109 protein-coding genes (1 of these 109 only partly in view) are annotated in these 111,531 nt (G+C 68.9%); 54 read left to right on the forward strand and 55 right to left on the reverse strand.

All coding sequences use genetic code 11. The features are described from left to right. Positions 1–137: 137 nt before the first annotated feature. The 5 genes from folP to glmM all read right to left on the reverse strand — a co-directional run bounded on the left by folP (position 138) and on the right by glmM (position 5,386). Positions 138–1,220, reverse strand: coding sequence for a dihydropteroate synthase (gene folP / locus ACK4K7_RS07710; RefSeq protein WP_431864920.1), 1,083 nt, complete (start codon positions 1,218–1,220; stop codon positions 138–140). A gap of 15 nt (positions 1,221–1,235) precedes the next feature. Then, the gene (locus ACK4K7_RS07715) at positions 1,236–2,366 is read right to left on the reverse strand and encodes a site-specific DNA-methyltransferase (RefSeq protein ID WP_431864922.1); all 1,131 of its coding nucleotides are present in this window, start codon (positions 2,364–2,366) and stop codon (positions 1,236–1,238) included. A gap of 184 nt (positions 2,367–2,550) precedes the next feature. Then, complete coding sequence (locus ACK4K7_RS07720) at positions 2,551–3,156, reverse strand: ribonuclease HII (RefSeq protein ID WP_431864924.1); 606 nt, start codon at positions 3,154–3,156, stop codon at positions 2,551–2,553. 78 nt (positions 3,157–3,234) lie between these two features. Then, on the reverse strand, positions 3,235–4,050 hold the full coding sequence (gene thiD / locus ACK4K7_RS07725) for a bifunctional hydroxymethylpyrimidine kinase/phosphomethylpyrimidine kinase (protein ID WP_431864926.1): 816 nt from the start codon (positions 4,048–4,050) through the stop codon (positions 3,235–3,237). 1 nt (position 4,051) lies between these two features. Then, entirely contained in the window at positions 4,052–5,386 is a 1,335-nt protein-coding gene (gene glmM, locus ACK4K7_RS07730; protein WP_431864927.1) for a phosphoglucosamine mutase, read from the reverse strand. Between the two features lie 92 nt (positions 5,387–5,478). Between glmM and ACK4K7_RS07735 the strand changes: the two genes are divergently transcribed. Further along, entirely contained in the window at positions 5,479–6,876 is a 1,398-nt protein-coding gene (locus ACK4K7_RS07735) for an alanine/glycine:cation symporter family protein (RefSeq protein ID WP_431865214.1), read from the forward strand. Positions 6,877–7,077: 201 nt separating this feature from the next. Here ACK4K7_RS07735 and ACK4K7_RS07740 read toward each other — a convergent pair whose 3' ends face one another. Genes ACK4K7_RS07740 through ACK4K7_RS07780 form a run of 9 tightly spaced genes read right to left on the reverse strand, consistent with a single transcriptional unit; the run spans position 7,078 to position 16,676 of the window. Continuing rightward, positions 7,078–8,112, reverse strand: a complete 1,035-nt coding sequence (locus tag ACK4K7_RS07740; protein WP_431864928.1) for an ABC transporter ATP-binding protein — start codon at positions 8,110–8,112, stop codon at positions 7,078–7,080. Positions 8,113–8,122: 10 nt separating this feature from the next. After that, the gene (locus ACK4K7_RS07745; protein WP_431864930.1) at positions 8,123–9,736 is read right to left on the reverse strand and encodes an ABC transporter permease; all 1,614 of its coding nucleotides are present in this window, start codon (positions 9,734–9,736) and stop codon (positions 8,123–8,125) included. After that, complete coding sequence (locus ACK4K7_RS07750; RefSeq protein ID WP_431864932.1) at positions 9,727–10,797, reverse strand: extracellular solute-binding protein; 1,071 nt, start codon at positions 10,795–10,797, stop codon at positions 9,727–9,729. The genes ACK4K7_RS07745 and ACK4K7_RS07750 overlap by 10 nt, the downstream gene beginning before the upstream one ends. Positions 10,798–10,856: 59 nt before the next feature. Continuing rightward, a complete protein-coding gene (gene gatB / locus ACK4K7_RS07755; RefSeq protein ID WP_431864934.1) occupies positions 10,857–12,332 on the reverse strand; it encodes an Asp-tRNA(Asn)/Glu-tRNA(Gln) amidotransferase subunit GatB in 1,476 nt (491 codons plus the stop codon). Next, a complete protein-coding gene (locus ACK4K7_RS07760) occupies positions 12,325–12,732 on the reverse strand; it encodes a type II toxin-antitoxin system VapC family toxin (protein ID WP_431864936.1) in 408 nt (135 codons plus the stop codon). The genes gatB and ACK4K7_RS07760 overlap by 8 nt, the downstream gene beginning before the upstream one ends. Continuing rightward, a complete protein-coding gene (locus ACK4K7_RS07765; RefSeq protein WP_431864938.1) occupies positions 12,729–13,016 on the reverse strand; it encodes an AbrB/MazE/SpoVT family DNA-binding domain-containing protein in 288 nt (95 codons plus the stop codon). Before ACK4K7_RS07765 ends, ACK4K7_RS07760 begins: the two co-directional genes overlap by 4 nt. A gap of 31 nt (positions 13,017–13,047) precedes the next feature. Next, entirely contained in the window at positions 13,048–14,529 is a 1,482-nt protein-coding gene (gene gatA, locus ACK4K7_RS07770) for an Asp-tRNA(Asn)/Glu-tRNA(Gln) amidotransferase subunit GatA (RefSeq protein ID WP_431865215.1), read from the reverse strand. Positions 14,530–14,543: 14 nt separating this feature from the next. Then, complete coding sequence (gene gatC, locus ACK4K7_RS07775; RefSeq protein ID WP_431864940.1) at positions 14,544–14,831, reverse strand: Asp-tRNA(Asn)/Glu-tRNA(Gln) amidotransferase subunit GatC; 288 nt, start codon at positions 14,829–14,831, stop codon at positions 14,544–14,546. Positions 14,832–14,876: 45 nt separating this feature from the next. Then, positions 14,877–16,676, reverse strand: a complete 1,800-nt coding sequence (locus tag ACK4K7_RS07780) for a DUF4153 domain-containing protein (RefSeq protein ID WP_431864941.1) — start codon at positions 16,674–16,676, stop codon at positions 14,877–14,879. A 129-nt stretch (positions 16,677–16,805) separates the two neighbouring features. Between ACK4K7_RS07780 and ACK4K7_RS07785 the strand changes: the two genes are divergently transcribed. The 4 genes from ACK4K7_RS07785 (at position 16,806) to ACK4K7_RS07800 (ending at position 21,365) form a co-directional block, all read left to right on the forward strand. Next, positions 16,806–17,915 (forward strand): DUF3089 domain-containing protein, encoded by a 1,110-nt coding sequence (locus ACK4K7_RS07785; RefSeq protein ID WP_431865217.1) that lies wholly within the window; start codon positions 16,806–16,808, stop codon positions 17,913–17,915. Positions 17,916–17,968: 53 nt separating this feature from the next. After that, positions 17,969–18,388, forward strand: coding sequence for a Holliday junction resolvase RuvX (gene ruvX / locus ACK4K7_RS07790; protein WP_431865219.1), 420 nt, complete (start codon positions 17,969–17,971; stop codon positions 18,386–18,388). A 52-nt stretch (positions 18,389–18,440) separates the two neighbouring features. After that, positions 18,441–20,366: an alpha/beta fold hydrolase gene (locus ACK4K7_RS07795; RefSeq protein ID WP_431864942.1), complete on the forward strand. Its 1,926-nt coding sequence runs from the start codon at positions 18,441–18,443 to the stop codon at positions 20,364–20,366. A gap of 66 nt (positions 20,367–20,432) precedes the next feature. Next, positions 20,433–21,365, forward strand: coding sequence for an aspartate carbamoyltransferase catalytic subunit (locus ACK4K7_RS07800; RefSeq protein WP_431864944.1), 933 nt, complete (start codon positions 20,433–20,435; stop codon positions 21,363–21,365). Between the two features lie 38 nt (positions 21,366–21,403). Here the strand turns inward: ACK4K7_RS07800 and ACK4K7_RS07805 are convergent, their stop codons facing one another. Genes ACK4K7_RS07805 through ACK4K7_RS07815 form a run of 3 tightly spaced genes read right to left on the reverse strand, consistent with a single transcriptional unit; the run spans position 21,404 to position 24,107 of the window. Beyond that, positions 21,404–22,768, reverse strand: coding sequence for an SPOR domain-containing protein (locus tag ACK4K7_RS07805; protein WP_431864945.1), 1,365 nt, complete (start codon positions 22,766–22,768; stop codon positions 21,404–21,406). Further along, complete coding sequence (locus tag ACK4K7_RS07810) at positions 22,765–23,373, reverse strand: hypothetical protein (RefSeq protein WP_431864947.1); 609 nt, start codon at positions 23,371–23,373, stop codon at positions 22,765–22,767. The genes ACK4K7_RS07805 and ACK4K7_RS07810 overlap by 4 nt, the downstream gene beginning before the upstream one ends. A gap of 11 nt (positions 23,374–23,384) precedes the next feature. Beyond that, positions 23,385–24,107 carry an AAA family ATPase gene (locus ACK4K7_RS07815; protein ID WP_431864949.1) on the reverse strand — a complete coding sequence of 241 codons (723 nt, stop codon included), beginning with the start codon at positions 24,105–24,107 and terminating at the stop codon, positions 23,385–23,387. A 188-nt stretch (positions 24,108–24,295) separates the two neighbouring features. Here ACK4K7_RS07815 and ACK4K7_RS07820 point away from each other — a divergent pair, with 188 nt between their 5' ends. Both ACK4K7_RS07820 and ACK4K7_RS07825 read left to right on the forward strand, forming a co-directional pair. Then, the gene (locus tag ACK4K7_RS07820; protein WP_431864950.1) at positions 24,296–25,324 is read left to right on the forward strand and encodes an SPOR domain-containing protein; all 1,029 of its coding nucleotides are present in this window, start codon (positions 24,296–24,298) and stop codon (positions 25,322–25,324) included. 57 nt (positions 25,325–25,381) lie between these two features. After that, positions 25,382–25,699, forward strand: coding sequence for a hypothetical protein (locus tag ACK4K7_RS07825; protein WP_431864952.1), 318 nt, complete (start codon positions 25,382–25,384; stop codon positions 25,697–25,699). A 4-nt stretch (positions 25,700–25,703) separates the two neighbouring features. Here ACK4K7_RS07825 and serB read toward each other — a convergent pair whose 3' ends face one another. Next, positions 25,704–26,588 carry a phosphoserine phosphatase SerB gene (serB, locus tag ACK4K7_RS07830; RefSeq protein WP_431864953.1) on the reverse strand — a complete coding sequence of 295 codons (885 nt, stop codon included), beginning with the start codon at positions 26,586–26,588 and terminating at the stop codon, positions 25,704–25,706. Between serB and miaA the strand changes: the two genes are divergently transcribed. The 5 genes from miaA to ACK4K7_RS07855 all read left to right on the forward strand — a co-directional run bounded on the left by miaA (position 26,581) and on the right by ACK4K7_RS07855 (position 32,963). Then, on the forward strand, positions 26,581–27,510 hold the full coding sequence (gene miaA, locus ACK4K7_RS07835; RefSeq protein WP_431864954.1) for a tRNA (adenosine(37)-N6)-dimethylallyltransferase MiaA: 930 nt from the start codon (positions 26,581–26,583) through the stop codon (positions 27,508–27,510). The two genes, serB and miaA, sit on opposite strands and share 8 nt — an antisense overlap. Next, positions 27,507–28,487, forward strand: coding sequence for a ketol-acid reductoisomerase (ilvC, locus tag ACK4K7_RS07840; protein WP_431864956.1), 981 nt, complete (start codon positions 27,507–27,509; stop codon positions 28,485–28,487). The genes miaA and ilvC overlap by 4 nt, the downstream gene beginning before the upstream one ends. A 158-nt stretch (positions 28,488–28,645) precedes the next feature. After that, positions 28,646–31,705 carry a TonB-dependent receptor domain-containing protein gene (locus ACK4K7_RS07845; protein WP_431864957.1) on the forward strand — a complete coding sequence of 1,020 codons (3,060 nt, stop codon included), beginning with the start codon at positions 28,646–28,648 and terminating at the stop codon, positions 31,703–31,705. Positions 31,706–31,848: 143 nt separating this feature from the next. After that, positions 31,849–32,256, forward strand: a complete 408-nt coding sequence (locus tag ACK4K7_RS07850; protein ID WP_431864959.1) for a DUF4345 domain-containing protein — start codon at positions 31,849–31,851, stop codon at positions 32,254–32,256. Between the two features lie 44 nt (positions 32,257–32,300). Beyond that, positions 32,301–32,963 (forward strand): hypothetical protein, encoded by a 663-nt coding sequence (locus ACK4K7_RS07855; RefSeq protein WP_431864961.1) that lies wholly within the window; start codon positions 32,301–32,303, stop codon positions 32,961–32,963. 32 nt (positions 32,964–32,995) lie between these two features. Here ACK4K7_RS07855 and ACK4K7_RS07860 read toward each other — a convergent pair whose 3' ends face one another. Both ACK4K7_RS07860 and ACK4K7_RS07865 read right to left on the reverse strand, forming a co-directional pair. Beyond that, entirely contained in the window at positions 32,996–34,792 is a 1,797-nt protein-coding gene (locus tag ACK4K7_RS07860) for an acyl-CoA dehydrogenase C-terminal domain-containing protein (protein ID WP_431864963.1), read from the reverse strand. Between the two features lie 17 nt (positions 34,793–34,809). Further along, entirely contained in the window at positions 34,810–35,292 is a 483-nt protein-coding gene (locus ACK4K7_RS07865; protein ID WP_431864964.1) for a MerR family transcriptional regulator, read from the reverse strand. Between the two features lie 203 nt (positions 35,293–35,495). On the opposite strand from ACK4K7_RS07865, the gene ACK4K7_RS07870 reads away from it, so the two are divergent. Continuing rightward, positions 35,496–38,087 (forward strand): TonB-dependent receptor plug domain-containing protein, encoded by a 2,592-nt coding sequence (locus tag ACK4K7_RS07870; RefSeq protein WP_431864966.1) that lies wholly within the window; start codon positions 35,496–35,498, stop codon positions 38,085–38,087. 6 nt (positions 38,088–38,093) lie between these two features. Here the strand turns inward: ACK4K7_RS07870 and ACK4K7_RS07875 are convergent, their stop codons facing one another. Further along, positions 38,094–38,594: a hypothetical protein gene (locus tag ACK4K7_RS07875; protein ID WP_431864968.1), complete on the reverse strand. Its 501-nt coding sequence runs from the start codon at positions 38,592–38,594 to the stop codon at positions 38,094–38,096. Positions 38,595–38,754: 160 nt separating this feature from the next. Between ACK4K7_RS07875 and purF the strand changes: the two genes are divergently transcribed. Further along, entirely contained in the window at positions 38,755–40,224 is a 1,470-nt protein-coding gene (gene purF, locus ACK4K7_RS07880; RefSeq protein WP_431865220.1) for an amidophosphoribosyltransferase, read from the forward strand. After that, a complete protein-coding gene (locus tag ACK4K7_RS07885; RefSeq protein ID WP_431864970.1) occupies positions 40,224–40,931 on the forward strand; it encodes an SDR family NAD(P)-dependent oxidoreductase in 708 nt (235 codons plus the stop codon). The genes purF and ACK4K7_RS07885 overlap by 1 nt, the downstream gene beginning before the upstream one ends. 22 nt (positions 40,932–40,953) lie before the next feature. Here ACK4K7_RS07885 and ACK4K7_RS07890 read toward each other — a convergent pair whose 3' ends face one another. Together ACK4K7_RS07890 and ACK4K7_RS07895 are read right to left on the reverse strand one after the other, a co-directional pair. After that, positions 40,954–42,138: a serine hydrolase domain-containing protein gene (locus ACK4K7_RS07890; RefSeq protein WP_431864972.1), complete on the reverse strand. Its 1,185-nt coding sequence runs from the start codon at positions 42,136–42,138 to the stop codon at positions 40,954–40,956. Between the two features lie 64 nt (positions 42,139–42,202). Beyond that, positions 42,203–43,471 carry a class I SAM-dependent methyltransferase gene (locus ACK4K7_RS07895; RefSeq protein WP_431864974.1) on the reverse strand — a complete coding sequence of 423 codons (1,269 nt, stop codon included), beginning with the start codon at positions 43,469–43,471 and terminating at the stop codon, positions 42,203–42,205. 86 nt (positions 43,472–43,557) lie between these two features. Here ACK4K7_RS07895 and ACK4K7_RS07900 point away from each other — a divergent pair, with 86 nt between their 5' ends. After that, the gene (locus ACK4K7_RS07900) at positions 43,558–44,172 is read left to right on the forward strand and encodes a L,D-transpeptidase family protein (protein ID WP_431864975.1); all 615 of its coding nucleotides are present in this window, start codon (positions 43,558–43,560) and stop codon (positions 44,170–44,172) included. A 4-nt stretch (positions 44,173–44,176) separates the two neighbouring features. On the opposite strand, the gene ACK4K7_RS07905 is transcribed toward ACK4K7_RS07900, so the two are convergent. The 3 genes from ACK4K7_RS07905 to ACK4K7_RS07915 form a co-directional block, all read right to left on the reverse strand. Further along, on the reverse strand, positions 44,177–45,199 hold the full coding sequence (locus ACK4K7_RS07905) for a 2-oxoacid:ferredoxin oxidoreductase subunit beta (protein WP_431864976.1): 1,023 nt from the start codon (positions 45,197–45,199) through the stop codon (positions 44,177–44,179). 79 nt (positions 45,200–45,278) lie between these two features. Then, complete coding sequence (locus tag ACK4K7_RS07910; protein WP_431865222.1) at positions 45,279–47,159, reverse strand: 2-oxoacid:acceptor oxidoreductase subunit alpha; 1,881 nt, start codon at positions 47,157–47,159, stop codon at positions 45,279–45,281. Between the two features lie 78 nt (positions 47,160–47,237). Then, positions 47,238–48,146 (reverse strand): histone deacetylase family protein, encoded by a 909-nt coding sequence (locus ACK4K7_RS07915; protein WP_431864978.1) that lies wholly within the window; start codon positions 48,144–48,146, stop codon positions 47,238–47,240. Between the two features lie 43 nt (positions 48,147–48,189). Here ACK4K7_RS07915 and ACK4K7_RS07920 point away from each other — a divergent pair, with 43 nt between their 5' ends. Then, on the forward strand, positions 48,190–49,137 hold the full coding sequence (locus ACK4K7_RS07920; protein ID WP_431864979.1) for an alpha/beta hydrolase: 948 nt from the start codon (positions 48,190–48,192) through the stop codon (positions 49,135–49,137). A gap of 61 nt (positions 49,138–49,198) precedes the next feature. Beyond that, complete coding sequence (locus tag ACK4K7_RS07925; RefSeq protein ID WP_431865224.1) at positions 49,199–49,630, forward strand: RNA pyrophosphohydrolase; 432 nt, start codon at positions 49,199–49,201, stop codon at positions 49,628–49,630. Here ACK4K7_RS07925 and ACK4K7_RS07930 read toward each other — a convergent pair. Continuing rightward, positions 49,627–50,592, reverse strand: coding sequence for an aldo/keto reductase family protein (locus tag ACK4K7_RS07930; protein WP_431864981.1), 966 nt, complete (start codon positions 50,590–50,592; stop codon positions 49,627–49,629). The genes ACK4K7_RS07925 and ACK4K7_RS07930 overlap by 4 nt on opposite strands. 114 nt (positions 50,593–50,706) lie before the next feature. Between ACK4K7_RS07930 and ACK4K7_RS07935 the strand changes: the two genes are divergently transcribed. Continuing rightward, positions 50,707–51,675, forward strand: coding sequence for an NAD(P)H-dependent flavin oxidoreductase (locus ACK4K7_RS07935; RefSeq protein WP_431864983.1), 969 nt, complete (start codon positions 50,707–50,709; stop codon positions 51,673–51,675). Here the strand turns inward: ACK4K7_RS07935 and ACK4K7_RS07940 are convergent. The 4 genes from ACK4K7_RS07940 to ACK4K7_RS07955 form a co-directional block, all read right to left on the reverse strand. Next, complete coding sequence (locus tag ACK4K7_RS07940) at positions 51,656–52,099, reverse strand: acyl-CoA thioesterase (protein WP_431864985.1); 444 nt, start codon at positions 52,097–52,099, stop codon at positions 51,656–51,658. The two genes, ACK4K7_RS07935 and ACK4K7_RS07940, sit on opposite strands and share 20 nt — an antisense overlap. Then, the gene (locus tag ACK4K7_RS07945) at positions 52,096–53,235 is read right to left on the reverse strand and encodes an iron-containing alcohol dehydrogenase (protein ID WP_431864987.1); all 1,140 of its coding nucleotides are present in this window, start codon (positions 53,233–53,235) and stop codon (positions 52,096–52,098) included. Before ACK4K7_RS07945 ends, ACK4K7_RS07940 begins: the two co-directional genes overlap by 4 nt. A 47-nt stretch (positions 53,236–53,282) precedes the next feature. Beyond that, positions 53,283–53,741 carry a DUF1465 family protein gene (locus tag ACK4K7_RS07950; protein ID WP_431864988.1) on the reverse strand — a complete coding sequence of 153 codons (459 nt, stop codon included), beginning with the start codon at positions 53,739–53,741 and terminating at the stop codon, positions 53,283–53,285. A 72-nt stretch (positions 53,742–53,813) separates the two neighbouring features. Further along, the gene (locus ACK4K7_RS07955) at positions 53,814–54,032 is read right to left on the reverse strand and encodes a YdcH family protein (protein ID WP_431865225.1); all 219 of its coding nucleotides are present in this window, start codon (positions 54,030–54,032) and stop codon (positions 53,814–53,816) included. A gap of 153 nt (positions 54,033–54,185) precedes the next feature. On the opposite strand from ACK4K7_RS07955, the gene ACK4K7_RS07960 reads away from it, so the two are divergent. Next, positions 54,186–54,341 carry a YdcH family protein gene (locus tag ACK4K7_RS07960; protein WP_431864990.1) on the forward strand — a complete coding sequence of 52 codons (156 nt, stop codon included), beginning with the start codon at positions 54,186–54,188 and terminating at the stop codon, positions 54,339–54,341. A gap of 166 nt (positions 54,342–54,507) precedes the next feature. Here the strand turns inward: ACK4K7_RS07960 and dksA are convergent, their stop codons facing one another. The 4 genes from dksA to ACK4K7_RS07980 form a co-directional block, all read right to left on the reverse strand. Beyond that, entirely contained in the window at positions 54,508–54,969 is a 462-nt protein-coding gene (gene dksA / locus ACK4K7_RS07965; protein ID WP_431864992.1) for an RNA polymerase-binding protein DksA, read from the reverse strand. A gap of 776 nt (positions 54,970–55,745) precedes the next feature. Beyond that, positions 55,746–56,657, reverse strand: coding sequence for a hypothetical protein (locus ACK4K7_RS07970; RefSeq protein WP_431864993.1), 912 nt, complete (start codon positions 56,655–56,657; stop codon positions 55,746–55,748). Positions 56,658–56,830: 173 nt separating this feature from the next. After that, a complete protein-coding gene (locus tag ACK4K7_RS07975; RefSeq protein ID WP_431864995.1) occupies positions 56,831–57,376 on the reverse strand; it encodes a hypothetical protein in 546 nt (181 codons plus the stop codon). A gap of 28 nt (positions 57,377–57,404) precedes the next feature. Beyond that, complete coding sequence (locus ACK4K7_RS07980) at positions 57,405–57,842, reverse strand: host attachment family protein (protein WP_431864996.1); 438 nt, start codon at positions 57,840–57,842, stop codon at positions 57,405–57,407. 105 nt (positions 57,843–57,947) lie between these two features. Between ACK4K7_RS07980 and surE the strand changes: the two genes are divergently transcribed. From surE to ACK4K7_RS08010, 6 genes are read left to right on the forward strand one after another with little or no spacing between them, the layout of a single operon-like run. Next, complete coding sequence (gene surE / locus ACK4K7_RS07985; RefSeq protein WP_431864998.1) at positions 57,948–58,712, forward strand: 5'/3'-nucleotidase SurE; 765 nt, start codon at positions 57,948–57,950, stop codon at positions 58,710–58,712. After that, positions 58,712–59,782, forward strand: a complete 1,071-nt coding sequence (locus ACK4K7_RS07990) for a potassium channel family protein (protein WP_431865000.1) — start codon at positions 58,712–58,714, stop codon at positions 59,780–59,782. Before surE ends, ACK4K7_RS07990 begins: the two co-directional genes overlap by 1 nt. After that, on the forward strand, positions 59,783–60,619 hold the full coding sequence (locus ACK4K7_RS07995; protein ID WP_431865002.1) for an alpha/beta hydrolase: 837 nt from the start codon (positions 59,783–59,785) through the stop codon (positions 60,617–60,619). It begins immediately after the preceding gene. A 23-nt stretch (positions 60,620–60,642) separates the two neighbouring features. Then, the gene (locus tag ACK4K7_RS08000) at positions 60,643–61,788 is read left to right on the forward strand and encodes a dipeptidase (RefSeq protein WP_431865004.1); all 1,146 of its coding nucleotides are present in this window, start codon (positions 60,643–60,645) and stop codon (positions 61,786–61,788) included. Beyond that, on the forward strand, positions 61,785–62,663 hold the full coding sequence (locus ACK4K7_RS08005) for a bile acid:sodium symporter family protein (RefSeq protein ID WP_431865006.1): 879 nt from the start codon (positions 61,785–61,787) through the stop codon (positions 62,661–62,663). Before ACK4K7_RS08000 ends, ACK4K7_RS08005 begins: the two co-directional genes overlap by 4 nt. After that, positions 62,660–63,571 carry an ornithine cyclodeaminase family protein gene (locus ACK4K7_RS08010; protein WP_431865007.1) on the forward strand — a complete coding sequence of 304 codons (912 nt, stop codon included), beginning with the start codon at positions 62,660–62,662 and terminating at the stop codon, positions 63,569–63,571. Before ACK4K7_RS08005 ends, ACK4K7_RS08010 begins: the two co-directional genes overlap by 4 nt. Positions 63,572–63,586: 15 nt before the next feature. Here the strand turns inward: ACK4K7_RS08010 and ACK4K7_RS08015 are convergent, their stop codons facing one another. Then, positions 63,587–66,436 (reverse strand): M16 family metallopeptidase, encoded by a 2,850-nt coding sequence (locus ACK4K7_RS08015; protein WP_431865009.1) that lies wholly within the window; start codon positions 66,434–66,436, stop codon positions 63,587–63,589. 116 nt (positions 66,437–66,552) lie between these two features. Between ACK4K7_RS08015 and rimO the strand changes: the two genes are divergently transcribed. The 4 genes from rimO to ACK4K7_RS08035 all read left to right on the forward strand — a co-directional run bounded on the left by rimO (position 66,553) and on the right by ACK4K7_RS08035 (position 70,690). Then, positions 66,553–67,884, forward strand: coding sequence for a 30S ribosomal protein S12 methylthiotransferase RimO (gene rimO, locus ACK4K7_RS08020; RefSeq protein ID WP_431865011.1), 1,332 nt, complete (start codon positions 66,553–66,555; stop codon positions 67,882–67,884). A gap of 87 nt (positions 67,885–67,971) precedes the next feature. After that, positions 67,972–69,363 (forward strand): leucyl aminopeptidase family protein, encoded by a 1,392-nt coding sequence (locus ACK4K7_RS08025; protein WP_431865012.1) that lies wholly within the window; start codon positions 67,972–67,974, stop codon positions 69,361–69,363. Positions 69,364–69,498: 135 nt separating this feature from the next. Next, the gene (locus ACK4K7_RS08030) at positions 69,499–69,843 is read left to right on the forward strand and encodes a MarR family transcriptional regulator (protein ID WP_431865227.1); all 345 of its coding nucleotides are present in this window, start codon (positions 69,499–69,501) and stop codon (positions 69,841–69,843) included. Next, positions 69,755–70,690 carry an NlpC/P60 family protein gene (locus tag ACK4K7_RS08035; protein ID WP_431865014.1) on the forward strand — a complete coding sequence of 312 codons (936 nt, stop codon included), beginning with the start codon at positions 69,755–69,757 and terminating at the stop codon, positions 70,688–70,690. Before ACK4K7_RS08030 ends, ACK4K7_RS08035 begins: the two co-directional genes overlap by 89 nt. 28 nt (positions 70,691–70,718) lie before the next feature. Here ACK4K7_RS08035 and ACK4K7_RS08040 read toward each other — a convergent pair whose 3' ends face one another. Beyond that, positions 70,719–71,366 (reverse strand): Tim44/TimA family putative adaptor protein, encoded by a 648-nt coding sequence (locus tag ACK4K7_RS08040; protein WP_431865228.1) that lies wholly within the window; start codon positions 71,364–71,366, stop codon positions 70,719–70,721. A gap of 209 nt (positions 71,367–71,575) precedes the next feature. Between ACK4K7_RS08040 and secB the strand changes: the two genes are divergently transcribed. The 4 genes from secB (at position 71,576) to ACK4K7_RS08060 (ending at position 75,614) form a co-directional block, all read left to right on the forward strand. Further along, positions 71,576–72,112: a protein-export chaperone SecB gene (gene secB, locus ACK4K7_RS08045; protein ID WP_431865016.1), complete on the forward strand. Its 537-nt coding sequence runs from the start codon at positions 71,576–71,578 to the stop codon at positions 72,110–72,112. Positions 72,113–72,205: 93 nt separating this feature from the next. After that, entirely contained in the window at positions 72,206–73,774 is a 1,569-nt protein-coding gene (murJ, locus tag ACK4K7_RS08050; RefSeq protein WP_431865018.1) for a murein biosynthesis integral membrane protein MurJ, read from the forward strand. 17 nt (positions 73,775–73,791) lie between these two features. Further along, positions 73,792–74,793 carry a tryptophan--tRNA ligase gene (gene trpS, locus ACK4K7_RS08055; protein WP_431865020.1) on the forward strand — a complete coding sequence of 334 codons (1,002 nt, stop codon included), beginning with the start codon at positions 73,792–73,794 and terminating at the stop codon, positions 74,791–74,793. 146 nt (positions 74,794–74,939) lie between these two features. Continuing rightward, positions 74,940–75,614, forward strand: a complete 675-nt coding sequence (locus ACK4K7_RS08060; protein WP_431865022.1) for a DUF4136 domain-containing protein — start codon at positions 74,940–74,942, stop codon at positions 75,612–75,614. Between the two features lie 99 nt (positions 75,615–75,713). On the opposite strand, the gene ACK4K7_RS08065 is transcribed toward ACK4K7_RS08060, so the two are convergent. Next, positions 75,714–77,033 carry a YadA family autotransporter adhesin gene (locus ACK4K7_RS08065; RefSeq protein WP_431865023.1) on the reverse strand — a complete coding sequence of 440 codons (1,320 nt, stop codon included), beginning with the start codon at positions 77,031–77,033 and terminating at the stop codon, positions 75,714–75,716. A gap of 225 nt (positions 77,034–77,258) precedes the next feature. Here ACK4K7_RS08065 and ACK4K7_RS08070 point away from each other — a divergent pair, with 225 nt between their 5' ends. Further along, on the forward strand, positions 77,259–79,067 hold the full coding sequence (locus ACK4K7_RS08070; RefSeq protein WP_431865230.1) for a winged helix-turn-helix domain-containing protein: 1,809 nt from the start codon (positions 77,259–77,261) through the stop codon (positions 79,065–79,067). Positions 79,068–79,130: 63 nt separating this feature from the next. Here ACK4K7_RS08070 and dnaA read toward each other — a convergent pair whose 3' ends face one another. The 3 genes from dnaA to mutM all read right to left on the reverse strand — a co-directional run bounded on the left by dnaA (position 79,131) and on the right by mutM (position 82,135). Continuing rightward, positions 79,131–80,510, reverse strand: a complete 1,380-nt coding sequence (gene dnaA / locus ACK4K7_RS08075; RefSeq protein ID WP_431865025.1) for a chromosomal replication initiator protein DnaA — start codon at positions 80,508–80,510, stop codon at positions 79,131–79,133. A 450-nt stretch (positions 80,511–80,960) separates the two neighbouring features. Further along, positions 80,961–81,224 carry a 30S ribosomal protein S20 gene (gene rpsT / locus ACK4K7_RS08080; protein ID WP_431865027.1) on the reverse strand — a complete coding sequence of 88 codons (264 nt, stop codon included), beginning with the start codon at positions 81,222–81,224 and terminating at the stop codon, positions 80,961–80,963. Between the two features lie 98 nt (positions 81,225–81,322). Then, on the reverse strand, positions 81,323–82,135 hold the full coding sequence (gene mutM / locus ACK4K7_RS08085; RefSeq protein WP_431865029.1) for a bifunctional DNA-formamidopyrimidine glycosylase/DNA-(apurinic or apyrimidinic site) lyase: 813 nt from the start codon (positions 82,133–82,135) through the stop codon (positions 81,323–81,325). 48 nt (positions 82,136–82,183) lie between these two features. Here mutM and ACK4K7_RS08090 point away from each other — a divergent pair, with 48 nt between their 5' ends. From ACK4K7_RS08090 to ACK4K7_RS08120, 7 genes are read left to right on the forward strand one after another with little or no spacing between them, the layout of a single operon-like run. Further along, on the forward strand, positions 82,184–82,912 hold the full coding sequence (locus ACK4K7_RS08090; RefSeq protein WP_431865031.1) for a class I SAM-dependent methyltransferase: 729 nt from the start codon (positions 82,184–82,186) through the stop codon (positions 82,910–82,912). A 1-nt stretch (position 82,913) separates the two neighbouring features. Then, positions 82,914–84,446, forward strand: a complete 1,533-nt coding sequence (ubiB, locus tag ACK4K7_RS08095; RefSeq protein WP_431865033.1) for a 2-polyprenylphenol 6-hydroxylase — start codon at positions 82,914–82,916, stop codon at positions 84,444–84,446. A 4-nt stretch (positions 84,447–84,450) separates the two neighbouring features. Next, positions 84,451–84,699, forward strand: a complete 249-nt coding sequence (locus tag ACK4K7_RS08100; protein WP_431865034.1) for a nucleotidyltransferase family protein — start codon at positions 84,451–84,453, stop codon at positions 84,697–84,699. Then, the gene (gene coaBC, locus ACK4K7_RS08105; protein ID WP_431865036.1) at positions 84,696–85,892 is read left to right on the forward strand and encodes a bifunctional phosphopantothenoylcysteine decarboxylase/phosphopantothenate--cysteine ligase CoaBC; all 1,197 of its coding nucleotides are present in this window, start codon (positions 84,696–84,698) and stop codon (positions 85,890–85,892) included. The genes ACK4K7_RS08100 and coaBC overlap by 4 nt, the downstream gene beginning before the upstream one ends. Further along, positions 85,879–86,340 carry a DoxX family protein gene (locus ACK4K7_RS08110; RefSeq protein ID WP_431865038.1) on the forward strand — a complete coding sequence of 154 codons (462 nt, stop codon included), beginning with the start codon at positions 85,879–85,881 and terminating at the stop codon, positions 86,338–86,340. The genes coaBC and ACK4K7_RS08110 overlap by 14 nt, the downstream gene beginning before the upstream one ends. Further along, positions 86,309–86,746: a dUTP diphosphatase gene (gene dut / locus ACK4K7_RS08115; protein ID WP_431865040.1), complete on the forward strand. Its 438-nt coding sequence runs from the start codon at positions 86,309–86,311 to the stop codon at positions 86,744–86,746. Before ACK4K7_RS08110 ends, dut begins: the two co-directional genes overlap by 32 nt. Next, complete coding sequence (locus ACK4K7_RS08120) at positions 86,743–87,513, forward strand: HesA/MoeB/ThiF family protein (protein ID WP_431865041.1); 771 nt, start codon at positions 86,743–86,745, stop codon at positions 87,511–87,513. Before dut ends, ACK4K7_RS08120 begins: the two co-directional genes overlap by 4 nt. Here the strand turns inward: ACK4K7_RS08120 and ACK4K7_RS08125 are convergent. The 4 genes from ACK4K7_RS08125 to plsY form a co-directional block, all read right to left on the reverse strand. Beyond that, on the reverse strand, positions 87,498–88,022 hold the full coding sequence (locus tag ACK4K7_RS08125) for a hypothetical protein (RefSeq protein ID WP_431865043.1): 525 nt from the start codon (positions 88,020–88,022) through the stop codon (positions 87,498–87,500). The genes ACK4K7_RS08120 and ACK4K7_RS08125 overlap by 16 nt on opposite strands. Positions 88,023–88,103: 81 nt before the next feature. Continuing rightward, positions 88,104–90,671, reverse strand: a complete 2,568-nt coding sequence (topA, locus tag ACK4K7_RS08130; RefSeq protein ID WP_431865044.1) for a type I DNA topoisomerase — start codon at positions 90,669–90,671, stop codon at positions 88,104–88,106. 85 nt (positions 90,672–90,756) lie between these two features. Further along, positions 90,757–91,851 carry a DNA-processing protein DprA gene (gene dprA, locus ACK4K7_RS08135; protein WP_431865045.1) on the reverse strand — a complete coding sequence of 365 codons (1,095 nt, stop codon included), beginning with the start codon at positions 91,849–91,851 and terminating at the stop codon, positions 90,757–90,759. 5 nt (positions 91,852–91,856) lie between these two features. Further along, on the reverse strand, positions 91,857–92,465 hold the full coding sequence (gene plsY, locus ACK4K7_RS08140; RefSeq protein WP_431865047.1) for a glycerol-3-phosphate 1-O-acyltransferase PlsY: 609 nt from the start codon (positions 92,463–92,465) through the stop codon (positions 91,857–91,859). Between the two features lie 122 nt (positions 92,466–92,587). Here plsY and murI point away from each other — a divergent pair, with 122 nt between their 5' ends. Continuing rightward, positions 92,588–93,385: a glutamate racemase gene (gene murI, locus ACK4K7_RS08145; RefSeq protein ID WP_431865049.1), complete on the forward strand. Its 798-nt coding sequence runs from the start codon at positions 92,588–92,590 to the stop codon at positions 93,383–93,385. Between the two features lie 92 nt (positions 93,386–93,477). Then, positions 93,478–94,692, forward strand: a complete 1,215-nt coding sequence (gene hemA, locus ACK4K7_RS08150; RefSeq protein WP_431865050.1) for a 5-aminolevulinate synthase — start codon at positions 93,478–93,480, stop codon at positions 94,690–94,692. Between the two features lie 3 nt (positions 94,693–94,695). On the opposite strand, the gene ACK4K7_RS08155 is transcribed toward hemA, so the two are convergent. Next, entirely contained in the window at positions 94,696–95,271 is a 576-nt protein-coding gene (locus ACK4K7_RS08155; protein ID WP_431865052.1) for a Uma2 family endonuclease, read from the reverse strand. 32 nt (positions 95,272–95,303) lie between these two features. Further along, positions 95,304–96,149, reverse strand: coding sequence for a DUF5694 domain-containing protein (locus ACK4K7_RS08160; RefSeq protein WP_431865053.1), 846 nt, complete (start codon positions 96,147–96,149; stop codon positions 95,304–95,306). Positions 96,150–96,284: 135 nt separating this feature from the next. On the opposite strand from ACK4K7_RS08160, the gene rpiB reads away from it, so the two are divergent. From rpiB to ACK4K7_RS08180, 4 genes are all read left to right on the forward strand, one after another. Further along, entirely contained in the window at positions 96,285–96,743 is a 459-nt protein-coding gene (rpiB, locus tag ACK4K7_RS08165) for a ribose 5-phosphate isomerase B (protein WP_431865055.1), read from the forward strand. Continuing rightward, on the forward strand, positions 96,740–98,056 hold the full coding sequence (glyA, locus tag ACK4K7_RS08170) for a serine hydroxymethyltransferase (RefSeq protein WP_431865056.1): 1,317 nt from the start codon (positions 96,740–96,742) through the stop codon (positions 98,054–98,056). Before rpiB ends, glyA begins: the two co-directional genes overlap by 4 nt. Continuing rightward, positions 98,056–98,517 (forward strand): transcriptional regulator NrdR, encoded by a 462-nt coding sequence (gene nrdR / locus ACK4K7_RS08175; RefSeq protein ID WP_431865058.1) that lies wholly within the window; start codon positions 98,056–98,058, stop codon positions 98,515–98,517. The genes glyA and nrdR overlap by 1 nt, the downstream gene beginning before the upstream one ends. Positions 98,518–98,632: 115 nt before the next feature. Next, entirely contained in the window at positions 98,633–99,370 is a 738-nt protein-coding gene (locus ACK4K7_RS08180) for an RNA methyltransferase (RefSeq protein ID WP_431865060.1), read from the forward strand. A 10-nt stretch (positions 99,371–99,380) separates the two neighbouring features. On the opposite strand, the gene ACK4K7_RS08185 is transcribed toward ACK4K7_RS08180, so the two are convergent. Beyond that, positions 99,381–99,686, reverse strand: coding sequence for a chorismate mutase (locus tag ACK4K7_RS08185; protein ID WP_431865062.1), 306 nt, complete (start codon positions 99,684–99,686; stop codon positions 99,381–99,383). Between the two features lie 96 nt (positions 99,687–99,782). Between ACK4K7_RS08185 and ACK4K7_RS08190 the strand changes: the two genes are divergently transcribed. Further along, positions 99,783–100,064 (forward strand): hypothetical protein, encoded by a 282-nt coding sequence (locus ACK4K7_RS08190; RefSeq protein ID WP_431865064.1) that lies wholly within the window; start codon positions 99,783–99,785, stop codon positions 100,062–100,064. 183 nt (positions 100,065–100,247) lie between these two features. Next, positions 100,248–100,862, forward strand: coding sequence for a 30S ribosomal protein S4 (gene rpsD / locus ACK4K7_RS08195; protein ID WP_431865065.1), 615 nt, complete (start codon positions 100,248–100,250; stop codon positions 100,860–100,862). 246 nt (positions 100,863–101,108) lie between these two features. Here rpsD and ACK4K7_RS08200 read toward each other — a convergent pair whose 3' ends face one another. The 4 genes from ACK4K7_RS08200 to ACK4K7_RS08215 all read right to left on the reverse strand — a co-directional run bounded on the left by ACK4K7_RS08200 (position 101,109) and on the right by ACK4K7_RS08215 (position 105,231). Next, a complete protein-coding gene (locus ACK4K7_RS08200) occupies positions 101,109–101,657 on the reverse strand; it encodes a type 1 glutamine amidotransferase domain-containing protein (protein ID WP_431865066.1) in 549 nt (182 codons plus the stop codon). 78 nt (positions 101,658–101,735) lie between these two features. After that, a complete protein-coding gene (gene aguB / locus ACK4K7_RS08205) occupies positions 101,736–102,584 on the reverse strand; it encodes an N-carbamoylputrescine amidase (protein WP_431865068.1) in 849 nt (282 codons plus the stop codon). Continuing rightward, entirely contained in the window at positions 102,581–103,558 is a 978-nt protein-coding gene (locus ACK4K7_RS08210; protein ID WP_431865070.1) for an agmatine deiminase family protein, read from the reverse strand. The genes aguB and ACK4K7_RS08210 overlap by 4 nt, the downstream gene beginning before the upstream one ends. A 5-nt stretch (positions 103,559–103,563) precedes the next feature. Further along, positions 103,564–105,231 carry a M28 family metallopeptidase gene (locus ACK4K7_RS08215; protein ID WP_431865072.1) on the reverse strand — a complete coding sequence of 556 codons (1,668 nt, stop codon included), beginning with the start codon at positions 105,229–105,231 and terminating at the stop codon, positions 103,564–103,566. Positions 105,232–105,375: 144 nt separating this feature from the next. On the opposite strand from ACK4K7_RS08215, the gene ACK4K7_RS08220 reads away from it, so the two are divergent. Both ACK4K7_RS08220 and ACK4K7_RS08225 read left to right on the forward strand, forming a co-directional pair. After that, a complete protein-coding gene (locus tag ACK4K7_RS08220; RefSeq protein ID WP_431865073.1) occupies positions 105,376–107,412 on the forward strand; it encodes an alpha/beta hydrolase family protein in 2,037 nt (678 codons plus the stop codon). A 30-nt stretch (positions 107,413–107,442) separates the two neighbouring features. Further along, entirely contained in the window at positions 107,443–109,422 is a 1,980-nt protein-coding gene (locus ACK4K7_RS08225; RefSeq protein ID WP_431865075.1) for an alpha/beta hydrolase family protein, read from the forward strand. Here the strand turns inward: ACK4K7_RS08225 and ACK4K7_RS08230 are convergent. From ACK4K7_RS08230 to ACK4K7_RS08240, 3 genes are read right to left on the reverse strand one after another with little or no spacing between them, the layout of a single operon-like run. Continuing rightward, positions 109,419–110,072, reverse strand: a complete 654-nt coding sequence (locus ACK4K7_RS08230) for a TIGR04283 family arsenosugar biosynthesis glycosyltransferase (RefSeq protein ID WP_431865076.1) — start codon at positions 110,070–110,072, stop codon at positions 109,419–109,421. The two genes, ACK4K7_RS08225 and ACK4K7_RS08230, sit on opposite strands and share 4 nt — an antisense overlap. Before the next feature lie 44 nt (positions 110,073–110,116). Further along, complete coding sequence (locus ACK4K7_RS08235) at positions 110,117–110,344, reverse strand: hypothetical protein (RefSeq protein WP_431865077.1); 228 nt, start codon at positions 110,342–110,344, stop codon at positions 110,117–110,119. A gap of 36 nt (positions 110,345–110,380) precedes the next feature. Then, positions 110,381–110,614: a hypothetical protein gene (locus tag ACK4K7_RS08240; RefSeq protein ID WP_431865078.1), complete on the reverse strand. Its 234-nt coding sequence runs from the start codon at positions 110,612–110,614 to the stop codon at positions 110,381–110,383. A 111-nt stretch (positions 110,615–110,725) separates the two neighbouring features. Between ACK4K7_RS08240 and ACK4K7_RS08245 the strand changes: the two genes are divergently transcribed. Both ACK4K7_RS08245 and ACK4K7_RS08250 read left to right on the forward strand, forming a co-directional pair. Beyond that, positions 110,726–111,361, forward strand: a complete 636-nt coding sequence (locus ACK4K7_RS08245; protein ID WP_431865080.1) for a DUF4129 domain-containing protein — start codon at positions 110,726–110,728, stop codon at positions 111,359–111,361. Continuing rightward, a protein-coding gene (locus ACK4K7_RS08250; protein ID WP_431865081.1) for a hypothetical protein crosses the window boundary here: on the forward strand, positions 111,358–111,531 show its 5' end (the start). It continues 1,032 nt past the right edge of the window; the window shows 174 of its 1,206 coding nt (coding positions 1–174); the start codon lies at positions 111,358–111,360; its stop codon lies off the right edge, out of view. The genes ACK4K7_RS08245 and ACK4K7_RS08250 overlap by 4 nt, the downstream gene beginning before the upstream one ends.

A 111,531-nucleotide genomic window follows, 5' to 3' on the forward strand; every position in this document is an offset into this window, starting at 1 on the left:
AGAGGCGGATCCCGGGAAAATCGAAAATTCCCGAAACCTTCCAAACAGTTGCAGGCACAAGCCCCAACCGCCGGAGCCGCCATATGGGCCGGACGCACCGGCCCGTCAAGAAGGCGACGGCGGATTTCGCGGGCGCTTCAGATCGGCGGCGTCAGCGCGGCGTCGCGCAGCCCCCGCCAGATACGCAGCACCTGCACCGTTTCGGGGACGTCGTGGACGCGCAGCAGCTGCGCGCCCTGCTCGGCGCCCTTCAGCGCGAGCGCGAGCGAACCGGCGAGCCGGCGGTCGGCGGGCGCCTCGTTGGCGAGCGCGCCGATCATGCGCTTGCGGCTCGCGCCCAGCATCAGCGGGCAGCCCAGGCCGTGGAACAGGGCCAGCCCGTTCAGCAGCTGAAGATTGTGCGCCACCGTCTTGCCGAAGCCGATGCCGGGATCGACGATGATGTCGGCGCGCGCGATGCCCGCGCCTTCCGCGGCCGCGATCCGCGCCTCCAGCCAGTCATAGACGTCGAGGAGAACGGGGCCGTCGTAGCGCGGATCTTGCTGCATCGTCTCGGGCGTGCCCTGGTGGTGCATCAGCACGACGGGGCAGCCGGCGCGCGCCGCGACCGCGGCCGAACGGTCGTCCCAGCCGAGCGCCGAGACGTCGTTGACCAGCGCCGCGCCCGCGGCGAGCGCGGCCTCCATCACCGCGGCCTTGCGCGTGTCGATCGACACCGCCGCGCCGGACGCGGCGAGCCCGCGCACCACCGGCTCGACCCGCGCGATCTCGTCACCTTCCCAGACGGGCGCCGCGCCGGGCCGGGTCGATTCGCCGCCGACGTCGATCAGGGCGGCGCCGGCCGCCGCCATCGCATGGCCGGCCGCGACCGCCGCTTCGGGCCCGTCATGCGCGCCGCCGTCCGAAAAGCTGTCGGGCGTCACGTTGAGAATGCCGACAACCTGCGGCTGATCGAGCCGGACCACCCGCTCGCCGAGCCGCAGCGGCGGGCGCGGCGCGGTGAGGCGCGACCAGGCGAGGCGCGCCCCCTCCCCCAGCCGCCCGAGCGCCGCCTCGACCTCGGCCACCGGAAGAAGCTCGGCGACCCCCGGCCGGCCGCGCTCCAGCACTTCGACGGCGGCGAAGAAGCTGAGGCCCCCGGCCAGCCGCGCCACCTGCCCGTCGAGCCCGAACGGCGCGTCGACCAAGGCGGTGGGCCTGAGATAGATGCGGCCGGTCATCGCTGGCGCCCGCGCTCAGTCCGCCGCCGCGGCGAGGTAGCGCTGGCGCAGCAGGTCGAGCGGAACCAGGGCCTCGCCTTGCGCGACATGCCAGAAGGTCCAGCCGTTGCAGCTCGGCGCGCCCTGGGCGGCGGCGCCGATCTGGTGGATCGAGCCCTGCTTCTCGCCGAGCTCCACCGAGGCATCGGCCCGCACCCGGGCGGTCCAGCGGCGCTTGGCGTCGGTCAGCACCGCGCCCGGCTCGATCATTCCGGTTTCGACGAGGGCGCCGAACGGCACCTTCGGCTGGGCGCGCTTCGACCCCATCGTCTTCATCGCGCTCTCATCGAGCGGCAGCGTCGATTCGATGCGGGCGCGCGCCACCTTCACGTAGCGCGCCTCCCGCTCGATCCCGATCCAGTTGCGGCCGAGCCGCCGCGCGACCGCGCCGGTGGTGCCGGTGCCGAAGAAGGGGTCGAGCACCACGTCGCCGGGATTGGTGCAGGCGAGCAGCACCCGGTAGAGCAAGGCCTCCGGCTTTTGCGTCGGGTGCGCCTTGACGCCTTCGGTCTTCACCCGCTCTCCGCCCGAGCAGATCGGGATCACCCAGTCGGAGCGCATCTGCAGCTCGTCGTTCATCGCCTTCATGGCGCGATAGTTGAACGTGTAGCGGCTGTCCTCGCTCTTCGACGCCCAGATCAGCGTCTCGTGCGCGTTGGTGAAGCGGGTGCCGCGGAAGTTCGGCATCGGGTTCGACTTGCGCCAGACGATGTCGTTCAGGATCCAGTAGCCGGCATCCTGAAGCGCCGCGCCGACCCGGAAGATGTTGTGGTAGGAGCCGATCACCCACAAGGTGCCGTCCGGCTTCAGGATGCGCCGGGCCTCCGCCAGCCAGGCGCGGGTGAAGGCGTCGTAATCCGCGAAGGTCGCGAACTTGTCCCAATCGTCGTCGACCGCGTCGACCCGCCCGCCCTCGGGCCGGAACAGGTCGCCGCCGAGCTGCAGATTGTAGGGCGGATCGGCGAAGACCATGTCGACCGAATTGTCCGGGAGCGCGGCCATGGCGCGCACGCAATCCTGTTCGATGATGGTCCCGAGCGGCAATTCCGGCGCCGGCTTCTGCTTCACGGGCCGCCGCAACGCCCCCACACGACCCATCACGCTCATTTCGTTAGACCCCCGTTCGATGTGGGGCCATGCTGAGTCAGCCGGACTCCGCGGTCAAGATCAGCAGCTTGGCCGCCGCCGGCGGCATGGCGCCAAATGTTGCGGGAACGAAAGGAGTCCCCGCTAGATTTAGCGGCGGCCCCGCCGGCCAGGACTCAATATGAAGTGGTGTGGCGGGAAAGACTCACAGCGCCAGCATATGTTGGCGAATCGGCGCGAAGCTGCGGCGGTGCAGCGGGGTCGGACCCAGCCGATCGAGCGCGCGCTGATGCTCGGCGGTGCCGTAGCCCTTGTTCGTTTCCCAGCCATAGCCGGGGAAATTGCGCGCTTCCTCCATCATGATCCGGTCGCGCGTCACCTTGGCGACGATCGAGGCGGCGGCGATCGACCGGCTGCGCGCGTCGCCTTCCACCACGGCCCTGGAGGGATAGCGCCAGTCGGGGCAGCGGTTGCCGTCGACCAGCACCATGCCCGGCTCGACGCCTAGCGCCTCGACCGCGCGGGTCATCGCCAGCATGGTCGCCCAGAAGATGTTGAACCGGTCGATCTCCTCGACGCTGGCGATGCCGATGCCGACGCGGGCGACCTGCCGGAGCTTGCCGTAGAGCGTCTCGCGCATCTCAAGGCACAGCTTCTTCGAATCGTCGATGCCGCGCGGGCAGCGCTTGCGGTCGAGGATCACCGCGGCCGCGACGACGGGGCCGGCGAGCGGCCCCCTGCCCGCCTCGTCCACGCCGACCACAGGCATGGCGAGTTCGCGTTCGATCCTGAAACAAGGCGGCTTGGCCATGGCGAAAGCCTATCGGGGCGGCCGCCGCGCTGCCAAGCGAAAGCTGAATTCCGCGAGCGATTTGCTGTGGATAAGCCGTCAGACGCGGCGCGCCAGCTCCCAAGGGACGGTGCCGAGCACGTGGCTGAGCGGGCCATGGCCGCCGCCGAGGCCGGGCGCCCGAAGAATCGCGGCCTGCACATATTCGCGCGCGCCGGTGACGGCGTCGATCAGCGCGTGACCGCGCCCGAGCAGGGCCGCGATGCCGCTGGCGAGCGTACAGCCGGTGCCGTGGGTGTTGGTCGTCTCGATCCGCTCCGCCTCCCAGCGGTGCAGGATGCGGCCGTCATGCGCCAGCACGTCGGTGAGCAGCTTGCCGGGAAGATGCCCGCCCTTGGCGAGCACCGCGGCGCCGGTCCGCCCGGCGAGCGCCAGCGCCGCCGCTTCGAGCCCGGCGAGGTCGTCGATCCCGCGACCGGTTAGCGCGGCGAGCTCGGGAAGATTGGGCGTGACGAGCGCGGCGATCGCCATCAGCCGCTCGAAGGCGGCGATGGTCGCTTCGTCGGCCAGCACCGCCCCGCTGGTCGCGACCATCACCGGATCGAACACCAGAGGCAGCGGCGCGAAGCCGACGAGGCGGTCGGCGACACGTTCCGCCACCTCGGCCGATCCGATCATCCCGATCTTGACGGCATCGGCGCCGAGATCGGACATCACCGCGTCGATCTGCGCCACCACGAAATCGGACGGCACCGGCATGACGCCGCTGACGCCGAGCGTGTTCTGGGCGGTGAGCGCGGTGATCGCTGTCATCGGATGGCCGCCGAGCATCGCGATCGTCTTGATGTCCGCCTGGATCCCGGCGCCGCCGCCGCTGTCGGATCCGGCGATCACGAGGATGCGGGCCGGGACCATGTCAGGCGGCCTTCACGGCGTCGCAGATGCTGTCCACCACCTCGGCGACCAGAGCCTCGTCCTCGCCCTCCGCCATGACCCGGATCAGCGGTTCGGTGCCGGATTTGCGGATGACGAGCCGGCCGGTGCCCGAAAGGCGCTGCTCGCCCGCCGCGATCGCCGCCTTGACGCCGTCGGTTTCGAGCGGGGTGCCGCCTTCGAAGCGGACATTCTTGAGAAGCTGCGGCAGCGGCTCGAACTGACGCAGAAGCTCGCTGGCCCGACGTCCGGCGACGACCAGCTCGGCCAGCACCTGCAGCGCCGCCACCAGTCCGTCGCCGGTCGTGGCATAATCGGAAAGGATGATGTGGCCGGACTGCTCGCCGCCGACATTGTAGCCCTGCGCGCGCATCGTCTCGAGCACATAGCGGTCGCCGACCTTGGTCCGCTCCAGCTTCAGGCTCTGCCGTTCAAGGAAGCGTTCGAGGCCGAGGTTCGACATGACGGTGGCGACGATGCCGCCGCCGCGCAGCATGCCGCGCCGCTTCCAGGAACAGGCGATCAGCGCCATCAGCTGGTCGCCGTCGATCACCGCGCCCGTTTCGTCGACGACGATCAGCCGGTCCGCGTCGCCGTCGAGCGCGATGCCGATATGGGCGCCGCTTTCCACCACCGTCTTCTGGAGCAGGCGGGTGTCGGTCGAGCCGCAGCCCTCGTTGATGTTGACGCCGTTCGGCGACACCCCGATCGCGGTGACGTCCGCGCCCAATTCCCACAAGGCGGCCGGCGCGACCTGGTAGGCGGCGCCGTTCGCGCAGTCGACGACGATGTGGAGGCCGTCGAGCCGGAGGTGCGGGGGGAAGGTGAGCTTGGCGGCATGGATGTAGCGGCCGCGCGCGTCCTCGATCTTCTTCGACCGGCCGATCTCCTCCGCCGGGACGAGCCTGGGCTCGACCTCGAGCAGAGCTTCGATCGCGGCCTCGTCCTCGTCCGACAGCTTGTAGCCGGTGGGGCCGAACAGCTTGATCCCGTTGTCGATGAACTTGTTGTGGCTGGCGGAGATCATGACGCCGAGATCGGCGCGCATCGACTGGGTGAGCATCGCCACCGCCGGAGTGGGCACCGGCCCCACCATCACCACGTCCATGCCGACGCTGGTGAAGCCGGAGATCATCGCGGTTTCCATCATGTAGCCGGACAGGCGGGTGTCCTTGCCGATCACCACGCGGTGGCGGTGGTCGCCGCGCAGGAAGTGCGCGCCCGCCGCCTGCCCGATCCGCTGCGCCATCGCGGCCGTCATCGGCATCGTGTTGGTGCGGCCCCGGATTCCGTCGGTGCCGAAGAATTTGCGCGTCATTTCGATGACATCCCCTGGTTGCGCCGCAGCATGGAAGCGGACATGAAGCGAGGTTCGTGCCAATGCAAGGCGGAGCGACGCATTTGAACCCGATCGATCATCTGGGCGGCTGGATCGACAGCCTCGAGGCCGCCGTCTTCACGCGCGTTCCGCTGCTGGGGGTGGAGATCGAGCTGATCGTGCTCTGGCTCGCCTTCCCGATGCTGTTCTTCACGGCGTGGCTGGGCTTTCCGAACCTGCGCGGCCTCGGCATCGCGATTCGCGATCTGCGCGAGAGCGCGCGCGAAAAGACCGCGCCGGGCCAGGTGTCGCAATTTGCGGCGCTCACCACCGCCATCTCCGGCACGGTCGGGCTCGGCAACATCGCCGGCGTGGCGGTCGCCCTGACCGTCGGCGGGCCGGGCGCCGCTTTCTGGATGTTCGTGATCGGCTGGTTCGCGATGACGCTCAAATGCGCCGAAGTGACGCTCGGCCTGCGCTTCCGCGAGGAAACGGCGGACGGCCGGATCCGCGGCGGGCCGATGTATACGCTGAAGAACGGCTTCGCGACCAAGGGCTGGGCGAAGCTCGGGCTGGTGCTCGGCGGCTTCTACGCGGCCTTCGCCCTGATCGGCGCGCTGCCGATGCTGCAGGTGAACCAATCCTATGTCGCCGTCGCCGCCGCGGCGGACTGGACGGACGGCACCGGTGTGCGCTGGACCTACGGGGCCGTCATGGCCTTCCTGGTGGCGTTCGTGGTGCTGGGCGGCGTCACCTGGCTGGGGCGGGTGACCTCCTATCTCGTTCCGCTGATGGCGATCGTCTATCTCACCGGTGTTTTCGCAATCCTGGCGCTGAACGTCTCGGCGATCCCGGCCGCGGTCGCGCTCATCGTCTCCGACGCCTTCACCGGTCAGGCGGTGGCGGGGGGCGCGATCGGCGCCTTCGTCGTCGGCATGCGGCGGGCGGTCTTCTCGTCGGAAGCCGGCATCGGATCGGCCGTCATCGCCCATGCCCAGGCGCGCACCCGGGTGCCGGCATCGGAAGGCATGGTGGCGCTGCTCGAACCGTTCATCGACACGGTCGTCATCTGCTCGCTCGGGGCGCTGGCGATGGTGGTCGCCGGCACCTACAATCAGGGCCTGGAGGGCGTGGAGATCACCTCCGCCGCCTTCGAACAGGTCGCGCCCTGGTTCCCGGCCGTGCTGGCGATCGCCGTCTTCCTGTTCGGCTTCTCGACGCTGTGCGCCTGGGGCTTTTACGGCCTGCAGAGCTGGGGCTATCTGTTCGGCGACAGCCGCGCGGCGCAATATACGTTCAAGGCGCTCTACGTGCTGCTGCTGCCGATCGGCGCGGTGCTGGACCTGGGCCGCGTCGTCGGCCTGATCGACAGCGCCTTCTTCCTGATGGCGATCCCCAACATCATCGCCCTCTACCTGTTCGCGCCCGACCTGAAGCGCGAAATCTCCGCCTATATCCAGGCACGCAAGCGCGGCGAGCGGCAAAGCTGATCCTCCGGCCGGCGGGCGTCCCGCCGGCCGCGCGCGGCTCTTCAATTGCGGATCCCCCAAATGAATTGTGCCCCGGCCTGGGGCCGGGGCACGTAAATGATCGGCAGTTGGGGGGGGAGGGGAGCTGCCGATCTTCGGGAGGTAGAACGACGAAGGCGGGTCCGGGTTCCGGGGAAAAATGCAGTGCCCGCGATTTTTTCTTCAGGCGGCGTTTTCCGGGAAGATGCAGGCGCGCTCGGGATCGATGCGGACCCGCACCGGCCCCTTTTCAGGAGCGGGGCCGCCGGCGAGACGCAGCGTCGCCTCGGTGCCGTCCGACAGCAAAGTCACTTCGTGGAAGGCGCCGCCGAAGCGCACCCGAACGGCTTCGACCTCCCGGCCGGCGGGATCGAGGCAAAGGCCTTCGGGGCGCACCATCACCAGCGCCGCGCCCTCCCCCTGCCCCGCCGCGGGCATGTCGCCGAAGGGCGTGACCGCCCTGCCGTCGGCGACCCGCGCCGGGAGCACGTTCGCCTCGCCCAGCAGCCGCGCCGCCGCCAGCGTCGCCGGACGCAAATAGCAGTCGCGCGGGGGGCCGCATTGAAGGATGCGCCCTCCCGCCATCAAAGCGAGCTCGTCCCCCATCAACAGAGCCTCCTCGGGATCGTGGGTAACGATCAGCACGCCGGCTTTGGCTTCGCGCAGCCCCGACAGCACGGCGTGGCGGACCTCCGCCTTGAGATCGCCGTCAAGGCCGGAGAACGGCTCGTCGAGCAGGATCGCTTGCGGCTCCCGGGCCAATGCGCGGGCGATCGCCACCCGCTGCTGCTCGCCGCCCGACAGGGTGTGGGGCCAGGCCTCCGCCCGGTCGGCGAGGCGGAACTGGCCGAGCAGCGCGCGTGCCCGCGCCACCTTCTCCCGGGCGGCAAGCCCCGACAGGCCGAAGGCGACGTTCTGCGCGGCGTTGAGATGGGGGAAGAGCGCGAAGTCCTGAAAGACGAGGCCGACCCCCCTCCCCTCCGGCGGCACCGTCCGGCCGGGCGCGGAGAGCAGGCGGCCCGCCGCCTCGATCTCGCCCCCGTCCAACGGCTCGAGGCCGGCGAGAAGGCGCAGCAAGGTGCTCTTGCCGCAGCCGGAGGGGCCGAGCAGGCAGGTAATCCGGCCGGAGCGCAGGTCGAGGCTCGCCTCCCGGACGGCGGGCGCGCCGCCATAGCTTTTCGACACCGAACGGGCGGACAGGACGATGGCGTCGGACATCACGGGCCGCTTAGGTGCCGGGCCGGGAAAGGGCAATCTTGCGGCTGAGGAACATCACCGCCGGCAGCGAGATGAGGATGATCCCCAGCGAGGGCCAACCCGCCTGCCCCAGCCGCTCGTCCAGCGCATAATTGTTGGCGATGACGGCGAGCGTGTCGAAGTTGAACGGGCGCAGGATCAAAGTGGCCGGAAGCTCCTTCAGCACGTCGATGAACACGACCAGGGCGGCGGTGAGCAGGGAGCCCCTGGCGACCGGAAGCTGGACCGACCAGGCCGCGCCTCCGGCGCTGCGGCCGAGGCTCCGGCTCGCCCAGATCATCGAGGGGGTGACCTTGGCGAGGCCCGCGTCGATCGGCTCCAGCGCCGCCGCCATCAGCCGGGCCGCATAAGCGTAGATCAGCAAGGCGATGCCGATGCCGAAGCCGGACGCATTGGGGCTCATCCGCCAGATGATGGCGGCGGGCGCGAGCAGGCCGATCGCCATCACCGCGCCCGGCGTCGCATAGCCGAGACTGGCGAGACGGGCCGCGGCCGGGATCCGGCGCGCGCCCAGCGCAAGCGCCGCGGCCAGCGTTACCGTGACCGCCGCGCCTCCGACGCCGAGCCCCAGGCTGTGAATGCCGGCACGCACCAGCCGGGGCAGTTCGGGCGTGATCGAAAGCGACGTCCAGAACAGCCAGCCGACCGGCAGCAGCAAGCCGGCGGTCAGCAGGAACAGGCAGAAGAGGCTGGCGCCCGCCGCCTTCCAGCCGGCGAGGTCGGTCACCGGCAGCGGCCGCCATTTGGCGTTGGCCGCATCGAAGCTCTTGCCGCGTCGCCCGCGCCGCTCGATCCAGAGCAGCAGCGCCGCCGCGCCCAGCAACGGCAGCGCGAACTGAGCCGCGCCGGCGGTCGATCCGTAGACCGACCAGGCCCGGACGACGCCGGTGGTGAGCGTCTGCACGGCGAGGAACTGGACGGCGCCGTAATCGGCAAGCGTCTCCATCACCGCCAGCGCCGCGCCCGCGGCGAGCGCCGGACGGGCAAGCGGCATGGCGGCGCGGACGAACGCCTGGCGCTGGGTGCAGCCGAGCGTGCGCGCGGCCTCCAGCACGGCGACCGACTGGTTGAGAAAGGCCGCGCGCATCGCGAGATAGACATAAGGGTAGAAGGCGCAGCCGAGCACGAAGGCGGCGCCGAGGATGCTGCGCATTTCGAACGGCAGGTCGACGCCCAGGCTGGCGCGCATCCACATGCGCAGCCCGCTCGCCACGTCGAACAGATCGGCATAGGCATAAGCGAGCGCAAAGGCCGGCGCGGCGAGCGGCAGCGCGAGCGCCCAGGCGAAGAAGGACCGGCCCGGAAAGCGGTGCATCACCACCAGCCAGGCGGCGAGCGAGCCGGCGACGGCGGTGATCAGCCCGACGAGGAGGGCCAGCCAGGCGGAGGTGACGGCATAGCGCGCGACGTCGCGTAGCGGGATGTCCGCGCCCGGCCCCGAAAAGGCGGCGAGCAGGACACCGATCAGCGGCAGGGCCGCCGCCAGCGCGGCAAGCCCCGCCAGAAGCTCGAGCAGCGGGAATTCCCGACCGCCCTTCGGCGGCCGGAGCGTCCCGGCCGCCGCGAGGCCGCTCGTCAGCGCCACCCCGCCCGGCTCATCAGGCTCTGCGCCTCCGGCTGCCGGGCCGCGAAGCGCGCGACCGGCATCGGATGGGCCTGGAAGTTGGCGAAGGCGTCGACCGGCGGCGGCGCCTGGACGCCGGGGCTCGCCGGGAATTCGTTGTTGTTGCGGGCGATATGCTGCTGGACCTCGGCCGAGGCGAAGAATTCGAGCAGCCGCTGCGCATTGTCGCGGTTCGGCGCATGGCGGGCGACGCCGCCGCCCGAAATGTTGACGTGCGCCCCCTGGCCGTCAAGGCTGGGGAAGGCGAGCAGCACCCGGGAGGTGACCTGACGGTCGTTGGCGTCCTCGCCGTTCGCCATGCGGATGTAGTAATAGGAATTGGTGAGCGCGACCTCGCACACGCCCGCCCCGACGGCGCGGATCTGGTCGCGGTCGCCGCCCTCCGGCGCGCGCGCCATGTTGGCGACGATGCCCTGCGCCCACTGCCCGGCGCGCTCCGGCCCCCAGGCTTCGATCAGCGCGCCGACCAGCGACAGATTGTAGACGCTGTCGGCCGAACGGACGCACAGCTTGCCCCGGAACCGCTCGCCCGCGAGCTTCTCATAGGTGTCGATCTCCTCCGGCCGGACCTTTTCGGGATCGTAGGCAACGATGCGGGCGCGGCGCGAGAAGCCGTACCAATGGCCTTGCGGCTCGCGCAGATTCTCGGGCACCGCCTCCCCCAGCACCTGCGACTGGACCGGCTGGAACAGGCCCGCCTGCTGCGCGCGCCACAGCGCGCCGGCGTCGGCGGTGATGAAAACGTCCGCCGGGCTGCGCTCGCCTTCGCTTGTCATGCGGGCGATCAGCTGGTCGGCATTGCCCTCGATGCGGTTGATGCGGATGCCGGTGAGCTGGGTGAAACGGTCGTAGAGCGCCAGGTCGCTGTCATAGTGGCGCGCGGTGTAGAGATTTACCTCGCCGCCGGCCGCGCCGGCGCCCCCGCCCTGCTGCGCCGCCCCCTGATCGTTCCCGGCCTGCTGCCCGCAAGCCGCCAGCGCCAGAACACCCGCCGCGGCGGCCAACCATTTTCCGAATTTCATAAGGGCGTCTCCTTTGGAGAGCTGCCTAACGCTATTGAGAACCATTCGCAAGTGGAGAGTCAGAGCGCCTTCTTCAGCAGCTCGTTCACCACGCCCGGATTGGCCTTGCCGCCCATCGCCTTCATGGTCTGGCCCACGAAAAAGCCGAACAATTTGTCCTTGCCGGCACGATATTCGGCGACCTTGTCCTGATTGGCCTCCATCACGCTGGCGATCACCCGCTCGATCTCGCCGGTGTCTGACGTCTGCTTCAGCCCCCGCGCCTCGACGATCGCGGCCGGATCCTCGCCGGTTTCGAGCATGATCTCGAACACCTGCTTGGAGAGCGTCCCCGACAGCGTCCCGTCGGTCACCAGGCCGATCAGTTCGGCGCCCTGACGGGGGGAGACCGGGCTCTCGACGATCGACTTGCCGAGCCGGTTCAAGGCGCCGAACAGATCGGACATCAGCCAGTTGGCCGCGCGCTGGGCATGCTGCTCGCCGACATGAGAAAGCAGGTCCTCGAACCAGCGCGCGGTCTCGACCTCGGCGGTGAGCACGCTTGCATTATAGTGCGACAGGCCGAGCCGTTCCTCATAGCGGCGCCGTTTGGCGTCCGGCAGCTCGGGCAGGCTGGCCCGGCAATCTTCGAGGAACGCGTCGTCCAGCTCGAGCGGCAGCAGGTCAGGATCCGGGAAGTAGCGATAATCGTGCGCTTCCTCCTTTGAGCGGAGCGAGCGGGTCTCGCATTTGTCCGGATCGAACAGCCGCGTCTCCTGCACCACCGTTCCGCCGCCTTCGATCAGGTCGACCTGGCGGTTCGCCTCATATTCGATCGCCGCCTGCACGAACCTAACGGAATTGACGTTCTTGATCTCGCAGCGCGTCCCGAACGGCTCGCCCGGCCGGCGCACGGACACGTTCACGTCGGCGCGCATCGAGCCCTGTTCCATATTGCCGTCGCACGAGCCGACATAGCGCAGGATCGAGCGCAGCTTGCGCACATAGGCGCCCGCTTCCTCGGGGCTGCGCATGTCAGGCTTCGACACGATCTCCATCAGCGCGACGCCCGAGCGGTTGAGATCGACATAGGAGAAGGACGGATGCTGGTCGTGCAGCATCTTGCCCGCATCCTGCTCCAGATGGATGCGCTCGATCCCGACGCTCTTGGTCTCGCCGTCGCCATACTCAATCGTCACCTCGCCCTCTCCGACGATCGGATGGTAGAGCTGGCTGATCTGATAACCCTGCGGCAGATCGGCGTAGAAATAATTCTTGCGGTCGAAACGCGAGAAGCGGTTGATCCGCGCCTCGAGCGCCATGCCGGTGCGGACCGCCTGGCGCACGCATTCGCCGTTCAGCACCGGCAGCATGCCGGGCATGGCCGCGTCGACCAGGCTGACCTGGCTGTTGGGCTCGGCCCCGAATTCCGTCGAGGCGCCGGAGAAGAGCTTGGCGCGGCTGGTGACCTGGGCATGGACTTCAAGGCCGATCACGACCTCCCACGCGCCGGTCGCGCCCTGGATGCGATAGATGGATGCGGCGGCGTCAGCCATTGTCTTCCTCAGGTGTGATGAGTTCGAGTTCGGGGAAATAGGTTGCGACCCGGCGGCGATCGCGGGTCAGGAATGTCGCGCCGAGGGCGGCGGCATGGCCGGCGATCAGGAAGTCGGCGAGAATGGCCTCGCGGGTACCGCCGGCCGCGCGATAATCTGCATGGGCGCGTCCGGCGCGCCACGCCGCCGCTTCGTCGATCGGCCGCAACGCGATGCCGAGGGTTTGGAGGAACCGCTTCTGGTCCTCGACCGTGCGGAATTGCCGCGCGGTTTCGGCAAGAACGACAGCGTTGGCCGCGAGCGGCTCGGCGGCGGAGACGATCGCCTGCTCCGACCAGTCGCGCCACGCGCCGTCCGGCTCGATGAGGTCGATCAGCACGTTGCTGTCCACGAAGATCATCGGCCGCGCTGGACCGGAACCGGCTCGCGAACCCCCGCCATATAGTCGTCGGCCGTCATCTCCGTCAGCGGAATGGCGAACGTCCGCGCTTCTGCGATGCGCCGCCGCATGTCGGCCTGGCGCGCTTCGGCCGCCCTGTGAGTCGGCATGCCCTTACGGATGACGACCTCGTCGCCGCGCCGCTCGAACTCGACCGGCTCCCCCGGACGAAGGCCGAGCGCGTCGCGTACGTCCTTGGGGATCGTCACCTGGCCCTTCACCGTCAGATTGCGCTGCTCGTTCATGCGCCAGTATTACCAAGATCGGTATTACCTGTCACCACCACGCCTCGGCCCGGTGGGTGAAGCCCGCCCGTTCCTCCAGCGCCAGCGCGGCGTTCAGGACGCCCTGTTCGTCGAGCGCGCGGCCGACGAACTGCAGGCCGAGCGGCAGGCCCTGGCGGTCGAGCGCGGCCGGGACCGAGATCGCGGGCAGGCCGGCGAGGCTCGCCGGCACCGCGAAGACGTCGTTCAGATACATGGCGATCGGATCGTCCGATTTCTCCCCGAGGCCGAAGGCGGCGCTCGGCGCGGTCGGGGTGAGGATGACGTCGCAGCTCTCCCAGACCCGCTCGAAATCGCGGGCGATGAGCGCCCGCACCTTCTGCGCCTGGTTGAAATAGGCGTCGTAGAAACCGGCCGAGAGCACGTAGGTGCCGATCATGATCCGGCGCTTCACCTCGGCGCCGAAACCGGCCGCGCGGGTCGCCTCGTACATGTCGGCCAGGCCGCCTTTGTCGGGCTGCTGTCGCAAGCCGTATTTGACACCGTCGTACCGCGCCAGGTTGGAAGACGCCTCCGCCGGAGCGATGATATAGTAAGTGGGAAGCGCGTAGCGGGTGTGCGGCAGCGACACCTCCACGATCTCCGCGCCCGCATCCCGCATCCAGGCGATGCCCTGTTCCCAGGCCGCGTCGATCTCGTCCGGAACGCCCTCGATCCTGTATTCCCTGGGAATGCCGATCCGCTTGCCGCGAATGTCGGCGGAGAGGTTCCGCTCCCAGGCCGGTACGTCGAGCTGGAGCGACGTCGAATCCTTCGGATCGAAACCGGCCATCGCCTCCAGCAGGATGGCGCAGTCCTTGACGTCCCGCGCCATCGGCCCCGCCTGGTCGAGCGAGGAGGCGAAGGCGACCATGCCGTAGCGCGAGCAGCGGCCATAGGTCGGCTTGATGCCGGTAATGCCGGTGAAGGCGGCGGGCTGGCGGATCGAGCCGCCGGTATCGGTGCCGGTGACCCCCGGCGCGAGCCGCGCCGCCACCGCGGCCGCCGAACCGCCCGAGCTGCCGCCCGGCGTCAGCGCGGCATTGCCGCCGTCGCTGCGCCGCCAGGGCGAGATGACATTGCCCCAGGCGCTGGTCTCGTTCGACGAGCCCATGGCGAATTCGTCCATGTTGAGCTTGCCGAGCATGCCCGCGCCGGCGGCGAACAGGTTGCCCGACACCGTGCTCTCATAGACCGGCTCGAAGCCGCCGAGCATGCGCGAGCCGGCGGTGGTCTGGCAGCCCCTGGTCGCGAACAGGTCCTTGATGCCGAGCGGGACGCCCGACAGCGGCTTCAACTCGCCCGAGGCGCGCGCCGCGTCTGCCGCGTCGGCGGCGGCGAGCGCATGATCGGGCGTCTCGACGACAAAGGCGTTGAGGCCCCTCGCCTTCTCGACATTGGCGATGAAGGCTTCGGCGACGTCGCGCGCGGAGAAGTCGCCGGCGCGAAAGCCGTCGCGGATGCCGGCGACGGTGAGGTCGGTGAGGTCGCTCACGGCGTGGGACATCATCATTCGATCACCTTCGGGACGGCGAAGAAGCCGTGCTCGGCGACCGGCGCATTGGCGAGGACGGCATCGCGGATGCCGCCGTCGGTCACCTCGTCGGCGCGCAGGCGCAGGCTGTTCGGGATGACGGCGGTCATCGGCTCGACGCCGCTCACGTCCACCTCCTGCAGCTGCTCGATCCAGCCGAGGATGTTGGACAATTCGGGCGCCAGCGCGGCCACTTCGTCGTCGGTGACGGCGATGCGGGCAAGCTTGGCGATGTGGCGGACGGTATCGGTGTCGACGGACATGGGCGCGCGCTAGCAGTGGTTCGGGCGCCCTTCAAGCGGCTGCCGTCATTCGAAGGCGCGGGAAACGGGCCGGTCCCCGATGAACACCTGGCCCCGGGTGACCTCGCGAAGTTCCACTTCGCCCCGCTCGATCGCTTCCCGCTCCCGCTGCAACATCTCCCGCGTGGCATCGCGCGTGGTGGTGCGCGTCAGAACCTCGGCTCCGACAGCCCGGTCGATCCTCTGCCAATCATTCCCGCGCATCTCGAAGACGGTGACCTGGACCGTGCATCGTCTCTCCGGGTCCGTCTGCTCCGCCGGAGCAAGCGCCGCGCAGCCGTCGTCGAGCGCGATCGCGGTGGCTGCGCCGGGTTGCCAGAACAGGGTGCATTGACCTGCGCGGGAGCAGGGAGGGAAAGGCACGAGATCCGGGTTCAGCACCGCTTTACGAAGCGCATCCGGAAGGGTGACCGGATTCGGTCGGACAACGATCTCGCGCGCCGGCTGGTCCATGTCGTCGGAGGAGGCATATCTGTCCTTCATGCGCATCGCATCGACGGCGGCGGCCCTGATCTCCGCGCTGGGCCCGCTACGGGCGAGCCGTTCGACCGCGCGCCGGCCTGCGGGTCCGAACTCGAACCGCATGGCTCTCCAATCGAACTTCTCCGGAGACACCGCTCCCTTCTCGAGGCGGGCGAGCTGATTGCGGGTGGAGATCGCACCGACGTCGAACAAGGGAGTGGCGAGCAGCAAGGTCAGCAGGCACAGGCCGACCGCAAGGCCGAGATTTACGCGCCGCACCTCGCCGCCCCAGCGCTGCCGCCCCTTCAGGAGCGCGTAGAGATAAGCGGCGGCATAAGCCGACAGGATGGCGACGAACACCACTGCCCACAGCCGGTCGGGCGTGAAGCCGTGCTGACCGATCCGGCGTGCGAGCGAGAGGACGGTGACCACGGCAAGCGGCGCCATCACGGCGCCCAGCGCCAGCGCGCTGTAGCGGAGCACGGGGCTTCTGCCTTCCTCCTCGGGAGCATTGCCGATCACGGCGTTGATCAACAGGATCGCGCCGAGAATGCAGGACAGGAGGATCGGTGTCGTCGACGCGGTCTGCCGCCAGAGCGGCTGGAGCCCGGTGAACGGCAGTGCGGCCACGAACAGGACAAGCCCGATCGCAAGCACCGGGGCGAGCACCGACAGGATCGCCGTCACGACGCGCTGCAGCAGCCCGATAACGCGATCCCGGTCGCGCAGCATGCCGACCGCACCGCCGAACACGCCGCCGGTCAGCATCCAGAGGAACCAGCTCTTGCCGAGGAGCTCGCGAAGAAAACGGAGCTGGAGAAGCGAGAACAGCTCCGCCAGCAACATCATCAGCAGGAAAGTGACGAGCACGAACAGCCAGGCCGCGAACCAAAGGACGGCGTTGGTCCAGGCGTGGGCGTGGATCGCCCGATAATCGGGGCTCCACCGGCCGAAGTCGCGCGCGGTCTGGAACAGCGGCGCCGCGACGGCGACCGCGATCAGGGCGGAAAAAAGCTGCCAGGGCCCGCCCGCGGTCCACCGGTCCTCCGGCGCCGCCCAGAAGGTGACGCCTCCGACCGCGAGCCCCGCGGCAAGTGCGAAGCCGACCGCCCATAGCCAGCGCTGCCGTTCCAGCACGAAAGCGAACACGGCGCCGCCGACGATGATCAGCGAGCCCACCGCGAGCCTCAGCCGATCGTCGGTGATCCGCCAGGGCTCGTCGCCCCGCATCAGCAGATAAGCCGACACCCCCACCGCGGCGCCAAGCGCCAGCAACAACAGCGCGCGCAGCGGCCAGGCGCCATGCAGGCCGCTTGCATCCGAATCGTCCAGTGAATCCCCCATGTGCCCAGCCTGTCCCAAAGCCGCGGGCGGCGCAACACGGCGTCCTCCGTCGGGACGAAGGCGGCGGCGGCCGCACTTGAAAGCGGCGCGGCGATGCTGATGTTACGCGCTTCGGGCGTGGAGAGGTTCGTGGCGCAGCGTTTTTTGTGGATCGTGGCGGGGTTGACGGTGCTGGTGATCGCCGGCGCGCTGGCGTTGCGAATCTGGGGCAACGAACTGCTGCGCTTCACCTCGGTGCCGACCGTCGCGTTCGAAGAGATCGCGGCGCCCGAGGGGATGACCTATGCCGACGCCGCGATGTGGATCGCGCGACCCGACATCGGCGACAATCCCGCTTTGTGGACTCCGGAAGGCATCGCGGCAGCGGCGGAGCCCGGCGCGGCGATGTTCTTCGTCCACCCGACCAGCTTCCTCGAGCGCAGCGCCTGGAACGCGCCGCTCGATCATCAGGATTCGCAGAATCGCGCCGCCTTGTTCGTGCGCAGCCAGGCGAGCGCGTTCAACAATGTCGCCGCCATCTGGGCGCCCAAATATCGTCAGGCGACGTTCGGCGCTTTCCTGACTAGTCGCGAGGATGCCGACAAGGCGCTCGATTTCGCCTATCGCGACGTGCTCGCCGCCTATGAGGCGTTCATCGCGCAAGCGCCCTCGGACCGCCCGATCCTGCTCGCCGCCCACAGCCAGGGCAGCCTCCACCTCATCCGCCTGCTCCAGGAACGGATCGCCGGGGCGCCCGAGCGGGGGAGGATCGCCGCGGCCTATGTGGTGGGCTGGCCGGTGTCGATCAGCGCCGACCTGCCGGGGCTCGGCCTGCCCGGCTGCGAAACGGCGGATCAGGCGGGCTGCATCCTTTCATGGCAGAGCTTCGGCGAGCCGGCCGATCCCAAGATGGTGACCGACGTCTACGACGCGTCCGAAGGCCCGGGCGGCGTCTCCCGCGCCGGATCGCCGATGCTGTGCGTCAATCCGCTCACCGGCATGTCGGGGAGCGAGGCTGGCCGCGACTCCAATCTCGGCACGCTCTTCCCCAATGCCGACCTTACCGAAGCCGATCTTCGCCCCGGCGCCGTTCCGGCACGCTGCGACGTGCGCGGCCTGTTGCTGATCGGCGAGAACCCGCCGAACCTCGGCCCCTACGTCCTGTTCGGCAACAATTACCACGTCTACGATTATGCCCTGTTCTGGGCGAACATCCGGGCGGACGCCGCGCGCCGGCTTGCCGCCTTCAACGGGTCGTGATCACCGCCGCCGCCTCGGAGTTCAGAAGCGCGCTGCCGAGCGGCGGACGGCTGATGGGCCTCGATGTGGGCACGCGCACCATCGGGGTCGCGCTGTGCGATTCGCAGTGGACCATCGCGACCCCCGCCGACCTCATCCGCCGCGCCAAATTCTCCGCCGACCTCGACAAGCTGCGCGGCATCGCCCGCGACCAGCGCGTCGCGGGCATCGTCGTCGGCCTCCCGCTCAATCTCGACGGCAGCGACAGCCCGCGCACCCAGTCGATCCGCGCCTTCGCCCGCAACCTCGCGCCGCTCGGCCTCCCGATCCTGCTGTGGGACGAGCGCTGGTCGACGCAGGCGGTGACCCGGACGCTGATCGACGCGGACGCGAGCCGCGCCCGCCGCGCCGAGCTCGTCGACAAGATGGCCGCCGCCTACATCCTCCAGGGCGCGATCGACGGCCTCGCCATGGGCGGGCTCGTCACCCCCTAGACTTTCGCATTCGCGCCTCTGTATTGTGCTGGCAACACACAGGGAGGGATATATGCGATTCATGACGGCGATCCTGCTCGGCACCACCAGCCTGATCCTCGCGGCTCCGGCCCAGGCGGCCGAACAGGGCGCGGCGGCGCCGCGGCCCGCGGCCGGGCAGCCGGTGCGCTATTCGGCCCGCGACTTCTTCGAGACCACCGTCTTCGGCATGGCCTCGCCCGACGGCTACGCTTTCACCGCCGACGGCCGCTCGCTGCTCGTCAACAGCGACCGTTCGGGCGTGTTCAACGCCTATCTGCTGCCGCTGGCCGGCGGCGATCCGGTGCCGCTCACCGCGTCGAGCGACAACGCCACCTATGGCGCCAGCCTGTTCCCCGCCGACGACCGGCTGCTCTACACATTCGATCAGGGCGGCAACGAGCTCAACCACCTGTTCGTGCGGGAGCGGGACGGGAGCGTCCGCGACCTGACGCCGGGCGAGAATCTGAAGGCGATGTTCATCGGCTGGAGCGGCGACGGCAAGCGCTTCTTCGTCGCGACGAACGAGCGCAATCCGCAGATGTTCGACGTCTACGCCTATGACTCGACGACTTACGAACGGCAGCGCCTGTTCGAGAATGAGGGCTATATGCCGGCCGCCGTGTCGCGCGACGGACGCTGGGTTGCGCTGGTCAAGGCGCATTCGAGCGCCGACAGCGACATCTATCTTGCCGACCTGCGCGGCTCCGCCCGGCCGGAGCGCATCACCCCTCATGAGGGGAATGTCGCGTTCGGCGTCTACGGCTTCACCCCCGATGGGCGCGCGCTGGTCTATTCGACCAACCAGCATGGGGAGTTCGGCCAAGCCTGGACGCACGACCTCGCGACCGGAGAGAAGAAGCCGCTGATCCAGGCCGACTGGGACGTGATGTTCGTCAGCCACTCGCCGAGCGGCCGCTACCGGGTACATGCGCTGAACGAGGATGCGTCCACCCGGCTCACCATCACCGACACCCGCACCAACCGGCCGGTGACGCTGCGCGGCATTCCGGAAGGCGACATCGGCGGCGTGCGCTTCAATCCGGGCGAGACGATGATCGCCTTCACCGTCGCCTCGGACACCTCGCCCGCCGACATCTTCGTCGCCGATCTGGCGAGCGGCCAGGCACGGCGCCTCACCACCGCGCTCAATCCCCGCATCGACGAGCGCCAGCTGGTGGAGGGCGAGGTGGTCCGCTTCCGCTCCTATGACGGGCTCGAAATCCCCGGCATTCTCTACCGCCCGCGCGAGGCGAGCGCCTCCAATCCGGTGCCGGCGGTTGTGTGGGTTCATGGCGGGCCGGGCGGGCAGAGCCGGCGCGGATATTCGGCGATGGTCCAGCATCTCGTGAACAACGGATATGCCGTCTACGCGATCAACAACCGCGGCTCGTCCGGCTACGGTAAGACCTTCTTCCACATGGACGACAGGCGCCACGGCGACGTGGACCTCAAGGACGTCGTCGCCTCGCGCGACTGGCTGGCCTCGCAGGACTGGATTTCCGACCGGGTGGCGGTCGCCGGCGGCTCCTATGGCGGCTATCTGACGGCGGCCGCCCTCGCCTTCCATCCGGAAGTGTTCGACGCCGGCATCAACGTGTTCGGTGTCACCAACTGGGTGCGCACGCTCGAATCGATCCCCGCATGGTGGGGCGCGCAGCGGGTGGCCTTGTTCGACGAGATGGGCGACCCGGCGACCGACGCCGAGCGGCACCGGGCGATCTCTCCGCTATTCCATGCGACCAACATCCGCCGCCCGATGCTGGTCGTGCAGGGCGCGAACGATCCGCGCGTCCTCCAGGTGGAAAGCGACGAGATCGTCGCCGCCGTCCGCGCGAACAATGTGCCAGTCGAATATCTGCTCTTCCCGGACGAAGGCCACGGCTTCCTGCGCAAGCAGAACCGGATCGACGCCAGCGAGGCCTATCTGCGCTTCCTCGACCAGCATCTGCGGCGCTGACCGAGCCCGGTGGGGCGCGCGGACGGCGGCTTGACCTCGCCCCGCGCCCCGCTATGCGCGGCAGCGATGGCCTTCGCGCACCGCCACCTCCTCGGTCTCGCCGCGCTCAGCGCGGACGAGATCCTGTTCCTGCTCGATGAGGCGGAACATTGGCTGGCCTTCAACCGGCGGCCGCGCCGACAGGACGACCGGCTGTCCGGCCTCACCATCGTCAACGCCTTCTTCGAGAACAGCACCCGCACGCTCGTCTCCTTCGAGATCGCCGGCAAGCGGCTCGGCGCGCAGGTGGTGAACATGCATGTCGAGCACAGTTCGGTGAAGAAGGGCGAGACGCTGGCCGACACCGCCCGCACAATCGACGCGATGCGGCCGGACGTGATCGCGGTGCGCCACAGCATCGGCGGCGCGCCGGACGAGATCGCCGGAGTGGTGCGCTGCGCGGTCGTGAACGGCGGCGACGGCACCCACGAACATCCGACGCAGGGGCTTCTCGACGCCCTCACCATTCGCCGCCGCAAGGGCCGGATCGAGGGACTGAAGGTCGCCATCTGCGGCGACATCCGCCACAGCCGCGTCGCCGGGTCGAACCTCGCCTGCCTGCCGAAGCTCGGCGCCGAGCTGCGCCTGGTGGGTCCGTCCGTCTTGCTTCCCGAGGACGCCCCGGCACCGACCTTCACCGACATGGACGAAGGGATCGACGGCGCCGACGTGGTGATGATGCTGCGCAACCAGCGCGAGCGGATGGAGGCGGCGGAGATCGCGACGCTGGAGGATTTCCACGCGCGCTACGGGCTCACCCGCGCGCGCCTCGCCCGCGCCGCTCCGGACGCGCTCGTCATGCATCCCGGGCCGATGAACCGCGGCGTCGAGATCGCCGACGACGTCGCCGACGATCCGGAGCGGTCCGCCATATGGGACCAAGTGGAGGCCGGGGTCGCGGTCCGGATGGCGGTGCTCGACCATCTCACCCGCGCCAAAAGGGAGGGGCGGCCGACGTAGCCGCCGACCGCCCCGGGAGGAACCTGGTGTCGTGAAGTTCAGGCGCGGGTGCGGCGCACGTTCGCCCAGGCGAGCTGAACCGGCGTATCGCCCGCGACGCCGCGCACGAAGCAGGCGCCGCCCTTGGCCTTCACCGACTGGCAGGCGCGCATCGCGGCGGCCTGATCGTCGAAGCCGCCGACCGCGACCCGGTGGAGCGTGCGCCCGCCATGATCGAAGGTGGTGGTGACGCCCTGCGCCTGGGCGAAGCCGTAGCGACGCTCCGCATCGGCCCAGGCGCGCTCCGCATTCTGGACGTTGCTGAACGCGCCGAGCTGGACGACGAAGCGGCCGGGACGGGCCGAATGCACGCCGCTGGCGGCGGCACGGACCGGACGCTGGGCAGCCGGCGCGGCGGCCGGGCGCAGCGGCTCCACGCGCGGCTCGGCGCGCGGGGCGAGCAGCGGTTCGGCGCGGGTCTCCGCCGGACGAAGCACCAGCGGCGCGAATTCGTCGGCTTCGACGGTTGGCGTTTCCACCGCCTGCGTTTCCGCGGCGGCGGGCGCGTAGAAATCGGGCGCCACCGGCGCGAGCGAAGCATATTGGACCGGCTCGGCGGGGACCACCGGCGGCTCCACCGCGGCGAGCGCGACCGGCTGAGGCTCCGGCGCGAGCGGCGCCAGCGCGAGCCGCGCGGGGCGGCCCGGATCTTCGGCCGGGGTGACGTTCAGCAAGGCCGCGACCTGCGCCGACGGCGCGTCGCTGCGCGCGAGCGCCGCCCATTGCTGGAGCCGGGCGGAAAGCTCGTCCGGCGAGACGTCCTGGGCGGCGACGACGCGCGCCCGCTGCCAGTCGCCGGCGAGGGCATAGGCAAGCGCCAGGTTCTGCCGCACCCGCCCGTTGGCATCCGCCGCGCGGGCGGCAGGCTCGAGCAGTTCGATCGCGCGTTCCGGCTGGCCGGCGAGCGCGAAGGCAAGGCCGAGATCGCCCGCCGACGCCTTCCCGGCAAGCAGGTCGAGTTGGCCGAGCGCGGCGCCGTTGCGGCCCTGCGCGATCTGCGACAGCGCCAGCGTCAGGCCGGCGCGGATATGGTCGGGCTGCAATTCCAGCACGTCGCGGTAGGTCGCTTCGGCCGAAGCGAAGCGGCCGCTCTTCACGTAGAGGTCGGCGAGCAGCATCCGGTAGGCCGAGTCGCGCGGCGACAGCTCGACGGCACGCTCGGCGAGGCCGAGAGCCGCGGCGGCGTCGCCGCGCTGGAGCGCGGCATGCGCCTGCTGGAACAGCTGCCCGGCATCCTGCTCGGCGCGCACCGCCTTGGCCGACGCGCTTGCGATGCCGTACATCTGCCAGTCGAGCGAGCAGCCCACCATGGTGCTCCCGAGCACCATCGTCGAGACGGCGAATTTGATGGCCAGCTGGTTCATGTCCTTGAGCTCCGCTTGAGCGTTCCGGCGGGCACGCGGCCGGCCAGCGCTTCGACCTCGGGAAGGGAGGCGATGAGATCGTCGAGGGCTTCGGTGACGATCTGCTGCGACGAACGGCCGAGGATGGCCGAAGCGAGCCGCAGCTTGAGGTGACGGTCGGCGTCGAGCCGCAGCGTGAAGGCGGCCTTCGCCTTGGCCACGGCGCCAGCCTTTGCGCGGCGGCGCGGAAGCTTCACGACGGCGGCCGGGATCGCGACCGGTTCGGGTTCAGATTCGGGTTCGGCAACCGGCTCGTAGACCGCTTCCGGTTCGGCGAAGCTTTCGGCGATCGCCCGCTGCTGCTCGACCACCGGCGGCAGCGCGGTTTCCGCCTCGGTCGGAAGCTCTTCGACCGGGGCCGGGCGCGGTGCCGGCGTCAGCGCGTCGATGGGGCTCGGCACATGTTCGCGCAGGGGCGGCGCTTCCGCGACGCCCATGTCGTTCCAGCCGAGATCCTCGAGGCTCGCGCCCTGGACGAATCCTTGGGGACGCATGGCCGGCTTGGCCGCGCCCTTGCGGGCGAGGAGGCCGGAGGAGAGCGAGGCGAAAGGCCTTGATGCGTTCATCTGGGCCTCCCTCACTGGCCGACCACGCGGCGGCCGAAGCCGCCGGCGGGACGCTGCATGGGATGGGCGGCGCCGAAGCCGGCGCCGGGCGCCGAGAAGACGGTGCGGCGGAAATTCTTTTCGAGCCGGTCGGATATGTAGGACCAGAGCTCCTCCACCTCTTTGGCGGATTTGCTGTTCGGATCGACTTCCATGACCGTGCGTCCGTCGATCATCGACGCCGCGAAGTCGGTGCGGTGATGGAGCGTGACGGGAGCGACCGTGCCGTGCTGCGACAGCGCCACCGCCGCCTCATAGGTGATCTTGGCCTTGGGCGTCGCCGCGTTGACCACGAAGATGAGCGGCTTGCCCGCCCGCTCGCACAGGTCGACCGTGGCGCCGACGGCGCGCAAGTCGTGCGGGCTCGGACGGGTCGGGATGACGATGAGCTCGGCGACCTGGATGACGCTCTGGATCGCCATCGTGATGGCCGGCGGCGTGTCGATGACGGCGAGCTTGAACCCCTGCTGCCGCAGCACTTCGAGGTCCGCGCCGAGCCGTGCCACCGTCGTCTGCGCGAAGGCGGGCATCTCGTCCTCACGCTCGTTCCACCAATCGGCGAGCGAGCCCTGCGGATCGATGTCGATCAGGCAGACCGGGCCATGTCCGGCGCGCTGCGCCTGGACGGCGAGGTGACCGGACAAGGTCGTCTTGCCCGATCCCCCCTTTTGCGACGACAGTGCCAATACCCGCATGAATTTTCCCTCGGCTCACGAAGCTTCGCCGCCGGATTGCACCCGATGTCGCTAAAATCTGGTTAACAAGGCGGCGCTCGCCCGTGCCCGGGCACGTTGACCAAGCCGCTGAATTCTATGCTAAGAGGCCGTTAAACAGTTTCCGGCTAGGCACCGCGCCTCGCTTTCATCCGTGGGGGAATGACGCCATGAACCGCTCCGTCCGCCGCTACGGCCTGGTGGCCGCCGCCTTGGCGACCTGCCTCTCGGCCGGCGCCGCTCTCTCCCAGGCCGGCTTCGATCCCAGCGTGCGGCAGGGCGTGGAGGCCTGGCAGGCGGGCAATTACGAGCAGGCGGTGCGCCACTGGCGGCCGCTCGCCGACCGCGGCGACGCGGACGCGCAGTTCAACATGGGCCAGGCCTATCGCATGGGCCGCGGCGTTCCCGCCGATCCGGCGCTGGCCCGCAACTGGTTCGAGCGCGCCGCGCGGCAGGGGCACGAGCAGGCCGAGGGCATTTTGGGCATGATGCTGTTCCAGGGCGGCCAGCGCCAGCAGGCGATGTCCTGGATCCGCCGCGCCGCCGATCGCGGCGACCCGCAGGCGCAGTACATCCTCGGCACCGCGCATTTCAACGGCGACCTGGTCGAACGCGATTGGCCGCGCGCCTATGCGCTGATGACCTCCGCCTCCGCGCAGGGCTTTCCGCCCGCGGCCGACAGCTTGCGCCAGATGGAGACCCATTTGAGCCCCGAAGACCGTCAGCGCGGCGCGACATTGGCCCGGGCCCTGCCCCGCGCCGGGGCACAGACGGCGGCGGCGACGCCCCCGGCCCCGCCCGCCCCGGCCGCGACCCCTTCGCGGACGCCCCGCGTTCCGGCCGCGCAGCCGCCGATCGCGCGCACCGAGCTGCCGCCTTCGGCTCCGGCCGCGACGCCGACGCCCACCCCGGCGGCGCCCGCTCCCGCCCAGGCGGCTCCGGCCACGCGCGCGCCGGCTCCGGCCGCCGGCCGCTGGCGCATCCAGCTCGGCGCGTTCGGCAGCGAGGCCAATGCCCGCCGCCAGTGGGAAAATGTCAGCCGCCGGGTCGGCGCGCTGTCGGGTCTCCAGCCGCGCTATGAGCGCGCCGGCGCCCTTACCCGGCTGCAGGCGGGCCCCATTTCCGATCGCGCCGCCGCCGACCGGCTCTGCGCCGCCGTCCGCGCCGCGGGCGAAGCTTGCCTGACGGTCGCGCCTTAACCCTTTTTTTGCGCCGCTCCTTTAGGTCCCTGAGACAGGGAAAAGGGGGAGATATTCATGGGCGCGCACCGCGGCTTCAGCAGATCGGCGGCAATGGCGTCGCGCTGGCGGCGCCGGCCGATGTGCGTTCTGATCGCCGATGCGCCGGCGCCGGCCGCTTTGCGCGAAATCTCCGCCCGCGGCGCCCTGCTCGACACGAACAGCCGGCCGGAAATCGGGGGTACCGTCGAGCTCCGCCACCCGGAAGCCGGCACGATCGAGGGGCGGGTGCGCGCCCATTCTGCCGACGGCATCGCCATCCAGTTCGACTGCGGGGCGCGCTCCGCCGCCTTCGCGCTCGCGGCGATCGCCGCCGACATGAGCCGGCCCGCCTGAACGCTCAGTCCTCCGCCGCCCACTCCCGCATCGCATAGCCTTGCGCGAACAGGAGCGCGCCGAGATCGTTGTGGTCGATGCGCGCCGCGGCGGCGGCCGCGGTCCTGGGCTTGGCGCGGTAGGCGACGCCGAGGCCCGCCGCCTCGATCATCGGAATGTCGTTGGCGCCGTCCCCCACCGCGAGCGTCGCATCGAGAGCGAGGCCATGCGCCGCGGCGGCATCGCCCAGCGCCCGCCGCTTCGCCTCGGCGCCCACGATCGGCCGGGCGACGGTGCCGCTCAGCCGACGTCCCTCGCTTTCGAGCACATTGGCGATCGCGCGGTCGAAGCCGATGTCGGCCGCGACCGGTTCGGCGAAACGGGTGAAGCCGCCCGACACGAGCAGGGTGTGGGCGCCGTGCGCCCGCATCGTGCGCACCAGCGCCTTCGCGCCCGGCATCGGCCGCACCCGCTCGGCGAGGCAGCGGTCGATAGCTCCGGCGTCGAGCCCGGCGAGCAAGGCGACGCGCGCGTCGAGCGCCGCCTCGAAGTCGAGTTCGCCCCGCATCGCCCGTTCGGTGACGTCCGCCACCTCGGCCTTGATGCCGGCATAGTCGGCAAGCTCGTCGATGCATTCGACGGTGATCATCGTCGAATCCATGTCCGCGATCAGCAGCCGCTTGCGCCGGCCCGCCTCCGGCTGCACCACCACGTCGACGCCGGACAGCAGGCCTTCCAGCGCCCCGCGCGCGACAATAGGATCGCCGGCGAACATGAGGTCGCAGGCCCGTTCCGCCTCGATCCAGGCGCGATCCGTGGCGGGCATTCCCGCCGTCGCCAGCGCGTCCTCCGCCGCCGAAATTTCGCCGTGCGACAGCCGTTCCGCTGCTATCAGGGTCGCGATGAACACAATTGCTCCTTCGAAGCCGAGGCTGGCGCTTATCGCGGGGCCGACGGCGAGCGGCAAGTCGACGCTCGCGCTGGCGCTGGCGGAACGCACCGGCGGCGCGGTCATCAACGCGGACAGCGCGCAGGTCTATCGCGACCTGCGCGTCGTGTCCGCCCGCCCCTCCCCCGAGGACGAGACGCGCGCGCCGCATCTCCTGTACGGGTATCGCGACGGCGCCCGGCCCTGCTCCGCCGCCGATTGGGCGGAGGACGCGCGGCGGGCGATCGCGGATTGCCATGGCGAAGGGCGGCTGCCGATCCTGGCCGGCGGAACGGGGCTTTATCTTCGCACCTTGATCGACGGCATCGCGCCGGTGCCCGACATCCACCCCGGGGTGCGGGCGGAAGTGCGGGCGCTGACCACCGAAGAGGCCTATCACCATCTCACCGACGAGGATTCGGACGCCGCCGCCCGCCTCAACCCCGCCGACACCTCCCGCATCGCTCGCGCGCTCGAGGTCGTCCGCTCGACCGGGCGGCCGCTCCAGGCTTGGCAAACAGAGCGTGTGGGCGGCATCGGCGAGGCGGTGGATCTCGTGCCGCTCATCCTGCTGCCGCCGCGCGACTGGCTCCACGCGAGATGTGACCGAAGGTTCGAAGAAATGATGTCAGACGAAGGGTTTGAAGAAGTTTCTTCGCTTCTGGCGCGAGATTTGCCGCCGAGCCTTCCGGTGATGCGGGCGATCGGCGTGCGGGAGATCGCCGGCTATGTGCGGGGCGAGCTGACGCGGGAGGCGGCGCTCGAGGCCGGCCGCACCGCCACCCGCCGCTATGCCAAGCGCCAATATACCTGGTTTCGCCACCAACCGCCGGCAGCATGGCCGCGCTGGCAGGCGGAGGTCGATTGCGCCGCCCTCCCCGATGTCCTAGCGCGGCTGTCATGAAGCTGTTCACTGACGGCGACGCCGACCTCTCGCTGATCCGCGGCCGCAGGGTCGCCGTGATCGGCTATGGCAATCAGGGGCGCGCCCAGGCGCTCAACCTGCGCGACAGCGGCGCCCCGCCGATCGTGGCGCTGCGCGAAGGCGCGCCGAGCCGCGCGCGGGCCGAGGCTGACGGGTTCGAAGTGGCGACGCCGGAGGATGCCGCCGCGCGCTGCGACGTCGCGGCGGTGCTGACGCCGGACGATGGCCAGGCCGAGATCTGGGAAACCGCGCTGAAGCCCAACCTCCCCCAAGGCGCGGCGCTGGTGTTCGCCCACGGTCTCAGCATCCGCTTCGGCCTGATCTCGCCCCGCCCGGACCTCGACATCGTGCTGGTCGCGCCCAAGGGCCCCGGCTCGGCGCTTCGCAGCGAATATGAAGCGGGCCGCGGTCTCGTCACCTTGTTCGCCGTCCATCAGGACGCGACCGGCGCGGCGGAGGCGCTCGCCCTTTCCTATGCGGCGGCGCTCGGCAGCGGCCGCGCCGGCATCCTCCCCACCAGCTTCGCCGAGGAATGCGAGGCCGATCTGTTCAACGAGCAGGCGGTGCTGTGGGGCGCGATCCCGGAGCTGATCCACGCCGGCTACGAAACTCTGGTCGACGCGGGTTTCTCACCCGAAGTTGCCTATTTCGAGTGCCTTACGGAGGTGAAGTTGATAGCCGATCTCATCTATGCTCGCGGCATTGCGGGCATGCGGGAGGCAATCAGCAACACCGCCGAATTCGGCGCACTGCAGGGCGGCCGCCGGATCGTCACGCCGGAAACCCGGGCCGAGATGCGGCACATCCTGGCCGAGGTACGGAACGGAAGCTTCGTCGCCGAATTGATGGCCGACGCGTCGGCAGGCTATCCGAAGCTCCGCGCCTCCCGCCGCGAGGCATCTTCTCATCCGATCGAAGAGGTTGGACGCAAGCTACGGGAAATACGTCCGAACTGAAGCGGACGCCGCGGGCTTTCCCGTAGCATTACCGTATGTTGCAGAAATGCGACAGCAAGCGTCCTAATCGAACCAACCTATGGATTTCCCTAGGTATTGACACCCGCCGACCCGCCCTAGGTGGGAGCCCTTCCGTTCCTCCGAGGGGATTTCCACACATGACCATCCGCCACAGGGTCGCGGCATCCGCATCCTTGTTCACGCTGGCGATCGCCGTCGCCGCTCCCGCCCAGGCACAGACCGAGACTCGGATCGACGAGACCACGCCGCAGCCGATCGCCGTCGAGGACGCGTCGGCCGACTCGATCGTAGTGACCGGTTCGCGCATTCCGCGCGCGAATTTCGACACCGCCCAGCCGGCGGTCGTGCTCGGCAACGAGCAGATCGAGATGCGCGGCGTAACCAATATCGGCGAGGCGTTGATGGAGCTGCCGGCGTTCGGCGTTCCGGGCGGCAACCGCGTCGGCGGTCAGGCGGGGGCCTTCGGATCCGGCCAGACCTTCATCAATTTCTTCGGCCTTGGCGACCAGCGCACGCTCACCGTCGTGAACGGCCGCCGCTTCGTCAGCTCCAACACGGCCTCGATCTTCGGCCCGACGGGCGCCGGTTCGCAGGTCGATTTCAACGTGATCCCGACGCTGCTGGTCGACCGGGTCGAGACGGTGGCCGTCGGCGGCGCGCCGATCTACGGCTCCGACGCGATCGCGGGCACCGTCAACATCATCACCCGCCGCGATTTCAACGGCGCACAGATCGATGCCCAATACGGCATTTCCCAGCTCGGAGACGCGCCCGATTACCGCATCCGCGGCATCGTCGGCCGCAACTTCGCCGGCGGCCGCGGCAACATCACCGTGGCGGGCGAGTATAACGAGGCGAGCGGCCTCGAAGGCACGCAGCGCCCCGGCCGCGGCCTCAGCCGCTTCTTCACCAGCCCGCTCGGTCAGTCGGAGTTCCGCAACGTCCTGATCCAGGACCGGCGCATCCCGGCGCTCGCCGAATTCGGCGCGCCCCTGGTCAGCGACTTCTTCCCGCTCTCCCCCGGCCAGGCCGCCGGCTTCGGCGGCTATCAGCCGAGCGTCGTCGACGCGCAGGGCAACCCGCTGGTGTTCGACCGTAGCGGCAACCTCGTGCCGCTCGATTTCGGCCGCCAGACCGGCAACATCATCAATTTCGACGGCGGCGGCGGCTTCTCGCTCCCCGAAAACCTTCTGAGCCCGGTCCGCCGCTATCTCGGCGCGGCGCTCGCCCAGTTCGAGCTGACGCCGCGCCTGCGCGCGTTCGGCGAGGCCTGGTACGCCAACAGCCGCGGCACCCAGCTGCGCGACCAGCCGGTCTACAACACCGCATTGTTCGACGATGCCGGAACACCGGACGGCAACTTCATCATCAGCATCGACAATCCCTTCCTGACGCCGCAGGCGCGAGCGATCATCGCCGACAATCTGGCGAACAACCCGAACCGCGATTTCGCGAGCCAGGACTTCTTCTATCTGGGACGCGCCAACACCGATCTGGCGACCGGCCTCGGCTATTCGGAAGTGCAGCTGCAGCGCTACGTGCTCGGCATCGACGGCAGCTTCGACGCGTTCGGTCGTGACCTGCAGTTCGAACTGGTCGGCGTCTACGGCCGCTCGGCGACCGAAGGCCGCGAGCGGGTCGTCGTCCAGCAGAATCTGGAGAATGCGCTGAACGCGGTGCGCGACGCCAGCGGCAACATCGTCTGCGCTCCCGGCTACCAGAACGCCTCGATCGCGACGCTGAGCTCGGTCTGCGTGCCGTTCAATCCGTTCGGCCAGCAAGTGAGCCGCGCGGCGATCGACTATATCACGACGATCGCCGATCCGAGGGCGGTCAACGACCAGTGGGTCGGGACGGCGTCCGTCGGCGGATCGCTGTTCGACATCTGGGGCGGTCCGGTCGGCTTCGCGCTCGGCGTCGAGCATCGCCGCGAATCCTCCACCTTCGATCCGGGCGCCTTCTATTTCGGCGAAGCGGACCCCACCGATCCGAACGGCGGCCGCAATCAATATGGCCGGTCGATCCCGATCGACCCGGTGTCCGGATCGTTCCGCACCAACGAAGTATTCGGCGAACTGACGGTGCCGCTGCTCGGCCGCGGCACCACCCTGCCGCTCGTCCATTCGCTGGAGCTGAACGGCGCGGCCCGCTATATCGACCACTCCTACGCGGGCGGCGATCTCACCTGGACGGCGGGTGCGACCTGGCAGCCGGTCCGCGACCTGACCGTTCGCGGCAACTTCACCCGTTCGGTGCGCGCGCCGGCGATCACCGAGCTGTTCAACCCGACCAGCCAGATCTTCACCACCGCGCAGGATCCGTGCGACAGCCGCTTCCGCAATGCCGGACCCGATCCGGCACGGCGGCAGGCGAACTGCCTCGCGCACGGCCTGGGTCCGGACTTCCAGTCGAACATCGTGGACTTCACCACCCGCGGCGAGCTGGCCGGCAATCCGAACCTGGACAATGAAAAGGCCGACAGCTGGACGATCGGCGCGGTGCTCCGCCCGCGCTTCCTGCCGCGCTTCACGGCCTCGGTCGACTGGATCGACATCTCGCTCCAGGGCGCGATCCAGAGCCTCGACGCGACCTCGACGCTACAGGCCTGCTACGACGCGCCGGACTTCCCGGCGGCGGTCTGCAACCAGTTCGAACGCGACGCCAACGGGCAGATCCCGTTCATCCGGACGGGCTATGCCAACGCCGCCTCGCGCCAGTTCCGCGGCCTGGTCAGCGAAGTCGCCTATCGCCTGCCCACCCCCTTCCTGGGAGCGGACAGCTCGGTGAACCTCGGCCTCAACTACATGTATATCGACCGGCTGCAGTACCGGGTCGGCCAGGGCGACATCACCACTCTGCGCAACTCGATCGGCTATTCGCCCCACCAAGCGACGGCCAACATCACCTATCGCAACGACAACTTCTCCTGGCTGACGCAGCTCCAGTATATCGGTTCGGCGCTGTTCAACCCGGACGAGGCGGAGAACAACCGCGACATCCCGGGCGTGGGCGACGTGATGTTCGTCAACACGACGCTGGCGTTCGACGTCAACGAACGCTTCGGCTTCCGGCTGATCGTCGACAATCTGCTGGACACCCGGCCGCCTTACCCGGCGCCGGGCGGCGGCGGTCGCATCACCTACTTTGACGGCCTGATGGGCCGTTACTTCAAGGTCGGTGCGAGCATCCGCTTCTAACATTCTAAAGTTCCTGTCCCCTTGACAGGTGAAGGCGGGCGCCCCTCCCGGGGTTGCCCGCCTTCTTTTTCGCGACTCCGCCGGTTGCGGCAGGCGCTGCGATCCCCCAAGCCGGATGCCATCCGAAGACTTCGAGGGATGGAATGGCGAGGCCGGACGAACGAAGGCTGCTCCAGGGCGCGGTGGCTCTGGCCGCTGCGGTGCCGATCCTGGCGGGCGGCGCCGGGGTCGCGACCGGCGGCGCCTTCCTGACGGGAGTCGAGCCGCCGCTTGCGACCGATCTCGACAGCCACATGCGCTACCTCTCGGGGCTCCTGCTCGGGATCGGCCTCGCCTTCCTCGCGGCCATTCCGCGCATCGAGCGTAATGGCGTCATCTTCGCCGGGCTGGGAGCGATCGTCGTAGTCGGCGGGCTCGGAAGGCTGCTGTCACTGGCCGTCGCGGGCGTCCCCGGCCCGGGCCATCTGTTCGGCCTCGCCATGGAGCTGGCGGTGGTCCCCGCTCTGGTGCTCTGGCAGCGGCGGATCGCCGCAGCGCGCTCGGGCGGCTGAAAGGGTTCAGCCTACAGAAGGGCGGACTCTGCTAACCGGGCTCCATGACGATCCTGAAGCCTATCCGCGCCGCCGCCGGCGGCCTCATCCTCCTCGCGGCCTGCGGCGTCGCCGCGCCGGCCAACGCGCAAGCGGCGGCGAACGTCGCCGCGAGCGAGTGGACGATCGGGCCGATCATCAACGGCCGCAACCACTCGCGCGGCATGCCGCTCCAGCCGACGCCCGGCCGCAACGGCGCATGGCATATCGATCTGCCGCAGGCGCCGGGCAGCGTCCATTATGTGACCTTCCGCCACGGCTCGCTCGCGGGCAAATCGCGCATCGTCATGCGCTACCGGATCGAAGCGGCGCCCGGAGTGCGCATCTCCCCGCGCGGCTATCCGCAATGGGAGGCGCTGCTGACGCCCTATTTCCAGCGCCGCGGCGACAATTGGAGCGCCGCGGGCCGGTTCGAGACCTACCGCTGGTACGGCACCTTCGCCTCGAAGCCGATGCAGCGCGGCGAACATGTGATCGTGGCGCCGCTCACCGCCAACTGGACGGCGCTTGAACGTTCCACCGCCCATGGCAACTCCGCGGCCTTCCGCGACGCTCTGGCCCATGCGGACGAGGTCGGCTTCGTGCTGGGCGGCGGTGACGGCTACGGCCACGGCGCTTTCGCCAGCGGGCGCGCGCGGCTGGTCGTGACCGAGTTCCGGGTGGAGTAACAGGGGGCGGCCGGAAACCGCCCCCTCCCTGCTCAGAAGGCTTCGGCCGGGAGCGCCATGATCGTGTCGGCGCCCGCTTCGATCTTGCGCCGCAGGGCGCCGGTGTCGGGCATGATGCGCTCGGCATAGAAGCGGGCGGTGGTGAGCTTGGCGCGGTGGAAGTCCGCATCCTCGGCGCCGTTCGCGAGCACCGCGGCGCTCGCCTTCGCCATCTTCAGCCACATCAGGCCGAGGCAGACAATCCCCATCATCGTCATGTAGGGATAAGCGGCGGCCCCGGCATGATTGGGGTTGGCGAGCCCGTTCTGCATCAGCCACATCGTGGCGGTCTGCAGGTCGCCGTTCGCCTTTTCGAGCGCGGCGGCGAAATCCTTCAGTTCCTCATTGCCCCTGGCGTCGTTCACCTCGTCGGCGACGATGCGGAAGAAGGCCTGGATCGCGCGTCCGCCATTCTGGCCGAGCTTGCGGCCGACGAGGTCGAGCGCCTGGATGCCGTTGGTGCCTTCGTAGATCTGGGCGATGCGCGCGTCGCGGACGAACTGCTCCATCCCCCATTCGCGGATATAGCCATGGCCGCCATAGATCTGCTGGGCGTTGACCGCCGTCTCGAAGCCCTTGTCGGTGAGATAGCCCTTGATGACGGGAGTCAGCAGCGAGATGATGTCCATCGCCGCCTCGCGCTCCGCCTCGTCTTCCGACTTGCGCGACAGATCGACCTGGAGGGCGCCCCACAGGATGAACGCGCGGGCGGCCTCGTTGAACGCTTTGGCCTCCATCAGCATGCGCCGCACGTCGGGATGGACGATGATCGCGTCGGCGCGGGCGTCGGGATCGCGCTGGTCCGGAACGAGCGCGCGGCCCTGGCGCCGGTCCTTCGCGTAGGTGACGGCGTTCTGATAAGCGATCTCGCCCTGGGCGAGACCCTGAAGGCCGACGCCGAGCCGCGCCGCGTTCATCATGATGAACATGGCGGCCAGCCCCTTCTCCGGCTCGCCGACCAGATAGCCGGTCGCCTCGTCATAGTTGAGGAGGCAGGTCGAATTGCCGTGAATCCCCATCTTCTCCTCGATCGAGCCGCAATGGACGCCGTTGCGGGCGCCGAGGCTGCCGTCAGGATTGACGAGGAATTTCGGGACGATGAAGAGGGAGATGCCCTTCACCGTGTCCGGCGCGCCGCTGATCTTGGCGAGGACGAGGTGGATGATGTTCTCGGACAGATCGTGCTCGCCCGAGGAGATGAAGATCTTGGTCCCGCTGATCTTGTAGCTGCCGTCCGGCTGCGGCTCGGCCTTGGTCTTGAGGAGGCCGAGATCGGTGCCGCAATGCGGCTCGGTCAGGTTCATGGTGCCGGTCCATTTGCCGGACACCATGTTGGGCAGATAGGTCTGCTTCTGCTCGTCCGAGCCCTTGATGACGATGGACGCGATCGCGCCCTGCGTCAGGCCGTGATACATTTCGAACGCCTGGTTGGCGGACAGCAGATATTCGGTGATGGCGGTGCCGACCACCTGCGGAAGCCCCTGCCCGCCGAACTCCTCCGGTGCCGACAGCGTCGTCCAGCCGCCCGCGACGAACTGGTCCCAGGCGTCCCTGAAGCCGGGCGGCGTCGACACCGATCCGTCATCGTGCCGGGTGCAGCCCTCCTCGTCGCCGATCCGGTTGAGCGGGGCCAGCACTTCGGCCGCAAAGCGACCGCCTTCGTTCAGGATCGCCTCGATCATGTCGGGCGTCGCATTCTCGAAGCCGGGCACGTTGGCGTAGCGGTCGAGCCCGATCACCTGCTCGAGAACGTAGCGGGTCTCGCGGACGGGGGCGGTATAGCTGGGCATTCGGCTCTCCTTGAGGGCTATTTGCGGGCGGCGGCGCGGCGCGCGCGCTCGCCGGCGCCGGCTTCGGAACGCGGCGGCAGCGGCAGGCCCTTGTCGGCCGCCTCCACCATGTCGATGAAGCGCTCAAGCTCGTTAATGGTCGCGTCGATGTCGACACGCTGCTTCTTCAGCAGATCGACCCGCGCCTGGCATTTCTCGATCGTCACCCGGCGCTGCGCGGCGCGGCCGTCGCCGATGTCGTAGAGATCAATCATCTCGCGGATTTCGGCCAGGCTGAAGCCGACCCGCTTGCCGCGCAGGATCCAGGCGAGCCGCGCGCGGTCGCGCCATGAATAGACCCGCGAGAGGCCATGGCGGCTGGGCGAGATCAGCCCCTCATCCTCGTAGAAGCGCAGGGCGCGCGCCGTGACGCCGAATTCCTCGCACAAATCGGTGATGGTGTAGCTCTTGCCGCTCGGATCGGGGGTCGAGAAATCGGAGTGGAGCGCTGAGTTCGACATGGCCGCGATCCATAGTTTACGTTCACGTCAACGTCAATGCCGGGGGCTCCTTCGCGCCCAAACCCAGGAGCAGCAGAGTGTCACAATATGGTCACATGCTGACGTCTTTTTTGCAGCGCGTCATTTAGGGACTCTCCCCCTGCGGAAAACCGCAGCATCATCCCTGCCGGGGACACTGTCACTCGATTCGCAGGGGGTTCAAAATGACCAGATTTACCCGCTTCGTGCTTCTGTCCGGCCTCTCGACCGCGGCGCTCGTCGCTCCCGCCGCCGCGCAGCAGCAAGGCGGCATCAACGAACCGCCCGCGCTTCCCACCGATGCGATCGAGCAACAGACCGCGAGCGGCGAGCTGATCGTGGTGACCGGCACCCGCCGGACCGACCGGACGCTCGCCGAAAGCCCCGTGCCGATCGACGTCATCTCCGCCGATGCGCTGGTCAATACCGGCACCACCGAGGTCAACCGGCTGCTGAACCAGCTCGTCCCCTCCTTCAACTTCCCGCAGCCGTCGATCACCGACGGCACCGACGTGCTGCGCCCCGCGACCCTTCGCGGCCTCTCGCCCGACCAGACGCTGGTGCTGGTGAACGGCAAGCGCCGCCACACCTCGGCGCTGCTCAACATCAACGGCTCGGTCGGCCGGGGCTCGGCGGCAGTCGACCTCAACGCCATTCCGACACTTGCCATCGAGCGGATCGAAGTGCTGCGCGACGGCGCCTCCTCGCTCTACGGTTCGGACGCGATCGCCGGCGTTATCAACATCCAGCTGCGCCGCCAGCCGGGCGGGCGCGCCCAGATGACGTTCGGCCGCTATCACAGCTCGCTCGAGGGCGTGCCCGAAGTGACCGGCGTCCAGCGTCAGGCGAACGGCGAACCGGCCGTGGACGCCGACGGCAATTTCGTGCTCACCACCACCGGCCGGGACCGCCGCGCCCGCGACGGCGACACCTGGACCTTCGCCGCGACCTATGGCGCCGCCATTGGCGCGACCGGCTATGTGAACCTCACCGGCGAAATCCGCGACCGCGACTTCACGAACCGCGCGGGCTACGATCCGCGGCGGCAATTCCCGACGGTGGGCGGCCTGTCGGACGCGCGCGAATTCACCTTCGACCGGCTGAACCACCGCTACGGCGACGCCGAAACGCGCGACTACAACTTCTTCCTCAATGCCGGGTTCGACATTACGCCCGAGATCGAGTTCTACAGCTTCGCGAGCTACGGCAGCCGCCAGGGCGAGAGCGCCGGCTTCTACCGCCGCGCCATCGACCCGCGGAACCGCGACTTCGCCGCGTCCACCACCACCTTCGTCCCCTTCTACCCGGCCGGCTTCCTGCCGCTCATCACCAGCGTCATCGAGGATTATTCGCTGGCGGGCGGCGTGCGCGGCGCCACCGCCGGGTGGAACTGGGACCTGTCCTGGGTCTACGGTCACAACGCTTTCGACTTCGGCGTCGCCAACAGCTTCAACACCAGCTTCGGCGGCCAGCTCAGCCAGCGCCAGTTCGACGCGGGCGGCGTCCGATTCGGCCAGCATGTCGTCAACGCCGACGTCCAGCGCAGCATCCCGGTGGGCTTCCTGCAGGAGCTGTCGTTCGCGGCCGGCGTCGAATATCGGCGCGAGAATTACCGGATCGTCGCCGGCGACTTCCAGAGCTACGCCGCCGGTCCGTTCGCCGGCCCGCCCTTCAACGCTCCCGCGGGCGCGCAGGTTTTCCCCGGCTTCCGCCCGGCGAACGAGGTGGACGCGTCGCGGCGCAGCTATTCCGCTTATGCCGAACTGGACGCCGACTTCACCGAATGGTTCACGATGCAGGTCGCCGGCCGCTACGAGGATTATTCGGATTTCGGCGACGCGCTGAACGGCAAGGTCGCCGCCCGCCTCGCGCCGGTCCAGTGGGGCTCGCTGCGCGGATCGGTGTCGACCGGCTTCCGCGCCCCCTCGCTCCAGCAGCAATTCTTCGCCACCAGCTCCACCAACAACGTGAACGGGGTGCTGGTCGAGATCGGCACCTTCCCGGTCGCGAGCCCGGTGGCCCGTGCGCTCGGATCGCAGCCGCTCCGTCCGGAAAAGTCGCTGAACTTCGGCGCCGGCCTCACGCTGACGCCGGGCGGCGGCTTCAACCTCACCGTCGATTATTACAACGTGAAGATCGACGACCGCATCGTGGTGACCGAGAATCTCCAGGGCGCCGCCGTCGTCGCCCTGCTGCAGCAGGCGGGCTTCAACAACATCACCTCCGCCCGTTTCTTCATCAACGGCATCGACACCCGCACCACCGGCCTCGACATCGTCGGCACCTATCGCATCCCGGACATGGGCATGGGATCGCTGATGCTGACGGCCGGCTACAACCGCAACCGCACCCGCATCACCGATCGGGCGGTGCTGCCGACGCTTCCGGGCCTCACCCTGTTCGGCCGGCAGGAATCGCTCCGCATCGAGCAGGGCCAGCCGCGCAGCAAGATCAATCTCGGCGTCGACTGGGATCTGAACGCGGTCGGCGCGACGGTCCGCACCAACCGCTATGGCAAGGTGCTGGCGCCGGGCGCCACCGCGCCCACCGACATCGAACTGGAGCCGCGCTGGATCACCGACGCCGAAATCCGGCTGAAGCCGATCGGCGGGATCGAGCTGGCGATCGGCGCGAACAACGTGTTCGACGTCTACCCGACGCGTCTGCCGGCCGGCGGGATCTTCGGCGCGAACAACTACTTCCTGCCTTATTCCAGCTTCTCGCCGTTCGGGTTCAACGGCCGCTTCGTCTACGCGCGGGTGGCGGCGACCTTCTGACGGCCGTTAGCCCGGCCATTCGGCGCAGAGCGGGTCACCGACCAGATCGGTGGCCCGCATCGCGTCCTCGGCCGTGTCGCCGGTCTTTTCGAAGCGCGCCTCCGCCATGCTCGCGCCCGGCCCGCAATAATAAGCGCAGCCTTGGGGAAACTCGCCCGGCATGGTGACGGTGCCGTTCGCGATCGTCGCCTCGATCACGCATTGCTCGTCGCCGGCCATGGTGAGCCGCAGCGTGCCGCCGTCCCGCACCGCCTGGCCGATACCGCTGCAGTTGCGATCGCCCTCCGACCAGGTGACGAGGCCGAAGCGGCTGTTCCCGGTTGCCCGGTCGATGATGCACAGCTGATCGCGCCGGGCGCCGCGCGCCGCGCCTTCGTAGAGGCCGGTCAGCTCGGCGGTGCGCACGGCCTGCCGCTGCGCGGCCTCCGCGCCGGTCGCGTTGCCGTCCTGTGGGTCTCCGGTTCCGCAGCCGGCCAGGAACAAGGGGAGGATCAACAGGCGTTTCATGACGGTCCTTTCTCATGTCCCTGAATGCGCGCCGGCCATCAAAGGTTCAGGCGGGCCGTGGCAGGGCAAACCTAATCCACAGCAAAATACGGACAAGGGGCGACAAGGCGCCCTCCCCTTCCTATATGGCGCCCCAACGGGCGAGCGACGGGCGATGGACATGTTGACGACCAATCCTTTCGATCAGGACGCCTATGGCGACAAGCTGCGCGAGGAGTGCGGCGTGTTCGGCGTCTGGGGCGCGGACACCGCCTCGGCCGTGGTGGCGCTCGGCCTTCACGCGCTGCAGCATCGCGGGCAGGAGGCGGCGGGCATCACCAGCTGGGACGGGCACGCGTTCCATTCGCATCGCGCCCAAGGCCATGTCGCCGGCAATTTCGACAAGGATTCGGTGATCCGCGCGCTGGCCGGCCGCTCCGCCATCGGCCACGTCCGCTATTCGACGACCGGGGAGACGGCGCTGCGCAACGTCCAGCCGCTGTTCGCCGAACTGGCCTCGGGCGGCTTCGCGGTCGCCCACAACGGCAACATCTCGAACGCGATGAAGCTGCGCAAGGAGCTCAACCGCCGCGGCTCGATCTTCCAGTCGACGTCGGACACGGAAGTCATCATCCATCTCGTCGCGACGTCCAGCTATCGCACCTTGCTCGACCGCTTCATAGACGCCCTGAAGCAGATCGAAGGCGCCTACAGCCTCGTCTGCCTGACCGGCGAGGGCATCCTCGCCTGCCGCGATCCGCTCGGCATAAGGCCGCTGGTGATGGGCCGGCTGGGCGACACCTACATCTTCGCCTCGGAGACCGTCGCGCTGGACGTGGTCGGCGCGACCTACATCCGGTCGGTCGAGCCGGGCGAGCTCATCATCGTCTCCGACAAGGGCGTACGCTCCCACCGGCCCTTCGCCGACGTGCGCCCCCGCCCCTGCATCTTCGAACATGTCTATTTCGCCCGGCCCGACAGCATCGTCGACGGCTCCTCGGTCTATTCGGTGCGCAAGCAGATCGGCGCCGAGCTCGCCCGCGAGAACCCGGTGGACGCCGATTTCGTGGTGCCGGTGCCGGACAGCGGCGTCCCCGCCGCGATCGGCTATGCCCAGCAGTCCGGCATCCCGTTCGAACTCGGCATCATCCGCTCCCATTATGTCGGCCGGACCTTCATCCAGCCGAGCGACGCCGTCCGCCATCTGGGCGTCAAGCTGAAGCACAATGCCAACAGCGCGCTCATCCAGGGCAAGAAGCTGGTGCTGATCGACGATTCGATCGTGCGCGGCACCACCAGCCTCAAGATCGTGCAGATGCTGCGCGAGGCGGGCGCGCGGGAGGTGCATATGCGCATCGCCAGCCCGCCGACCCGCCACAGCTGCTTCTACGGCGTCGACACGCCGGAACGGGCGAAGCTGCTCGCGGCACAGATGGATGTCGCGGCGATGGCCAATTACATCAACGCCGACAGCCTCGCCTTCCTGTCGATCGACGGGCTCTACCGGGCATTGGGAGAGGACGTGCGGGAAGAGGCCCAGCCGCAATATTGCGACGCCTGCTTCACCGGCGACTATCCGACCCGCCTTACGGATCATGAAGAGAGCGAGCCGGCCGACCAGCTCGCCCTCCTGTCGGAGCGCTACGCCTAATGAGCGGATTTCTTGAAGGACGGCTGGCGCTGGTCACCGGCGCCAGCCGCGGCATCGGCGCGGCCACGGCCGAAGCGCTCGCCCGCGAAGGCGCGCATGTCGTGCTGACCGCGCGCACCGCCGAGGATCTGGAGCAGGTGGAGGAGCGGATTTTCGCCGCCGGCGGCCACGCCACCATCGCGCCGCTCGACCTTACGGACGGGACCAGCATCGCCCGCCTCGCCGCCGCCGTGCGCGAGCGCTGGGAGAAGCTGGACGTGCTTGTGCTGAACGCCGCGATGCTCGGCACGCTGACGCCGGTCCACCAGATCGACGGCAAGGAGTTCAACAAGCTCCTCACCCTCAACCTGCTCGCCCAGCAGGCGATGATCGCCGGGTTCGACGCGCTGCTGAGGGCGAGCGACGCCGGCCGGCTGCTCGCCGTCACGTCCAGCGTCGGGCGGACGCCGCGGGCCTATTGGGGCGCCTATGGCGCTTCGAAGGCGGCGCTCGAGACCTTGGTGTCGAGCTATGGCGAGGAGGTGCGCAATCTCACCGCCACCCGCGTCGCGATCGTCGATCCGGGCGCCACCGCCACCACGATGCGCGCCCGCGCCTTTCCCGGCGAGGATCCAACCACATTGAAACCGCCGAGTGCGGTCGCCGAGGCGATCGTCGACCTGCTCCGCGCCGGCTTCGAGACCGGCCACCGGCTGGAAATCGCCTGAGCCTTGCGTTCCCGGGAGCGGCTTAACGCCCCTCTTGCTCGATCCGCGCACCGACATGGCGGAAGAAGGTCTCGCGAGCGATCGAGCGCGGTCCGTCACTGGCGGCGGGCCAGGCGCCGAGCGTCACCATGACCAGACGCCGTTCGGGGTCGATCCGGATCGACTGGCCGAAGATGCCGCGCGCGATATAGCCGCGATCCAGCGTCCACCATTGATAGCCATAGCCGTCGCCGCGCGGCGACACCGGATGGTGGAGGCGGGTCGCCTCCGCCACCCAGCCGGCGGGAAGCACGTCGCGGCGCCCCGCCCGGCCGCCGTCCAGCATGAACTGGCCGATGCGGGCATAGTCCCGCGCCCGCGCGGAGATGCAGCAGCCGGCAATCTCATGGCCGCGCTCGTCGAGCTGCCAGAAGGCGTCGGCTTCCATGCCGTAGGGGCGCCAGATCCGCTCCGACGCATATCGGGCGAGCGGCTTGCCCACCGCGCGGCTGACGACGACGCCGATGAGGTTGGTTTCGGCCGTATTGTAGTTCCAGCGCGTGCCCGGCTCCGCCGCCCGCGGCAGCTTGCGAAGATAAGCGACGGTCACGTCCATGCCCTCGGGCGGCGGCTCGGCGAACATGCGGGCGACGTCGCTCGCCGGATCGGTATAATCCTCGTTCCAGCGCACCCCCGAGGACATGGTGAGGACGTGGCGGACGGACACGCCGTCATAGGCCGATCCGGCAAGCTCCGGGACGTAGCGCGTGACCGGATCGTCGAGCGAGGCGATATGGCCGTCGCGCACCGCGGCGCCGACCAGCGTCGAGGTCAGCGACTTGGCGACCGAAAAGCTCGTCCAGCGCTGTTCCGGCGTGAAGCCGCGGGCATAGCGTTCGAGACGGATGCGGCCGTCCTGAAGGACGATCAGGGCGGCAATATTCTGGCTTTCGACGAACTCCTCGATCATCGTCTCGTCCACCGGGAGCGGCGCTCCCTGCGCCAGCGGCCGCGCCCGCCCACCGGCGCGGATCATGCGGGTGGGGAAGATCGTCTCCATCGTGCGGAAATTCGCGTCGCGCTGCTCCTGGCTCCAGAACAGCACTTCCGCGCCCGCCTGGCGCAGGCGGGCGGTGTCGGCGGAGCTCAGCGCCGGCTCGGGCGGCGGCGCCACCGCGCAGCCGGAGAGGAGCATGGCGGCGGCCAGGCTGAGCAGCGATCGTGTCATTCAATCCCCCGGAATTTGGTGCAGCTGGAAGAGCAGAATGGCGGGCCGGCGGCAAGCGCTCCGGTCAGCGAGGCTTCGAAAGCGTGACTTGCGCGACGTCGATCCCGCCGCCGCGGAAGCCGCCCTCGCAATACATGAGATAGTAGCGCCACAGGCGGTGGAAGGGTTCGTCGAAACCGGCCGGGAGCCGCCCGCCCGCGACCGCGGCGTCGTAGCGCGTCCGCCACCGCCGAAGCGTTTCGGCATAATGGGGGCCATAGTCGAAGCGGTCGCTCCACTGGAGACCCGCCGCCTCCGCGATGCGCCGGAAGCGCGGCTCGAAGATCAGCAGGCCGCCCGGGAAGATATACGTTTGGATGAAATCGGCATTGGCGGCATAGCTGTCGAACAGGGGGTCACGGATCGAGATGAACTGCAGCGCGGCACGGCCGCCCGGCTTCAGCACACGGGCGATGGCCCGCAGATAGTCCGGCCAATATTCCCGCCCGACCGCCTCAACCATCTCGACGGATGCGACGGCATCGAACGTCCCTTCGACGTCGCGATAGTCGGTGAGCGCGATCGACACCCGATCGGCGTGGCCCGCCGCGGCAAGCCGCGCCTCCGCCCAGGCTTTCTGTTCCGCGGACAAAGTGAGCCCGGTCACCCGGGCGCCATATTCGCCCGCCGCCATCTCGGCCAATCGCCCCCAGCCGCAGCCGATCTCCAGCAACCGATCCCCCGGCTTCAGGTCCAGGCGGTCGAGCAGGAGACGGATCTTGCGGTCCTGCGCCTCCTCCAGGGGCTCCGCGTCCGCTATCGGCTCCGCGAAGACGGCGCTCGAATAGGTCATGCCCCGGTCGAGCCAGGCGGCGTAGAAGTCGTTTCCCAGATCGTAATGATGGGCGATGTTGCGCCGCGCCCGCGCCTTGCCATTGGCGCGGAGACGGTGAGCGATGCGGTTGACGAGACGCCACATCCCCTTGGCGCGTGCGGTCTCGCCCATGCTTTCGGCGTTGAGCATGAATAGCTCGAACAGCGGCACCGGGTCCGGGCTCGACCATTCGCCCGCCTCCCACGCCTTGTACCAGCCGACCGATCCGGAGGCGGCGAGCCGGACGAGCGCGCGCCAGCTGTGGAGATGGACCACCGGCGCCGGCCCCTCCGCGCGGCCGCCGAGCAGGCGGCGCGACCCGTCGGGAAGGACCGCCTCGATCCGCCCCGCGACCAGCGCGCCGTCGATCCGCCGGAGCAGCCGTTCGAACCCGCCCGCGGCGAGCCGGGCGAGCGGCCCGCCTCCGGTGGTGAAGCCGCGGTCTGCGGCGACGAGGTGACGGCCCCGATGCGCGTTCATGACCGGGTGATGCGACGATCGCGGCGGGACCGCAAGAGCGACCCGGCAGGGCACCGAGCCGACTTTTGTGCGTTGAACGGCGCGTGATGACCAGGACAGTTCACGCCCTCTTCGCCGCTTTCGCCCTCCTCCTCGTGGCCGGGCTCGCCGTGCCCACCGCGGATGCCCGCCAGGCCGCTCCAATCGAGACGCGCGCGGCCGCGCTGAAGGGCAGCTCCTGGATCTGGGAGCCGGAGCGCTCGCGCGAGGGCCCGGTCGAGGTGGTGATCGGCCTGAAGCGCCAGATCGCGTTCGTCTACCGCGGCGGCAAGCTGATCGGCGCCTCGTCGATTTCGAGCGGCGCGCGCGGCCATGAATCGCCGATCGGCCGCTTCCAGATCCTGGAGAAGAAGCGGCACCACCGGTCGAACCGCTATGACGACGCGCCGATGCCGTTCATGCAGCGGCTGAACTGGTACGGGGTCGCGCTGCACGGCGGCCATGTGAACGGGCGGCCGCTGTCCAAGGGCTGCATCCGCCTGCCGATGGGCTTCGCCGAGCGGCTGTTCGGCGCCACGGCGATGGGCGGCTTCGTGTTCATCACCGAAGACGAACTGCCGAGCCCGGCGGCGGCGCTGGAGCTCGCCCGCGCGCATGCCGACGCGCCGATCCCCGCGGACCGCATGCCAAGGAACGCGGCGGCGGCGACCGCCGCGCCCTGACCGGTCAGATTTCCCGCGGCTCCTTTGTGACCTGCCAGCTCTGGCCCTTGCCGACCAGCGCCTGAAGGTCACGCGTCTTGCCGGTCGCCGCCGCGCGGTTCTGCTCGATCACGGCGCTGTCGAAGGTCGGTCTCGGATCGTCGTAGATGACGCCCAGCGCCATCGGGAAGGCGCCGAACGGCATGTCGACCAGCATGTGGGCGATCGCCTTGTTCTTCGGATCGTGGACGATGACCTCGGCCGCCCGCCAGTCGCCGCCCTCCACGTCGACCACCTTCAGGGTCAGCGCCTCGCGGTCGAGCGTGATGCCCTTGGTCCCACCATCGAACAGCATCGGCTCGCCGGTCTTCAGCCACAGCTGCTTGGCCGCATTCTCCTTGGCGGTGAAGGGCGCGAACACGTCGTCATTGTAGACGATGCAATTCTGGAAGATCTCGACGAAGGCGGCGCCCTTATGCGCGTGGGCGGCCTTCAGCACGTCGGGCAGATATTTCGACACGTCGATGCCGCGGCCGACGAAGCGCGCGCCGGAACCCAGCGCGAAGGCGCAGGGGCTCGCGGGCCGGTCGACCGAGCCGAACGGGGTCGAGGGGCTGCGCGTGCCGACCCGGCTGGTCGGCGAATATTGCCCCTTGGTGAGGCCGTAAATCTCGTTGTTGAACAGCAGGATCTGGCAATCGAGGTTGCGGCGCAGGATGTGCATCGTGTGGTTGCCGCCGATCGACAGCGCATCGCCGTCGCCGGTGATGATCCACACGTCGAGTTCGGGATTGGCGAGCTTCACCCCGGTCGCGATCGCCGGCGCGCGGCCGTGGATCGTATGGAAGCCGTAGGTTTCCATATAATAAGGAAAGCGGCTCGAGCAGCCGATGCCGGAGACGAACACGGTCTTGGCGGGATCGGCGCCCAATTCCGGCATCGTCCGCTGCACCGCCTTCAGCACGGCATAGTCGCCGCAGCCGGGGCACCAGCGCACCTCCTGATCGGTCGCGAAGTCCTTCGCGGTGAGCTTCACCATCTCGTTCATGATCAGACCCCGCGGGTGAGATAGATTATCAGGATGACGACGAGCACCAGCATCAGCAGCATGGGCAACGGGCGATTGGTCATGACAGCGCCTCCTCGATGGCGGCTTCGATCTCGGCGATCTTGAACGGCTGACCCGACACCTTGAGGACCGGGCGGGCGTCGACCAGATACTGGTCGCGCAGCAGCGTCTTGAGCTGGCCCATGTTCATCTCCGGCACGATCACGCGGTCGAAGCTGCGCAGCAACTCGCCGAGATTCTTCGGCAACGGCCAGATGTGGCGGATATGGAGATGGGCGACATCGAGATCGCGGCGCCGCGTGCGGCGCACGGCCTGCGCGATCGGCCCGTAAGTCGAACCCCAGCCGACGACGCAAAGCCGCGCCCCCGCCTCACCGGCCTCGAGCGCCTGATCGGGGATCGAATCGGCGACGCCCATCACCTTGTCGGCGCGGATGTTCGTCATCGCCTGGTGGTTTTCCGGCGAATAATCGATGTGGCCGGTCGCGACGTTCTTCTCGATCCCGCCGATCCGGTGGGTGAGCGACGGCGTCCCCGGGCGGATCCACACGCGCGCGAGCTTGTCGTCACGCGTGTAGGGGCGAACACCCTCCCCTTCGACCGGCGGGGCTTCATGGAAGCTGACCGGGAAGGGGGCGTAAGACGACATGTCCGGCACCTTCCAGGGCTCGGCGGCATTGGCGATATAGCCGTCGGTCAGCAGCATCACCGGCGTCATATATTGCGTCGCGATCCGCACCGCCTCGATCGCGCAGTCGAACGCGTCGGCGGGCGAACGGGCGGCGATAACCGGCATCGGCGCGTCGCCGTTGCGGCCATAAACGGCCTGGTAGAGATCGGACTGCTCGGTCTTGGTCGGAAGGCCGGTGGACGGCCCGCCGCGCTGCGAATTGACGATGACGAGCGGCAGCTCGGTCATGATGGCGAGTCCCATCGCCTCGGTCTTGAGCGCGATACCGGGGCCGGAGGAGCTGGTGACGCCGAGCTGGCCCGCGAAGCTCGCGCCGATCGCCGAGCAGATCGCCGCGATCTCGTCCTCCGCCTGGAAGGTGGTGACGTCATATTCCTTGAGGCGCGAGAGATGGTGGAGGATCGCCGATGCCGGCGTGATCGGATAGCCGCCGAAGAACATCGGCAAACCGGCGAGCTGCGCACCCGCGACAAGGCCAAGCGAGATGGATTCGGCGCCCGTCACCGTGCGGTAGAGGCCGGGCTCCGCGGGCGCCGGATCGATGCGGTGCTGCTGGAGCTGGCCGCCGATCTCCGCCGTCTCGCCAAAGGCGTGGCCGGCATTCAGCGCGGCGATGTTCGCCTCCGCCAGTTCCGGTGCCTTCGCGAACTTGCTCTTCAGCCAAGCCTCGATCGGCCCGCGCTCGCGGTCGAACATCCAGAGCGCCAGCCCGAGCGTCCACATGTTCTTGCAGCGCAGCGCTTCCTTGTTGCCGAGGCCAAACGGCTTCACGGCATCGAGGGTGAGCTGCGAGATGTTGAACGAGATGACCTGCCAGCGGGCGAGGCTTCCGTCCTGGAGCGGGTTCACCTCATAGCCGGCCTTGGCGAGGTTGCGGGCGCCGAACTCGCCTTCGTCGGCGATGATGAGACCGCCGGGCTTCAGCGCGTCGACATTCACCTTGAGCGCGGCCGGATTCATCGCGACGAGCACGTCCGGCTGATCGCCGGCCGTCTCGATCGCCGAGGATCCGAAATTGATTTGGAAGGCGGACACGCCGAAGGTCGTCCCCTGCGGCGCCCGGATCTCGGCCGGGAAATCGGGAAAGGTCGCCAGATCGTTGCCCGCCAGCGCCGTCGAGAGAGTGAACTGCCCGCCGGTCAGCTGCATGCCGTCGCCGCTGTCGCCGGCGAACCGGACGACGACGGATTCGAGCGGGCCGGTGGCGGCGGCTTCTTCGGCTGTGACGAAATGGGTGGCGGTGGCCATCTTCATGTCCTGCAAGTCTGATCGGAGTCCCTCTACGCCCGGGAGCGGCCGGACCCAAGGTGGAAATTCCGCCTGTCGTTACAAGGTCCCATATTGCCCGAACACGGCGCCGATCGTCAGCATCGTCCGGACATGGGCGCGCGCGACCGCCATGAGGTCGCCATAGCCGCCGCCGGGCGTGCTCGCGAGGGCGACGCCGCTCCTTCGGGCGAGCTCCGCCACCCACCGGTCGCGCGCGTCGAGACCCTCCGGCGTCAGCGACAGCCGCCCCAGCCGGTCGCCGGCCAGCGGATCGACCCCGGCCTGATAGAGGATGATGTCGGGCCGGAACGCCTCGACGAGCGGGAGCAGGGTTTCGCGCAGCCGGGCGAGATAGGCCGCATCGCCGACGCCGTCGGGCAGCGCGACGTCCACCGTCGAACGCGCCTTGCGGGCCGGGAAGTTCTTTTCGGCATGGATCGAATAGGTGGCGATGCCGGGCCGGCCCGCCGTCAGCGCCGCGGTGCCGTCGCCCTGGTGAACGTCGCAATCGACGATGAGGACCCGCCGCGCCTCCCCCTCGCCGACCAGCCGCACCGCCGCCGCCGCGAGGTCGTTCAGCACGCAATAGCCCGCGCCGCTGTCGTGCAGCGCATGGTGGCTTCCGCCCGCGCTGTTGGCGGCATAGCCCCGCGCCTTGGCGGTGAGCGCCGCCAGATAGGTGCCGCCGGGCACCCGCAAGGCCCGGCGCGCCACCCGCTCGTCGACCGGAAAGCCGATCCGGCGCTCCTTCTCGGGCGGCACCCGCGCCTCCGCCACTTCGGCGACATAGTCCGGGCAATGCACCGCCTCCAGCCAGCGCCGCGGCATCGGCTCCGGCGCGAACCAGTCGATCGCCGCTTCGCTTTCCAGCAGCGCCTCGCGGATGAGGCCGTTCTTGTTCCAGCTATAGGCGTTGCCCGGCCGGGCGGGGGCGACGTAATCGGGATGATGGACGACCGGGATCACCGCCCCTAGTTAGGGCGCCGCAGCCGCCCGCCAAGGAGCGAGAATGAACCTTCCCTTCGTCCGCCCCGACGTGCGGGCCTTCCTCGATTATCTGAACCGGCTTCCCGGCCCGCGCAGCCACGAAGTCTCCCCGCCCGAGGCTCGGGAGATGATGATGAAGTCGCGCTGGGTGGCCGACTCGCCGGTCGGCGAGCTGGCGGTGATCCGCGATCTCGCCTGCCCGGGACCGGCGGGCGACATCCGCCTCCGCCTCTACGAGGCCCGGGAGGAGCGCGGGCCGGGTCCGCTGCTCGTCTTCTACCATGGCGGCGGCTTCGTGCTGGGCGATCTCGACACGCACGAGCCGTTCTGCGCCGAGCTTGCGCGGCTGATCGACCTGCCCGTGGTCGCGGTCGACTACAGGCTGGCGCCGGAGCATCCCTGGCCGGCGGGACCCGAGGACGCGATCGCGGCCGCCCGCTGGATCGCCGCCAGCGGGGCGGAGCTGGGGCGCGAGGCGACCGGCATCGTCACCTGCGGCGACAGCGCGGGCGGCAATCTGGCGATCGTCGCCAGCCTCGCGCTCCGCGACGCGCCGGCGGCGGTGCCGGTGATCGCCCAATGGCCGATCTACCCGGCCGCGGACCCTGCCAAGGGTTATCCGAGCTTCGAGGATTTCGGCGAGGGCTATCTGCTGACGCGCGACGGCATGCGCTGGTTCGACCGGTGCTACGCGCCCGACGCGAAGGACTGGCGCTATGCGCCGATGCGCAAGAGCCAGGCCGGTATGCCACCGACCCTGGTCGTCACCGCCTCGCTCGATCCGATCCGCGACCAGGGCCGCGCCTATGCCGCGGCCTGCGCCGCCGCGGGCGTCCCGACCGTGTTTCTGGAAGCGGAAGGGAACATCCACGGCTTCATCAACTTGAGGAAGGCGATCCCCTCCTCCGACGGAGACATCAAGAGGTGCGTCGACATGCTGAAGCTGCTGATCGCCGGTGCGGCACGATGAGCAAGGGAGACTGGTGGTGACCGACCGCGACGCCCTGCCCTATCGTCCCGCCGCGGGCGTGATGCTGATCAACCCCGAGAACAAGGTGTTCGTCGCCCAACGGCTCGATTCGACGCTGGAGGCCTGGCAGATGCCGCAGGGCGGTCTCGACCCCGGCGAGGATCCGCTCACCGGCGCGCTGCGCGAGCTGGAGGAGGAGACCGGGATCGCCCCCGCTCATGTGGAGGTGATCGCGCGCTGCGCCGAACCGCTTTACTACGATCTGCCGGACGATCTGCTCGGCAAGATCTGGAAGGGACGCTATCGCGGGCAGCAGCAGCATTGGTTTCTCGCCCGCTTCACCGGCACCGACGCGGACGTGAACATCGAAACTGCGCACCCGGAATTCCGCGCCTGGCGCTGGGCCGATCCCGCCGACCTGCCGGCGATGATCGTGCCCTTCAAGAAGAAGCTGTACGAAGACGTGCTCGCCGCCTTCCGCGACTTTCTCTAGCCGCGGTCGGCGTCCGCCTCGGCAAGCGCCTGGCCGAGGATCCGTTCGGCTTCGGCGAACAAGTCGGGATCGACCTCGGCGCCCGAGGCAGCGGCATTTTCCTCCACCTGTTCGGGACGCGAGGCGCCGATGATCGCGGAGGCGACGTTGGGCTCGCGCAGCACCCAGGCGAGCGCGAACTGGGCGAGGCTCAGCCCGGCCTGCGCGGCGATCGGCTTCATTTGCTGGACCGCCACGAGCACCGGGCGTTGCATCAGCCGGTCGATGAAGCCGCCCATCTCCTCGCTGGTCGCGCGGGTGCCGGGCGGCGGCGGGGCGTCGGGATCATATTTGCCGGTGAGCACGCCCTGGCCGAGTGGGGACCAGACGATCTGCGAAATGCCGTTCGCCGCGCAAACCGGGATCACCTCTTCCTCCGGCCGCCGCCACATCAGCGAATATTGCGGCTGGCTGGACACGAAGCGGGCGACGCCGGTCATCTCCGCCGCCGCGCGGATGCGCTCGGCCGGCCATTCGGAAAAGCCGAGATAGCGCACCTTGCCGCTGTCGACGGCGCGGGTCAGCGCCTCCATCGTCTCCTCGAGCGGCGTGTCCCAATCGTAGCGGTGGCATTGATAGAGATCGACATGATCGGTGCGCAGGCGCCGGAGCGAAGCGTCGAGCTGCTTCTCGATCTGGGCGCGCGACAGGCCGCGATCCTCGTCGGTCATCGGGAAGAACAGCTTGGTCGCGAGCACATAGCTGTCGCGCGGCCGGTCCGCGAGCGCCCCGCCGAGGAAGGTCTCCGCCGCGCCGTGGCCGTAAATGTTGGCCGTGTCGATGAAGTTGATGCCGACGTCGAACGCGCGGTCGAGGCAGGCCCGCGCCTTGTCCGCCTCCACCCCGACCCCATAGGTGAGCCAGGAGCCCAGGGAGATTTCCGAGACGTCGAGATCGCTGGATCCGAGACGGCGATAGCGCATGGTGGGTCTCCTCTTCGGGGCCCCGCTCCTCGGCCAGGGCGCGGCGGATTGCAAGCCGCCGTTGCGGCTCCGTTCCGGATTGCCAAGCCGGCGCTTTACGTTAAGGTCAAGCGCATGGCTCTCCTCCCTCCCCTCGATCGCCTGCGGCTTCCCGTCATCGGTGCGCCGCTGTTCATCGTCTCGAATCCCGACCTGGTGATCGCCCAGTGCAAGGCGGGAATCGTCGGCTCCTTCCCGGCGCTCAATGCGCGGCCGCAGTCGCTGCTCGACGAATGGCTTCACCGCATCACCGAGGAACTCGCCGCCTGGGACCGCGACAATCCGGACCGCCCAGCCGCGCCGTTCGCGGTCAACCAGATCGTCCACCGCTCCAACGCCCGTCTTCAAGAGGACATGGCGACCTGCGAGAAGTGGAAGGTGCCGATCGTCATCACGTCGCTCGGCGCCCTCGTCGAGGTCAACCAGGGCGTGCACGGCTGGGGCGGGATCACGCTGCACGACATCATCAACGACCGCTTCGCCCGCAAGGCGGTGGACAAGGGCGCGGACGGCCTGATCGCCGTCGCGGCCGGCGCCGGCGGCCATGCGGGGCGCCTGTCCCCCTTCGCCCTGGTGCAGGAGATCCGCGAGTGGTTCGACGGGCCGCTCATCCTGTCGGGGGCGATCGCCAACGGCCATGCCATCCTCGCCGCGCTCGCGATGGGGGCGGACCTCGGCTATATCGGATCGCCGTTCATCGCCACCGCGGAAGCCAATGCCGACGCCGCCTACAAGCAGGGGATCGTCGAGGGGCGGGCGGACGACATCGTCTATTCGAGCCTGTTCACCGGGGTGCACGGAAACTATCTGCGCCGCTCGATCGAGGCGGCGGGGCTCGATCCCGACAATCTGCCCGAAGGCGATCTCAAGACGATGAACTTCGGAACCGGCGACGGCAGCAAGGCCAAGGCCTGGCGCGACATCTGGGGTTCGGGCCAAGGCATCGGCGCGGTGCGCGAGGTGCTCCCCGCGTCCGACTATATCGCGCGGCTCGCCGCCGAACTCGAGGCGGCGAAGGCGGAGCTCAGGGCAAAGGCCTACTGATCTCGGCGAAGGCGCGCCGCCATTCCTCTGGCAGCGGCACCGGCCGCCGGCTCTCGCGGCCGACATAGACATGGGTGAAATGCCCCTCGGCCGCCGCGTCCCCGCTGCCCGCCGCGAACACGCCGAGCCGGTAGGTGACGCTGGACGTCCCGATCCGCGCGACCGCCATGCCGATGTCCACCGGCTCGGGATAAGCGAGCGACGCGGCGTAGCGGCAGCCGGTTTCCACCACCAGGCCGATCGGATCTCCCGCGGCGATGTCGAGCAGACCCGCCTCGATCAGCCAGGCGTTCACCGCCGTGTCGAACCAGCCATAATAGACCGTGTTGTTGACATGGCCGTAGGCGTCGTTGTCGGACCAGCGCGTGCCGATCCGGCGCCACACGGCATAGGCGTCGCGGCCGGCGAGCGGCGCCCGGCTCACAGCGCCGCCTCATAGAGGCGCCGCGCATCGGCCTCGCCGATCGGGCAGGGATTGTTGATCAGCAGCCGTTCCTGCTTCATCGCCTCCCGTGCCAGCAGATCGAGATGATGTCGTACGACGCCCACCTCCCGCAGCCGCTGCGGCAGGCCGGCCGCGCGCGACAGGCGCTCGAGCCGGGCGACGAAGCCTCGCGCCTGCGCCTGTCGCCCCTCCGAAGCCAGCGCCGGGTCGAGCAGCCGCCCGAGTTCCGCGTAAAGCGGCATCGCGGCGGCCATGTTGTGCGCGAGGACGTGCGGCAGCATCAGCGCGTTCGACAGGCCGTGCGGCACATGGAAATGACCGCCCAGCGGATAAGCGAGGGCATGCACTCCCGCGACCGGCGCGTTGGCGAAAGCGACGCCGGCGAGATGCGCGGCGAGCAGCATCGCGCCGCGCGCCTCCACATCGTCCGGACGGTCGCAGACGCGCAGCAGGTTCGCGTCGAGCAGCCGCAGCGACTCGCGCGCCAGCAGGTCCGACATCGGGTTCTTGAGCCGGGCCGAGGTGTAAGCCTCGATCGCGTGGACCATCGCGTCGATGCCGGTCGCGGCCGTCACGTGGCGCGGCAGCCCCAGCGTCAGCTCGGCGTCGAGGATTGCCCAATCGGCGATCAGGGCAGGGCTGCTCACGCCCTTCTTCTCGCTTTCCCCCACGGTGATGATCGTGACCGGCGTCGCCTCCGATCCGGTGCCGGCGGTGGTGGGGACGAGCGCCAGCGGCAGCTTTCGACCCAAGGCCTTGCCCACGCCCCACAGGCGGTCCAATTCCTCGCCCGTTGCGACGAGATAGGCGGCGAGCTTCGCCACATCCATCGGGCTGCCGCCGCCGAAGCCGACCACCGAGGCGCAGCCCTCGCCGGCCGCCACCGCCTTCATCAGCGTGGCGCGGGAGGGATCCTGCTCGACATCGTCGAACAGGACGGCTTCGATGCCGGCCGCTTCGAGCGCGGCCAGCGCCGGTTCGGCAAGGCCGAGGCCCCGCACCACCGCGTCGGTCACGAACAGGCATCGACCCGGAGGAAGCAGGTCGCCGAGCCGGCGCGCGGAGCCGGGGCCGGAGATCAGCCGTGGCCCGTAGTGGAATTCGTAACCGCCCATACGCCCCGTCTAGCCTCCCCCCGCCGCAACTCAAGCGGGCGGCGTGCTCAGAGGGAGCGTTGCAGGCGACTGATGAGGCCGCGCGCCGGGCTCGGCTGGGGTTCCGGGCTGCCGACCCCTTCGTCGAGCCGGCTGACGCGGTCGTACAGTTCCTCGCTCGCGCGGATCAGCGCCTGGGCGGGTTCGGGAAGGCGGGGGAAGAGCGCCTCGTCGCTGCCAGGCGCCTCGCCCAGCCGCCGTTCCGGCGCCCGCCCCTGGCGCCGGCTGATCTCGCCCGCGGCCACGGCGCGCTGGGTCAGCAGCCAGGCGATGACCTGCATAAGCCGGGTCGTGACCTTCAGCGACTCGCAGGAAAAGCCGACCCGAGCGACCGGCTCCAGATCGCGCCGGTCCTCGCGCGCGGCCTCGTCGAAATAAGCGCGCGCCTCGTCCGCGAGCAGCATCGCCTCGACATAGAGCGAGTCGACCAGCTTCGGGGTGAGCTCCGCATGGTTGGGGCCGGACATCCGGCCTTCATGCCACAGGCCGAGCCACCGCCGGAACCTCGAAAAACGGTTAAGGCCGGCGAGCGGAGCCGCTCAGGCGATGATGTCCGGAATCAGGGCATCTTCGAGGACGGCGATTTCATCCTTCAGCCTGAGCTTGCGCTTCTTGAGGCGGGCGAGCTGCAGCTGGTCGGGGCCCGGCATTTCGCGCAAGGCGGCGATCGCGGAGTCGAGATCGCGATGCTCCATCTTCAAATGCGCGAGCCGCGCCGCCGTCTCCGCCCGATCCGCCTCGATGATGCCCTGTTCCATATCCGTCCCGCTCCACATGCGGCCCCGCATCGGCTATAGATAGAACCTCAACGGGTTGTCGTACATATCCGTATGGCCGTCCCGAAGGAGGGAGACAAAGAAGGTCCCGGGTGATTTAATCCCCAGTGCAAGACCAGAGCAGAGGAGAAGCGAATGCAACAGGCTCATATGTCGGCTCTTCAGACCAAGCATGCCGGCCTCGACGCGCGCATCGCCGAGGAGAACCAGCGGCCCATGCCCGACACAGCCCTGATCGCCCGCCTCAAGAAAGAGAAGTTGAGGATCAAGGAAGAGATTACGGGTCTCTAGGAGACCCTGCACCGCCCCGGCCCGCCGCGACTCGGCGCCGGCCGGGGCGAACCCATCCCGCCAAGTCCGCGCCAGCCGTAACAGCCGTCAAAGCGCCGCCCCGGACGCCTCGGATGAGCCGGCCTTTCGCAAGCGGGAGGCGCACGGGACGCCTCCGCACCATCGATCAATCGTCGCGGGAAATCCGCTCCTGACGCTCGTGGCGCTCCTGCGCCTCGACCGTCATGGTGGCGATCGGACGCGCTTCCAGGCGGCCGAGCGAGATCGGCTCACCGGTCACTTCGCAATAGCCATATTCGCCGGTGTCGATCCGGCGCAGCGCCGCGTCGATCTTCGCGATCAGCTTGCGCTGCCGGTCGCGGGTGCGCAGTTCGATGCCCCAGTCGGTCTCGCTCGACGCGCGGTCCGTGACGTCTGCCTCGCGGATCGGGCCGCTCTTGAGCTGCGCCATCGTGTCGCGCGATTCGCGGATGATCGACTCTTTCCAGTCGAGCAGCTTCTGCCGGAAATAGGCGAGCTGCAGAGGGTTCATGAAGTCTTCGTTGGCGCCCGGGCGGTAGCCGACGGGCAGCGGCGGCAGGTGCGCGCCGTATTGCGGTTCGTAAACGTCACTAAGAGCCGTTGCCATAACCCCTCCACTCCTCGCCGCGGCCGACCGGCCGTCCGGCAATCCTTTAGAGCGCCGCCCCGCTGTACTCCGCGGTGGTCGGCACTTGCCCCAGCGCGCCTATAGCTTCACGCGAGCCACATCACAAGTCACTCAAAAAGCATGTGAAACATCTTCGGCTTTTCGAGAGGGAGCGTGACATTTTTACCAGCTGCGCGGCTCTTCCACGCCGCTTTTCACGGGCCGCCGCGCGCCGATCGCCGCGAATCGGCGGCGGCGATTCGAATCGTGCCGGACGCCGCTCCGTTAACCATGTTGTGGACTGCGCAAGCGCAAGAAATTCTTCATCCCTCCCCCGGCTCTGTCCCCATCTGGCACGGAAGCGCGAAGACGGGGCACCAACGAGCCATTTCAGGGCGAAAACATAGTTAACGCCATTGCACTTAAACCAATCGTTTGCATGTCATGGCCAATAGCCGATCGCACCGGCGGATATTGGAACAACCTTATCCATCGGTCCCGGCCAAGGAACAGGGTGCTGATATGTCCGTACGAATGGCTTTGGCGAAATTGTGCGCTTGCACTTGCGGCGGCGCCATCCTCGGCGGCGGCGCGGTCCACGTGGCGGAGAACCCGCCGGCCCGGCCCGCGATCGTCAAGCAGGCGAAGGCGAAGCCCGCGCCCACGGTGCAGCGCAAGGCTGCCGCCAAGCAGCAGCGCCGGACGGTGCGGCGGACGGTGCGGCGCACCGAATGCGTCGTGACGCCCAGCCAGACGGTCACCACCCGGACGGTTTCCTACCCGGCGGCGGCGCCGGCGGCCTTCGTGCCCCCGCCCCCTCCGCCCGCCTTCGCTCCGCCGGTGGCCGGCGGCGGCGGGCCGCCGATCGTGATCGGCGGCGGCGGCGGCGGCTTCGGCGGCGGTTTCGGCGGCGGCTTCTTCAGCGGCGGCTTCTTCGGCGGCGGCGGATCGAACAATGCGATCTTCACCGCGTCGACCAGCACGTCCACGTCGACCGGCGGCATTTCGACCGGCGGAGTCTCCACCTCGACATCGACCGGCGGCAGCTCGACCTCGAGCGGCGTGTCCACCTCCACGGGAGGCGTCTCGACGTCGACCGGCGGCGTGTCCACCTCGACCGGCGGCGTCTCGACCTCCACCTCCACGGGGGGCGTGTCCACCTCCACCGGCGGCGTCTCGACGTCGAGCGGCAACGTGTCCACCTCGAGCGGCGTTTCGACGTCGAGCGGCAACGTCTCGACCTCCAGCGGTGTGTCGAGCGCATCGAGCGCCAGCAGCTCCAGCTCGTCGTCGAGCAGCTCCTCGAGTTCCAGCAGCTCCGCGTCCGGCGGTGGCGGCGGCAGCACGGGCGGCAAGCCCCACAAACCGCCGCACAAGCCGCCGCACGGCGGAAGCAGCGGGTCGTCGGCCAGCAGCGCGTCCTCGGCGAGCAGCGCTTCGTCGGCGAGCGGATCGTCGGGCGGGTCGACCGGAAGCGGCGGTTCGTCGGCGAGCAGCGCGTCCTCCGCGAGCAGCGCCTCCTCGGCGAGCAGCACGTCGAGCAGCTTCGGCGGCGGCACCTCGACCTCTTCCACCAGCGCGAGTTCGGCGTCCTCCGCCTCCTCGGCGTCGTCGGCTTCCTCGGCCTCTTCGGCCTCTTCGGCATCGACGTCGAGCGGCGGCTCGACCGGCGGTTCGACCGGCGGCACGCCGATCCCTGCCCCGCCGATGATCCTTCTGTTCGGCGCCGCCGCGGCGGCGTTGGTCGCGCGTCAACGGCTCGCACGCAAGGAGGGCTGAACGGCGCGCAAAGAAGAGGCCGCGCCCCCAGCTTCTCCCGGGGACGCGGCCTTTTTCGTGCGCGCTTTCCTGCGCGGCAGCCTTATTCGGTGGCGGCGCCGCCGGCGGCCGCCTCGAGCTCGGCCGCGGTCATCGCGATCACTGGGCCGTTCGGGCCGCGCGCGAAGGCGCTGAGCGGGAGACGCACCAGCCGCTCGCTGGCGAGCCGGATGGTCGCATGCTCCGCGTCCGCCTCGGTGATCGTGCCGACCTCGCCGCCGGACGTGTCGCGCACGGTGGCGCCGGACGTGGCGACCGGCCCCTGATTCTGGAGCTCGCGCTCCACCGCCTCGTTCACCTGCGCGCGGGTCATCGCCATGATGTAGCCGCCATTGTGCGCGGTGAAGGACGCGGCGGGCAGCCGCACGTCGTGTCGGTCGGTCCGCAGGATCACGAAATCGCCGTCCACCGAAGCGATGGTGCCGACTTCGCCGCCTTCGGTGTCGTTGACGGTGGCGCCGGCGCGCATGACGGCTTCGGCGCCGGCGGCGGCGGGAGCCGCCTGATCCTGGGCGAAGGCGGGAGCACCGGCCGCGCACAGCAAGGCGGCGGCGGCGGCGGAAGCGAGGGTCCTGTTACCGAAAATCATGATCTCTCCTGGTTTTGCTTTTTCCATCTTATTGCGCCTGAAGGATTTTTTCAATTTCCTCGACCGGATGGCCGGTCAGGTCCTTGGCGACCTCGCCGGCGAGGCGCTTTTCCACTTCCTTGTGGTAATGCTTTCTGAGCTCCCCCAGCGTCTTCGGCGGTGCCACCACGATCAGCGATTCGAAGTCGTTGCGCAAGGCCCAGCGCTTCAGCATCTCGGCCGTTTCCTGGGCGAAGCGGTCTTCCTCGAGCTGGTGGAAATCGGTGTCCTCATAGGCGCTGCGGCCCGGCCCCGGCGCGTGGCGCCGCCCGGCCTCGTCGGTCTTCTGCTCGCGATTGGGCGGATTGTCCTGCTCGCGTTTGCGCTCGACCTGCAGCTTGGGAAAATCGGCATCTCCTTCGTTCCGGAAGAACAGCATCTTCTCTCCATCGGCGACGACGACGAAGCTGTTGTGCGGAACCTGCATCAAATACCTCCTTCATGGCTATGACCGACCAACGAAGGAACAGCCGCGATAGTTGCCCCGGAGCGGCTTGCCACGAGGGCGGCCGGGCGGCATGAACGCGGGGCGATGCGGATCCTCCTCACGAACGACGACGGCGTGAACGCGCCCGGGCTGAAGGTGCTCGAACGGATCGCCCGCACCTTTTCCGACGACATCTGGATCGTCGCCCCTACCGAGGAGCAATCGGGCGCGGGCCATTCGCTGACGCTGACCGTGCCGGTGCGACTGCGCAAGCTTGGCGAGCGGCGCTTCTGCGTGACCGGAACGCCCACCGACTCGGTGATGATGGCGATCGCGCATCTGATGAAGGAGGAGCGACCCGATCTGATCCTCTCCGGAGTCAATCGCGGCGCCAATCTGGGCGAGGACGTCACCTATTCCGGCACCGTGTCGGCGGCGATGGAAGGCGCGCTCGCCGGCATTCCGTCGATCGCGCTCAGCCAGTCCTATGCCCGCGAAGGCATGGGCGACACGGTGCCGTTCGCCGCCGCCGAGGCCTGGGCGGAGCGGGTGCTGGCGCCGCTGATCGCGACGCCCATGGCGCCGCGCACCCTGGTCAACGTCAACTTCCCGGCCCTCCCACCGTACGCGGTTCGAGGCATCCGCGTGGTGCGTCAGGGGCTGCGCGACTATGGCCGGCTCCGCATCGACAAGCGCACCGATCCGCGCGGCTACAATTATTACTGGTTCGGTCTCGGGCCGATGATCGAGACGCCGGGCCATGCGACCGACCTCGAAGCGGTGGCGGACGGCTATGTCGCGGTGACCCCGCTCCACCTCGATCTCACCCACGAACCTTCGCTTGCCGTCATGGCGGGCATGTATAGCTGATGCGCCAGCGCCAGCCTCCGCGCGGGCCGGACCAGATCCTGCTACGCCGCAAGCCTTCGGTCACCGGCTGGGCCTCCGTCGCTTGGCGGGTGGCGGCGGTGTTCGGTCTGCTGGCCTTCGCGATCGCCGTCCACTGGTTCGAACGCGACGGTTTGCACGACGAGCTCGACGGGCATGTCAGCTTCCTCGACGTCATCTATTTCACGATGATCAGCATCACCACCACCGGCTACGGCGACATCGTGCCGATCAACGATCGCACGCGCATGTTCGACGCGCTGGTGGTGACGCCGATCCGGGTGGTGTTCGTGCTGATCTTCATCGGCACGGCCTATACGTTCGTGATCCGGCGCAGTTGGGACAGATGGATTATGGCACGGCTTCAACGAAAACTCGAAGGCCACATCATCGTGGCCGGCTACGGCACGTCCGGGTCCGACGCGGTCGACGAACTGATCGCGCGCGGCACCGACCCGCGCGAGATCGTGGTGATCGACCCGAACCCCGCCGCGCTGGCCCGCGCCGAATCGCTCGGCTGCATGGTGCTCGAGGCGGACGCGACCCGCGACCGCACGCTGGAGGCCGCCAAGGTGGAAAGCGCCAAGGCGATGATCATTTCGGGCGGCCGGGACGACACTTCGATCCTCATCTGCCTCACCGCCCGCCACCTCGCGCCAAACCTCCACATTTCGATCGCCGTCCGCGCCGAAGACAACGAGATACCGGCCAAGCAGGCAGGCGCGACCACGGTGATCAACCCGGTGAGCTTCGCGGGCCTGCTGCTCGCCGGCTCGGCCGGAGGTCCCAAGATTTCCGATTATCTGGCCGATCTGGCTTCCGCCCACGGGCGGGTCCGGCTGGCGGAGCGCGACGTGCGCGCGGACGAGTGCGGCAAGTCGCTCACCGAGATCGCAACCGGTCTGGGCGTGCGCGTCTATCGCGATGGCCGCCCCTACGGCTTCTGGGAGGAAGAGGTGACATCGCTGTGCACCGGCGACCGGATCGTCGAGATCGTACCCGGCGGCCCGCACGAATTCCGCGACGCGCGCAAAGCGGCGAAGCGCGATTAGGTGATCCGCCGGCGCTTCGGATCGGCCCTCACCAGCTTCGACACATTGGTGCCGAAGGATCGCGCCGGCCGCCGCGTCGCGGCCGACCTCCGCTACGGCGATCACCCGCGGCACGTTTACGACCTCTATGCGCCGCGCCGCGCCCGCGGGCCGCTGCCGATCATCCTCTTCTTCTACGGCGGTTCCTGGGCATCGGGCCTGCGCCAGGGCTACCGCTTCGTCGGGCGTGCGCTGGCGGCGCGCGGCTTCCTCGTCGCCATTCCCGATTATCGCCTGGTGCCGGAAGTGCGCTTTCCCGCCTTCCTGGAGGACGGCGCCGCGGCCTTCGCGGCCGTGCGGGATCGAGCACGGGACCATGGCGGCGATCCGGACCGGATCGTGCTCGCCGGTCATTCGGCCGGCGCCTGGATGGCGGCGATGCTGGCGCTGGACAGGCGCTGGCTGGCACGAGGTCATGATGCGGTACGCGGCCTCGTCGGCATCGCCGGGCCGTACGATTTCCTGCCTCTGTCCGGTCCCGTGACGCAGGCGGCGTTCGGGGGCGCGGGGGATCTCGATGCGACCCAGCCCGTCGCATTCGCCGGCCCGCACGCGCCCCCGGCCCTGCTCCTGCATGGCGAACGGGATGCGACGGTGAAGCCCCGCAACAGCACCCGCCTCGCCGGCCTGCTCCGGGAAGCCGGGGCAGACGCCGAGGCACGTCTCTACCCCGGCATCGGCCATGTCGCGATCCTGACCGCCCTTGCGCTGCCCTTCCGCCGCCGCGCACCCGTCCTCGCCGACCTCGCAGACTTCGCGCGCCGCTGCACCATGGACAGGGCGGCGGCCGGCTTATAGCTGAAGCAAGAGGAGTGCGGGGCATGAACATCGACAGGCGGACCTTCATCGCGGCGGCGGGCGCGGGCGCGCTCACCGCGCCGACCGCGCTGCGTGCCGAACCGACGCGCGACATGATCGTCGTCAATGCGCTCGGCGGCCTCTCCAATCCCAACCGCCGGCCGGAGGGCCCCTCCTCCACCACCGGCGTCGACGGGGTTCGCCGCCAAGGGATCGAGCAGCGCGTGATCGACGATGCCCGGACGGCCGGCCTCACCGCCGTCAACGTGACGCTCGGCTATGTCGCCGGCGACATGGAGCCGTTCGAGCACAGCGTCCGCGAGATCGGCATCTGGGACTGGCGCATCCGCGAGCGACCGGGCGACCTCCTCAAGGTGCTGACCGCCGCCGACATCGGCCGCGCCCACGCGGATAGGCGGATCGGCATCATCTACGGCTTCCAGAACGCCGAGATGCTGGGCGACGACGTGACCCGCGCCGACATTTTCGCCGATCTGGGCGTGCGCATCGTCCAGCTCACCTACAATCCCGTCAATCGCTTCGGCGGCGGCGCGATGGCGCCGGCCGACACGCCGCTGACCGAGCTCGGTCGCGCCGCGATCGCGCGCCTCAACGACAACCGGCTGATGGTCGATCTGTCGCATAGCGGCGAGCGCACCTGTCTCGAGGCCGCCCGCGCCTCGCGCCAGCCGATCTCGATCAACCACACCGGCTGCCGCGCGCTCACCGACCTGCCGCGCAACAAGACCGACGCCGAGCTGCGCCTGGTCGCCGAGCGCGGCGGCTTCGTCGGCATCTATTTCATGCCGTTCCTCAGTCCCCGCAGCGTCGCCACCGCCGCCGACGTGGTCGCCCATCTCGTCCATGCGGTGCAGGTCTGCGGCGAGGATCATGTCGGGATCGGCACCGACGGCGGCACGACCGGCATCGACGACATGACCGACTTCCGCGCCCGCATCGCCGAGCAGATCGCCCGCCGCCGCGCCTCCGGCATCGGTGCGACCGGCGAGAATGCCGACACCCTGCCCTTCGTCGAGGAGCTCAGCGGCCCAAGCCAGTTCCGCGACCTCGCCGCCCGGCTCGACCGGCACGGCTGGACGACCGGCCGGATCGAGAAGGTGATGGGCCTCAACTTCCTGCGCTATGCGCGCGAGGTGTGGGGCGCGTGAGCGACGCCTTCGTCGCCTTCGTCAATTCGGTGTTCGTGCCGGTCGGGCTGATGCTGATCATGTTCAGCATGGGCCTCACGCTGGCGCTGCGCGATTTCGGCCTGGTCGCGAAAGGCGGCCCGCTGGTCGCGGCGGGGCTCGGCGGACAGCTCCTGCTGCTGCCGTTGCTCGGCCTCGCCATCGGCTGGGTGTTCGCCCTTCCGCCGGAGCTCGCGCTCGGCCTTTTCATCATCTCGATCTGCCCGGCGGGCACCACCTCCAACGCGCTCACCTTCATCGGCCGCGGCAATGTCGCGCTGGCGGTGGTGCTGACCGCTCTGTCGAGCCTCGTCACCGTCTTCACCATCCCGGTCCTGCTGAGCTGGGCCTTGCCCTTCTTCCTCGGCGAAGGCGGCGACGTGCCGACCCTGTCCGTGCCCGACACTATCCTCCAACTCGTGCGGATCACGGTGCTTCCGATCGCGGCCGGCATGCTGGTCCACCGCTTCGCCCCGGCTTTTGCCGCGAGGCTCGCGCGCTGGCTCAGGCCGGTGGCGCTCGTCGTGCTGGTCGGCGTGATCGGCTTCGCGGTCGCGGTCAGTTTCAACATGGTGCTGCAGAATCTGGTCGGCGCCGGGCCCGCTCTGTGGACCCTGAACGCCGTGGCGACGATCGCCGGCATGCTGATCGGGCGGGCGGTCGGCGCCTCGCCCAAGGACGCGATGACGCTCGGCATCGAGGTCGGCGTCCAGAATGCGACGCTCGCCATCTTCCTGACGCTGACCGTGCTCGGTAGCCTGCCGCTCGCCGTCAGCCAGAACATCTACGGCGTCGTCATGCTGCTCAACGGCTTCCTCCTCATCCGCTGGTTCCGGATGCGCGAGCGGCGGACGTGAACCTGCCCTTCATCGACGCCGAGGAGGTGGCGGCGCGCCTTCCGTATTCGGTCTGCATCCCGCTGATGAAGGAGGCGATGACCGCCCTTTCCGCCGGCCGTACGCGCCAGCTGCTCCGGTCGATCCTCGATCTGCCCGGCGGCCGCGCCTTCGGCGTCATGCCCGGCGCACTGGACGGCGGCGCGTTCGGCGCCAAACTGATCAGCGTCTTTCCCGGAAAGGAACCTTCGCACCAGGGGCTGGTCGTGCTGTTCGATCCGGACAGCGGCGCCCCGTCGGCGGTGATCGAGGCGGGCGAGCTCACCGCCATCCGCACCGCGGCCGCTTCGGCCGCCGCCACCGACGCCCTCGCCCGGCCCGATGCGACCCGGCTCGCCATCCTCGGCACCGGCGAGCAGGCCCGCCGCCATGTCGAGGCGATCCGCGAAGTGCGCGCGATCGATCGTGTCGCGATCTGGGGCCGCGACCGCGACCGCGCCGCGGCGCTGGCGGAGAGCCTCGGCGTCGAGCCGGCGGCGACCGTCGATGAGGCGGTCGCGGGGGCCGACATCGTCTGCGCCGTCACCGCCGCCGAACAACCGATCCTGTTCGACGTTCCGGAAGGCGCCCATGTCAACGCGGTCGGCTCCAGCCGCGACGGTCCGGTCGAGATCGCGCCGGCGCTGGTCGCCCGCTGCCGCTTCTTCGCCGACCATGCGGAGGGCGTGCGGGTCCAAGGCGCCGAGTTCCGCGCCGCGCTCGCCGCCGGCCTGATCGGCGAGGGCCATCTGCTCGGCGAAATCGGCCAGGTTTTCGCGGGCACTTTGCCGGGGCGCACGTCGCCGCAGGACGTCACCATCTACAAGTCGCTCGGCAGCATCGTCCAGGACCTCGCCGCGGCGGCGTTCTTGGTTGGTGGCGAAACCTAGTTCATCAAGCCGCCGCTAATCGAGGCTGCGCAGGATGACGGGATCGCCCAGCCCAAGCGCCTTCAGCCGTTCCGCCTGGGTGGCGGCGTCGCCGACGACGACATAGGTCATCGCATCGGGCCGCACGTAGCGCCGGGCGAGGTCGCGGACCTCGGCGACGCTCATCCGGTCGACGATCCCCTGCTCGCGCAGCGGATAATCGGCGGCAAGACCGTAATCGGTCACCTGCCCGAGATAATCGAGCTTCGCGTCGAGCGTCTCGAAAGCGCGGGCGCGGCTGCGGGTAAGGAAGCTGCGCGTGACGTCGAGATCCGCTTCTGAGAAGCTGCCCGCATAGTCGGCGAGGATCGATCGGGTGAGCTGCGCCGCCTCCAGCGTCACGTTGGCGCGCACGCCGCTCATCAGCTGGAAGCGGCCGTGGCGCACGCCGCCGGCGAACTGGCTGTAGATGCCGTAGGTATAGCCCTTGCCCTCGCGCAGCTGCTGCATCAGCCGTGAGGCGAAGCCGCCGCCGCCCAGAATGTAGTTCATGACGTTGGCCGGATAATGATCCTCCGCCGCCCGCCGGGGCCCGGGATAGCCGAAGGCGAAGACCGACTGGCTCGCCCCCGGAATGTCGTAGAAGAAGAGCTGCGCGCGATCGGGCGCCTGCGGCGCGGGCCAGTCGGGAATCGCGACATCGCGGCTGCGCCAGTCGCGGCCGAGCCCGGCCAGCGCCGCCTCCACCCGGTCGCGCCCGATCGCTCCCACCACACGGAAACGGGCGATATTGGGCGCGAGATTGGCGGCGTGATAACGCTTCAGCTCGTCCATCGTCAGCGCCGCGACCGAGGCTTCGGTGCCGAGCGGATCGCGCGCATAGATGTGGTTCTCGCCGAAGGTCACCCGTTCGAACATGCGATGCGCCACCGCGTTCGGCTGGACCTTGCGGCTCTGGATCGCGCTGGTGACCGCCGCCTTGGCGAGCGCCAGTTCGTCCTCGTCCCAGCGCGGCGTCAGCAGCATCTCCTGGACGAGCGCGATCGTGGCTTCGAAATTCCGGGCGAGCGTCGCGCCGGAAACGACGAAATGCTCATCCTCCAGCCCGACGTCGATCTCGGCGCCGAGCGACTTCAGCGCTTCTTCGAACTGGGCGGCGGTCAACCGCCGGGTGCCCCGCTTCAGCATCTGGGCGACGAGATTGCCGGTGCCCGGGCGGTCGAGCCGATCCATCAGCCTGCCGCCGTCGATCGCGATCTCGAAGCGGGCCATCGGCAGCTCATGGTCCTCGATCCCGGCAAGCCGCAGCCCGTTGGGAAGCGCGGCCTGCCAGATGTCCGGGAGGTTGAGCGCCGGCGCCTCGCCATAGGGCGGCTCGACGGTCCGGTCGAACGCGGAGGGCGTCCGTGCATAGCCGGTGGCGGCGACCGGCGCGACATCCGCTTCGGCGCCCTGGACGATCGGCTCCTCATAAACCTCGGCGCGCCGCGATCCGGCGAGCGCGAGTTCCGGCTTGCCGCGCGGAACGAAGCTCGCCGCAACGAACGGCCGGTCCTTGATGTACGTCTCGTAGACGCGGCGCAGGTCCGCGGCGCTGACGGCGCGCAGCGCCGCGACGTCCTCGTCGGCGAAGTCGGGCCGGCCGGCATGGACCGCATAGGTGGCGATGGCGGACGCCTTGCCGAGCACGCTCGAGATGCGGTCGTAGAAGGCGACTTCGCGCTGGGTCTTGGCGCGTTCCAGCGCCGCGACGTCCACGCCCTGCGACTCGAAGCGGGCGAAGCCGGCGTCGAGCGCCGCTTTCACCCGGTCGAGCGACACGCCGTCGAACGCGCGCACCTGGAGCCGCATCTCTCCGGCGACCTTGCCGGGGTAGGCGCCGGCGCCGACCGCGCTCGTCAGCCGCTCCTCCTCCACCAGCACGGCATGGAGCGGAGTCGTCTTGCCGTCGGTGAGCACGTCGAGCAGCAGGTTGAGCGCATGTGCATCGGGATGATGGGCCGGCACGGTCGGCCAGGCGACCGTGAGCTGCGGAAGCTGCGCCATATTGTCCTCGTGGAACAGCAACCGCGTGGCGCCGAGCGCGGCCGGGCGCGGCGCCATGTCGGGCGCCTCCGCCCCGCGCGCGAACTCGCCGAAATAACGCTCGACCCAGGCGCGCGCCTGCGCCGGATCGAAGTCGCCGGCGACCACCAGCGTCACGTTGTTGGGCGTGTACCAGCGCCGGTAGAAAGCGCGCACGTCCTCCAGCGTCGCCGCGTCGAGATCGCGAAGCGATCCGATCACCGGCCAGGAATAAGGATGGTCCTGCGGATAGAGGTTCTCGACCAGCACGGTGTCGGTATGGCCGTAGGGCTGGTTGTCGTTCGACTGGCGCTTCTCGTTCTTGACGACCTGCTTTTCCTTGGCGAGCACCTCCTCGCTCACCGTGTTGATGAAGAAGCCGAGCTTGTCCGCCTCGGCCCAGATCATCTTCTCGAGCGCGTCGCGCGGGACGGTCTGGAGATAGACGGTGAGGTCGCGGGTCGTGTAGCCGTTCGCGCCCGACCCGCCGATCCGCGAGCTCAGCGCGTCGAGCCCGCCGGGTCCGAGATTCTCGGAATCCAGGAAGAAGAGATGCTCGAACATGTGGGCGAAGCCGGTGCGGCCCGGCTCCTCGCGCGCCGAGCCGACATGGGCGGCAAGCGCCACCGCGACCACCGGGTCCGACCGGTCGATGTGGAAGACGACGCGCAGCCCGTTGGGGAGCTGGAACTGCTCGACCGGCATCAGCTGCCGCACCGCCGCTTCGGCCGCCGCCGGCTGGGCGGCGACGGCGGCACCGTGGCCGGAGGCGATCGTCAGCGCGGCCGCCGAGGCCCGCAGCAAGTGCTTCAAAACCCGCATCTTTACCCTTCCCGCTTCGAAATCGGCCACAGGCTAGGCGCGAACCGCCCGCTTCGCCACCCCCCAAGCCTGCGCTCTGGAATTCTTGGGCATCTGCCACTATGTGGGCGCCTCTCATGGCGCTCGAACTCCCCTCCCCGCCCAAGGTCGGCATGGTTTCGCTCGGCTGTCCGAAGGCCCTGGTCGATTCCGAACGGATCCTGACCAAGCTCCGCTCCGACGGCTACCAGATGTCGCCCGATTATGCCGGCGCGGACGTCGTGCTGGTCAACACCTGCGGCTTCCTCGACAGCGCCAAGGAGGAGAGTCTGGCCGCGATCGGCGAGGCGATCGCCGAGAACGGCCGCGTCATCGTCACCGGCTGCATGGGCAAGGAAGCCGACGTGATCCGCGAGCGCTTCCCGGAGGTGCTCGCCATCACCGGCGCGGCGCAATATGAGGATGTGGTCGGCGCGGTTCACGATGCGGCGCCGATGCCGCCCAACGCCTTCCTGAACCTCGTCCCCGAAAGCGGCCTCAAGCTCACGCCGAGGCACTACAGCTATCTGAAGATCTCCGAAGGCTGCAACCATCGCTGCAGCTTCTGCATCATCCCCTCGCTGCGCGGCGACCTCGTCAGCCGCCGACCCGATGCGATCCTGCGCGAGGCAGAGAAGCTGGTCGCGGCGGGGACGAAGGAGCTGCTGGTCATCAGCCAGGACACGTCGGCCTACGGCGTCGACCTGCGCCACGCCTCCTGGCCCTGGAAGGGCGGCGAGGTGCGCGCCCACATGACCGACCTCGCCCGGGAACTCGGCAAGCTGGGCGCCTGGGTCCGGCTCCATTACGTCTATCCCTATCCGCACGTCGACCGGGTGATCCCGCTGATGGCCGAGGGGCTGGTTCTCCCCTATCTCGACATTCCCTTCCAGCACGCCGCGCCCAACGTGCTCCGCGCGATGAAGCGGCCGGCCAACGAAGCGAAGGTGCTGGAGCGCATCCGGAACTGGCGCGACATCTGCCCCGACATCGCGATCCGCTCCTCCTTCGTCGTCGGCTTTCCCGGCGAGACCGATGCCGACTTCGACTATCTGCTCGACTGGCTGGAAGAGGCGCAGCTCGACCGCGTCGGCGCCTTCCGCTTCGAGCCGGTGAAGGGCGCCGCCGCCAACGACCTGCCCGGCGCCGTCCCCGAGGAGGTGAAGGAAGAGCGCTACGCCCGCATCATGGAGAAGACCGCGGCCATTTCGGCGGCCAAGCTCCAGGCGAAGATCGGCCGCACGCTCGACGTCATCATCGACCTCGCCGACGGCGAAGGCGGCGCCACCGGCCGCTCCTACGCCGACGCGCCCGAGATCGACGGCGAGGTCCACCTGCGCGACGCGCCGCACGCGAAGGCCGGCGACATCCTCCAAGTGCTGATCGAGGATGCGGACGAGCACGACCTCTACGGAGCGCCGGTCGCGTAGCTTAGTCGTACGATGCTGACCTCAGGGTAGCGTTGATCGGGCGAGCCGCGGCTGGTGAGGTGGGCTGGGCTCAGCTAAGGTCGGTGCATGCATGACCTTTCCCCGCTCCTGCTCGCCGACAAGGGCCAGCGCGCCACTCCGCTTCATCTGGTCGACAAGAAAGGCTTCGACGCCTGGTTGAAGAACCTGCCCGAGCGGGCGCGGCGCTCGGCCGAGGCGCAAGGTTTCAAGGCGGAAGGCTATCAGTTCGCCATCCTGCCGGGGGACGCGGCGGATCAGTGGTTCGCGGCGCTCGGCGTCGCCAATGTCGCCGATCCGAGCGTCTGGTGCCTGTCCCGGGCGGCCGACCTGCTGCCCGAGGGGAGCTACCGGGTGGCGGACCGCTCGCCGGGACCGGCCGTGCTCGGCTGGCTACTCGGCCAATATCGCTTCACCCGCTACAAGGACGACAAAGCGCGGAAGGGGCCGCGCGTGCTGCTCTCCGACGATCCCGCCCGGATCGCGGAGGCGGTGGCGATCGCCGAGGCGACGTTCCTGGTGCGCGACCTCGTCAACCTGCCCGCTGCCGACCTCGGCCCGGCGGAGCTCGAAGCGGCGGCGAAAGAGGTCGCGGATCCCTGCGGCGCCGAACTGCGGGTGACCCGCGGCGCCGAGCTGGAGGACGGCTATCCGATGATTGCCGCGGTCGGCCGCGCCGCGACGCCGGAGCGCGCGCCACGCCTCATCGAGCTCGAATGGGGCGACCAGCGCCATCCGCGCCTTGCCATCGTCGGCAAGGGCGTCTGCTTCGATTCGGGCGGGCTCGACATCAAGCCCTCGGCCGGCATGCGGCTGATGAAGAAGGACATGGGCGGCGCCGCTCACGCGTTGGCGCTCGCCTGGCTGGTGATGCGGCTGCGGCTGCCGGTCCGCCTCCACCTTCTGATCCCCGCGGTGGAGAATGCCATTTCCGGCGCCGCCTTCCGCCCGGGCGACATTCTGCGCAGCCGCAAGGGCCTTACCGTCGAGATCGGCAATACCGATGCCGAGGGGCGGCTGATCCTGGGCGACGCGCTTGCCCGCGCCGTCGAGGATGCGCCCGAGCTGATCCTCGATTTCGCCACCCTCACAGGCGCCGCCCGGGTGGCGCTCGGACCCGACCTGCCGGCCCTCTTCGCCAATCGCGACGACCTGGCCGGGGACCTGCTGAAGGCGGGCGAGTCGGTCGCCGATCCGCTGTGGCGGCTGCCGCTGTGGAAGCACTATCACGAAATGCTGTCCTCGGACGTCGCCGATCTGTCCAACGCCGCCGAAGGGGGGATGGCCGGCGCGGTCACCGCCGCCTTGTTCCTCGAGAGATTCGTGCCGGACGAGACCGCCTGGGCGCATCTCGACACCTTCGCCTGGCGTGCTTCGGCGCGGCCCGGGCGACCGAAGGGCGGCGACGCTTTGGGACTGCGAGCGGCCTGGTCGATGCTGAAGCAGCGCTGGGGCGGCTGAGACGAACCGCCGTTTTTTGCGCTGAAATCCAATGGATAACGAAACGAAAACCCATTCCACTGGTTGTACCTCCGAAACGTGCCACCCCTTGCAATCGGAGAAGCGCCAGTGTCGGATCGTGCTCTCAGAAGCTGGATGCAGACGCTGATCAACTATGTGCGGTCGGGTCAGCCCGATCTCACCAATCGCCAGATGGCGCTGATGCTGCTCGTCTATCTGACCCCTGGCCCCCACACCGTGCGCGGCCTCGCCAACATTCTCGGCGTTTCGAAGCCCGTCATCACGCGCGCCTTGAACACGCTCGGTTCGCTCGGCTATCTGCGGCGCGTCCGCGACGAGGCGGACCGCCGCAATGTGTTTGTGGCGAAGACCAGCACGGGACAGGAATTCCTTGAAGGTTTCGAACGCAATCTCGAACAGGACGGCGGCGCCGCCCGCAGATCCAGCCGCGAACGGGGATTCATCCTCCAGCACGGCTGACGCGCCGGCGGAACGGTTCGAGCTTGCCGGACCTTCGCTGAAGCTCGACCCGCGCATTCACGCGCACCGTCGCGACCTCGCCGATATCGCGCTCGCCGGCCGGCTGTTCGCGCCGCATTATGCCCGGCCTCTCGTCCGCGCCTGCGGCGCCCGCCCGATCCTGCTGCATGAAAAGCCGTCGGCGCAGGGCGATGCCGCTTCCGAACTTCTGCCCGGCGAGATGTTCGCGGTGCTGGAATATGCCGGCGGCTGGGCCTGGGGCTATAGCTGCCACGACCATTATGTCGGCTATGTCGAGGCGATCGAGCTGACCGACGCGGCGGCGCCGACTCATATCGTCTGCGAGGCATCGGCCCCCATCCATCCGGAGGACGACATCCGCGCCCCGGTGCTCGCGCATTTGCCGATGGGCTCACGCCTCATCGGCGAGGAGCATGGCGCCTGCCTCGCCAGCGATCTTGGCTGCGTTCCGATGTCGTATTTGCGGCGGATCGAGGATCATGAGGAGGACCCGGCCGCGGTCGCCCAGCGGCTGTACGGCGCTCCCTATCTGCTCGGCGGACGGACGGCGAACGGCATCGACTGTTCTGGCCTGGTCCAGCTCGCCTTCGGCCTTTGCGGCATCGACCTGCCGCGCGACAGCGACCTTCAGCGGATCGCCGGCAAACCGGTCGCCGCCGGGGAGCCGGTGCGGCGCGGAGACCTCGTCTTCATGGAGCGCCATGTCGGCATCATGCTCGACGACCTCATGATGATCCACGCCAGCCGCACCGCCGGCAAAGTGTGCGTGGAGCCGCTCGCCAGCGTCGCCGAGCGCGCGCCGGTGCTGGAAAGACGGCGGGTCTGACGTCCCGGGGGACGCCCGGTTCAGGAAATCAGGCGGCTTCGTCGGTCTCGACGAGCAGCCAGTTCGGATCCTGGCTCGCAAGGTCGCGGCGGAAGGTCCAGACGTCGTGCGTCTCGACCGCGTCGCTGAGCGAGCCGGCGATCACGCCGCCCTCCGCGTCCCGGGTGACGGCGGCGATGTCGGCATCGAAGCGGACCACGATTTCGGCCGCGGCTCCGGCCAGACGCGCATCCTCGATCACCGCCCGCTCGATCGCGACCAGGCGATTGTGGAGCACATGGCCAGCGGCCTCGCGCGCGTTGATCGCCTCTTCAAAGGCGGCGCGAACATCGCCCCCGACGAGGAAGTCGAGTTCATCCCGATCGCCCTTCCAGAAGGCCTCGAGGATCATCCGGTAGGCGGCCTGGGCGCCGTCGAGGAAGCGCGCGACGTCGAAGCTCGGATCGGCGGAAATGATCGCGCGGATGCCGTTGGCCGCCCCCTGCTCGTAGACGAGGCCGGAAGGCTCGACGCGGTCGGCGGGTGCATCGGCGGTGCCGCCGACCGGATCGCGCGCGACCGGCGTATCCGGCCGGGCCACGGGCTGCTGCTCATGACCGGTGCGCTGACCGAGCACGGCGTAGAGCCGCAGGCCCACGAACAGGGCCACCATGGCAAGCAACACGATCTCGACAATCACCCTTTTTCTCCGCTGGGGCGCCGCTCGCGGCGCGCTACGCCCTACATAGGCGCGATGCGCCCGCAGTTCAAATCGGCCGCCGCCGAACGAACGCTCGGCCGGGCAACATGTTGCGCGGCTTCCCCGCGCCTGCTACCCGGCGCGGCTGACGGCGGCGGCCTTCCGGCCGCGGCCCGGATTCACCATTTCCACAAGGTTTGAAAGACATGGCCGAAGAAGAGGGCGCTCTGGGCGCGGGCGGGCAGGCGATCAACGGCGGCGGCGATCTGCCGCAGGTCGGCATCCTGTCGCAATATGTGAAGGATTTCAGCTTCGAAAATCCGAACGCCCCGCATGTCTACCAGTGGCAGGGCCAGCCCGCGATCGACGTCCAGTTCAACATCGGCGCCGGCAAGGTCGGCGACGACGTGCACGAGGTCGTCCTTCAGATCACCGTCACCGCCAAGGGCACCGGCCTCGAAGGCCAGGAGCAGACCGCCTTCATGGTCGACCTGCTTTATGCCGGCCTGTTCGCGCTCCGCAACGTGCCGGAGGAGCAGCTTCAGCCCTTCCTGCTGGCCGAAGCGCCGCGCATCCTCTTCCCCTTCGCCCGCCGGATCATCTCGGACGCGGTGCTCGACGGCGGTTTCCCGCCGCTGATGCTGGAGCCGATCGATTTCGCCTCGCTCTACATGCAGCAGGCGGCGCAGCGGCAGGCGGAAGCTTCGGGCGGTCAGGCCGGGGAAATCACCGGCCAGGCTTGATCGCGGGAAAGGGGGCGGCGCCATGTCCGATCCAGACGGCGCGCGCGGCGCCCGCCTCCCCCGCGCCGCCGCCGTGCCCAACGGAGGCGCGGCATGAGCCTCGTCCGCGCTCTGGGCTCGATTGGAAGCCTGACGCTCGTCAGCCGCGTGCTGGGCTTCGTGCGCGACATGCTGATGGCGCGCTTCCTGGGCGCGAGCTTCGCGACCGACGCCTTCCTGGTCGCCTTCCGCCTTCCCAACATGTTCCGCGCTCTGTTTGCGGAAGGCGCCTTCGCCTCGGCCTTCGTGCCGATGTTCAACAAGAAGGTGGGAGAGGAAGGCGGCAGCCTCGCCAAGGCCTATCGCTTCGCCGGCGACGCGCTGGCGGTGCTTCTGCCGGTGCTCATCATCTTCACCGGCCTGATGATGATCTTCGCGGGCCCGGCGGTGCTGATCCTGTCCGGCGGCTTCCATGACGCCACGCCCGAGCAGTTCGCCTTCGCCGTCCAGCTGGCGCGGATCACCTTTCCCTATCTGCTGTTCATCGCGCTGGTGTCGCTGCTCGGCGGCATCCTCAACTCGCTCGGCCGCTTCTGGGTCAACGCGGCCGCGCCGATCATCCTCAACCTCGTCCTCATCTGCGCCCTGCTCTTCTTCCATGGGCCAACCGATTACGACACGGCGCGGGCGCAGGCGTGGGGCGTCACCCTGGCCGGCGCGCTGCAGCTTGTGTGGCTGGTACTCGCCTGCCGTCAGGCGGGCGTGAAGCTCGGCATCCGCCGCCCGCGGCTCAACGACGATGTGCGCCAGCTGATGCGGCTCATCATGCCGGCCGCCGCCGGCACGGGCGCGATGCAGATCAACCTGCTCGTCTCGACGATGCTGGCGGCCCGCTTCCTTCCGGAAGGCTCGATCTCCTACATCTATTATGCCGACCGGCTGAACCAGCTGCCACTGGGCCTGGTCGGCATCGGCCTCGGCACGGTGCTGCTTCCGACCATCGCCCGGATGATCGCGAGCGGCGACGATCGCGGCGCGCTCGACTTCCAGAAGAAGGGGCTGCAGCTCGCGCTCTTTCTCACCCTGCCGGCGACGATGGCGCTGATCGTCTCGGCCGAGCCGATCATCCGCGGCCTTCTGCAGTACGGCGCCTTCACGGAAGCGGACACGATCGCCACCGCCTGGGCGCTCGCCGCCTTCTCGCTCGGCCTGCCGGCCTATATCCTCATCAAGGTGCTGACCCCCGGTTTCCACGCCCGCGCCGACATGAAGACGCCGCTGCGCTTCGCCCTCGTCGCGATCGCGGTGAACCTCGTCGGCAATCTCATCCTGATCTGGCCGCTCGCCCATGTGGGCCCGCCGCTCGCGACCGCGATCGCGTCCTGGGTGAACGTCACCCTGCTCTACCTCGCGCTGCGCAAGCGCGGTCATTTCGAGATGGACCGGGTGCTCGCCAGCCATATCGGCCGGCTGGCGATCGCCGCGCTGCTGATGGCCGGCGCGCTGCTCGTGATCAACCCGTTCATCCGGCCGCTACTCGCCGGCGGGTTCGAGCTGCGCGTGCTCGGCCTCGGCCTGCTGGTGGGCGGCGGCTTCATCGTCTATGCGGCGGCCAGCTTCGCCACCCGCGCCTTCACCCTCGCCGAGCTGAAGGCGCTGATGCGGCGGCGCAAACAGGCCTAGAAGAGAGAGTAGTTTCCATGCGCGTGGTCTCCGGCATCCAGCCGACCGGCAACCTTCACCTCGGCAATTATCTGGGGGCGATCCGCCGCTGGGTGCGGATGCAGGACGAGGCCGAGTGCCTGTTCTTCCTCGCCGACCTCCACGCAATCACCGTGTGGAACGACCCCGCCGAACTCGCCGCCAACGTGCGCGAGATGGCCGCCGCGCTGATCGCCTGCGGGATCGACCAAGGCCGCTCTGTGTTGTTCAACCATGCCCGGGTTCCCGCCCATCCCGAGCTCGCCTGGATCCTCAACTGCACAGCGCGGATCGGCTGGCTGAACCGCATGACGCAGTTCAAGGAAAAATCCGGCAAGAACAAGGAAGGCGCTAGCGTCGGCCTCTACGCCTATCCGGTGCTGCAGGCCGCGGACGTCCTCCTCTACCAGGCCACCCACGTGCCCGTCGGCGAGGACCAGAAGCAGCATGTCGAGCTGATCCGCGACATCGCCACCAAGTTCAACACCGATTATGGCGTCGAGCTGTTCACCCTGCCCGAGCCGCTGATCGGCGCGACGGCGGCGCGGATCATGAGCCTGCGCGACGGCACGGCAAAGATGTCCAAGTCCGACCCCTCCGACATGAGCCGCATCAACCTGACCGACGACAGCGACACGGTCGCCCAGAAGATCCGCAAGGCACGGACCGACCCCGCGCCGCTGCCGGAGACGGTGGACGAGCTGGACGGCCGCCCGGAGGCGCGCAACCTTGTCAGCATCTATGCCGAGCTGTCCGACGCCACGCCGGCGGACGTGCTGGCGCAGTTCGCCGGACAGGGCTTCGGCGCATTCAAACCGGCTTTGGCCGAACTGCTGGTGGAGACGCTTCGGCCGATCAAGGCGCGGCTCGACGCGCTCCGCGCCGACCCGGCGGAACTCGACCGCATCCTCGAAACGGGCGCGACCCGCGCAGCCGAGCGCGCGCGGCCGACGCTCGACGGGGCCTATCAGGCGGTCGGGCTACGACGCAGCGGCGGCTGAGCGCTCGAGCGCCACCAATCAAGCTACTTCTCACGACGAGGAGCGGCCCTCGGTCCACCGCGCTTCAGCCCCGGTTCAGCGTTTGGAGATTAGCGCAAGTTGCTGTATATTCTCCACTTCTCCTGTTCCCGAAAGGCACGCGTATCATGTCTCTCCAGAAGAAGTTCCTGACGCTCGCCGCCCCCGTCGCTTTGCTCGCGCTTGGCGGCTGCGCGGCCGGCCTCCCGACCCAGGTGTCGCGCTTCCAGGCCATGCCGGCGCCGCAGGGCCAGACCTTCGTCATCCAGGCCGCCGACGAGCAGAAGCGCGGCGGGCTCGAATTCGCCCAATATGCCGATCTCGTCCGCCGCCACTTGATCGCACAGGGCTATAGCGAGGCGCCGTCGGCTGAGCAGGCGAGCTTCGTTGTCGAGCTGGATTACGGCGTCGACAATGGCCGCGAGCAGGTGGTGGCGCGTCCCGATCCGTTCGCCCGCTACGGCTGGGGCTACGGCTTCGGCTATCGCCCGGTCTATTCCCGCTTCGGCTATTACGGCCATCCGCGCCATCCCTTCTTCTACGGCTGGCACGATCCGTTCTTCTCGCCGTTCGGCGGCGGCTACGACATCGATACCTACACGGTGTTCACCTCGTTCCTGGACATGAACATCCGCCGCACTGCGGACGGCCAGGCGCTGTTCGAAGGCATCGCCCAGGCCCGCTCGACCACCAACGCGCTGCCGGCGCTGGTGCCGAATCTCGTCGAAGCCATGTTCACCGGCTTCCCCGGCAATTCGGGCGAGACGGTGCGCATCACCGTCCCCTCCCCCCGCCAGCGCTGAGTTTCGCGGGAGAAAGGTGGCGGGACCGCGCTCGGAGGAACGCGGCCCCGCCTCAAGGCCGCCGCGGCACCCACGGCGGCCCCACCTTGGGGTGATGGCTTAGAACTCGCCGGCGATGCCGATCCTGGCGGCGCTATTCTTGTTGCCGGCGTAGGAGAAGCCGCCGCCTATGGCGAACACCGCGTCCCCTTGCAGCCGGTAGAGGAACGAGCCGCCCATCGCTGCCTCGCCCCGGAAGATGGCGCCGTTCAGCGTGTAGCTGATACGCCCCGGGGCCGAGGGCATCGGGGCGTCCGCCATGGCGACGGCCGCGGCGACGCCTTGCTTCATATCGCGGCGGTCGCGCGTCCGCAGGTCGAAGATGGTGTCGAGCTGTGTCTGGACCCCCGCGAGGCCTTGGCCCAGCGACGCATTCAGCGCCTGGAGCTGCGCCAGATTGACCGCGTCGGTGCCGGCGGTTCCGGCGGCGACATTGACGATGCGGCGTTCGGCTCCCGCGGCCCCGACCGACACGGTGTTCGCCTGGTTTGCGACGGAGCCGCTGCCCAGCGCGACGCTGTTCGTGGCCGTCGCCGAGGCAGAGGCGCCCACCGCCGTCGAGGCGACGCCCGAAGCGCCTGACAGCCGGCCGACCGAAGTCGCGCCCGCGGCCTGCGCCCGCGCGGCAACGCCCACGGCGGTCGTTCCGATATTGTCGGCGACGGTGTTGTGGCCGAGGGCGGTCGATGCGATTCCGCTGGCGTTCGCCTGCCAGCCCAGTGCTGAAGAGGCGAGCCCGCTGGCTTGGCTGGCGACGCCAAGCGCGATGGCGTTTTCGCCGGAGGCCGCCGCTGCCTCGCCCAGAGCCGCCGCGGCCAGGCCGCTGGCCTGGGTCGTGCGACCGATCGCGATCGCGCCGGCGCTGCTGGCGGTGCCTTGATAGCCGACCACCAGGGAATAATCGGCCGTCGCGGCGGATTCGTTGCCGAGCGCGGTCGCTCCCAGCGCGGTAGCTTGGGTCCGCCCGCCCAAGGCCAGCGCCCCAACGTTCGACGACAAGGCGTTCGGCCCGATCGCAGTCCCGGCCGTCGCCGCCGCCGTGGTACGGGCGCCCGCTCCAATCGCGAGGCTGACCGTCCCGGCGGCGTTGGTCGCGACCCCCGATGCGGGATTGACCCCACCCATGGCGACGGATCCGTTGCCGGCCGCGGTGGAGGACGCGCCGACGCCGGTGGCGTTCACACCTGAGGCGGTCGCACCGTTGCCGACGGCCGTCGCGTTGTTGCCCGTCGCTGCGGAATTGGCGCCGCACTCGGTGCTGTTGACGCCAGGCCCGACGTTGCACTCCGGCGTCGGATCCGCCGCGGCAGGCAACGGATTGACCACCAGGAACGAGCAGGAGCCGAGCAGGACCAATTGTCTGCGATCGATGCGGAACATGGGATCTCTCCTCCGATGACGCCCGCACCTGAGCCGGGCGAGCCCGCCAAGCATTGGCTCGGGCGGGGAAGCGGCAAAGGACTGAAAGCTGATGAATCCCTGACGGAACTCTGATATCTTGCGACACCCGCACGACCTTGGGGGAGGGAGCGGAAGATGGAGGCGGTTTCACCCGGTTGCATCAACCTCGCCCGGACGGGTCCATTCCGGCTGGGACCGATCGAGATGCAACCCGCCGTGCGGCAGGTCGTCCGAGGTTCCCGGCACGAAACGCTAGAACCCCGCGCAATGCAGGTTCTCGTTGCCCTGGCGGAGTCTCCCGGCACGATCGTGAGCCATGACGATCTGATCGAGCGATGTTGGGACGGCCGCATTGTCAGCGACAATGCCATCCACCGTGCCATCTCCCGGGTTCGCGAAGTGGTCCGGACGCTTGGCGACGGCGAACTGGCGGTCGAGACGATCAGCAAGGTCGGCTACCGCATCGTGCTGCGGCCGGCGGCCGAAGGTGGCGGAACCGCGGCGCGGCCGAAGCGACACGCCCGCCGGCTGGCACTTGCGGGTGCCGCTTTTCTCCTGTTGGGCGGCGCGCTCCTGGCCTGGGGTTCTCGCCCCGTGGCAGCCAGTGTCACGGTTATTCAGGTCGACGCGCGAGGGACGCAGCCGCTCACCGGCGAGCTGGCGCTCGACATCGAGCGTTTCTTGCGACTTGCGGGGTCGAAGGCCGCATTGGAACTGCGCGAGGGTGACGGGGGGGATTTGCGGATCGTCGTGACGAGCCGCCGCGGCGCGGTGAACGAGGTCGTCGATCTCAGCATGACAGGCCCCTCAGGCGATCTGCTCTGGTCATCAAGCTTGCAGGTACCCGTCGCGAATACCGGCCTGCTGCGCAGCAGGGCTGCTGGCGCCGTCGGCGGAGCGCTCTTCTGCGCGCTCGAGGCGGGACCGCCCAGATCGACGGTAAGCGGCAAGGCTCTGCGTCTGTACATCGCAGGATGCGTGAGGGCGCGAGAGGAGCAGGACGAGATCGCGGCGCGCATGCTGAAGCAGGCGGCTGCCGAAGCCCCCGATCTGGCCGTCGCCTGGGCGCGGCTGGCACAGGTGGAGGCTATGCTCGGCTATGCGCTGGGCGGCCGTGGCAGTTTCAGTGACACTCCGCACAAGCAGGAGCTTCGGGCCGCGGCACGGCAGCATCTCTTGCGGGCCCGCCGCCTCGATCCGGGCATCGGTCTCACTTGGGCGACCGCCGCGCTACTCGTCGATCCCGCGCATTGGGAGAAGGTCCTCGAGTTGCGCCAACGCGGGCTGGCGATCGCTCCCGACTCCGCGCACCTCCATGACGCCATGGCCGTTTCTCTCGCGGCGATTGGCCGCGTGTCGGATGCTGCGGCAAGCGCGCGGCGCGCGGTCGAGCTCGACCCGGTCGCGCCCGAGCACCGCGAGACGCTCATCCGGGCTCTGCTGTCCGCAGGAATTGTGGAGGAGGCGCGACGCGAGCTGGAGTTGGCGGAGGCGATGTCGCCGCGGTCGCCGCAGATAAGAGGCGCGCGCTACGCCTATGACCTACGCTACGGAAATGCCGCCGCGCTGCTGAAGTCGATCGAGCGGGGCGAGGTGGAAGCCTATGGCTCTGCGGAGGCCAACGGACCCAACATGCTGCTGCTGCGGGCGCGGGCCGATCCGACGCCGGCTAACGTCGATGCCTTGCTGGAAAGCACCGGACGCGTGTGGCGCCGCCATCCCTACATGCCGCAGATGCATCTTCCCGCTCTCGGCCAATTCGGGAAGATCGACCAAGCCTTCGCCGTTCTCGAAGACCCTCAGGCTCTCGCGGGGATGCGGACCAGCACCGACATCCTGTTCCGGCCCCCTCTCCGGCCCCTCCGGTCCGACAGACGCTTCTTCACGGTCGCCCAGCGGCTCGGATTGCTCGAATATTGGAGCGCCAATAATCGCTGGCCCGACTTCTGCCAGAGCATCCCACTGGACTGCCGCGCAGAGGCCGATCGCCTGCTCAAAGCGACAGGAGCGTAAGAAGGGGAGGCGCCGCGGGGCGCCTCCCCTTCCCCCTTTTGCCCGTTCGGGCCCCGCAATCGATCAGTTTTCGAGCTGCCGCGTGAGCAGGCGGATGTCGGCGTCGAGTTCGGCGTCCTGGGCGCGCAGCTTCTCGATCTGGCGCACGGCATGAATGACGGTGGTGTGGTCGCGCCCGCCGAAGCGGCGGCCGATTTCCGGCAGCGAACGCGGCGTCAGCTGCTTCGACAGGTACATCGCCACCTGGCGCGGGCGGGCGACCTCGCGGGCGCGGCGCGCGGAGGTCATCTCCGCCTTGCGGATGCGATAATGGTCGGAGACCTTGGACTGGATCTCGTCGATCGAAATGCGGCGCTGGTTGGCGCGCAGGATGTTCGCCAGGACCTCCGTCACGAAATCGAGGTCGATCGGCCGGTTCTGCATCACGGCATAGGCCGCGATGCGGTTGAGCGCGCCTTCGAGCTCGCGGACGTTGGAGCTGATCCGCTTGGCGAGGAACATCTGAACGTCGGTCGGCACCTTCACGTCGGGAAGGCTTTCGAGCTTCTTGACGATGATGTTGAGCCGGAGCTCCAGATCCGCCTGGTTGATGTCGGCGACCAGCCCCCAGCTGAGCCGCGAGAGGATGCGCGGCTCGATCCCGTCCAAGTCCTGCGGCGCCCGGTCCGAGCTGATGACGAGCCGGCGCCCGGCCGAGATGATCTCGTTCATCGTGTGGAAGAATTCTTCCTGGGTCGATTCCTTGCCGGCGATGAACTGGACGTCGTCGATCATCAGCAGATCGGCGCAGCGCAGATCCTGCTTGAAGCGGATGGTCTCGTTGGCGCGCAAGGCGGCGACGAATTCGACCATGAACTTTTCGGCCGACATATAGACGATCTTCGCGCCAGGCCTGCGCTCGCGGAATTCGTGGCCGATGGCGTGGAGAAGGTGCGTCTTGCCGCGGCCGGTGCCGCCGTGGATGAACAGCGGATTGAAGGCGACGTTGTCGGCGCTGGCGAGCGTGCGCGCCGCGTTGAACGCGACTTCGTTCGCCTTGCCGACCACGAAATTCTCGAAACGGTAGCGCGGCTCGAGCTGGGCGGCGAAGGCGCCGTCGTCGACGGCGGCGGGAGCGGGCTCCTCGGGCGCGGCCGGGATCGGGGCGGCGGCGGCGGTGCGCGGCGCCGCAGCGCCGACCCGCACGGCGACATGACGCACGACCGGCAGGGCGCCCCGCCAGGCGAGCTGGAGCCGCTCGGCGAAGTGGGTCTGCACCCAATCGGCCATGAACTGGGACGGAAGCTCAAGCGTCAGCGTGCCGCTTTCCGCTTCGAAGGCGCCGAGGGCGATCGGCCGGAGCCATCCGTCGAAGGTGCGGACGCCGCAATCGCGGCGCAGTCCCGCACGAATCGATTCCCACGCCGCGACGAAGGGATCGGTCCCGTCGGTCGCGTTCGGCAAGGCTCCGCCTGCGGCTGGCGACTGGTCCACGCTGTGGCACCCCCTATCCTCTGCCGCTCTAAACGCGGCGTTTATACGGCGCAAAGATCACCCCCACGGCGAACGCCCCCCGGCGCAGCCGATGAAGAACATCGTTTTGCAAAGTGTCTTCCGGAGCGGAGATTCGCTCCGTCGGAACCTGTTTTTAGGGATCACGGCGTGCGCCGATCAAGGGGAGAAAATTGGCCGGAGGGCAAATAAAGTCGTTGACACGCAAATGCGTGGCTCGCGTCCTCCGGACTTCAAAACGCTAACAATATCAACGGTTTAAAATGTGACAGCCGGGTTACGTTTCAATAACCATCGCGCGAATCGCGGAAATTGCTCGGCTTTTTCCGGGACAGCGGGAATCGACAAAAAACCCGCCGGCCGCGGGCCGACGGGTCGCTGTTCCGGATCGTCCGGAGCGGTTCAGCCGAGCGCGGCGATCCGCTTCGACAGGCGGGAGATCTTCCGCGCCGCCGTGTTCTTGTGGATGACGCCCTTGGTGACGCCGCGCAGCAATTCCGGCTGCACCTTGCGGATCGCGGCCTGCGCCTGATCCTTGTCGCCGGCGGCGATCGCGGCTTCGACCTGCTTGACGTAGGTCCGGATGCGGCTGACGCGCGAGCGGTTGATGTCGGCGCGGCGCGCGTTGCGGCGGATGCGTTTCTTTGCCTGCGGCGTGTTCGCCATCTTCGAATGCCTCGTATCGCTGAAATGAAAAGGGCGCGGCATAGTACCGCACCCGCTCGGGGGCTGCCTCTAGTTGAAGGGGAACCGGAGGTCAACCGTCAGCGCTGGCATTTCGCGCAGAAAAAGGTGGACCGGCCGCCTTCCGCGCGGCGGCGGATCGGGGCGCCGCAGCCGCAGGGCTCGCCTTCGCGGCCATAGACCCGCCACTGGTTCGAGAAATAGCCGAGTTCCCCGTCGGGCCGCGCATAATCGCGGAGGCTGGAGCCGCCAGCCTCGATCGCGGCGGCGAGCACCGTCTTCACCGCCGCGGCAAGCCGGTCGAGCCGGGCGGTGGCGATCTGCCCCCCTGCCCGCCCCGGCGCGATGCCGGCCATGTGGAGCGCCTCGCAGACATATATGTTGCCGAGCCCGGCGACGATCCGCTGATCGAGCAGAAGCGCCTTGATCGGCGCGGTGCGGCCTTCGAGCGCCGCGGCGAGATAGGCGCCGTCGAAACCGTCCCCCAGCGGCTCCGGCCCCATCCGCGCGAACGGCCCCCAGGCCGCGAGTTCCTCGGTCCGCACCAGGTCGAGCGAGCCGAAGCGGCGCGGATCGTTCAGCGCCAGCCGCCGTCCCTCCTCCGTCTCGATCACCACATGGTCGTGATTGCCTAGATCTTCGGGATCGATCCGCCAGCGGCCCGACATGCCGAGATGGAAGACGAGGGTGTCGCCGCGGTCGGTATCGATCAGCCCGTATTTGGCGCGCCGGCCGAGCGCGGCGACCCGCGCCCCGGTGAGCCTCTGACGCAGGTCCGGCGGAAAGGCGCGGCGCAGGTCCGGCCGCCGCAGCTCGATGGCGGCGATCCGTCGCCCCTCCAGCACCGGCGCAAGTCCGCGGACCGTCGTTTCGACTTCGGGCAGTTCGGGCATCCGTTCTTCCTGTTCACACGCCCGTTCCCCCTGCTAGAGGCGGGCGCCATGGACAAGGTCTCTTTCGGTTATGAGGACGTGCCGCCGGAGGAGAAGACCCGGCGGGTGCACGGCGTCTTCTCCAACGTGGCACGGCGCTACGATCTCATGAACGACGTCATGTCGGGCGGCATGCACCGGCTGTGGAAGGCGCATTTCGTGAGCCGGGTGCGGCCGCGCGCCGGCGAGGCGATCCTCGACATGGCCGGCGGGACGGGCGACATCGCCTTCCGCCTCGCCCGTGCCGGCGCCCGCGTGACGGTCGCCGACATCAATCCTGAGATGCTGGCGGTCGGCATCGACCGGGCGCAGGCGCGCGGCATCGACGGGCTCGTCTGGGCGGAGGAGAATGCGGAGACGCTGAGCTTCGGCGACGCATGCTTCGACGCCTATACGATCGCGTTCGGCATCCGGAACGTCACTCATATCGACCAGGCGCTGGCCGAAGCGCACCGGGTGCTGAAACGGGGCGGACGTTTCTTCTGCCTCGAATTCTCGACCACCACCTGGCCCGGCTTTTCCGAAGTCTACGACCGCTACAGCCACGACATCGTGCCGCGGCTCGGGCGGCTCGTCGCGGGGGATGCCGGAAGCTACCGCTATCTGATCGAGTCGATCCGCCGCTTCCCCGACATGCCGGGCTTCGCGCGTATGATCGGCGATGCGGGCTTTGCCCAGGTGAAGGTGGAACCGATCCTGGGCGGCCTCGTCGCCATCCACAGCGGTTGGAAGATCTGATTTGACCCACCCCGCGGTTCATATCTGGCGCCTCCTGAAATGGGGCCGGGTGCTGGCGAAGCACGGCGCCCTGCGCGGGATCGAGCGCGACGTGCTGACGCCGCCGCCGGTGCGACGACTGGCGAAGATCGCCCGTTTGGGCGCCCGGGTTCCCGACAAACCGGCTTATGCCGACGCGTTCCAGGCGATCGGTCCGGCCGCGATCAAGTTCGGCCAGGCGCTCGCCACGCGCCCCGACATCGTCGGACAGGAAGCGGCCGACGACCTCAGCCGCCTTCAGGACGCACTGCCCCCCGCGCCGTTCGATCAGATCCGCGCCGCGATCGAGCAATCGCTGGAACGGCCGCTGGAGCAGATGTTCCGCGAATTCGATCCCGAACCGATCGGTGCCGCCTCGATCGCGCAGGTCCACCGCGCGGTCACCACCGAGGGCCGGCTGGTCGCCGTCAAGGTGCTGCGGCCCAATATCGAGGAGGATTTCGCCCGCGCGCTCGAAACCTATGAATGGGCGGCGGCGCAGGTCGAGAGCATGGGGGGCGAGGCGGCGCGGCTGCGGCCCCGGCTGGTGATCGCGACCTTCCGCCAGTGGACGGCGCGCGAGCTCGACCTGCGTCGCGAGGCGGCGTCCGCGTCGGAGCTGCGCGAGGCGATGATCGCCGAAAGCGGCTTCTACGTGCCCGAAATCGACTGGTCGCGGACCGCGCGGCGGGTGCTGACTCTGGAATGGATCGCCGGGCTGAAACTCACCGACCGGGAGGCGCTGGTCGCCGCCGGGCACGATCTCAAGGCGCTTGCCGCCACGTTGGTGCGCGCTTTCCTGCGCCAGGCGGTGGTGGACGGCTTCTTCCATGCCGATCTTCACCAGGGCAACCTGTTCGCACTGCCCGACGGCCGCCTCGCCGTCATCGATTTCGGCATCATGGGCCGCATCGACCGCAGGGCGCGGATGTGGCTGGCGGAGATCCTCTACGGCCTCATCACCGGCAATTACAGGCGGGTGGCGGAAATCCACTTCGAGGCGCAATATGTGCCGGCTCACCACAATCTCGAGGAGTTCGCGACCGCGCTACGGGCGGTCGGCGAGCCGATCCGCGGTCTGCCGGTCAAGGACATTTCGGTCGGACAGATGCTGGACGGCCTGTTCAAGATCACGCGCGATTTCGACATGCCCACCCAGCCCCACCTGCTTCTGCTCCAGAAGACGATGGTGATGGAGGAAGGCGTGGCGACGGCCCTGGATCCCGACATCAACATGTGGGAGACGGCCGAGCCGTTCCTGCGCGAATGGCTGAGAAGCGAGCTTGGCCCCGAGACGCAGCTCGCCGACCGTCTGGTCGAGGACTTCAGGACCCTGCGCAAGATCCCGGAGCTCATCCGGCGGATCGACTATTACTACCCCCCGCCCGGCGCCGCCCCGCCGGGGCCGCCGCTGCCCGAAGTTCGGCTGGTTCGAAGGGGTGGTTTCTGGCGCTATTTCGCCGTCGGCTTGCTCAGTGCCAGCGCTGGCGCGTCGGCGGTCTTTCTCCTATCTTGATGGGATGACGCGGCAGGAGGTTCTTCGCAGGCTCAACGAGAGCGAGCCGGAGCTTCGAAAGCTCGGGATCGGCAAGCTTTATCTGTTCGGCTCGGCCGCCCGAGGCAAACCGGCCACGAATGACGCCGGCCTGCTTTACGAACCGGGGAGCGTGCTTTTCGGCTTCATGGCGTTGGCGGGCGCTATGATCCGGCTCGAAGAAATCCTCGGCAGCAAGGTGGCCCTTATCGCGCGCGAGCGGCTCGGCGGGTGAACGGATTGCGCATCCTCCTGATCGTCGGCGGCGGGATCGCGGCCTACAAGGCCTGCGAGCTCGTCCGGCTGATCCGCAAGGCGGGCGGGAGCGTCCGCTGCGTGCTGACGAGGAGCGGCGCCGAGTTCGTGACGCCCATGACGCTGGCCGCGCTCAGCGAACAGCCGGTCCACACCTCGCTCTGGGACCTCAAGGACGAGGTCGAGATGGGCCATATCCAGCTCAGCCGCGAGGCGGACCTGGTCGTCGTCTGCCCGGCGACAGCGGACCTGCTGGCGAAGATGGCGGCCGGCATCGCCGACGATCTCGCCACCACCCTGCTCCTTGCGACCGACAAGCCGGTGCTGGCCGCCCCGGCCATGAACGTGCGCATGTGGCAACATGCGGCGACCACCCGCAACGTCGCCCGGCTGCGGGCGGACGGCGTCACCGTGCTGGAACCCGACGAAGGCGACATGGCCTGCGGCGAATATGGCCCGGGACGCCTGCCCGAACCCGAGGCGATCCTCGCGGCGATCCGGCGGCATTTCGCGGGCCGGGGACGCTTGGCCGGCCGCCACGTTCTCGTCACCGCCGGGCCTACCCAAGAGCCGATCGATCCGGTGCGGGTGATCGCCAACCGCTCGTCGGGAAAGCAGGGGTTCGCCATCGCCGACGCGCTGGCGGAACTCGGCGCCCGCGTCACCCTGGTGGCGGGTCCGGTCGCACTGCCGACCCCCTATGGCGCAGAGCGGGTGGATGTCGAAACGGCGCGCGAGATGGAAGCGGCGGTGACCGCGGCGCTGCCCGCCGACGCGGCCGTGCTGGTCGCCGCCGTGGCCGACTGGCGGGTCGAGGCGGCGACCGCCAAGCTCAAGAAGGTCGACGGCCCGCCGACGCTCGACTGGTCGCCCAATCCCGATATCCTGGAACGACTGTCCCGGTCCGACCGCCGCCCCCCACTCGTGGTCGGCTTCGCCGCCGAGACCCACGACGTCGTCGCCGAAGCCGAGGCCAAGCGTCGCCGCAAGGGCTGCGACTGGATCGTCGCCAACGACGTGTCCGGCGACGTGATGGGCGGCGATTCGAACCAGGTCCACCTCGTCACACCCCATGGAGTTGAGGGTTGGGACAAGGCCTCCAAGCGCGATATCGCACAGCGGCTGGCGAGCCGCATCGCCGATGCGCTGGAGGGGCGGGATGAGGGGCACTGACTGGCTGCTGCTGACGCCGCTCGCCCGGTTCGGCGACCTGGGCCTGCTGCTCTTGCGCGGCGTCACCGGCGCCTTCCTGATCTGGCAAAGCCACGACAATGTGTTCAGCGCCGAGCGCATGGACGAATTCGTCAAGTTCCTCGATCAGTTCGGTTTCTTGGCGCCGGAGCTGATGGCGCCGCTGTCGGTCTGGGCCCAGTTCCTGTGCGGCTTCGCCTTCCTGCTCGGCCTCGCCACCCGCTGGGCGGGGCTGGTCACCGCGTTCAACTTCACCGTCGCGGTGTGGATGGTGCATTGGCCGCAGGACTTTCCCGGCTGGTGGCCGGCCCTGATCCTCGTCTTCCTCGGCATCCTGTTTGCAACCGTCGGCGCCGGGCGCTACGCGCTCGACCCATGGCTTGCCGGGCGGAGGAACGATGATCGAGATCAGGCTGAAGCGGCTCGCTAACGGCGAAGGCCTGCCGCTGCCCGCTTATGCGACGGAACATGCCGCCGGCATGGACGTGGTCGCGGCCGAGGACGTGACCCTGCCGCCGGGCGGCCGGCATGCCGTCGCGACCGGCTTCGCCATCGCCATTCCGGAGGGGTTCGAGGTGCAGGTGCGGCCCCGTTCCGGCCTCGCTCTGAAGCACGGCATCACCTGCCTCAACACCCCCGGCACGATCGACGCCGATTATCGCGGCGAAGTGAAGGTGATCCTCGCCAATCTCGGTAGCGAACCGTTCGAGGTGAAGCGCGGCGAGCGGATCGCGCAGCTCGTGCCCGCGGCGGTGACGCAGGCGCGCTTTGCCGAAGTGGACGATCTCGACGCCACCGCTCGCGGCGAAGGGGGCTTCGGCTCGACCGGGCGGTGAACCTCAGCGACGAACAGCTCGACCGCTACGCCCGGCACATCGTGCTTCGGGAAATCGGCGGCGAGGGCCAGATGAAGCTGCTCGCCGCCACGGTGGCGGTGATCGGAACGGGCGGCATCGGATCACCCGTCATCCAGTATCTCGCCGCGGCCGGCATCGGGCGGCTGCGGGTGATCGACGACGATCATGTGAGCCTGGACAACCTTCAGCGCCAGACCTTGTTCGGAACCGCCGACGTGGGGCGGCCGAAGGTCGAAGCGGCGGCGGATGCGGCGGCGCGGCTCAACGCGGACGCCCGGTTCGAAGGCGTTCGCGCGCGGATCGCGGCCGGCAATGCGGCGGCGCTGATCGGCGCCGCCGACGTCATTGTCGACGGCAGCGACAATTTCGCGACCAGGCTTGCCGTTTCCGACCACGCCACCGCCGCCCGCATCCCGCTCGTCTCGGCGGCGATCGGACGCTTCCAGGTGCAGGTCGGGACGTTCCGCGGCTGGGAGGAGGACCTGCCCTGCTACCGCTGCTTCGTGGGCGACGCCTTCGATGCCGAGGATTGCGACACCTGCGCCGAACTCGGCGTGCTCGGGGCGATGGCGGGGATCGCCGGCAGCTGGGCCGCGCTCGAGGCGATCCGGGCCATTGCCGGCTTCGGCGCCGCGCCGAACGGCAAGCTCCACATCTTCGACGGGCTGAAGCCGGCGATGAAGACCATCCGGATCGTCAAGGATCCCGCCTGCAGCGCCTGCGGGAACGGTCAGGCGCCCAGATAGCGCGCCGCCTGTTCGAGGAACGCGACCGTCTCGCGCGGCTGCGCGTACCAGGACAAAGCGAGACCCGCGGCGGCGCCGACGGGCAGGAACTTCCAACTGAACAGCCGGCTGAGCAGCGACGGCCCGCGCGGTCGCGCAATCCGGTCCGGGCGCCGCGCCGGCTCTTGTGTCGGGGCCGGAGCCCGCAGCACCAGCTCTTCGGCGGGCAGGCGGAGAATGGCGGCTTTCTCCGCCGCGAATTCGTCGGACGAGAGCGCGCCCTGCTCATGGAGCCGGGACAAGCGCTCGAGCGCCGTCAGCCGGTCATGGACCAGATGATAATCGAGCGTCGCCGGTGCCGGCGCCGGCGCCGGCTCCGCCGCAACTTCGGGCGGCGCAGGAGCCGCCGGGGCGGGCGGCGGCTCGCCCGCTCCCACCAGCCGCAGGCGCGGCCCTTCGGCGTGCGGCGCATCGCCGCGTTCATGTCCTCGGCTGATCTGGAGACGACCGGTCGGCATGGACATGGTCATAGTTCGGGCCGGGTAAAGGGGGCGGGAATGCGCGTGGTGAACGGCCGGTCAACCATGACCGGCACGTCCTTTCGCCACCGCCTACTTCTTCTTCGGAGCCGCCTTTTTCGCGGTCGCGACCTTGCCGGCCGCGGCCGCCTTCTTGGGGGCGGCGGCTGCCTTCCTAGGGGCGGCAGCCTTCTTACGGCCCTTCTTCGCGGGCGGCCCCTTGGCGGCGCGCTCGTCGATCAGCTGGGCCGCTTCCTCCAGCGTCAGCTGGTCCGGCGCGAGGCTCTTGGGCAGGGTCGCGTTGGTCGTGCCGTCGGTCACATAGGGACCGAAGCGCCCTTCCATCAGCTTGATCTCCGCCTCGGTGCGAGGATGCGGTCCCAGCACCTTCAGCGGCTCGCGCGCGCCCCGACCGCGTCCGCCGCCCGCCGCCGCTTCGGCCAGCTTCACGACCGCCGCGTTCATCCCGGTCTCGAACACATCGGCCGTCCCGCCGAGCTTCGCATATTTGCCGTCATGCGCGAGATAGGGACCATAACGCCCGATCGACGCTGTGATCGGCTTGCCGGTCTCGGGATGGTCGCCGATGGTGCGCGGCAGCGACAGCAGCCGCACCGCCATGTCGAGATCGAGTTCCGGGACGTCCTTCGGGATCGACGCCCGCTTCGCCTCCTTGCCCGCGCCCATTTCAATATAAGGTCCGAAGCGCCCGGTCTTGCGGACCACGTCCAGGCCCGTCTCCGGATGCTGGCCCAGCACCTCCGGCCCCTCGCCGGCCGCGGCGTCGTCGCCGCCTTGGCCGAAGCGGCGGGTGAACTTGCAATCGGGATAGTTCGAGCAGGCGACGAAGGCGCCGAACCGACCGCCCCGGAGCGCCAGCCGCCCCTCGCCGCAGGCCGGGCAGAGCCGCGCGTCCGATCCGTCGCCCTTGTCCGGAAACAGCCAGGGAGCGAGGAAATCGTCCAGAGCGGCGGTGATCTCGGAGGGCTTCTGCTCCATGATCTCGGCCGTCTTCGGCTTGAAGTCGCGCCAGAAAGCGTCGAGCACCGCCTGCCAGTCGGCCCGGCCGCCCGAAATGTCGTCGAGTTCGTCCTCGAGATGGGCGGTGAAATCGAACGAGACATAGCGTTCGAAGAACCGCTCCAGGAAGGCGGTCAGCAGCCGCCCGCTCTCTTCCGGAATGAAGCGGTTCTTCTCCAGCCGCACATATTCCCGATCCTTCAGCGTCTGGAGCGTCGCGGCATAGGTGGAGGGCCGCCCGATGCCGAGCTCCTCCATCTTCTTGACAAGGCTCGCTTCCGAATAACGCGGCGGCGGCTGCGTGAAATGCTGCTCGGCCTCGACGCGGCGCTTTACCGGCGCGTCGCCCTCGCGGAGCCGCGGCAGCCGGCGGCCGTCCTCGTCCTCGGCGTCGTCGCGCCCTTCCTCGTAGAGCGCGAGGAAGCCGGGGAAGAGCACCACCTGGCCGGTTGCGCGAAGCGCCGTCTGGCCGGTGCCGTCGACCAGTTCCACGCTGGTCCGCTCGAGCCGCGCCGAGGACATCTGGCTGGCGAGCGCACGCTTCCAGATGAGATCGTAGAGGCGGGCATGGTCGTCCGAACCGGCGCGCTCCCGCGAGAAGTCGGTGGGGCGGATCGCCTCGTGCGCTTCTTGGGCGTTCTTCGCCTTGGACGTGTAATGGCGCGGCTTTTCAGGCACATAACCGGCGTCGTAGCGCGCCACCACAGCGCGGCGCGCGCCGGAGATCGCCTCGGGCGCCATGTCGACGCCGTCGGTCCGCATATAGGTGATCGCCCCGTCTTCGTAGAGCCCCTGGGCGACCCGCATCGTGTGGCTGGCGGAGAAGCCGAGCTTGCGCGCCGCCTCCTGCTGCAGGGTGGAGGTGGTGAAGGGCGGCGGCGGGTTGCGCGTGAGCGGCTTGGTTTCCACCGAATGGACGGTGAAGCGGCCTTCCTCCACCGCCCGCTTGGCCGCCTCGGCGGTCCCCCGGTCCCCGATCGACAGCCGGTCGATCTTCTCGCCCTTGAAGCGGACAAGGCGGGCGAGGAACTCGGTCCCGTCCGCTTCCATCGTCGCCGCGACGGACCAATATTCCTGCGCCTTGAACAGCTCGATCTCGCGCTCGCGATCGACGATCAGGCGCAATGCGACCGATTGGACGCGGCCCGCCGACTTGGCGCCGGGGAGCTTGCGCCACAGCACGGGCGAGAGCGTGAAGCCGACCAGATAATCGAGCGCGCGGCGGGCGCGATAGGCGTCGATCAAATCCTCGTCCAGGCCGCGCGGGCGCTGCATCGCTTCGGTCACCGCCGCCTTCGTGATCGCGTTGAAGGTGACGCGTTCGACGGACTTGGGAAGGGCGCGCCGCTTGCTCAGCACTTCCTGCACGTGCCAGCTGATCGCCTCGCCCTCGCGGTCGGGGTCGGTGGCGAGGATCAGGGCGTCCGCCTTCTTGGCCTCGTCGGTGATCGCCTTCAGCTGCCGCGCCTTGTCGGCATAGGTCTCCCACTGCATCTCAAAGCCGGCATCGGGATCGACCGATCCGTCCTTGGGCGGCAGATCGCGGACATGGCCGTAGGAGGCGAGCACGCGATAATCGCCGCCCAGATATTTTTCGATGGTCTTGGCCTTGGCCGGCGACTCGACGACGACGAGCTTCATAGGTTCGGATGTTCCTTCACGCGTATACGCGCATAGGGTGGTGAGCGGTCCCCGGCTAGGTCAAGCGGGGTCTGCATCGCCGGGCTCAGCCGGTCAGACTGACTTTCCCGCCGGCGTGACGATCGAGGCGGCCGGCGAGTTCGAGCTCCAGGAGGACGGTCTGCACGACGGCCGGGACGAGGCCGGACTGGCGGATGAGTTCATCGACCGGCACCGCGGTCGGCCCAAGCAGCTCCAGGACGGTGCGGCGATCGGCCTCCTCCGCGTCGGCGGAAGCGGCTTCGGCGTGGAAGCGGCGGGTCGGCTGGGCGAGCGGCTTCAGATGGAAGGGCCGGATCGCCTCCAGCACATCCTCCGCCGTCTGGATGAGCGTCGCCCCTTCCCGGATCAGCTGGTTGCAGCCCTGGGCGCGCGGATCGAGCGGGGAGCCTGGCACCGCCATCACGTCCCGGCCCATCTCCGCGGCGTAGCGGGCGGTGATCAGCGAGCCGGAGCGGGGCGCCGCCTCCACCACGACCGTGCCGTGCGAAAGGCCGGCGATGATGCGGTTGCGATAGGGAAAGTGGCGGGCGCGCGGCTCCGTCCCCGGCGGCTGTTCGGCGACCAGCAGCCCGCGTTCGGCGATAGCCCGCTGCCGCTCCTCATTCTCCGGGGGATAGTAGATGTCGATGCCGCCCGCGATGACGGCGATCGTCCCCGTGTCGATCGATCCGTCGTGCGCCGCCGTGTCGATACCGCGCGCAAGACCCGAGACGACGACCGCGCCCGCCTCGCCGATACCGTGGGCGAGCAAGCGGGCGAAACGACATGCGGCAGCCGATGCGTTCCGGGCGCCGACCATGGCGATCGCCGGCCGGTCGAGCAGCCCGAGATCGCCCTTGACGATAAGCGCGGGCGGCGCCGTCTCGAGCTCCGCCAGCAGCGGCGGATACAGACCCTGGCCGAGGAACAGATAGCGGGCGCCGAGCCGCTCAACCGCCTCCATTTCCCGCTCGACGAGGGCGCGGGGCACCAGCCGGGGCGCCCGGCCGCCGCCACGTGCGGCGAGATCGGGGATGGCCGCGATGGCGGCGTCCGCCGATCCGAAGCGGGCGAGCAGCTGGAAATAGGTGACCGGCCCGATATTGTCCGACCGGATGAGGCGCAGGCGGGCGATGCGGTCGGCCGGCCCTTCCGCCACCGAAGTCAGCCCGCCCGGCCGACGCGCGGCTCCGTCCCGGCCAGCAGCCGCTCGATATTGGCGCGGTGCTTCCAGAAGACGAGCAGGGCGAAGACGAAGTAGAGAAGCGCGAGGTCGAATCGTCCCACCGCGGCGGCGGCGACCGGCGCAGCGACGGCCGCGGACATGCCGGCCACCGAGGAATAGCGGCTGCCCGCCAGCACGATCAGCCACACAACCGCGGCGATCGCGGCGCATGGCCAGTAGAGCGCGCCCATCACGCCGAGAAAGGTGGCCACCCCCTTCCCGCCCCTGAAGCCGAGCCAGACGGGGTAGAGATGGCCGATGAAGGCGGCGAGCGCCGCGATCTGGGCGAACAGCTCTTCGCCGGGGAACAGGACACGCAGCAGCAGGACCGCGGCCACGCCCTTCAGCGCATCGAGCAGCAAGGTGGCGGCCGCCAGCGCCTTGTTGCCGGTCCGCAGCACGTTGGTGGCGCCGATATTGCCGGACCCGATGCGGCGCACGTCACCCAGCCCCGCCATGCGGGTGAGCAGCAGCCCGAACGGGATCGAGCCCAGCAGATAGCCCACCGACAGGGCGGCCAGCGGCCCGGCGATCGTTTCGAATTCCACGTGCGCTTACATCCCCCAGGAGCCGGTGAAACTAACCTAGTCCCTGCCGGGGGCGCAACAATGTCGATCAAGGCCGGCGCCGCCGGACTTGCGGCGTCGCGCCTCCGCGCTAAAGCGGCGCCATGAAGCGCCCCCGTCCCCTCCTCGTCTTCGATTCCGGGGTGGGCGGACTGTCCGTTCTGCGGCCGATCCGGGCGCTGCTTCCGAACGCGCCGATCGTCTATGCCGCCGACAGCGCCGGCTATCCCTACGGCACCAAGAGCGCGTCCGAGATCGCCGCGCGCGTTCCCGCCTTGCTGGGCAGGCTCGCGGAACGGTTCGATCCGGAACTCATCGTCATCGCCTGCAACACCGCCTCGACCATCGCGCTCGATGCCGTCCGCGCGGCGCTCGACCTTCCGATCGTCGGCACCGTGCCCGCCATCAAGCCCGCCGCCGCCTTGTCCGTGACGCGTGCCATCGGCGTGCTCGGAACGCCGGCGACGGTCGTTCAGCCCTATGTCGATCGGCTGGCGGCGGAATTCGCGGGCGATTGCCGGATCCTGCGGCACGGCTCGGCCGACCTGGTCGACCTCGCCGAGGCCAAGCTTCGCGGCGAGGCGACCGATCCGGCCGCCTATCGGGCGATCCTCGACGATCTGCTCGGCCAGCCGGGCGGGGAGGAGGTCGACACGGTGGTGCTGGCCTGCACCCACTTCCCGCTGGTGGAGGAAGAGCTGGCCGCCGCGGCGCCGCAGGAGCTCCGTTTCGTCGACGGCAAGGAGGGGATCGCCCGGCGCACCGCCTGGCTCCTCCGCGACACCGCGTGGCCCGAATTCCCGGGAGAAGGCACCGCATTGTTTACCGGCAAAAGCTCCGATATAGGCGCGTACCGCGCGGGGCTGGCGGCGTTCGGCCTGACGCGGCTCGAACGCTTCTGAGCATAGGGGCTTGCCCTTATTGCGATGCGTTCGCGCTGGCCTTTAAGGGCGGATTTCCGCTATAGGCGGGCAGAGCACCCGGGAGCAGATTGTTGGATTATCAACGCATCTTCGCGCAGGCGATCGACCGGCTTCACGCCGAGGGCCGCTACCGCGTGTTCATCGACATCCTGCGCAACAAGGGCGCCTTTCCCAACGCCCGCTGCTTCGCCGGCCACAACGGCCCGAAGCCGATCACCGTGTGGTGCTCCAACGACTATCTCTGCATGGGTCAGCATCCCGACGTGATCGCGGCGATGGAGGAAGCCCTTCACGACGTGGGCGCCGGCTCGGGCGGAACCCGCAATATCGGCGGCAACACCCATTATCATGTCGAGCTGGAGGCGGAACTCGCCGATCTTCACGGGAAGGAAGCGGCGCTCATCTTCACATCGGGCTATGTGTCGAACGAGGCGACGCTCTCGACCCTCGCCAAGCTGCTGCCCGGCTGCATCGTCTTTTCGGACGCGCTCAATCACGCCTCGATGATCGCCGGCATCCGCAATTCGGGCTGCGAGAAGAAGGTGTTCCGGCACAACGACCTCGCCCATCTGGAGGAGTTGCTGCGCGACGCCGATCCGGCCGCGCCGAAGCTGATCGCGTTCGAAAGCGTCTACTCGATGGACGGTGACGTGGCGCCGATCGCCGCGATCTGCGACCTCGCCGACCGTTACAACGCGCTCACCTATCTCGACGAGGTCCACGCCGTCGGCATGTACGGCGCGCGCGGCGGCGGCATTTCGGAGCGGGACGACGTCGCCCGCCGGCTCACCATCATCGAAGGCACGCTCGGCAAGGCGTTCGGCGTGATGGGCGGCTATATCGCGGCCGACCGCAATATCGTCGACGTGATCCGCAGCTATGCGCCGGGCTTCATCTTCACCACCTCGCTCTCGCCCGTGCTCGTCGCCGGCGCGCTGGCGAGCGTGCGGCATCTGAAGGCCTCGTCCGCGGAGCGCGCGGCGCAGCAGGCCAATGCCGCCCGCCTGAAGGCGATCTTCGCCGAGGCCCGGCTGCCGGTGATGGAAACCGCGACCCACATCGTGCCGCTGATGGTCGGCGACCCGGTGAAGGCGAAGCGGATCAGCGACATCCTGCTCGCCGAGTACGGCATCTACGTGCAGCCGATCAATTATCCCACGGTGCCGCGGGGTACCGAACGGCTGCGCTTCACGCCCGGGCCGCACCATGGCGAAGAGATGATGCGCGATCTCGCCCAGGCGCTGGTGGAGATCTGGGACCGGCTGGAGATGCGGGCCGCGGCCTGAGCGTCAATCGAGGCGGATTTCCGCGTCGGCACCCGGCGCCGGAATCGGGTCGCCGAACGCCACGACCTTTTCCGAGCGGTAGTCGCCGTCCGCCGGGTCGGCCAGACATTCGATCCGGCGGCCCTTCAGATCGACGATCCAGTAATGCGGCACCCCCGCCTCGGCATAGAGGCGGCGCTTGTCGCCCCGATCCCGCGCCAGGCTGGTGTCCGATATCTCCGCCACCAGCAGCGCATCGCCGGCGTCGAACAGACCCTCCAAACGACCGGTGTCGCGCAAGATCCCCACATCGGCCGTGCAGACATTGTCGCCGCCGATCCTCATTGAAAACTCGAAGGCCGCGATAAAGCCGTCCCGTCCTTCTCCGAAGAGCTGGTGGAGCTCGAGAAACAGGCGGCGCTGATAGTGGCTGTGCGCCGCGTAAGGCGGGTTCATGCGGACGATCACCCCCTCGATCAGTTCGACCTTGCCTTCGATGCGTTCGAACACGCCAGTATCTACGATCGCGAGGAAGTCCTCCGCGGTGAAGCCGCCGCGGGCGTCGCGGTCCGCTTCGATTTGTCGAGCCGGGCGGTTCATGAGAGTAAAACTATCACAAGCCCGGTTCGGGTTCACCGGCTTTCGGCGGCGGCGCGGGCGAGATAGGGACGCGGATCGACGTTGCGGAAGCCAGGCGTTTCCGCCGCGAAATGCCGCAGCCAGTAATTGTGGCCCGCTCCATAGACGACCAGGATGCGATCGCCGGGCTCCGCCGCCAGCATCAGCTTGGCGAAGATCTTGGCATTGCGCATGTACCAGAGCGCGTTGAGTTCGGCGCCGGGCTGGTCGTCCACCCCGCCGATCCGCAGCATGTCGTAATAGCCCGAGATGCCGCCCTGCGCGCCGGGCGCGTTGGCGTGCACCAGCATCTCGGCCAAGCTCGCCCGCGCCTGCATTTCGGCGAAATCGCGCATCATCGCCGCGCCGCGCGCCTGAACCCGCTGCGGCAGGTCGCCGGCGCCATGGGCCCGGTCCCAGGCGATCAGCCGGCCGAACGGGAAATAATCCGGCTCCCCGTCCTTGGCCTGCTCGTCGATCGCCCAGACCGTGCGGTGGCCGAGCCGGTGGGCCAGCCGGTAGCCGATCTGCACGCGCTCGTCGCGGACGGTGGCGAGCTGTGCCGGATCGAAGGCGGCGTAGCGCGGGTCGAGCAGGTCGCTCTCCGGCGCCACCCGCTCCACCATCACCTTGGTCGGGCGGAATTCCGCGAGCGCCGCCGCGATCGCCTCCAGTTCGACCTGGCGCTGCGCCGTGGTGACGTCCGCCGATTCGACATTGATCAGATCCTGCCCCGGATTGCCGAAATGCCAGGTGCCGACCACCATCACCTCGACCGGTGCCGGTGTTTCTGTCGCGGCCGTTGCCGCCGTACCGCTCATCATCGCAATCATCGCCCACACCGCCGCCAACTTGCGCATCGCCGTCCCTTCCCCACTGTATTGCACGCATAGTACACCGACTGCGAGGAAGACGCAATCTCCGCCGAAATCCCGGTGGCAAAACGGCGCGCCCTCCCCTAGAGGGATCGGATCGTTCCAGCCGGAGACCATCGCGTGGCCGAGCGCATTGCCATCGCTTCCGATCATGCCGCCGTCGAGCTCAAGGCCGCGCTCGTCGAACATATGCGCAGCGCCGGCCGCGAGGTGATCGACCTCGGCCCGGAAGGCGCCGATTCGGTCGATTATCCGGATTTCGGCTACAAGCTCGCCGAAGCGATCGCCTCGGGCGAAGCGGACCGGGGCGTCGCTTTGTGCGGATCGGGCATCGGCATCTCGATCTCGGTCAATCGCCACCGCGCCTGCCGCTGCGCGCTCGTGTCGGAACCCGTTTCGGCACGGCTCGCGCGCGAGCATAACGACGCCAACGTCATCGCCATGGGCGCCCGGCTGATCGGATCCGAAATGGCCAAGGCCTGCCTCGACGCCTTCCTCTCCACCCCGTTCGGCGGCGAGCGCCACCGGCGCCGCGTCGACAAGCTGTCCAACCCCACGTTCGCGAAGGAACCCGCATGAGCAGCCGCCCCGCCAACGACCTCAGCGACGTCCAGCCGGACGGCTTCTTCACGCGCTGCGTCGGCCGCACCGACCATGAGGTGGCGGACGCGATCGCCGCCGAGCTCGACCGGCAGCAGAACCAGATCGAGCTGATCGCCTCGGAAAATATCGTCAGCCGGGCCGTGCTGGAAGCGCAGGGATCGGTGTTCACCAACAAATATGCCGAAGGCTATCCGGGCAAGCGCTATTACCAGGGCTGCCACCCGTCCGATTCGGTCGAGACGCTGGCGATCGAGCGCGCCAAGCAATTGTTCGGCTGCGGCTTCGCCAATGTCCAGCCGCATTCCGGCGCGCAGGCGAACGGCGCGGTGATGCTGGCGCTGACCACGCCCGGCGACACGATCCTGGGCCTGTCGCTCGACGCGGGTGGGCACCTCACCCACGGCGCCAAGCCGGCCATGTCGGGCAAATGGTTCAACGCGGTCCAGTACGGCGTCCGGCCGGACGACCATCTGATCGACTATGACGAGGTCGCCCGGCTCGCACGCGAGCACAAGCCGCGCCTCATCATCACCGGCGGATCGGCCTATCCGCGCCACATCGATTTCGCCCGCTTCCGCGCCATCGCCGACGAGGTGGGGGCTTTGTTCCTGGTCGACATGGCCCATTTCGCAGGGCTGGTGGCCGCGGGCGAGCACCCCTCCCCCTTCGGCCACGCCCATGTCGTCACCACCACCACCCACAAGACGCTGCGCGGCCCGCGCGGCGGCATGATCATGACCGACGACGAGGGACTAGCGAAGAAGATCAACTCGGCCGTATTCCCGGGCCTGCAAGGCGGACCCCTGATGCACGTGATCGCCGCCAAGGCGGTGGCGTTCGGCGAAGCGCTGCAGCCCGAATTCAAGAGCTATGCCCGCGCCGTCATCGCCAACGCCAAGGCGCTGGCCGGGCGCCTCAAGGAGCGCGGCGCCGATCTGGTGGCGGGCGGGACCGACACCCATCTCGCGCTCGTCGACCTGCGTCCTCTGGGTCTCACCGGCAAGGACGCGGACGAGGCGCTGGAACGAGCCGGGATCACATGCAACAAGAACGGCGTTCCGTTCGATCCGCTGCCGCCGACCAAGACCAGCGGCATCCGCGTCGGATCGCCGGCCGGCACCACACGGGGCTTCGGCGTGGCCGAATTCCGCGACATCGCCGACATGATCGCCGACGTGCTCGACGGCCTGCGCGCCAACGGCCTCGAAGCCAACGCGTCCGTCGAGGCGGAGGTGCGCGGCCGCGTCGCCGATCTTTGCGCGCGCTTCCCGATCTATTCCGGCCACTGATGCGCTGTCCCTTCTGCGCCCACGACAACAGCCAGGTGAAGGACAGCCGTCCCACGGAGGACGGCTCGGCGATCCGCCGCCGCCGCCAGTGCGAGGATTGCGGCGCGCGTTTCACCACCTTCGAGCGGGTGCAGCTGCGCGAGCTTACCGTCGTCAAGTCCGAGAGCCGGCGTGAGCCGTTCGACCGCGCGAAGCTGGAACGCTCGATCGCGATCGCCTGCCGCAAGCGGCCCGTCCCGCCCGAACGGATCGAGAAGCTGGTCAGCTCGATCCAGCGCCAGCTGGAGACCAGCGGCGAGAGCGAGATGCCCTCGGCGCGGATCGGCGAAATGGTGATGGAGGGCCTGAAGGCGCTCGATCCGGTCGCCTACATTCGCTTCGCCAGCGTCTACAAGGACTTCCGTGAGGCCCGCGATTTCGAGGAGTTCGCGGGAAGCGTGGGAGAGGTCTCGGGCGGTTGAGGCGCCGCTGCGCTCGGCCTCTCCGCGGCAAGAGCGGCTTCTTTCCTGCCCCGCTCATCCTGAGTAGGGACTGAGCGGGCCGTGCGCGCTACGCCAAGCCCGCTATCGAAGGACCATGAATATTTTCACCCGTAGCCCCCGCACCCCCGCCATCGTCTTGGTCCGCCCGCAGCTCGGGGAGAATATCGGGAAGGCGGCGCGGGCGATGCTGAATTTCGGGCTGACGGACCTGCGGCTCGTCTCTCCGCGCGACGGGTGGCCGAACCCGGCGGCCGGGCCGGCGGCGTCCGGGGCCGACATCGTGCTGGAGCAGGCGCGGGTGTTCGACAGCGTCGCCGAGGCGGTGGCGGATTGCGCGCACGTCTATGCCACCACGGTGCGCAAGCGCGGCCTGGTCGTGCCGGTGGTGACGCCGGAGGAGGCGGCAAGGGAGATCAGGACCCAGGCAGAGCCGTCGGCCATCCTGTTCGGCGCCGAGCGGTCAGGCCTCGAGACCGAGGAAGTCGCGATCGCGGGCAAGATCCTGACGGTGCCGATCAACCCCGACTTCCGGTCGCTGAACCTTGCCCAGGCGGTGATCCTCGTCGCCTATGAGTGGTCGAAGCATTCCGATCTCGCCATTCCGACCGAGGGTGAGGAGCGCGAGCCGCGCGCCACCCAGGGCCAGCTCGAGGGCCTGATCGGCCAGCTCGAGGAGGCGCTGGAGGCGGCCGGCTATTACCACCCGCCGGACCGGACGCCCGCCACCAAGAACACGATCCGCACCATCCTCACCAAGGCCGACTGGTCGAACCGCGAAGTGCAGGCGATGCGGGGCGTGATCCGCGCCCTCGTCAATCCGCGGCGCCGCTGAGACGCCCCGACTAGCGGGTCGCGTCGTAGCGTTCGAACTCGTAGGCGATCGACGCTTCGACCAGCCGTTCGTAAAGCTCGTGGACCGCCGCGTCGGGAACGCCGTGCCGGGAGGCCAAACGGCGGGCATTGGCGATCACCTCGGCCTTGCGGTCCTCGTCGCGCACCGCGCCCCGGTCGGGCTTGATGCGGGCGGCCGCCTCCATGTAGCGGAAGCGCTCGCCGAGCCGCGCCACGATCTCCTCGTCGAGCCGATCGACGCCGCGGCGCACTTCGGCCATGGTCCGGCAGTCGGCCGGCTTCACCCTCTCGTCCATCGCGCCTCCATAGCGCGCGCGCCGCCCCTGTCGAGCGCCCCCTCCCCTTGCGGGTAGCGGCCGCCGCCCCGCGCGAGTAGATTTGCGGTTCGCAAGGTGGAGGTCCGATGCGCAAGACCGCTGTCCTCATCGCCGGCGCTCTCCGTCGCCGCCGTTCCCGTATTCGCCGGCCAGGGGAACGGGTCGGAAGAAGCGAACGAGCGCCGCATCTGCAAGACGCTGGTCAAGGTCGGCACGCGGCTGAACGGCCGCCGCTATTGCCTGACCCGCAACGAATGGGACCAGGTCGCATGGGAGGCGCGCCGGGTCACCGGCGAGATCGTCGATCGTGCGATGAGCCAGGGCGGCGCGCCGAAAACCAAGTCAGGGGGCAACTAAGCCTTTGCCCAGGCCGGGAAGCGGGGGGCAAGCCGCTCGCGCGCTTGACATTATCGACCCGCCCCGCCATGTGCGCGCCTTCGCAATTGGCTCCGCACCCCCGGTGAAGCGGATGCCGCATGGGACATGTCGGTCCCATGGTGCGGGTCCGGGGACCTGACACAGCAGATTGGAGTAACACAGATGTCGAAGCGCACCAGCGCCAAGTACAAACTCGACCGCCGCATGGGCGAGAACGTCTTCGGACGTCCCAAGAGCCCGGTCAACCGCCGCGAATACGGCCCCGGCCAGCACGGCCAGCGCCGCAAGGGCAAGCTCTCCGATTTCGGCATCCAGCTTCGCGCCAAGCAGAAGCTGAAGGGCTATTATGGCGACGTGACCGAAAAGCAGTTCAAGCGCACCTATACCGAGGCCGCGCGGATGAAGGGCGACACCGGTCAGAACCTGATCGGCCTGCTCGAGCGCCGGCTCGACATGGTCGTCTATCGCGCCAAGTTCGCGCCGACCATCTGGGCCGCGCGCCAGCTCGTCAGCCACGGCCACATCCGGGTCAACGGCCGCAAGCTCAACATCGCTTCGGCGCGCGTCAGCGTCGGCGACGTGGTCGAGCTCGGCCCCAAGGCGCAGGAAATGGCGCTGGTGATGGAAGCGCAGAGCCTCGCCGAGCGCGACATCCCCGATTATGTGGTGCCGGACGGCGCCGCCAAGGTGACCTTCACCCGCGTGCCCTCGCTCGACGAGGTGCCCTATCCGGTGAAGATGGAACCGAACCTGGTCGTCGAATTCTACTCGCGCTAACCTGCGAACCGACGTTCGGCGAAAAGAGCCGGCGGAGCGATCCGCCGGCTTTTTTCTTGCCGGTGGGCTGCCGCCAAGCCGTTGGTGAACAACGGCTTTCAGGCGCATTCAGCAACCCGCCAGCGCGGATCGACCATAGTGCGTTGGTCGATCTGCGGTCCCTGTACGAGCCGCCTGTGGATCGATGCCCTCTTGTGGCGTCTCGAGGGCGGGCCGGAGTTCTCGCGAGCTCCGGCCCTGCCCTTTTCAGGCCTGTTCGAGCGTCGCATCCGCCTGTTCGACGAGGCGGATGAAAGCGTCGGTGAAGGCGGGGATATCCTCGGGCTGGCGGCTGGTGACGAGATTTCCGTCGATCGCCGCCTCCTTGTCCACCACTTCGGCGCCGGCATTGCGCAGGTCGGTCCGGATGGAGGGCCAGCCGGTCACCGTGCGGCCGCGGACCACGTCCGCTTCGGCGAGCAGCCAGGGAGCGTGGCAAATCGCGCCGACCGGCTTGCCGGCCTCGACGAAGCGCCGGACCAGCGCCACCGCGTCCTTCTCCATGCGGAGCTTGTCGGGATTCTTCGTGCCGCCGGGAAGCAGCAGCGCATCGTAATCGCCGTCCGACAGGTCGCCGAGCGCCGCGTCCGCGTCCACCTTGGCGCCATTGTCGCCTTCGATTCCTTTTCCGTCCAGGGTGGCGAGCGTCACCTTCGCGCCCGTAGCATCGAGGCGCTTCTTGGGCTCGATCAGTTCGGAATCCTCGAATCCGTCGGTCGCGAGGATGAGGATTCTGGCGTCGGAGATGTCCGGCATGGTGCGTCCTTTCTGCTCGGAATTTCTCTTTCCCAACCGGCCGGACGCCCGCGCCGTTCCGCCGCCAGCGGCGCGCGGTCAGATATCCTCGACGAGCCGCTTGTAGAGGTCCGGCCGGCGGTCGCGGAAGAAGCCGAAGGCGGCGCGGTGGCGCTTCACTTGGGCAATGTCGAGCTCGGCGACGAGCACGCCGGTCTCCGTCGCGCCGAATTCGGCGAGAAGGTCGCCGCGCTCGTCGCAGATGAAGCTGTGGCCGTAGAAGCGCTGGCCGCATTCGGTGCCGATCCGGTTGGCGGCGACCACCGGCACGACGTTGGACACGGCATGACCGATCATCGCCCGCCGCCACAGCCGGCTGGTGTCGAGGTCCGGGTCGTGCGGCTCGGAGCCGATCGCGGTCGGGTAGAACAGGATCTCGGCGCCCATCAGCATCATCGCCCGCGCTGTCTCGGGATACCACTGGTCCCAGCAGATGCCGACGCCGAGCGTGGTGCCCGCGCCCTTCCACACCTTGAAGCCGGTATTGCCGGGGCGGAAGTAGAATTTCTCCTCATAGCCCGGGCCGTCGGGGATGTGGCTCTTGCGGTAGACGCCCTGGACCTGTCCCTGATCGTCGATCATGGCGAGGCTGTTGTAATGGTGCGGCCCGTCCGCCTCGAAGAAGCTGGTCGGGATGTGAATCTCAAGCTCGCGCGCCAGCGCCTGCATCGCGCGCACGGCGGGATGCTCCCCCACCGGCTTCGCGTTGGCGAACAGCCCCTCATCCTCCTCGCGGCAGAAATAGAGGCCCTCGAACAGCTCGGGCGGCAGCACCACCGTCGCGCCCTTGCCGGCCGCCTCGCGCACCAGTTCGGAGACGTTGCGGATATTCTCCTCCACATCGTCCGAGAAAGCGAGCTGGAGGGCGGCGACTTTGATGCTGGTCATAGGGGCACCTGCTGGCTGATGCAGTGGAAGCTGCCGCCGCCGGTCAAGACGTGGTCGGCGCGCAGGCCGACGGCGCGGCGGCCGGGGAACAGGCGCCCGACCGCCTCGACCGCGGCGTCGTCGTTCGGGGCGCCGTAGAGCGGCACCACCACCGCGGCATTGCCGATATAGAAGTTCATGTAGGAGGCGGGAATGATCTCGCCGTCGCGTTCCACCCGGCCCGGCGAGGGGATGTCGGCGACCTCGAGCCCGAACGCCACGGCCCGCCGCCGCGCATCTTCGTAGACGGCGGCGTTGGGATCGTCCGCGCCTGCCGGGACGGGCAGCGCGAGCGTCCCTTCCGCGACGAAACGGGCGAGATTGTCGACGTGGCCGTCGGTATGATCGTTGAGTAGGCCGTCGCCGAGCCACAGGATGCGCGACACGCCGAGATGACCCCTCAGCCGCCCTTCGATCTCGTCGCGCGACAGATCGGGATTGCGGTTGGGATTGAGGAGGCACTGCTCGGTGGTAACGAGCAGGCCCGCGCCGTCGACGTCGATCGCGCCGCCTTCCAGCACCCAGTCGCGCCGCGCGGCCTCGGCGCCCATCGTCTCCGCCAGCCGGAGGCCGATCGTGTCGTCGCCCTCCAGATCATATTTGCCGCCCCAGCCGTTGAAGCGGAACGAGGACGGCAGCCGCCCCTCGCCCGATTTGAGCACGATCGGCCCGCTGTCGCGCAGCCAGATGTCGCCGAACATCTCCTGCACGATGGTGGCGAACGGGGCGAGCGCGCGCGCCCGCTCCGCCGCCGCCGGATCGGCCACGACCAGCCGCACCTCCTCGCCCGCTCCGCCGGCGTGGACCGCCGCCGCGAACGCCGCGACCTCCTCCTGCGCGGGCGCGAGATCGTCCTCCCACAGATCGCCGTGGCTCGGAAAACCGATCCACACCCAATCGTGCGGCGCCCATTCGGGCGGATAGATTGCGGCCATCCCGGTCAGCGCCCCGCGGCGGCGAGGGAGCGGTCGCGGATGGCGCGGAATTCGTCGCCTTCGCGCCAGTTCGGCCAGGCCGAACTGTTGGCGAGCTGAAGCCCGACCTCATGGTAGATTTCGAGGTCGCGGACGGCGCCCGACCAATCCCAGTTGGGATCGAACTCGTCGCGCGGTCCGTGATAGCGGTTCGCGCGATAGTCGGCCGCCCAGGCGCGGCCGGCCTCGAGGCCGCCCACCACCAGATCCTCGCCGCCGCGGCCGTAGAGCATCGGCACGCCCTGCTTGGCGAAGCTGAAATGATCGGACCGGTAGAAATAGCCGGCCTCCGGCGACGGTTCGGGGGTCAGCACAAGGTTGCGGCGGGCGAGCGCCGGCTGCAGCACGTCCTCCAGCTCGGACTTGCCGGCGCCGATCAGCACGAAGTCGCGCGTGTTGCCGGCCATGTTGAGGCTGTCCATGTTGATCCCGCCGACCGTGCGGTGGAGCGGGAAGACCGGGTTGGCGGCATAATAAGCCGATCCCAGCAGGCCCGATTCCTCGGCCGTCACCGCCAGGAATACGATCGAGCGGTCGGGCCGGGGGCCCTTGGCGAACGCCTCTGCGAGGGCGACGAGCGCGGCGGTGCCGGTCGCATTGTCGATCGCGCCGTTGCAGATCGGATTGTCGGTGCCTTCGGCGCAGATGCCGAGATGGTCCCAGTGAGCGGTGTAGAGGATATATTCGTCGGGCCGGGTGCGGCCCGGAAGGATGCCGATCACGTTGCGCGAGGCCTGGCGGCGGATGTCGTTGTCGAACCCGGTGGAGGCGGTGAGACCGAGCGGGACGGGGCGGAAGCCCTGCCGCTGCGCGCGGGCGGTGAGCGCGGCGAGGTCCTGACCGGCGTCGGCGAGGATGCGGCGCGCGGCGTCCTGCGTCACCCAGCCGTTCACCAACGTCTGGTCCGCGCCGCCGCGGCCGTCGTCCATGAAAAGCTGCGGGCCGGTCCAGCTGTTCTCCACCACGTTCCACCCGTAGGAGGCGGGCTCGGTCTGGTGGATGATGAGGGCGGCGGCCGCGCCCTGCCGGGCCGCTTCCTCATATTTGTAGGTCCAGCGGCCGTAATAGGTCATCGCGCGCCCGCCGAACGGCCCGTCCAGCGTCTGCGACTGCCAGTCGGGATCGTTGACGAGGATCAGCACGGTCTTGCCGCGCACGTCGAGCCCTTCATAGTCGTTCCAGCCGCGCTCGGGCGCGTTGATGCCGTAGCCGACGAACACCATCTCGCTGTCCCGCAGGTCGATGCGCGGCTGGGCGCGGTAGCTGCCGGCGACGAAATCGGTGCGGAAATCGTACGTGCGCGCGCCGTTGGGGCCGCGCACCTCCAGCTTCGGCGCGCCGCGGGCGGAGATCTCGACCAGCGGCACGTCCTGTGTCCAGCTGCCGTTGTTGCCGGGCTGAAGCCCCACGCGCGCGAATTCGCGCGACAGCAGCTCCACCGTCTTTTCCTCGCCGGGCGTGCCGGGCGCGCGGCCTTCGAACGCGTCCGACGCCAGCTCCTCGGTCACTCGCTGCAGCGTGGCGAGCGGAATTTGGGGAGCGCTGGCGCCGGCGGTGCGGGCCGATTGCTGAGCGGGCGTGCAGGCGGCCAGCGAGGCGAACAAAGCCGCGGCGCCTATCATGTTGAAACGCATGGCAATTCTCCCATACAAGCGAAGGTTGGAGACGTCGCCGACCTAATGGCAGCGCCTGCCCGGATGCGCAAGTCGGAGACCAAGGCACTTGCCCCGCCGCGCGAGGCCTGCTTATCTACCCCCCATTCCTAGGGGGGTTCTTAGATGTTCAAAAGGTTCATGTTTCTCGCCGCCTGCGCGGCGGTGCCGGCTCTCGCGCACGCGCAATCCACCGCGCGCTTCACCAACGCGGAGGAGCGGCAGGCGCAGGCGCAGCCGAATGCCGCCAACCCGGCCGTCCTGTTCGGCATTCGCGAAAGCGTGCAGCATGCGTCGCTGAGCCCGGACGGCACGAAGCTGGTCTTCATTGGTCCGGGTCCAGGGCGGACCTCGGTCGCCTATATGGTCGATCTCAACCAGCCGACGCCGACTCCCCGGCCCATCACCGGCTCCAACGGCAATCCCGAGCGGCTGATGTGGTGCAATTTCGTCAGCAACGAACGGGTGGTCTGCCGCGTCTACGCCCTGGTGGCCAACGCGAACGGCGTCCTGGTGCCCTTCCAGCGCCTGTTTGCCGTCAACACCGACGGAAGCAATGTGCGCGAACTCGGCCAGCGTCAGACGATGGAGGACCTCTATGTCCGCCAGTTCGACGGGTCGGTCATCGACTGGCTTCCCGGCGAATCCGGTTCGGTGCTGATGAGCCGGACCTATGTGCCGCAGAACACGTCCGCCGGTACGAGAGTGCGGTCGCGGCAGGAAGAGGGACTGGGCGTCGATCTCGTCAACACAATCAACCTGCGCTCCACCCGCGTCGAGCGGCCCAGCACGACCGCGTCTCAGTTCATAACCGACGGACGCGGCACGGTGAGGATGATGTCCGCCGTCTCGGCGCGCGGTGAGACGGGGCAGTCGGGATCGCGCGTCGACTTCTTCTACCGGACGCCAGGGAGTCCGACATGGAGGCCGTTCGGCAGCTACGACGTGCTGACGCGCGATGGCATCTATCCGCTTGCCGTCGATGCCGACCTCAACGTGGCTTATGCGCTGAAGAAACTCAACGGACGTGACGCGCTCTACCGCATAAAGCTGGACGGATCGATGGCGAGCGAACTCGTCCACGCCAATGACCGGGTCGATGTCGACGGTGTCGTTCGCGCGAGCGCGGGGACCAAAGTCATAGGCGTGACCTTCGCCGAAGAAAAACGCAGCGTCATCTATTTCGACCCCGAATACGACCAGCTCGCCAAGTCCCTCGGCCAGGCGCTTCCCAGGACGCCGCAAATCTACTTCGCCGGTGGCAACGCGGATGCCAGCAAGCTCCTCATCTATGCCGCGTCCGACGACGATCCGGGCCGCTATTACGTGTTCGACCGCGCAAGCAGGAACCTTGCCGAAATCATGCTGGTGCGGCCGGACCTGGAGAATGTCCGGCTCGCCAACGTCCGCCCGGTCACCTACCCGGCAGCCGACGGCACCCAGATCCCAGGCTATCTGACGCTTCCGCCCGGCAGCAACGGCCGCAACCTTCCGGCCGTCGTCTTGCCGCATGGCGGCCCGTCGGCGCGCGACGAATGGGGCTTCGACTGGCTGGCGCAATTCCTCGCCAACCAGGGCTATGCGGTGCTCCAGCCCAACTTCCGCGGCTCCGCCGGCTTCGGCGACGCCTGGCTCCAGCAGAACGGCTTCCGCAGCTGGGAGACCTCGATCGGCGACGTGATCGCGGGCGGCCGCTGGCTCGCCGCGCAGGGCATCGCCGATCCCAACCGGCTCGGCATCGTCGGCTGGTCCTATGGCGGCTATGCGGCGCTGCAGTCGGCGGTGGTCGAACCCGGCCTGTTCAAGGCGGTGGTGGCGATCGCGCCCGTCACCGACCTTCAGCAGCTGAAGGACGACCAGCGCGATTATTCGAACCGCCGCAACACGGCCGAGTTCATCGGCAACGGTCCCCACATCCGCCAAGGCTCGCCGCTCCAGAATGTAAGCCGGATCACTGCACCGGTGCTTCTCGTCCATGGCGACAAGGACCTCAACGTGCGTGTGATCCATTCCCAGCGGATGGACCGCGAACTGCGCGCCGCCGGCAAGCGGAGCGAGCTGATCGTCCTGCCCGGCATGGAGCATGATCTCGACGATTCGAACGTGCGGGCATCGGTCCTGAACCGCATCGCCCAGATGCTCGGCCAGGCGCTCGGCCGCTAGGCGGCCGCTCTCGGAGGGGGAAATCTCGACATGTTGAGGATGTGCATCGCGGCTTTGGCCGTGGCCGCTCTGCCGGCCGCGTTGGCGGCCCAGGGCGGCGGCCGGTTCAGCAAGGCCGAGCCGGCCGGCGGCGCCGCGACCGCCGACCCGGCGACCCGGCAGGCGATCCTGTTCGGCGTTCGCGAAAGCGTGCAGCAGATGGACATCAGCCCGGACGGGACGAAGGTGGCGTTCATCGGCCCGGGACCGGGGCGAAGCACGATCGGCTATGTCGTCGATCTCGCCGATACCGCGCGGCAGCCGAAGGTCATCATCAATTCGGACGGCAATCCGGGTCGGCTGCGCTGGTGCAGTTTCGCGTCCGACAGCCGGCTCGTCTGCTCGGTCGGCGGCATCGTGCGGGAATCCGGCGGCATCCTTCTCCCATACAGCCGGCTCTATTCGGCCAGTGCTTCGGGTGGAGACCTCAAGGAACTGACGAGCTGGCGCACCGCACGCCGGAGCTGGGGTTTCGCCCAGTCCGGCGGGGCACTGATCGACTGGCTGCCGGACGACGAGAACGGGGTCCTGATCGACGGCGCCACGGCGGTGGAGCGTATCGACCTCGCGACGCGTAGGTCGACGCCGATCGGCGGCACGTCCGGGGCCTTCGCCTACATGACCGACGGCCGCGGCACGATCCGGATGCGCATGCGCGGCACCGTGCGCGGCGAGACCGGTCAGATCGACACCCGCACCAACTTCTTCTACCTCCCGCCGTCTGGCGACTGGCGTCCGTTCGGCAGCTTCGACGGCGCCACCGGCGACGGCATCCTGCCACTCGATATCGATGCCGATCTGAACGCCGTCTACGCGCTCCAGAAGCTGGACGGCCGGTTCGCGCTCTACCGCGTGAAGCTCGACGGCTCGATGGCGAGCGAACTCGTCTACGCCAATCCGCGGGTGGACGTGGACGGCACGGTCCGCACGCGCCGGGGCGGCGCCGTGATCGGCGTCACCTATGCGGAGGAGAAACGGCACGTCGTCTATTTCGACGAGGACTATGCGCGCCTCGCCCGCGATCTCGGCCGGGCCATCCCGCAGCTGCCGGTGATCGACTTCCTGAGTTCCAGCCGCGACGGCCGCAAGCTCCTGATCCACGCCGGTGCCGACAACGATCCCGGCCGCTATTTCGTCTATGATCGACAGAGCCGGCAGCTGGACGAGATCATGCTGGTGCGACCGGACCTGGAGCCCGTCCCGCTGGCGAACGTCCGCACCATCTCCTACCCCGCCGCGGACGGCACCCAAATCCCGGGATACCTCACGCTTCCGCCCGGCAGCGACGGCCGCAACCTGCCCGCGGTGCTGCTGCCGCATGGCGGCCCGTCCGCGCGCGACGAATGGGGTTTCGACTGGCTCGCCCAATATCTCGCCGGACAGGGCTATGCGGTGCTTCAACCCAATTATCGCGGCTCGGCGGGCTTCGGTGACGCCTGGCTACAGCAGAACGGGTTCAGGAGCTGGCGGACCTCGATCGGCGACGTGATCGACGGCGGCCGCTGGCTCGCGGCGGAAGGCATCGCCGATCCGGACAGGCTGGCGATCGTCGGCTGGTCCTATGGTGGCTATGCGGCGCTGCAGGCGGCCGCGGTCGAGCCGGGCCTGTTCAAGGCGGTGGCGGCGATTGCGCCGGTCACCGACCTTCAGCAGCTGAAGGACGACCGGCGCGACTATACCAGCCACCGCAACACCGCCGAGTTCATCGGCAACGGTCCGCACATCCGCGAAGGCTCGCCCCTGCAGAACGTGCAGCGCATTTCCGCGCCGGTGCTGCTGTTCCACGGGGACCGCGATCTCAACGTGGCGGTCGTGCATTCCGAAAAAATGGACCGGGCGCTCCGGGCCGCGGGACGGCAGAGCGAGCTGCAGGTCTATCAGGGTCTGGAGCACGATCTGGGCGACTCGACCTCGCGCGCCCACATGCTGAACAAGATCGGCCAGCTGCTGCGTCGGACGATCGGCCGCTAAGCCTCGTACAGTCGAGCCACGCGCTCCGGGCTCATTCCGAAGCGCCAGAGGGTGAGGCAGGCGAGATTGCGGGCGCTGCGGCGCGCCCAGCCGTCGCGGCGCCAGCGTTCGGCGCTGGTCACCGCTTCGGCTTCGACCAGACGCGGGCGGCCGAGGCGGCGGACGAGGTCCACATCCTCCATCAGCGGCAGCGGCCGGTAGCCGCCGGCCGCCCGGTAGAGCGCGCGCGGCACGAACAGGCCCTGATCGCCGTACGGAAGGCCGAACAGCTGGGTGCGCAGCTCCACGCCGCGCTCGATCAGCCGCGCCTGCCAGGCCTCATCGTCGAGACGGAAGCGGAAGCAGCCCGCCCGGCCGGGATAGCAATCGGCATGGGCTTCGAGCGCGGCCTTCCAGTCGGACGCGGGCAGAGTGTCAGCATGGAGGAACAGCAGCCACTCGCCCCTGGCGGCTTCCGCCCCGGCGGCGAGCTGAACGCCCCGGCCCGGCGGCGCGGACAGAAGGCGCGCCCCGGCCTGCTCGGCGATACGCTGGGTGCCGTCGCGCGAGCCGCCGTCGACGACGATCAGCTCGCGCGCGCCTCGCATCCTCTCGAGACATGCGGGCAGCGTCCGCGCGGCGTTCAGCGTCGGGATCACCACGGACAGCATCCGCGCATCCTAAGCCGAAGCGCCGCCCGCGGGAAAGCGCTGGGTCAATCGGGCGGCGGGAAGTTCCCGGGCCGACCGGTGCCCGGGCGGCCGTCATGCCCGACATCGACCCCGCCGCCACCGCCGCCGGCCGCTGCATCATCGACCTCGCTCGCCGGCCGGCCGGTATCCTTGCCGCCGCCATCGATCAGCGTCTCGCCGCCGCGCCATTTTTCGCGCGCCTTGGCTTCCTCGTGGAGCGGCAGGTCCTCGTCGCGTTCTTGCGCCGTCATGGCGTCACTCTCCTTCTCGCCGGCCAACGGCTCCGCTCACTGGCGGTTCCCGCGCTCATAGTCGCGGATTCGCGCCTCGCCGGCGGCGAGCCGCTCCTGCTCCCGCGCCCGCGCCTCCGCCACCGCCTGCGCATTCTCCTCCGCCTCGGCGGCGCGGCGCTCGTCGAGATGAAGATCGACCGCCTGGGGGTGGACGGGCTCCGCCTCCTGCCGCCCGCAAGCGGCGAGGAGGAGGGAAGCCAAAGCGACGGGAACGAGCATCCGGTTCATGCATGAACAACGTCCCGCACCCGCATTTTGCTTCCTCCCTTTCTCCGCCGGCCCTTCGGCCTTGCGCCGCCGCGCGCCCGCCGACTAGACAGAGGATCGGGGGGTACGGACATGGGCGTTGGCACGACGGGGGGAGAAGAAGCGGCGCTGGACGCCGGCTTCGCCGAAGCCCATCGACGGCTGCTCGCCGACGGTTCGATCCAGTTCGAACTCCCGGCGTGGCAGGAGCCGCAGCCGCCCGCCTGGCTGATCTGGCTGATCGAGCAGATCGCTGCCGCCATGCCGGTGCTGAAGATCGTTTTCTGGGTGGTCGTAGCCGGAATCGCCCTTCTCATCCTTCATCAACTCGCCGTCCGCTTGGCGGGTGTCGATCTGCTGCGCCGCCGCAAGGAGGCCGCAGGGCCGGACGAGGACTGGCGGCCGGCGGAAGCCCCCGCCCGCCAGCTGCTCGCGGAGGCCGACCGGCTGGCGGCGGACGGCCGCTATGCCGAGGCGGCGCACCTCCTCCTCTTCCGCAGCATCGAGGACATCTCGCACCGCCGCCCCAAGCTGGTCCGCCCCGCCCTCACCAGCCGCGACATCGCCCGGGCGGACGACATTCCCGCGCCGCCGCGCCGCGCCTTCGGGCGCATCGTCCTGGCAGTCGAGCGCAGCCTGTTCGGCGGCCGCGAGCTCGGCGCGGACGACTGGCGCGACTGCCGCACCGCCTATGAGGAATTCGCCTTCGCCGACGGGTGGCGGCGATGAGCGGCGCGCGCGTCTTCAATCCGCGCCTGATCGCCGGCATCGTCGCCGCCGGCATCGCCGCCTTCGGCGCCCTGTTGCTGGTGCTGGCCTTTGCCGACGAGCTGCGGCCGGGCGGCGACGGCCGCCGCGCCCATGCCCTGTCCGTCTCCGCGCTTGGTTTCCAGGGACTG

This window comes from Allosphingosinicella sp., from assembly GCF_046295735.1.
Lineage (GTDB): Bacteria > Pseudomonadota > Alphaproteobacteria > Sphingomonadales > Sphingomonadaceae > Allosphingosinicella.

Coding starts and splice junctions, on each gene's coding strand:
- aguB (WP_431865068.1), bottom strand. CDS start 102,584: ATGACCAGCATCAAAGTCGCCGCCCTCCAGCTCGCTTTCTCGGACGAT.
- ACK4K7_RS07855 (WP_431864961.1), top strand. CDS start 32,301: ATGACGATCCTGAAGCCTATCCGCGCCGCCGCCGGCGGCCTCATCCTC.
- ACK4K7_RS07945 (WP_431864987.1), bottom strand. CDS start 53,235: ATGGGCGGTTACGAATTCCACTACGGGCCACGGCTGATCTCCGGCCCC.
- ACK4K7_RS07715 (WP_431864922.1), bottom strand. CDS start 2,366: ATGAGCGTGATGGGTCGTGTGGGGGCGTTGCGGCGGCCCGTGAAGCAG.
- ACK4K7_RS07905 (WP_431864976.1), bottom strand. CDS start 45,199: ATGAACGAGATGGTGAAGCTCACCGCGAAGGACTTCGCGACCGATCAG.
- ACK4K7_RS07780 (WP_431864941.1), bottom strand. CDS start 16,676: ATGGGGGATTCACTGGACGATTCGGATGCAAGCGGCCTGCATGGCGCC.
- glyA (WP_431865056.1), top strand. CDS start 96,740: ATGAGCAGCCGCCCCGCCAACGACCTCAGCGACGTCCAGCCGGACGGC.
- ACK4K7_RS08025 (WP_431865012.1), top strand. CDS start 67,972: ATGCATGACCTTTCCCCGCTCCTGCTCGCCGACAAGGGCCAGCGCGCC.
- ACK4K7_RS08215 (WP_431865072.1), bottom strand. CDS start 105,231: ATGCGTTTCAACATGATAGGCGCCGCGGCTTTGTTCGCCTCGCTGGCC.
- ACK4K7_RS07850 (WP_431864959.1), top strand. CDS start 31,849: ATGGCGAGGCCGGACGAACGAAGGCTGCTCCAGGGCGCGGTGGCTCTG.
- ACK4K7_RS07720 (WP_431864924.1), bottom strand. CDS start 3,156: ATGGCCAAGCCGCCTTGTTTCAGGATCGAACGCGAACTCGCCATGCCT.
- dksA (WP_431864992.1), bottom strand. CDS start 54,969: ATGGCAACGGCTCTTAGTGACGTTTACGAACCGCAATACGGCGCGCAC.
- ACK4K7_RS07990 (WP_431865000.1), top strand. CDS start 58,712: ATGCGCCAGCGCCAGCCTCCGCGCGGGCCGGACCAGATCCTGCTACGC.
- ACK4K7_RS07760 (WP_431864936.1), bottom strand. CDS start 12,732: ATGATCTTCGTGGACAGCAACGTGCTGATCGACCTCATCGAGCCGGAC.
- ACK4K7_RS07925 (WP_431865224.1), top strand. CDS start 49,199: ATGCTGATCAACCCCGAGAACAAGGTGTTCGTCGCCCAACGGCTCGAT.
- ACK4K7_RS08185 (WP_431865062.1), bottom strand. CDS start 99,686: ATGGACGAGAGGGTGAAGCCGGCCGACTGCCGGACCATGGCCGAAGTG.
- ACK4K7_RS07930 (WP_431864981.1), bottom strand. CDS start 50,592: ATGCGCTATCGCCGTCTCGGATCCAGCGATCTCGACGTCTCGGAAATC.
- gatC (WP_431864940.1), bottom strand. CDS start 14,831: ATGTCCGTCGACACCGATACCGTCCGCCACATCGCCAAGCTTGCCCGC.
- ACK4K7_RS07845 (WP_431864957.1), top strand. CDS start 28,646: ATGACCATCCGCCACAGGGTCGCGGCATCCGCATCCTTGTTCACGCTG.
- ACK4K7_RS08110 (WP_431865038.1), top strand. CDS start 85,879: ATGAGGGGCACTGACTGGCTGCTGCTGACGCCGCTCGCCCGGTTCGGC.
- ACK4K7_RS07815 (WP_431864949.1), bottom strand. CDS start 24,107: ATGCGGGTATTGGCACTGTCGTCGCAAAAGGGGGGATCGGGCAAGACG.
- ACK4K7_RS07825 (WP_431864952.1), top strand. CDS start 25,382: ATGGGCGCGCACCGCGGCTTCAGCAGATCGGCGGCAATGGCGTCGCGC.
- ACK4K7_RS07795 (WP_431864942.1), top strand. CDS start 18,441: ATGCGATTCATGACGGCGATCCTGCTCGGCACCACCAGCCTGATCCTC.
- ACK4K7_RS08125 (WP_431865043.1), bottom strand. CDS start 88,022: ATGACCATGTCCATGCCGACCGGTCGTCTCCAGATCAGCCGAGGACAT.
- miaA (WP_431864954.1), top strand. CDS start 26,581: ATGAACACAATTGCTCCTTCGAAGCCGAGGCTGGCGCTTATCGCGGGG.
- ACK4K7_RS07895 (WP_431864974.1), bottom strand. CDS start 43,471: ATGAACGCGCATCGGGGCCGTCACCTCGTCGCCGCAGACCGCGGCTTC.
- ACK4K7_RS07740 (WP_431864928.1), bottom strand. CDS start 8,112: ATGTCCGACGCCATCGTCCTGTCCGCCCGTTCGGTGTCGAAAAGCTAT.
- thiD (WP_431864926.1), bottom strand. CDS start 4,050: ATGGTCCCGGCCCGCATCCTCGTGATCGCCGGATCCGACAGCGGCGGC.
- ACK4K7_RS07765 (WP_431864938.1), bottom strand. CDS start 13,016: ATGAACGAGCAGCGCAATCTGACGGTGAAGGGCCAGGTGACGATCCCC.
- ACK4K7_RS07975 (WP_431864995.1), bottom strand. CDS start 57,376: ATGATTTTCGGTAACAGGACCCTCGCTTCCGCCGCCGCCGCCGCCTTG.
- ACK4K7_RS08160 (WP_431865053.1), bottom strand. CDS start 96,149: ATGCGCAAGTTGGCGGCGGTGTGGGCGATGATTGCGATGATGAGCGGT.
- ACK4K7_RS07885 (WP_431864970.1), top strand. CDS start 40,224: ATGAGCGGATTTCTTGAAGGACGGCTGGCGCTGGTCACCGGCGCCAGC.
- ACK4K7_RS07920 (WP_431864979.1), top strand. CDS start 48,190: ATGAACCTTCCCTTCGTCCGCCCCGACGTGCGGGCCTTCCTCGATTAT.
- ACK4K7_RS07955 (WP_431865225.1), bottom strand. CDS start 54,032: ATGGAACAGGGCATCATCGAGGCGGATCGGGCGGAGACGGCGGCGCGG.
- murJ (WP_431865018.1), top strand. CDS start 72,206: ATGAGCCTCGTCCGCGCTCTGGGCTCGATTGGAAGCCTGACGCTCGTC.
- ACK4K7_RS08235 (WP_431865077.1), bottom strand. CDS start 110,344: ATGACGGCGCAAGAACGCGACGAGGACCTGCCGCTCCACGAGGAAGCC.
- ACK4K7_RS08225 (WP_431865075.1), top strand. CDS start 107,443: ATGTTGAGGATGTGCATCGCGGCTTTGGCCGTGGCCGCTCTGCCGGCC.
- ACK4K7_RS07820 (WP_431864950.1), top strand. CDS start 24,296: ATGAACCGCTCCGTCCGCCGCTACGGCCTGGTGGCCGCCGCCTTGGCG.
- nrdR (WP_431865058.1), top strand. CDS start 98,056: ATGCGCTGTCCCTTCTGCGCCCACGACAACAGCCAGGTGAAGGACAGC.
- ACK4K7_RS07900 (WP_431864975.1), top strand. CDS start 43,558: ATGACCAGGACAGTTCACGCCCTCTTCGCCGCTTTCGCCCTCCTCCTC.
- surE (WP_431864998.1), top strand. CDS start 57,948: ATGCGGATCCTCCTCACGAACGACGACGGCGTGAACGCGCCCGGGCTG.
- dut (WP_431865040.1), top strand. CDS start 86,309: ATGATCGAGATCAGGCTGAAGCGGCTCGCTAACGGCGAAGGCCTGCCG.
- ACK4K7_RS08220 (WP_431865073.1), top strand. CDS start 105,376: ATGTTCAAAAGGTTCATGTTTCTCGCCGCCTGCGCGGCGGTGCCGGCT.
- ACK4K7_RS07805 (WP_431864945.1), bottom strand. CDS start 22,768: ATGAACCAGCTGGCCATCAAATTCGCCGTCTCGACGATGGTGCTCGGG.
- ACK4K7_RS08090 (WP_431865031.1), top strand. CDS start 82,184: ATGGACAAGGTCTCTTTCGGTTATGAGGACGTGCCGCCGGAGGAGAAG.
- ACK4K7_RS07865 (WP_431864964.1), bottom strand. CDS start 35,292: ATGTCGAACTCAGCGCTCCACTCCGATTTCTCGACCCCCGATCCGAGC.
- ACK4K7_RS07980 (WP_431864996.1), bottom strand. CDS start 57,842: ATGCAGGTTCCGCACAACAGCTTCGTCGTCGTCGCCGATGGAGAGAAG.
- ACK4K7_RS07810 (WP_431864947.1), bottom strand. CDS start 23,373: ATGAACGCATCAAGGCCTTTCGCCTCGCTCTCCTCCGGCCTCCTCGCC.
- ACK4K7_RS07800 (WP_431864944.1), top strand. CDS start 20,433: ATGGCCTTCGCGCACCGCCACCTCCTCGGTCTCGCCGCGCTCAGCGCG.
- topA (WP_431865044.1), bottom strand. CDS start 90,671: ATGAAGCTCGTCGTCGTCGAGTCGCCGGCCAAGGCCAAGACCATCGAA.
- ACK4K7_RS08060 (WP_431865022.1), top strand. CDS start 74,940: ATGTCTCTCCAGAAGAAGTTCCTGACGCTCGCCGCCCCCGTCGCTTTG.
- ACK4K7_RS08200 (WP_431865066.1), bottom strand. CDS start 101,657: ATGCCGGACATCTCCGACGCCAGAATCCTCATCCTCGCGACCGACGGA.
- ACK4K7_RS07935 (WP_431864983.1), top strand. CDS start 50,707: ATGGCTCTCCTCCCTCCCCTCGATCGCCTGCGGCTTCCCGTCATCGGT.
- ACK4K7_RS07750 (WP_431864932.1), bottom strand. CDS start 10,797: ATGAAATTCGGAAAATGGTTGGCCGCCGCGGCGGGTGTTCTGGCGCTG.
- ACK4K7_RS07875 (WP_431864968.1), bottom strand. CDS start 38,594: ATGAAACGCCTGTTGATCCTCCCCTTGTTCCTGGCCGGCTGCGGAACC.
- ACK4K7_RS08065 (WP_431865023.1), bottom strand. CDS start 77,033: ATGTTCCGCATCGATCGCAGACAATTGGTCCTGCTCGGCTCCTGCTCG.
- folP (WP_431864920.1), bottom strand. CDS start 1,220: ATGACCGGCCGCATCTATCTCAGGCCCACCGCCTTGGTCGACGCGCCG.
- ACK4K7_RS08210 (WP_431865070.1), bottom strand. CDS start 103,558: ATGGCCGCAATCTATCCGCCCGAATGGGCGCCGCACGATTGGGTGTGG.
- trpS (WP_431865020.1), top strand. CDS start 73,792: ATGCGCGTGGTCTCCGGCATCCAGCCGACCGGCAACCTTCACCTCGGC.
- ACK4K7_RS08245 (WP_431865080.1), top strand. CDS start 110,726: ATGGGCGTTGGCACGACGGGGGGAGAAGAAGCGGCGCTGGACGCCGGC.
- ACK4K7_RS07860 (WP_431864963.1), bottom strand. CDS start 34,792: ATGCCCAGCTATACCGCCCCCGTCCGCGAGACCCGCTACGTTCTCGAG.
- ruvX (WP_431865219.1), top strand. CDS start 17,969: ATGGGCCTCGATGTGGGCACGCGCACCATCGGGGTCGCGCTGTGCGAT.
- ACK4K7_RS08015 (WP_431865009.1), bottom strand. CDS start 66,436: ATGCGGGTTTTGAAGCACTTGCTGCGGGCCTCGGCGGCCGCGCTGACG.
- ACK4K7_RS08100 (WP_431865034.1), top strand. CDS start 84,451: ATGACGCGGCAGGAGGTTCTTCGCAGGCTCAACGAGAGCGAGCCGGAG.
- ACK4K7_RS07890 (WP_431864972.1), bottom strand. CDS start 42,138: ATGACACGATCGCTGCTCAGCCTGGCCGCCGCCATGCTCCTCTCCGGC.
- ACK4K7_RS08180 (WP_431865060.1), top strand. CDS start 98,633: ATGAATATTTTCACCCGTAGCCCCCGCACCCCCGCCATCGTCTTGGTC.
- ACK4K7_RS07960 (WP_431864990.1), top strand. CDS start 54,186: ATGCAACAGGCTCATATGTCGGCTCTTCAGACCAAGCATGCCGGCCTC.
- ACK4K7_RS08155 (WP_431865052.1), bottom strand. CDS start 95,271: ATGAACCGCCCGGCTCGACAAATCGAAGCGGACCGCGACGCCCGCGGC.
- ACK4K7_RS07950 (WP_431864988.1), bottom strand. CDS start 53,741: ATGTCCGGCCCCAACCATGCGGAGCTCACCCCGAAGCTGGTCGACTCG.
- ACK4K7_RS08230 (WP_431865076.1), bottom strand. CDS start 110,072: ATGCTGTCCGTGGTGATCCCGACGCTGAACGCCGCGCGGACGCTGCCC.
- ACK4K7_RS07910 (WP_431865222.1), bottom strand. CDS start 47,159: ATGGCCACCGCCACCCATTTCGTCACAGCCGAAGAAGCCGCCGCCACC.
- secB (WP_431865016.1), top strand. CDS start 71,576: ATGGCCGAAGAAGAGGGCGCTCTGGGCGCGGGCGGGCAGGCGATCAAC.
- murI (WP_431865049.1), top strand. CDS start 92,588: ATGAAGCGCCCCCGTCCCCTCCTCGTCTTCGATTCCGGGGTGGGCGGA.
- ACK4K7_RS08000 (WP_431865004.1), top strand. CDS start 60,643: ATGAACATCGACAGGCGGACCTTCATCGCGGCGGCGGGCGCGGGCGCG.
- mutM (WP_431865029.1), bottom strand. CDS start 82,135: ATGCCCGAACTGCCCGAAGTCGAAACGACGGTCCGCGGACTTGCGCCG.
- ACK4K7_RS08070 (WP_431865230.1), top strand. CDS start 77,259: ATGCAACCCGCCGTGCGGCAGGTCGTCCGAGGTTCCCGGCACGAAACG.
- glmM (WP_431864927.1), bottom strand. CDS start 5,386: ATGACGCGCAAATTCTTCGGCACCGACGGAATCCGGGGCCGCACCAAC.
- purF (WP_431865220.1), top strand. CDS start 38,755: ATGTTGACGACCAATCCTTTCGATCAGGACGCCTATGGCGACAAGCTG.
- rpsD (WP_431865065.1), top strand. CDS start 100,248: ATGTCGAAGCGCACCAGCGCCAAGTACAAACTCGACCGCCGCATGGGC.
- rimO (WP_431865011.1), top strand. CDS start 66,553: ATGGCGCTCGAACTCCCCTCCCCGCCCAAGGTCGGCATGGTTTCGCTC.
- ACK4K7_RS08240 (WP_431865078.1), bottom strand. CDS start 110,614: ATGAACCGGATGCTCGTTCCCGTCGCTTTGGCTTCCCTCCTCCTCGCC.
- gatB (WP_431864934.1), bottom strand. CDS start 12,332: ATGGCTGACGCCGCCGCATCCATCTATCGCATCCAGGGCGCGACCGGC.
- rpsT (WP_431865027.1), bottom strand. CDS start 81,224: ATGGCGAACACGCCGCAGGCAAAGAAACGCATCCGCCGCAACGCGCGC.
- ilvC (WP_431864956.1), top strand. CDS start 27,507: ATGAAGCTGTTCACTGACGGCGACGCCGACCTCTCGCTGATCCGCGGC.
- ACK4K7_RS07870 (WP_431864966.1), top strand. CDS start 35,496: ATGACCAGATTTACCCGCTTCGTGCTTCTGTCCGGCCTCTCGACCGCG.
- ACK4K7_RS08030 (WP_431865227.1), top strand. CDS start 69,499: ATGCAGACGCTGATCAACTATGTGCGGTCGGGTCAGCCCGATCTCACC.